This is a genomic window from Maribacter spongiicola (genome assembly GCF_052119685.1).
GTDB classification, from domain to species: domain Bacteria; phylum Bacteroidota; class Bacteroidia; order Flavobacteriales; family Flavobacteriaceae; genus Maribacter; species Maribacter spongiicola_A.
Genome location: NZ_JBGQOO010000001.1, coordinates 749,728 through 865,070 on the forward strand (window position 1 = coordinate 749,728; position 115,343 = coordinate 865,070).

Genomic DNA, 115,343 nt, shown 5'->3' on the forward strand with positions numbered 1-115,343 from the left:
CGAATGTAATTCTACGTAGCAATTTCTCGCTATTCGCCTGATCACTCGGGGTCATATTCTTTTCGGTCAACTTATTTAAGACAAAAGCATCAATCTCATTATTCCCCCATTCTATTTCATTATCAGGAACTTCTTGTGGTGTTGGTGGAATAAATGCCCAATGTGTTTTATATTCCGCACCTTGCTCGATCCATTTTTCTAGAATCTTCTTTTCATATTCTTCTAACACTAAATTAGATTCTGGCGGAGGCATTATGAGATTCGAATCATCTAAATAAATTCGCTCAACTAATCCACTTTTAGATACATCGCCAGGTACTATAGCAAAATGATCTTTAAGTTCCCCTAAAGCCCTATACGCTTCTTCGGGAGAATGAAGCGAAAAGTTTCCTTCAACTGCATCTTTATCAGGACCGTGACATATAAAACAACGGTCAGATAATATTGGTTTTACATGAAACGTAAAATCGATTTTTTCGGGAATACTGTTTAGACTGGCATTATCATTTAATGCAATTGTCTTTTCAGATTTGGACGAACAACTCAACAATACACAGCAAGCAATTGCCATGGTTATAAAACCGAGTGAGCTACTCATGAAGTTCTTAAACATTGGTGCAGGTTTTTAATAACTGCATTGAACTTACAAACTTTACAATATAATAACAGTTAAAATTCGACCAATAACGAAGTAAAGAAGCTAGATAATACCCAAATCAATAAAAATGAAAAATAAAAATTGTCATTATGACAAAATACAAATGGTTTGCTTAAGAGATTAGCAATAGGAGATAGTACGAGATTTACGAAAGATATAATTCTACAAGTCCCTCTGGGGTCTTCACAAAAATACTTTTGTTCTCGCGGTCTATTTTGGTAATAATGTCATCACTAACAGGTATAAGCAGTTGCTTATCTTCTTTTTCGACTTCGAACAAGGCTTGTGCCGTTGTATCGTTTACACTTTGTACAATACCAATATCGCCATGTACCGAATCGATCATTGTAAAGCCAATAACTTCGTGATAATAAAACTTGTTACCCGTAAGTTTAGGTAACATGGTAAGGGGTAAATAGAGTCCAGATTTTATAATGCGGTCTGCATCAGATTCTGATTTCACCTCTTCAAAATCTATACGAAGTAAGTTCGATTTATGAAGGCGGCATTTTTTAATAAAAAATGGAACCAGATTGTTTCCTAAAGAAACGAATACTGATTCCATGTTTTCGTATATCTCGGGATCATCGGTATCTAGTTTTACTAGCACCTCACCTTTGAAACTATATTTTGAAACGATATTACCTAGGTAGAAACAATCTTCCTTTCGCATCGCTTCTTAAAAATTATGCTTCATCTTCTTCAGCAGCAGGAGCTTCTGGAGTTTCAACAACTTGTTCTGGCTCGCCAGCAGCTTCAACAGCTTCAACCTCAGCTTCAGCGTTTTCGCCTTCAGCAACTTCTGGTAAAGCAGCAGCGGCAGCCTCAGCAGCACGCTTATCGTTTACTTCTTTTTCTAATTTCAAAGCAGCAGTTCTAGCATCAGCTTTAACTTTATCCAAACCACCAACTTTATAAGCAATAGCTTGTTCTTTTTCAGAAACCCAAGTATTGAATTTTTCTTCAGCTTGCTCTTCAGTTAATGCACCTTTACGAACACCACCTAATAAGTGATGCTTTAAAAGAACACCTCTATAAGAAAGAATTGCTTTAGCAGTATCTGTAGGTTGTGCACCATTTTGCAACCATTTTACTGAACTATCAACATCAAGTTCAATTGTTGCAGGGTTTGTATTAGGATTGTAGATACCTAATTTCTCTAAGAATTTACCATCTCTTTTAGCTCTTGCATCTGCAGCAACTACCCAATAGAATGGTTTTCCTTTTTTACCGTGTCTTTGTAATCTAATTTTTACTGGCATATCACATTAATTTGTAGGGTGCCCGACCCTTGATTATTAATTCTATTTTTTCGCTTACCCTTAAGCGGGTGCAAATATAATTTAAAATACCGAAATGACAACCACTATTAATAGTTATTTAAATAACCATAGAAAGATTTCATTATGATTCAGATGTAAAAATAAGAAAAGATCACACCAAACATGATAAACATTGGTGTATAAGAATAATCATCAATTCATATTACAGATTAAAATTTAGTGAATCGTACATTTTTATGCACCAACGATGTCGTTCGTTAATAACTCTTAGCAACTCTACTTTTTCAAACAACTCCTTTTTTGTAATTTTATAGGCACTTTTTAGGTCAAGTAACTGACCACTTTAGAACACACAGAAAACTCGCTATGTACCTCATCTTTGATACCGAAACCACCGGTCTTCCAAAAAATTGGAACGCTCCTATTACCGACACCGACAACTGGCCGCGTTGTATACAAATAGCATGGCAGTTGCATGACGAAATGGGAAAATGCATTGAGCATGAAGATTATCTAGTTCGCCCAGACGGATTCAACATTCCCTATGACGCCGAACAAATTCACGGTATATCTACTGAGCTGGCAGAGCAAAAAGGTATTTCTCTTTCTGAGGTATTAGAGAAATTCAACATTGCCATGTCTAAAACAAAATTTGTAGTAGGGCAGAATGTGGGTTTCGATTTAAATATTATGGGCGCGGAATTCCACCGAATGGGTGTTGAAAATCCGTTACAAGAACTTCCCATTTTAGACACTTGTACAGAGCATACGGCACAATTATGTCAAATACCTGGTGGTCGTGGTGGTAAGTTCAAGCTACCTACATTAACAGAATTACATCAATACTTATTCGGCGAACCTTTTGGCGAAGCGCACAATGCAACTGCCGATGTTGAAGCAACCACGCGTTGTTTTCTAGAGCTAATACGTAAGCAAGAGTATACAAAAGAACAATTAGATGTTCAGCCAGATTATTTCAAGAATTTCTCTGAGGCGAACCCAAAAGAAATTGAACTTATCGGTCTTAAACATATCAACCTAAAAAAGGCATCTAAAAAAATAGCCGATGCACTTTGGGCAAAAGATACGGGCGGTGTAACAGAAGAAGAAATAGAAGTGAACTTGGCTACATTAGAAAATGCCAGTTTTGCACATCTACACAATCATACACAGTTCTCGATATTACAGTCCACCACCAGTATATCAGATCTAATTGCCAATACCGCCAAAGCAAAAATGCCTGCGGTTGCAATGACGGATCATGCGAACATGATGGGTGCCTTTCATTTTGTTAGCGGTGTACTCAATCATAATAAAGGTGTAGTAGCTAGAAATGAAGAAAACCAAAAACGATTTGAAGCGACCACAAACGGTACGTTAGAAGAAGGGCAAGAACCTTTACATGAGTTACCAGAACCAGAAATAGAGATTACCCCTATTATAGGTTGTGAATTTCAAGTCTGTGAAGATCATACCAATAAATCGCAAAAAGATAACGGGTACCAAATAGTAATGCTTGCCAAGACTAAACAAGGGTATTTAAACCTTGCAAAAATGTCTTCTATAGCATTCGTTTCGGGTAAGTATTATGTACCACGTATCGACAAGAAAGTTGTTGAGCAATACAAAGAAGATGTCATAGTTTTGACCGGTAACTTGTATGGTGAGGTACCGAGTAAAGTTTTGAACGTAGGTGAAAATCAGGCTGAAGAAGCTTTAATTTGGTGGAAAGAGACTTTTGGCGATGATCTATATATTGAAATCATGCGTCACGGTCAAGAAGATGAAGATCGCGTTAACCAAGTATTAATTCAGTTTGCCAAAAAGCACAATATAAAATTAGTTGCTACCAACAACACCTATTATGCAGAAAAGGAAAATGCACATGCGCATGATATTCTTTTATGTGTAAAGGACGGCGAAAAACAAGCGACACCAATAGGTCGTGGTCGTGGCTATCGCTACGGCTTACCAAACCAAGAATACTACTTTAAATCATCTGATGAGATGAAAGAGCTTTTTAAGGATATTCCTGAAGCTATCATCAATATTCAAGAAATCGTAGACAAGGTTGACACCTTTACCTTGGCACGTGATGTACTGTTACCTGCTTTCGATATCCCAGAAGAATTTCAATTCGAAGAAGATAAATTAGATAACGGAAAACGTGGTGAGAATAAATTTTTACGTCATATTACCTATGAAGGCGCCAAGAAAAGATACGGCGAAATAACACCAACCATTGATGAACGATTAGACTTTGAGCTTAAAGTAATCGAAAAAACCGGTTACCCTGGTTACTTCTTAATTGTGGAAGATTTTATAAGGGCCGCAAGAGCTATGGATGTTTCCGTAGGTCCCGGTCGTGGATCTGCCGCAGGTTCTGCCGTTGCCTATTGTTTATGGATTACGAATTTAGACCCTATTAAGTACGACCTGCTTTTTGAGCGTTTCTTAAATCCGGATCGTGTGTCTATGCCCGATATTGATATTGACTTTGATGATGAAGGTCGTGGTCGTGTAATGGACTATGTGATTAATAAATACGGTTCTAATCAAGTGGCACAGATTATTACATATGGTACCATGGCAGCCAAATCTGCTATTAGAGACACAGCTCGTGCCTTAGATTTGCCTTTGCAAGATTCCGACCGTATGGCGAAGCTGATACCAGATATGTCTAAGCTGAAAAAGATTATTGGGGTCGATGAAAAAATCTTAAGAGCGAAATTTAGATCTGAAGATTTAGAAAAAATAAATGAGCTTTTAGCAATTTCTGAGGGCGATGGTCTTGAAGCAGAAACCTTAAACCAAGCTTATATTCTTGAAGGATCTGTTCGTAACACTGGTATTCATGCCTGTGGAGTAATCATTACTCCCGATGATATTACCAAATTCGTACCCGTAGCGCTGGCTAAAGATTCTGAGATGTACTGTACCCAATTCGACAACTCGGTAGTGGAAGACGCCGGATTGTTGAAGATGGATTTCTTGGGATTAAAAACACTGACCTTAATTAAGGATACCGTTAAAATCGTAAAAGCGAAACACGGTGTTGTTTTAGATCCAGAGAATTTTCCATTAGATGATGTAAAAACATACGAACTCTTTCAAAGAGGGGAAACTGTCGGAGTGTTCCAATATGAATCACCCGGTATGCAGAAACACATGAGGGCTTTAAAACCTACTGTCTTTGCAGATTTAATTGCCATGAACGCTTTATATCGTCCTGGTCCGATGGAATATATACCAAGTTTCATTGCTCGTAAACATGGTACCGAAGAAATTGTATATGATCTTGATGCTAACAAAGAATACTTAGCTGAAACCTATGGTATTACGGTATACCAAGAGCAAGTGATGCTGTTATCGCAAAAATTGGCGGACTTTACAAAAGGTGAAGCTGATGTCTTGCGTAAGGCGATGGGTAAAAAGCAAAAATATGTACTTGATAAAATGAAGCCAAAGTTCATTGAACAAGCTTCAGCAAAAGGACATGCCGTTGATAAATTGGAAAAAATCTGGAAAGATTGGGAAGCATTTGCAGCGTATGCCTTCAACAAATCTCACTCTACCTGCTATGCGTGGATCGCATACCAGACCGCATATTGCAAAGCACACTACCCTGCCGAATATATGGCAGCGGTATTGAGTAACAATATGAATGACATTAAGCAGGTTACGTTCTTTATGGAAGAATGTAAGCGAATGGGCTTAGATGTACTAGGGCCAGATGTAAACGAATCTTACTACAAATTCGCCGTGAACGACGCCGGTGCTGTTCGTTTTGGAATGGGTGCCGTAAAAGGTGTCGGTCGTGGTGCCGTAGAAACTATTGTAGAGAACAGAAAAGAAGAAGGAAGCTATAAATCCGTCTTCGATTTTGCCAAACGGATTGACCTTCGTGCCGCCAACAAAAAGGCTTTTGAAAGTTTAGCAGTTGCCGGAGGATTCGATTCTTTCGGAGACACCCATAGAGCACAATATTTTCATGATGAGGGAGACGGAGTTACATTTCTAGAGAAAACGATAAAGTATGGTGCTAAGTTTCAAGAAAGTGAAAATTCTAGTCAAGTAAGCTTATTTGGTGATGCCAGCGAAGTACAAATACCAGAACCTGTAGTACCGCCATGTGAAGAATGGGGAACGATGGAGAAGCTTCGAAGAGAAAAAGAAGTGGTCGGAATTTATATCTCTGGGCACCCATTAGATGATTTTAAAACCGAAGTAAAGGCATTTTGTAATGCCAATATAGCTTGCGTAAATGATTTGCCAACCTATGTAAATAGAGAACTTACGTTTGCCGCTGTAATAACAGACGTGCAACACAGGGTTTCTAAAAATGGAAAAGGATGGGCGGCTTTCACCATGGAAGATTACACGGACTCTTATGAATTCCGCATTTTTGGGGAGGAGTACCTAAAATTCAGGCACTTTTTAATGATCAATTCATTTGCCTACGTAAAGTTATTTGTTCGTGATGGATGGATGAATAAGGATACTGGTAAAAAAGGAGACCCTAGAATGCAGTTCAATAGCTTTATGCTACTGCAAGAAGTTATGGAAACATATGCAAAGAAGCTTACTATAAAATTGAACATTGCCGAATTGAAAGAAGAAAAAGTAAGAGCCTTAAAAGACGTGTTCACCAATCATAAAGGTGATCACGCCATCAATTTTATCGTTTATGAGATGGAAGAGAAGATAAAAGTGAATTTAAATAGCAGAAAACAAAAAGTACAGATTTCGAGTGAGTTATTACAACTTTTAGAAAAACAAGACGTTCATTTTAAACTGAATTAAATCGGTAAGTATTGGGCTAGAAATTTAAAATTGCAAATTTTTGCAAACCGTAACCGCGAATTACATCTTCAATTTAGCATTAGGCTATAAGAAAAGAACCATATAAATAGATAAATTAGCTTGATACCCTAATAGACAAAACGAATTGTTGACTCGTAAGGAAACAGAAGAATAATTGACTAAATTTGTATAATCAATAAAAGTAAATAAGATGGCATTAGAAATAACAGATGCTACTTTTGACGAGGTAGTATTAAAAAGCGATAAACCAGTAGTAGTAGATTTTTGGGCAGCATGGTGCGGTCCTTGTCGTATGGTTGGTCCGATCATAGACGAAGTTAGTACTGAATACGACGGTAAAGCTGTTGTTGGTAAAGTTGATGTAGATGCAAATCAAGAATTCGCAGCTAAATACGGGGTACGTAATATACCTACCGTATTAGTATTTAAAAATGGTGAAATTGTAAGCAGACAAGTAGGTGTATCACCTAAAAAAGTTTACACAGATGCTATTGACGCAGCTTTGTAAGCACTACATATTTATATAAAAGATAAAAAGAGCTGGCATTTGTCAGCTCTTTTTATTTGGTTTAATTTTAATTCGACCGATACATCTAGTTGAATTGTCTTTAGTATCTTTAATATTGTGAATCTACAATCAGAATTAAACAAATCATCTTTATTCTCAAATCTTGAGCTGCTAGCTAACCAAGTAGTAGAAGGTTTTATTAGTGGAATACACAGGAGTCCGTTTCATGGCTTTTCAGCTGAATTTGCCGAGCATAAAATTTATAATAATGGAGAAAGCACCAGGCATATAGACTGGAAGCTTTTTGCAAAGACAGATAAATTGTACACCAAACGGTACGAAGAAGAGACGAATTTAAGGTGCCACATGATACTAGATAATTCTGCATCTATGTATTATCCGCAGGTAGATAATTTAAGCATTGATTCTTTAAACAAAATAGGATTTAGTGTCTTAGCCATAGCTGCATTAATGAACGTTCTTAAAAGACAGCGCGATGCTGTAGGGTTAAGTATTTATTCAGATACCTATAATTACTATGCGCCCGAAAAAGGAAGCGAACGTCATTTTCAAATGTTATTGGCACAATTAAGTGCAGTTGGTATGACTGAAAATCCGCCAAAGGAAACAAATACTTACACCTATTTACATCAAATTGCAGAGAATATTAAACGCAGAAGTTTGATTTTTCTGTTTACAGACATGTTTCAAACCGAAAAAAACGATGATGAATTGTTCGAAGCGCTCCGCCATTTAAAATATAATAAGCATGATGTCGTACTTTTTCATCCGATGGATAAACAGCGCGAATTATTCTTCAATTTTGAAAATACACCGAAGAGATTTGTCGATGTAGAAACAGGTGAACATTTAGATTTATATGCAGACAATATTAAAGAAGCTTATAATGAACGAATTACTTCGTATTTATCTGACATAAAAATGAAATGCGCCCAATATAAAATCAAATATGTGGATATTGATATACAGCGAGATTTCTCTACAGTGCTCAATACTTTTCTTGTAGAAAGAAATAAATTTCTCTAGAGTGAAAAAAAAGTAAAAAAAATGTTTGTGCAATACAAATAACTGTATATATTTGCACTCGCTTAACGCCACGGTCTGGTAGTTCAGTTGGTTAGAATACCTGCCTGTCACGCAGGGGGTCGCGGGTTCGAGTCCCGTCCAGACCGCTAAAAGCTCTCAAGAAATTGAGAGCTTTTTTCGTTTACAAACTTTTTTCTGTTTTTATGGCCAACCACTACGTATACATTATTTATTCTTCTTCGCATGATGTCTATTACAAAGGATATTCTACAGATTATATAATGCGACTGGAACAGCATAATCGAGGCAAAACAATATACACCAAAAACAAAGGACCATGGAAACTGGTCTATGCAGAAAAATTAGATTCCAAAAAAGAAGCTCTTATAAGAGAGAAAATGCTGAAAAGACAACATAGGCAATATTTACTCTGGCTTTTTAGTCAAAAAACGAACCTTATAAAATAGGTTAGAATACATGTCTCGGCTCAGCCGAGAGGGTCGAGGGTTCGAGCACTTGCCTGTTTCGGCTCAGCCGAGAGCCAGACCGCTAAAAGCTCTCAAGAAATTGAGAGCTTTTTTCGTTTATAAACTTTTTTCTGTTTTATGACCTATCACTACGTATACATTATTTATTCTTCTTCGCATGATCTCTATTACAAAGGATATTCTACAGATTATATAATGCGACTGGAACAACATAATCAAGGCAAAACAACATACACTAAAAACAAAGGACCATGGAAACTGGTCTATGCAGAAAAATTAGATTCTAAAAAAGAAGCTCTTATAAAAGAGAAAATGCTAAAAAGGCAACATCGGCAGTATTTACTTTGGCTTTTCAATCAAAAAACGAACCTTATAAAATAGGTTAGAATACATGTCTCGGCTCAGCCGAGAGGGTCGCGGGTTCGAGTACTTGCCTGTCTCGGCTCAGCCGAGAGCCAGACCGCTAAAAGCTCTCAAGAAATTGAGAGCTTTTTTCGTTTATAAACTATTTTCTGTTTTTATGACCTGTCACTACGTATACATTATTTATTCTTCTTCGCATGATGTCTATTACAAAGGATATTCTACAGATTATATAATGCGACTGGAACAACATAATCAAGGCAAAACAACATACACCAAAAACAAAGGACCATGGAAACTGGTCTATGCAGAAAAATTAGATTCCAAAAAAGAAGCTCTTATAAGAGAGAAAATGCTGAAAAGACAACATAGGCAATATTTACTCTGGCTTTATAGTCAAAAAACGAACCTTATAAAATAGGTTAGAATACATGCCTCGGCTCAGCCGAGAGGGTCGCGGGTTCGAGTACTTGCCTGTCTCGGCTCAGCCTAGAGCCATAACAAAAAAAGCCCTCAATAAATTGAGAGCTTTTTAGTTTATAAATATTTTACTTTAGTAAATTTCTAAATAGTGCTATAAATAAGCTGCTACACTAATTTTCTTTTCGTTCTCATCATTCGCTCTTGCATTATTTTCGCATATAGAATCTGATTCTCCTCTATTTGTCTTTCTAAAGAAGAAACTACCGATGTAGCTTTTTCCTTAATTGAACTATCTACATTAGCATCTTTACGTTTTTTCGTACTATCGATCGTTAAATCATTTAATAAAGAATTCAATTCATTAGTAACTGAATTTTTAGAGAGAGATTTCGTATTCTTCTGTTTAATACTAGAACTAAATAGGTTTAAAAACATAAGATGGGAGTTTAAGATTTTATATATAACGGTCTAAATCTAATAATAGTATAATATACGTAATCTTTTTCTTACATAAATATAATTAAATTTTAATACAATCTATTTTTTGTATTTATCAGCGGTTAGCTGTTATTTGATTTACATCATAAAGTATATGGTACTATGATAGTTCAAACCCATAAATATGCGTAAAACAAAAGCTACTGGATTATAATATAACAAGTCCACTTATATCTCAACAACTAAAATTATAGGCGCTTTTAATAAAACTATTGATACTAGAAATCTAGTCTGATTAGTAGATTAATTTAAGGTAACCATTTACTAAAAAGCATAAAAAATGACCGATCAAAAAAAGAAGATTGAAGTCCTCAAATATAAATTGATGGAACTTATAAATATTTCAAACACTAATTTTCCAAGAGTAGTTTGTACAATTCTTAATTTTTCTTAATTAATAATGATTCACAATAACTCTGATAATAATACTATAGAAATGGAAAGTTGAAATTCAGATTCGAACCTTAGAAAGCAGTAATCTGTAGTAATTAATATAGATAATAGTCGACAATAATACTCAAAGATTGATTTTATACCTAAAATGAAAGAAATGAATCACTGAAATAGATATAAGGTATAATGGTTAATTCTAAAACCGAAATTAATAGTAAAGAAAACATTATTCTTCTATTAAAAAAGTAAACATAAACTAAGTGGAATACAATTAATTACTAAATTTCGCCTTTACCAGATGTTTGGTAAATACTGCCCCGTAGTAAATATATCTATTGCCCATACGTTTAGGTTCTTTTAGTAGACGACCTAACCATTCTAAACCTAAATCTTGCCAAATTTTATTAGGTCTTTCTACAGTACCTGCATAGAAATCAAATACAGCCCCTATTGAGCAGATAATTTTAGCATCTAGATTTTCTTTATTGGCATGACTCCATTTTTCTTGTTTTGGCGCAGTCATTCCTACAAACAAGACATCTGGTTTAAAACTGTTGACAGCTTCGATCATTGCCTTTGTATCTTCTTCTGTAAATCTTGGTTTATACGGTGGAGAGTAGCTACCAAAGGTAACATTTGGGTATTCTTTTTTTAATCTTTCCCCAATTTTTGAAAGTGTTTCGTCTGATGCTCCCAAATAAAAACAAGAACCATGTATTTCATTTAATCTTTTCAATTGAAAATCATGAAAATCTGCACCAGCTATTTTTTTTATGGAGACCCCGTTAAGCCATTTAGCGGCTGCAACAATACCGACACCATCTGGCAATATAACGTCACTTTCTAACAATGCCTTTTTGAAAACATCATCTTCTTCTGATATACAATAGGAGTATTGATTGATAGTACTTACCAACAATTTAGTTTTAAACGGTAAATTTTCTAATGTAGAATTGTAAACTGGATAACCTAGGCATAATACTTCTGAATCAACTGCTGCTGTAATGCTCATAAAATTTTTAAAAAAAGTAATTAATTTAAAAACAAATTAAAAAATGTTTGCTAAGAAAGTTCCAATTACTGCGGGAGTTAATGCTTGTACAAAAATAAAAAAATTAACTTAAAATTATAGATTACTTACGATAACCTGTTGTAAAATAAAGACATATGGTTATCAAATTCAGTATTTAAATATGACATTAATTATTTCATGTTTTTTCTTACGAAACACTCAAAGTTTACAAAAAATATAGTTTTGACTTTTTTAAAAAATAAGCCGTTTATCGAACTTGTAATATGAAAGACAACATTAAAAAAAAAATCTAGTTATCTAAAAGGAGTAGGCAATCAAACTAAGCAATAATTTATGTTTTCAAGGTTTGGTGAAAAAAATTAGAATTATGGCTAAAACTAGACTTCAACCTATGTACTTCAATACTTCAGTACTTTTTTTAATGGTATTAGCATTGCCTCTCTTACAATTAGAATCTTGCACATCTGATCACGATATTCTTAGCGAAGCAGTTATAAAGGACACCCCAACCGTAGAATCTGGTATTATTCCTATTCTTAGAATTACTGATTTCAGTATTCTAACTACTGATAATACAGGTTTGATAACAGATATAATCGGTATTATCGATGAAGAGAAAAAACTCATCTATGTTGAAATTGATACAACTGACTTATCTACACTTCAACTAAAACCTAGCATTACGATTGATACGGCTTCAACGGTTATTCCTGATACCAACACTCCACAAGATTTTACCGAGGAAGTTACCTATACAGTAACTTCTGAGACTGGAGCCGAAGAAAACTATACCGTAATACCAATAATTGTTGAACCAGAGATTGTAGAACCCGAAATTGTAGAAACACCGTGTACGAGCAGTCGTCAAGATTCAGGCCCAATAGTTATCACTGAAAATAACCAGCGAATAGAAAACCTGCATATTAAAACATCAAATCAACATGGTATAGAAATTAATGGTTTTACGGGCGTCGTCATATCTAATTGCATTATTGAATACACCGGCGCTTATGTCGGTATTAAATTCGCGATGGCAGATAATTTAACGATAGAAAACTGTTCCATAACATATACAAATGCCCCTTCTAGTGGTCCTCTACCTGATGCTACCAGAAATTGTATTGAAGGGTTTGATACCGAGAATTTAGTAATATCACATGTAAAAGTAGAAGATGGCTCTACAGGTATTCGGTTAGATCAATGCGATGCATCTGTATTGACCTATATTGAAGGCCACAATATGAGAGGTCCTTTTCCTAGAGGGCAATTAGTTCAATACGATAAGTGTATTGGAGGATTATTGGAGAATTTTTCGGTCATTAACGACCGAGAAATTGCTTGGACAGAAGACAATATCAGTATCTACAAAAGTGCCGGACAACAGATTAAAAAAGGTTTGATCGTCGGAAACAACAGTCCGAATGGTGTTGGTGTGATGTTTGAAGATCAAAATACCGAAGGCGCACGTGGAGGTACGGGCGGACTAGTTGAAGATGTTGACTTTTTACAGATGGGCAACGGTGTTGCATCTTCAGTTGAAGGTTCTGGAAATGTCACCTTTAATAGATTACGTGCCAAGCAGATTATATGTGGCGAATTAGGTCAAAGTAGAGGTGACTCAACTTCTAACTCCTTAATATTTGCGGCTTTTGAGACTTCTGGTGGTAATAAAATTATTGACTGCCTAGTTTATGAGTCATGCAACCCTACCAATATTATTTGGCCAGAATACAGTTTTGAAGTTGTAGACTATAGGGACGATATCGATTTTGAACCGAGAGACCCTATTGTACTTGATTTCACCTGCTCTTCTAACAATTAATATATTCAGTAAATATTAACCCCAATTTGTATAACCAGGTACTCTGAGATATGCAAATATTTTTCTACGTAGAATAGTTGTTATAAAAAACTTTTTAAAATATCTTCTATCAGCTTTACCATCTCTTATAATAAAATTAGGATGTGCTAGTGGAAAACTAATATCAGATGCTTTATTCTCTTGCCTTTTATCATTTGCACTGGTAGTATGTGTGGCATCTTCCCCAAATCCTAAATTTTGAATCATGTTCTGATGCGGAATGATAGACAATCCTGAATTGATTAATTTGGTATAATCCCACTGATAATCCCACCAAGTGACTTCTTCTGCATTGATTGTTTTTTCAACCTTACTGAGTCGGTATTTTTTCTCAATGAAATTTGAAAAGTAGGTATCGAAATATCCTTTCTTTTTTAGCTCCGGATACGTTGATACTTCATAATCGTAATGTTTCCAAGCTCTTCTCCAGCTAGCCCAACCCCACTCATGGCTAAAATTAGAGAAGTAATACGAGTAATCTGAATCTGACACCCATCCGTTCTGAAAATTAGAACCTCCGATATGCATTATCTGGCTATTATCTCGATACTTTTCTAACAGCTCTGAACAGAATTTAAAAAAGCTTTCTGATGGCAAACAATCATCTTCTAAAATAATACCTTCTTCTTCATTTTCAAAAAACCAATCTATAGCTGTTTTTGGTCCTAGACCGCAACCGATATTTTCATCTCTAAAAAGCGTTTTTACCTCACAGTCCCAATCCACTAAATCTATAATAGCTCTAGTTTCTTTACAACGTTGATCGTCTTTACCGTTATTTCGTGGTCCATCGGCCGCAACATACAGTTTTTTAGGTTGCGCCTTTCGTATCATTTCAAAAACCTTTTTTGTTTGTTCAGGTCTGTTGAATATGATAAAAAGTACAGGTGCTTGTGGTGTGGTTGTGGTTGTTCTCATTTTAAGTAGTCTTCATTTTTAAATAATTGCCAAATAATAGGGAACAAGGTCTTGCCCCAAAGCAACAAAAATGCAATTGGTAAATGATAAGGTAAATGACTTCTTATAAATTGTAAATATTCCTTATAAGATAAGCCCTTAGGACTATACAAATATGCTATCCTTTCTTTTAAATTACTATTTTGTGGTAGCCAATTTACACCATGATCATAGTTGCAATATCCACAAAAGGCACTTGAAACATATGTACGGATACCACTTCGTAATGCTTTTAACGTATAATCATAATCAGCTATTCCATGTGTATACTTTTTTGAAAGTGAGCCAATTTCATTATACACTTCTTTTGGCACTAACATAATATTAGCATTGCCAAGTTCACATTTTTGAGGAAACTCATTGTTTGGTATTACCATTTCACCCCTAAATAAAAACCAATTTAAAATTTTATGCCCACCATAGGATATCTTCTTAGTTTCAGGATTTTGGGTAGGCCCAACGATGATGCTCTTCGGCTCTTTTACATATTCCAAATCACTAAACAATCGAGTAATCGTATCTTCAAAAACGATGGTATCATCATTTAATAGTAAATAGTAATCTGTATTTTTCTCGTGTTCATTGGCATATTTCCAGGCAGCACGCATGCCGCCAGCCCAGAATAAACTTCCAGATCCTTGTATAATATGTAGGTTATTGAACTTACCCTGTAAATACTCGGTCGTACCATCGGTACTACCATCATCTACCAAGAATATATTCAACTCGAAACCATCATCTAAAGTACATTTAGATAGTGCCTGCAAGCAGCTATATGTTTTTGTCTTACGGTTGTGACACGTAAGCAAAACAGTTATTAATTTTTTTTCTTTAGTTGACATCATCTCTACTTTATAACTTACTAAGCTGGTAACTTTCGATTTTTTCTCATTTCTATAAACACTTGGTATGGCGCGACTATTAACCCGTTGACATTGGTTATCACAATTGCCATACATATTCCAAAAATACCATACTCTAATTCTACCGATAAGTAATACGCTATCGGGACAAAGAATATAATGACCAAAATGGACATATAAAATTGCAAATTCACCTTACCCATACCGTTTAGAACGCTAATAAATATTTCTGAAAAGCAATTAGACAGTACAATTAACAATACCCCTAATGAGGTGATAAATGGTATGGTTATAATATCACCGATCCATAAATCATAAATGGTTGGCGCCATAAATAATACGATGATGCTACCAACGGCAATAACGGCCCAAATGAGTAGCAGCTTGTTTATTAGTTTACGAATCCACCTGTAATCGTTATTTACTTGTGCGTTAGTAACCGAACTCCACACAGGGCTCAATATGATACCAAATATTAAAGCGGCCACACTAAACAGCTTAAATGCGATATTAAATTCGGTCACCTTCTCTGGGGTAAAATACTTACTTATTAAGAAGTTACTGGTTTGAAACTGCACCATATAGGCAATGTTCAAAAAGAAAAACTTGATACCAAGAGAAAAAATAGCCCTTAAGGTTTCTAATGTCGGTCTTTCTATTTTCTGGATTAAATCTCGTCTCTGAACGATAAAGAAATATGCCGTAAATAAGAAAATAGACAGCACATTACTACCCATAACTACAAAACCTAAATTAAACAATGAAGGCTCAGAAAATTCTCTTAAATATAGAATACCAATTAAACCCAGCGCATTACCAACCAATATTGTTCTCGCAATCATTGCCGGTTTCTGTAACGCGTACTGTATGGGGTTATAAATTTGAAAAATGAACTGTAAACTAAAGAAGGATATCAACAAGAAAACCAACTGCTGCAATTCTGTTCGGTACGAAGCATCTACCCCCAAGAATTCATCCCATTTTAATTGATCGGTAAATACCACGTTAAGTATAAATATTACCGCTGAAATAAATATTAAAACAGCCGCCGTAGTATGTATCAATTTCCGTTGTTCCTTAATATCATCGAGTGCCACTGCCTCAGAAAATTTATTTCTCAATCCGTTACCAAACCCAATATCCAATAAAGTAAACCAAGTTAACACAGAACTTAATGTCAACCAGATACCGTATCGTTCAGCATTGACAAAATTAATTACTAAAGGAACAAACAAGAAGTTTATTGCCGTACCCAAGCCTCTTAAAATCAACGAAGAAAAAACGTTTTTAACTAACAAGTTAGTCCTAGAATTTCCTTGGAAATAAGATTGAATAAGTACCCTTATGGAATTAAACCTTTTTATCATTATAAATTATTAGGTTTTTGCAATTCTAAATATTTTGTTCTGTAGTTAAAGGATAAAACTGAAAAATCTTGATTCTTAAATGCGGGCAAAAATATAAAGATGACACAAATAGGCAACATTAATATGGGTTCTCCAAAACTTAGAATCAATAAAATCAGGACAGCATAAATAACATATTCAGTTTTACGGAGATACATCTTGCATAAAGTACCATAACGATACAATAATACAAAGAGACCTACAACACCGAATTTGGTTATAAAATCCATTATACCATTCGAAATATTGATATTATATTCATATTTGTAATACTCGTCATATTGGTTACTAACACCTAAAAATAACTTCCAATCAAATTGCTCATATAAGAATATCGCACTAGCAAATCTATTCAGCGGAATTTGTCTTTGCACATCATCATAATAGGTCGATAATTCCTCAATTCTTTTAAGATCCCTTATATCTTGCTCATATATTTCAACAATTTTTTCCCCTAAAAAAGGAACATTGGGTATTGCTATGGCTAATATGATTGCAAAAGCAATAATGGTTACTTTACTACCCTTGTTTAATACCCGATATCTCAAGAAAAACAATAGAAATACCCCCAAATATGCTGTGGTGGATACTGTTGTTAGAATCGCAAGCGTAATAATAAAAGCTTCTTTATTTAACTTAAAATCATTCATTAAAAAATTGAACAATAGTGCTATGGTCAAAAATGAACCGAAAGCTCCAGGCTCCCAACAAAAGCCAGAATTTCTATAATAATGAATAGTATCGTACGTAAATATTAAAAAGTTGGAATATCGTAAGGAATTAGTTTCTACGGTAATACTTTCAAATGCTTTACCTATTGCCTTTACTATTGCTCCATCTTGATAAAATTGAAGCACATAAAAAACAAGGGATATCATTGCCAAATGCGAAATTACTTTCACTAAATAGTATAAAGTCTTTTCCTTCAGTATTAAACAAAACAAGTAGGATGTTAATACGAATTTGAAAAAATAAAATACATCACTCTTAAAATAATCTGTAGGTAATTGATTTAATTTGAATCTAAATAAAACATAGATGAAAAAAATTGCACTACTTACTATAAAAAACTGCACATCTTTCTTCTTTACCCTATTAAAATAAAGGGCAATTATTATCATAAGCACCTCAAAACCAAACCATGCTAAATTAGATTTAACTAAGAAATTGGCTTTAGAAGCGAATAGTAAAAAAAACAAAGTGACGATATAATATATATTCATTTTCGTTTTGCCTTGTGCCTTGTGCCTATAATTATAGATTAACTAATTAATCAACCTATTAATTAGAAGTTACATCGTTCAAAACCACCATAGGATTTTTAAACTTTTTATTCACCTTCACATCTTCTATGATAGCTAAATCATCTAGTTTAGAGTGATTTTCTCTCACCATATAGATACAACAGTCTGTAAATTTAGATAGCGCTAATGTATCAGCCAATTTACCTATGGGAGCAGAATCAATTATTATATAATCGAACTCATTTCTTAATTGATTCATTAAAATATTCATTCTATTAGAATTGAAAGACTCTAGACCGTCAATATTTTCTGACCCCAAACCAATTGCAAATAGATTAGGATTATTACTTACAGGTATTAATAGATCATTAACGGTTATGGTATTAAAATTTTGATTTAGATAATTAGAAACACCATATTCCTTTTTTGTCTCACCGAGCGCCTCTATTAATTCAGGGTTATGCTTATCCAGTTCAAGTATTAGCACCTTATTACTCGATGATGCCAAGGCCACGCCTAAGTTTGAAGAGAAAAAAGTTTTCCCCTCACCTTTAATTGCCGAAGTTACTAGAACGGTTTGTACCTTCTTTTTAGAAAGCATAAAATCTAGATTCATTCGCATCATTCTAAAACTTTGTGCTAAAGGACTTTCTTCTTCGCCTTTTTCTATTAAATTGTTTTTGGTCTTATTATGCACTATCTCACCAATGACGGGTACACTTATTCTGTCCTCAACATTTTTCTTATTCTTTACTTTAGTGCTTAATCCTTCTTTTAAATGTATAAAACCAATCGGCACCAAAAGACCCATTAAAAAGGCAACTAAAAGAAATAATTTTTTACTAGGCGAGCCAGATTCAAAATCGGTTATCGCCCTATCGATAATGGTGAAATTATCATTTCTAACACCAACCATTAAAGCTGCTTCTTCTCTTTTTTGTAATAGATATAGAAACAAATTTTCTTTAATACCTTGTTCTCTACTAATTTCAAGTAGTTGTCTTTGCATTGTTGGTATTCTCTGCTTTTTTTCTGCAAACTGATCAGATCTACCCTTAATACTACTAATAGTAGTTCGTAAGCTTTGTTTGGATGTTGAAAGACTACCCAATACATTTCTCCTAAGCTGCTCTAATTGATCTTTGATATCAATCATTCTAGGATTATTTTCTGGTACGGTTCTTTGTAGACTTTTCTTGTCTATCAATAGTTTATTGTAACTATCAATTAGGTAGATTAAATTCGGACTCGTAACACTTAAAGAATTTATGGTAGATTCGCTATCACCTCTTTGTAAATTACGTTCTATAGCGCTTAACACCTTTAATTCAATTTCCGAATCAGCTAATTTTCTACCGTAATCTATTTCTTGTTCAGCAAAAGAATTTGCATCGAACTCAACACTAGCCAGTTCATTATCCGTTTTAAATTGTGCTACATTCAATTCTACTTCACTAAGTTCTGTAGAAAGCGTATTTAAACGATCATCAATAAATTGTACATTATTCAACGCCAAGGCATTCGTAGCTAAATATGATTTCAGCCCATATATTTCAACCAGAGTATTAATGATATCTTCACCTTTTTCCGATATTTTTTCTTTTAAAACAATATTGATTACCGAAGCGTCTTTGTTGATGACATAAACGCTTAAAGCTTTCTTTACATAGTCTTGTGCCATTTCATCAATATCCCTGAAATCTGCAACGAACTGGGTATCTTTAGATGTATTATTTTCATTTGGAACTAATGTAAAAACTCCATATGGCTTTTCAATTTTATACCCGTAGTTATAGGTATTATAACCATAATCAGAACTAGCAGTACTTTTTCCTTCTATTGAATCTTCAAATTCCTCTGTGATACTAAAACTATCCTTACCCTCTAATTTTATGGTCAATGTAGTTTCGTAAGCTAAAGGATACAATGTGTCTATTACCATTTTAAAAGGTAATTCAGAACCATAAATTTCTTTAGGAGGAAAAGCATCTGGAACGGTAAATCTACTTTGCAATGACAACGTATCTAACACCGAACGCATTAAGTTTACCGAGGTTAGAACTTCAATTGCATTGTTCACCCTTTCTGAGTTACTAAATGGATTATTGTTCGCTAAATTATTGCCCGAGGCATCTATATTAGATGTTTCGTTTTTTAACAATAATTTGCTAGACACATTATAAGACGTATTTATAAATTGTAAAGCAAGTATGGCTAAACCTAAAAATATCACTAAAGAAATCAAGAAGAATTTCCATGATTTAAGGTACTTGGCAAACAATGCTTTCAAGTCAAAATTTTCTCCGTTTTCTTTAGAAGACATTTGTGAATCGAAATATTCCTTTTCAGTCATTACATTCAATTTTATAGGGTAATTAAGCTTCAGTATACATAACCGATTTGTAACGGTTATAAAACATTAAGATTTGCAAACTGCTTTTTTAAAAATATAGTGTTACGTCTACTTAAAAGTAGAAATAGAGATTACTGCTAATGACAAAGAACCTAGTATTACTGAAAACCATTGGGCAGCGTTAGATGTGTTTCTAACCTTTCTATCGTTAGGTTGCACATATACAATATCATTAGGTCTTAAGTAGTAATTTGGAGAAGTAAACAATTCGTCTGATGTTAAATCAATTCTTTTAGTACTCTTAACACCGTCTTCTTCACTGATCAACAAAACATTGTTTCTTTGGGCATAAATGGTCATATCACCTGCCATCCCTAAAGCCTCAAGTAATGTTACCTTTTCATTGGGAATGGTAAAAACCGCAGGCTGATTTACTTCACCTAAAACAGAAACCTTAAAGTTCATGAATCGTATATCTACAATCGGCTCCATTAATAATTTTTTAGAGATCAATTCTTCTCTAATATATTCTCTTAGCTCTTTTTTGGTCAACCCAGAAACTTCTATTTTACCTAAGACCGGGAAACGTATGTAACCATCTTGGTCGATTAAATACCCTGTAGGCTGAGCTCCACCAGCGTTATTGGCTAGATTGAACATCTCAGTTACTTCTGCATTTAAACTTGTAATGTTTATGCTTAATAAATCGTTCTTCTGTAAAACAGGCTCTAAGGGCTCGAAATAAGTAGCAAAAGAATTGTTACCTACTTCATTAAAGTAAGAGGACTTTTTTGCACTTCCACAAGATGATATTTGTATTGCAACGAATAGTAATAAAGAATATTTAAGTACGTTGCCTCTTGTCTTTTTTAGGTTAAATGGGGAAAAAATAGCTTTCATAAGTAAAATAATTTGTCGCTTATAGTTCGTAAACATGGTAAGGTTCAAAATTACTTCAAACAAAAATCTGTTTCACATAAATTCCGACATCATAGTTTATAAAATCGTCGTAATTAAGAAATACAGCCATTCAACCTTTTTATGAAAGCAGTTGCTATATTTAAGTAGACACTTTAACGGCCACATACGATGTTTACCGCTATTATCGAAAAGACTTTAAGCTATTTACCGACTCAAAATCGGTAAGTAATTCGGGTTTTAGGCCTATAATCGTCACATCATCTTCATGAATTAAGCTTTGTGTCGCTATATGACACTTGTAGTCAGCATCAATACTGATTTCATTAAGATAATAGGGCTGGTCAGCGATGACTGTAGATTGATTGTTGATTTCAAAGGATTGTAAAGGTACATGCAAGCCAGACCCATTAGATTTGACCACGGCTTCTTTTTGGGTCCAATACGTATAGAACTGCTCCACTACTTTTGGTGCCCCAAGTATGGTTTCATATTCTGCTAATGAGAATTGATCTTTAAAATCTTCAATAGGGATATCACTGATTTTCTCTATATCAACACCAATCGCACCCACCGATGTAATTGCGCAAACAATTACATCATTAGAGTGTGAAATGTTGAATTGAATAGATGAGTTTTCTAAAAAGGGCTTTTTATCTTTTGAGAAATTCATCTTGAGGGTATCTATATCTACTTGATATAAAGTCTTTAATCCGTAAGCTAAAAGCAACCTACCTATTATAGTCGATTTCGCATCTTGCCAACGTTTATATTTTGAAAATTTACGTACAAACTCCTCCGAGAACATATGCTCTGCATCCGCAAAAAAAGCATCGTTACCGTCATCGGATAAATACGTAAATAAAAGATGTGTCATTCAAAAAGGTAATCTCAGCTTTAAGATTTTTATGTTTTAAATATCAATTTTCATATACCCGCTTTCTTGGTTGGCATCTGCCACATACCATGCTGGTTGGCCTTTTTCATCTCTACCTAAACGCGCACCAGCTACTGGCGGAGTGTTCAATTTATCAAAAGATGATTGCGAACTTACTACATGATTACCGTTTACGCCTTCTTTGGTAAGTATACCTACCTGGACCAATTCGTCTATTGAAGACAACAAGGTTTTCATTAAGAAGTCAATATCATCATTGGTATATACTGTGGTAATGAAACAAGGAAAACCGTCCCAAATATGAATTCCCTTTTCACGCATACTAACAAATAGCAATTCTGAATACGGAATATCTTTCTTGAATTTCAATCTCCATAACGATCCAAAATAAGTGATTTCTATGGGGAGTCCGCTTTTCAAAAAAGTATCATTCAAGCTTTTGCCCATACGTTCTGTCATTGCAGATGTATTTGCCTGTAAACTTGGCCCTTGTTCTTTCATATACAGCAAGGCAGCCTTTGCAGAAGCTAACGCCAACGGGTGACGGACAAAAGTACCTGCAAAATAAGTTACCCCTACCTCAGGATACGAGTCGTCGCCATATTGCCAAAATCCGCCATCAAGCGCATCCATATACTCTTTTTTACCTAAGATAGCTCCGATGGAAACGCCACCACCAATAACTTTACCATAGGTTGCTAAATCGGCTTTTACATCAAATAATGCCTGTGCACCACCCGGATGCATTCTGAAACCGGTAATAACCTCATCGAATATGAACGGAATCTCTTCAGCCGTAGTTATTTCTCTTACTTTCTTAATAAACTCTATAGGTTGAAATTCTGGTCTTCGGCTTTGTACCGGTTCTACTAGAACAGCAGCCACTTCATGAGCTCTTTCTCTAATGATCTGTAAACTTTCTTCTGTTCCATAATCAAGGATCAGCATATTCTGAACTGCCTCTGGTAATATACCCGCAGCAGCCGGGAATGTTTTCTTTTTCTGCGAACCTCTAACTATACCTTCATCGTTAATACCATGGTAAGATCCCGTAAAGGCAATTATAAGAGAACGCCCTGTTACAGTACGTGCAATTCTCATAGCACCAAGTACAGCTTCTGATCCTGTATTACATAAAGCAGCTCTATCATGACCTGTGAATTCTAATAATAGCTCACAAACTTCACCCGCTAATGGGTGTTGTGGTCCAACTTCATAACCCAATTCAATTTGGTCATGCATGGCTTTTTTAATAAAACCGGGCTGATAGCCGAAGAAACAAGATCCAAAACCATTTAAGGCATCTATGTATTCATTACCATCTACATCCCATAAACGGTTACCCGCAGATTTACCGATTACTAAAGGGTAAACCAACTCTTTCGTCAATGGCTTAAAGCCAGATACTACTCGAGGATCTGCCATTTTAGCCCTATTGTTCTGAGCGTAGTTCTTACTGCCAATAGTTTTGGTATTGTACTTTACCGTAAGATCTTTTAAATACTGCGATTGTGCCTGTTCTAGACCAGTTGATTGCTTTTCGATTCTTGGTGAAGCACCGAACGGTTTTTTATGCTCAAGCTTTTCTTCTTCGGACCTTGAATCTAAACTCGATGACCCATTTACCACTTTTGCCGGAGCAGGATTTGTAACAGCAACAGGCTGCGGAGTTTGAGTTACGGCATTACCTTGTAATAACTGAAGTTGTCTACTTAATAAGTTAAGCTGCTCACCTATTAAGCCAATAGCCGTTTGGTTCGTAGCCGAACTAGTATAATTAGCAGGAACAACTTGCTGCACTTGATTAAAAGCGGCAACTGGTTGAGGAGCTGCTTCTGCAACCGGTTGTGGCGCCATAAATTCTGCCGGCAAATTCTTATCTAGGTAATTCGCTAAAAGCTCAGGCGTGTTTATATCTTCATTTAGTTGTCTAAATGTAATCGGAATTTTAAACTCTTTTTTACAGGTAATTGCCATTTGTGTTAGAATTAAAGAATCTAATCCTAATTCTAGAAAGCTGCTGTTTTTGTCGGTAACTTCAAGCTCAATTCCGTATGAATTTGAAATTAGCTCTGAAATTTTATTTAAAATAGAGACGTTTCTCATTGGTGCGGCACTTTTTGGTTTTTCTATTATTCTAGTTATCGGCTGATCGGCATTTAAATAGGTTCTTTCTTTTGGAATAGAAACCACAGGATTGATCCAGCATGGTTTGCGGTCAAAAACATAGGTTGGTAATCTAAGTCTTTGTCTTTCTTGGTTTTTATAAAATGCTTTCCAATCTATGGTAAGACCAGTTAGCCACAATTGACCTAAAGACTTTAATACCCCGTGATATGAATTCTCATCATTTTTCGGGATAGGTAATGATGCTAAAGATTTTATATTTTTTGCACCTTTATTCTGGCGACTTAAAGTAGTAAGCGTATTACCCGGACCCACTTCTAACAATACCACATCTTCTAACTTCACTATGGTATCCATAGCATCTGAAAATCGTACGGTATCTCGTAAATGGTTTGTCCAGTATACAGGATCTACAGCCTCTTCATTCGTAAGCCAAGTACCTGTAACGGTTGATATTATTGGTAATTCAGGAATATTTAAGTTGATATTCTTGACCACATCACCAAATTCCTCTAAAATAGGATCCATCATAGAAGAATGGAAGGCATGACTGGTAGCAATTAAACGGTATGCTAAACTCTGCTCTTTTAAAAGAGCACTGAATTTCGTTATCTCATCATCTTCGCCAGATACTACACAAAGTTTAACTGAATTTACAGCTGCTATAGCTAATGTCTTAGGAAGAATTTTTTCTAACGATTCTTGGTCTATTCTCACGGTAAGCATGCTCCCTTTTGGAAGTCCGCTTACCAAAATACCCCGCATTGAAACTAATTTCAAGGCATCTTCTAAACTGAAAACTCCGGCTAAATGAGCACCTACAAATTCACCAAGACTATGTCCGCATAATACAGTTGGCTGTATTCCCCAGCTCATCCACAATTTTGAAAGTGCATATTCTATGGTAAATAATGCAGGTTGTGTATAACGGGTATCTCGTAACTTGTTTTCTGCCGCTTCAGAATTCGCATCTTGAAAAATGATTTCTCTGATATCTACCTTTATAGTTTCTAACAGTAAATCGGCACAGATATCAACAGCCTCTCGAAAAACGCTTTCCCCATCATAAAGGTCTTTACCCATATTTAAATATTGGGAACCCTGACCAGGCAGTAAGAATACAATCTCACTCGGAACGTTTTTTACTACCGATGACTGTGTAGCTTTTAGATCGTTATCAATCAAAAACTCAGAAGCGTCTTTTGTATTGCTCGCTAAAATAAATCTACGATTACCAAAACTAGCTTTAGTAGTACTTAAGGTAGACGCTACATCGGCTACATTTAAATCTGGTTTAGCATCGATATGATTTTTTAATACTGTTTCGAATCCGGCTAAACTAGTTTGTGTTTTTGCAGAAATAGGCAATAATTGTAATGGGCGTTGAAATTTAGAAGTTTTCGCCTCCATTTCATATTCCTCAACCACAACGTGTACATTGGTACCACCTACACCGAATGAACTGATACCTGCTCTTCGAGGCCCTTCAACTTCCCACGGAGTTAATGTATTAGTGACGTAAAACGGACTATTTTCAAAATCAATGACAGGGTTAGGTTTCTCAAAACCTAAAGAAGGTGGTATTACTTTATGATTAAATGCTAAGATTGTTTTTATGAGACCGGCAACACCTGCTGCTGCAGTCATATGCCCCATATTACTTTTTACGGAACCAAGACCACAAAAATTCTTTTTTGATTGCGCACCAAAAGCCAGATGAAGACCTTCTATTTCTATAGGATCACCTAATGGAGTCGCCGTACCATGTGCCTCTACATAGCTAATGGTATCAGGTGAAATATTGGCATCGTCGATAGCACTTTTAATCGCATTGGCCTGACCTTCTGCGCTTGGTGCCGTAAAACTTCCTTTTTCTCCTCCGTCGTTATTGATACCTACACCTTTAACAACGCCGTAAATAACATCTCCGTCGTTTTTAGCTTCCTCTAAATTCTTTAAAACGATAACACCGGCGCCATCACTAAAAACTGTACCTTTTGCTTGAGCATCAAACGGTCTGCAATGACCATCTGTACTTAACATAGAACCTTCTTGATAAAGGTGTCCGCTATTTATTGGAGCGGTAATACTAGAACCACCCGCTAGGGCAACTTCGCAGTGACCGTTTCGTATAGATTCTACGGCTTCGGCAATCGCCAATAAAGATGTAGAACATGCCGAATGCACACTAACTGCTGGACCCTTTAAATTTAATTGATATGCAGTTCTTGAAGCTACATAATCTTTCTCGTTCACCGTATCTAACTGTAGTTGACCAATGCTTTCTACGACCTCACTATTTGGCAGTACATTCTTTTTATAATAGGTGTTTGTACCTGTACCAGCGTAAACCCCTACTCTACCTGTATAATGTTCTGGCAAATGACCAGATTCTTCAAGAGCTTCCCAAGCCAATTCTAAAAAGAGACGTTGTTGGGGATCCATAGCTTCTGCCAATTTAGGCGTTAAGCCAAAGAAACGGGCGTCGAACATTTTTGCAGAAGGCACAACACCCCTTGCAGCAACATATAAAGGATCATTTCGTAAGGATGCCGGAATACTTTGATCTAAATCTTCTTTCGTGAAAAATGAAATCGTTTCTTTTCCATTCTTTAAAACATCCCAAAATTCATCAATGCTATTGACACCAGGAAACCGACCTGCCATACCGATTATGGCAACATCGTTAGACTTATTTTTTACTTTTCGCTTACTAGAAAACAATACTGTTTTCTTATCACCGCCCATAAATTCTGAAAGGCTAGAAATCGTAGTATGCTGATATAATTTGGTTACCGGTATTCTTACTTGAAGCGTTTTCATAATGGCGTTGACCACTTTTTGCGCAACAATAGATGTACCACCCATTTCAAAGAAGTTATCGTCTAAACCTATACCCGAAACTTTTAGTTCTTTTTCCCAAATACTGGCAAGACCTTTTTCAGTCTTAGTACGAGGTTTTCTAAAAATTACATCTGATATTGCCCTAAGATACTCCGGCTCTGGTAATTTATCTTTATCGATTTTACCGTTAGAATTTGTTGGAAACTCATCTACCCACATAAAAAATGTAGGCATCATAAATTCTGGTAGAGTATCAAAAAGCTCTTGCTTAATACTACTTATTTCGGGTTTTTCACCGTCAGCTAAAAGGTAGGCAACCAACCTGGCTTCACCTTCTGCATTTGTATTAGGCAATACCACCGTACGTTTTATCCCGGCAATAGCATCTAAAGAAGACTCAATTTCCCCTAATTCTACTCTGTGCCCACGGATCTTAACTTGGTGATCTATTCTACCAATATATTCTAGAGTACCATCAGAAAGTCTTTTTACTAAATCACCTGAACGGTACATTTTTTCTCCCTGCTCAAAAGGATTATCAATAAACTTCTGATCGGTCAGTTCTGGTCTGTTCAAATAACCTCTTGCCAAACCATGACCGGAAATACATAATTCACCAATAACACCTATAGGTTGCAATTGGTTATTGGTATTTACCACATGAGAAGATAAAGTTGATATACAGTTACCAATATTAGAAATATTGGTTTTAATATCTTCATCATCAATGATATTAAAAGTGGTAAATATGGTCGTTTCTGTAATACCATACCCATTTACAAATTGAATTCCTGGGAATTTGCGATACCATTTTTCTAGATACTTAGGAAATAGTGCTTCACCGCCAAAAATGACATATCGCAAGTATAAATCGATATCACCCGTAGGTAGACTGCCCATAATGTTTAAAAAGGAAGATGGTGTTTGATTTAAAATCGTCACCTTTTCCTTTATTACTAAAGACATGAATTCATAAGGATCTTTAATCACCTCTTTTGAAGGAATGATTAGCTTGCCCCCAAATAATAATGCCCCGTACATTTCCCAAACCGAGAAATCAAAACAATACGAATGGAACATGGTCCAAACATCGTTCTCATTAAAATCATAGAACTGATCGTCGTTAACGAACAGACTTACAATATTTCTATGCTCTAATTGTACACCTTTAGGCTTACCCGTAGTACCTGAAGTGTAAATAATATATATTAAATCGTTTGGTTCTAGTTTAATGTCTCTAACCTCTTCAGTAGAGTACGTATCACTAGTTGCCTTAAATTCTTCTATTGCGGCTGCATCAATCGTGAAATCGCAATTACTATCTTCTTTAATATAATCTATTCGATCCTCTGGGTAATTTGGATCTACAGGTACATACACAGCCCCTGCCTTTATAATACCGATCATACTTATGATCAACCATTCGCTACGCTCCAATATTAAACATGCGAAATTACCTTTAGCGGCGCCATGTTTTTTTATAAGATAGTCGGCAAATTGATTCGATAGCTTATGAAGCTCAGCATAGGTTAACGAATTTTCTTCGTAAACCACCGCTATGTTATTCGGAGTTTTAACTGCTTGCTCATTTAAAAGATCAACAATAGTTTTCTCTTTTGGGTATGTTGCATAAGGGGTATTAAATTCATTCAATACTATAGATCGCTCTTTTTCTGAAAGAATATTAAGACTACCAACTGCTGTTGAAGATTGTTCAATTAAGAGCGGCACCATATGCTTATAGTGCTGCATGAACTGCTCGATCAACTCTTTGTCAAAAATATTCTCGTTGAAAATGAGATCGAATTTAATATGCTCATCAGCAATATTGAATACAAACTTGATATTAGAATTAGAATCGACCAATCCAATAAGCTCTATGGCATCTGTAGCATCCTTTTGGTTTGAAATTGTAGCCGGATCTATTATAGTATTTATGGCTAGTACAACATCTAAAACAACGTTCTCACCATTGTCCTTTACCAGATTAAAATCTTTTAAAAATTTATCGGTCGGGTATGGATTCGCGTTATGTAATGCAAGTATCTCTTTTGTTTGATTATTTAAAGTAGTAAAGTCTATTGTAGGGTCTATGTTATTTCTAAATAGCGCTAGACTATTATGAGCATTGTCGTTATCATCGACAGTTAAACCGAATGCAATATCATTTTGATTGGTGTATCGCTGTAAAAGCACACTTAACGCTGTTATTAAAAAAGCTTCGATGTTAGAATCACCAGCTACATGGGCTTTTACTTTACTAGTGACATCTGCAGAAAATTGGGTACGTAACAAAGAACCTTGATCAACGCTATTTTTTACAGTTAGCTTTCTACTCGGTAGGTCTAGTAATTTTACATCATCTAATAAAATATTCTTCCAATATGCTATGGTAGAATCGGTTATTAAATTCACTTTTTTGGCTTCCATTATAAAATGATAATTATATATAGACTTGTGGGGTTGCTATTTACTTATTTTTTATTGGAAAATGACGAACCTTTTATAACACTAGATGGATAACTTTATAATTACATAAAAATTTTTATCCAACAGTTTTTTGTCCAATTCAATTTCAATACACATTTCTGCCTAAAATAGTGCAAATAATCAATCAAGTAAAATTACTAAATATCATAAACAATTCAATTTCAAAGAAGTGGCATAAAAGTGGTATTTTGGCCACTACAATTACATAAATATTTGAATATCAATATTTTAAAATAAATAATAGTGCAAATTACTCCACTCATTGTTATTTTATTCCCAAAAATTTCATCGATAAAAAAATGACGTTCTTCGAAATTGAATTGAGATTAAAAAATGAGGGTAAATAACCATAGTTTATATGCAGATTTCATCGGTAAATGACTACAAATATCTGTTAAGAATCATACGTTTTTAAAAAAACAATCGACTTTATATCTAATATTGTATATCAATTGTTTTTTTACCTTGTGATGAAAAGTAAAATTGTAATTTTTATTGGTGATTTATTTGTCTTTCTAATGCCGAAAAAGGCTGAAGAATTTGCTAAAACCGGCATGACTATTACTGACGGAAACAAAATTACTTTAACTGAACGTTTTATTCGCAAATCTCTATTGAGAAAGGTCGAAATAAATTCGGATCACGAAACCCTGTCTAAATTTCATAAAGCTTATTGGGAAAATCAGGGTGACAACTTTTTTGCTGCAACAACAGACTCTTTTGAAAACAATTTCTTACCAGAATGCTCTTTTATTTTTGAATTACTAAAGGAGAAATTATCTGGTGAAAACCATGATTTTAATACTATAGTTGAGATAGGAACAGGTAATGGTAAGGTCTTGAATTATCTAAGCGAACAACTCCCTCAAATAGATAGATTTGTCGGTATTGATTTAAATCAAAATCAGATTAAACAGAACAAGGAAACTTACAAAAAGAACATTCAGCTTGAATTCATAGCTAGTGATGCTTTTGACTGGGTTAATACCTATGCGAACAAAAATATGATCTTTGTAACTTCTAGAGGAGTTCTTGAGTATTTTACTGAAAGTAGACTACAAGATTTTCTTCAACAGGTAAATCGTTTAGGAAATACCATTTTCATCGCTATTGAACCCAACGGTGTTGATCATGATTTAAAAATTAATAAGCATTCGGAACCTTATGGTTATGAGCGTTCATTTTCTCATAACTACCAACTACTGTTCAAAAATGCAGGCTTTAATTTGTGGCATCACTCCAAAAAAGATAGCAATACAGAGCACTATCTAAGCTATATGGGTGCTGACAATTATAGCGAAAAAGAAATTTTAGCCGCTACTACTGTTTAACTATTAGTAAATTCTAAGCTTTAGTTGTTATCAAGCACTCTTTGCAGCGATGCTGATAAAACCTTATCATTAGGCGGATAAAACATACTCAGGTGATCTCCTGGTACATAATGTAGCTCAATTCCGTTTTCTGCAAAAGATTTCCAGCCTAGATGTACACTATCGTGGGTATAATCGATAACATCTTCGATTCTAAATAAGTCGACTTTTATAGGTAATGGTTTTAAATGATAGCTATCAACAACCTTATTGTGCTCAATAATTCGGCTTTCGTACTCCCAATCATAATCCGTTTTAGCTACTGTAGTTTTATCTTTCTTTAATCTTAAATACAATTTCTTCAAGTTCGCTTTAGTGACTCCTATTCTATATGTAAATCCTTCTCTACTTGATAATTGCTTTAAAACATGCAAGGTCTTATTAGCTAAATAATTAAAATAAGCCATCTTTTTACCTAAACTGGTACTCTTACCGTAATGGGCATATGCGTAGGTATCTAACAATACCAGAGCAGAAATCTCTTCCCCTTTTGCCATTAATTGTTTTGCCATTTCATAGGCGATAATACCACCAGAAGAATAACCCGCTAACTTATAAGGTCCTTTTGGTTGTGTTGCCAAAAGAGACTCATTATAATGTGCCGCTATTTCTTCTACTGAAGTCAATAATTCTTCTTTACCATCTAGCCCTTTTGCCTGAAAAGCATAAATAGGCTGATCAGGATCCATATTATGCTTTAAGGTTTTAAAAGAAAGTATATTTAACCCTGAACCATGAACTATAAATAGTGGTGTTTTAGATCCGTTTTTTTGAATGGGCACCATTGAATCCCAGGTTACGGTATGCTCCTCAATTTTTAATAAACTAGCCAGACTTTTAACCGTTGAATATTCAAACAAAGAAGATAACGGCAAGCGTTGACCAGATTTTTCTTCTAGCCTAGTCATTACTTTGGCAGCAATTAACGAATGCCCACCTAATTCAAAGAAATCATCGTTTAAATTAATAGTATCTAAAAACAAACACTCTTTCCATACTTCAGAAACTAATTTCTCAGCTTTGGTATAAGTTTGAATGCGCTCCTCTTTAGTTGTGATGATATGCGTATCATCTGGTAGACTTTTTCTATCTAATTTACCGTTAATAGTTACGGGCAGTTTATCTAATTTAATATATTCATGAGGCAGCATAAAAACGGGTAACTCCTCTGCTAATTGCTTTTTCCAAAACGTAACATCAGTATTCCAATCGTCGCCTTCATAAACCACATATGCTTTTAACGCATTATTTCTAACGTCTGTAGCTACTGATTGTATTCCTTTGAGTTTACTTAAAGAATGTTCAATTTCTCCCAGTTCAATTCTATGTCCGCGGACTTTTACCTGACCATCTTTACGACCCAAACATTCGATCTGACCGTTTCGCAAAAGCTTACCTAAATCTCCCGACAAATACATTTTAGTGGTTTTTTCCGCTTGAAAAGTATTGTTCACGAAACGCTCATTGGTCAGTTCTTCTTGTCCTAAATATCCGTTAGTTACCCCGTCACCGCCAATTACGATTTCTCCGACTTCCCCAGTTCTCACTGGTTTACCGTTAGCATCTAGAATATAAATATCTGTATTTGCAATAGGCTTGCCTATGGTAATAGGATCATCTTGATCTGAAATTTTAGTAAGTATACAGCAAACAGTAGTTTCCGTAGGACCATAAATATTCCATAATTCATCAACCTTTTCTAGCAACTTTAATGAAAGTGATTTAGAAACCGGTTCGCCACCAATTAGCGCTTTAATATGTAATGTCTTTTTCCAGCCAGAGTCCAATAAAATTTGCCAGATGGTTGGTGTACCCCAAATTACTGTAATATTATCTTCAATGGCTTTTTGTAATAAAAGGTGTCCGTCTTTTCTGGTTTCTTCATCGACCAATACCACACTGGCACCATGAACCAATGGCAAGAAAATCTCCATCACCATGGCATCAAAAGAGATAGTGGTGGTTGCGAATATTTTATCATTTGGTGTAATACCTGGCTCATTACCCATTGAAAACAAAAGGTTTATCACATTATTATGGGTTACCTGAACTCCCTTTGGCTTTCCTGTAGAACCAGAAGTATATATAATGTACGCTCCTGCATCAGAAGGTACATTTACATCAATTATAGTTTCACTGGTTTCATTCGCTTTGACCCGTATATCTTCAATGAAAATCGTTTTAGCACCATGTTCTAGCGCCTGTTTTGATGTATCGCAAATAAAGAAAGAAGATTTAGCATCTGAAATCATTAATAAAGTACGATTATCAGGGTAGCCGGTATCTATCGGTACATATCTAGCTCCGCATTGAAGAATTGCAAATAAAGTTGCAATTAACTCAGGTGACCTTTCCAATGAAATAGCCACTGTATCTCCGGTTCTTATGCCTTCTTCCCACAAATAAACAGCAGTACTATTTATTTTTCGCTGCAATTCTGCATAGGTGACTTTTTCGTTTTTAAATTCTAATGCAATTGCTGTTGGCGTACTTGTCGCCTGCTTATATAATAACTCATGAAGTGTTGTATTTGGGTATTTTAATGACACTCCCGTTACAATACTCTCTTCATTCGATCTGTTAAGTATTTCAGATAGTTTCGCATTAGGCTGTTCTATCAATTTATTTAAAATAGCATTGAAAGATTCGCCCATAGCATGTATGGTACTTTCTTTGAATAAGTTGGTATTATACGACCATTCCAACACTATATTGTCTTTCGACCCTGTTGCATTCAAGAATAATTCGAAAGTTTCATACTCTCGTTCATTACTATGGTATTGATACGAAAGTCCTTCAAAAGTAACACCATCGTCCAAATCCATATCCACATTAAAAACTACCGGTACCAATGGTACTCTACCAGGTATTCTGGGAATATTAAGTTTCTTCAATAAACTACCAAATGATAATTCTTGATTCTCGAAAGCATCAAAATTGGCAGATTTTCTTTTCTTTAAATAGTCTATAAAACTGTCGTCAATGTCTAGATTACTCTTCATCGGTAACAACTTCACACAATGCCCTACAAGATGCTTTGCCCCCATAGATGATTGCCCGGCAACAGGCAATCCAAGCACAATACCTTCTTGCTGGGTAATCTTATATAGTAATATTTCAAAAGCGGCCATTAAGGTCAATACCAAACTAGAATTACCTTTAATTCCGGTTTGCTTAATACCTTTTACTACATTTTTATCTAATAACTGATTAATTCGCGCACCGTTATAGGTTCTCTTCGTTATCTGTTTAAAATCTGTCGGAAGATTAGTTATCGGAATATCGTTTTGAAAGACGTTTAACCAGTATTGTTCCGTTTGATTGAATTCGGGACTTACTTTTATTTCATTTTGATGCGCCACATACTCAGTATACGGTACAGCATCAGGAAGATTATGAGATACATTTTTGACCTTTGCAGAATACAAGGCTCCCAATTCTTGCATGATGATACCTAAAGACCAACCATCACATACAATATGATGCGTGGTGATTATAAACTGAAATTTATCCATTTCAGTTCTTAGAACGGCGAATCGAATTAATGGTTCTGTGGTTAGGTCAAACGCTTTACCCGTATCGGTCTTGGTATAGTTTTTTATGGCAGCTTCCTTCTCCTTGGCCAACAGACTTGAATAATCTTGTAAATCTAAGTTTGCGATTATGGAAGCAAATACATTAATGAATTTTCCATCGGGACTAAATACAGAACGTAAAGCTTCATGCCTACTAATTAACATGTCAACAGACCATTGTAAGGCGGCAATATCTAAATCACCTTCAAATTCAATGGTTAACGAAAGGTTATATGCTTTATTCGCATCGTCACCACCAAAATAACAAGAATACCAAATCTCTTCTTGCGCATCTGTAGTGTACAGAATATGTTTTATCTCTGGACCTTTAAAAGGGTTAAAATGTGTCAGTACTTCCAAGCTTCTTTACTAATATTAGGTTAATGCAATTCAAAATTTTGGGGAACCAACAGCCACAAAGATCTTATAATTTAAAGTTTCTTTATTCCTTTTAATCAAGTATTTACTACTTATTTAAAAACAAATTAAAGATGTCGAATTCATTAAACGAACATCATTATGGCTGTGATTAAAATTTACAATGATACCATTGTGCGATAAATATATTATTAATCAATAGAATAGAAATTTAGTTTCGCTGATGTGTAGTGAATATTAGATGTGCGTTTAAAAGGGAAGAAAAAACATAAATATTACAGAAGTATTTGAGCATATATACAAGTAACAATTCACTAAAAATTAAGAACTATATAAGCCATAACGTTTAGTTTTAAAACAAAAAAAGTGTAGTAATGAATTACAATAAATTCATCACTACACTTAGTATAATTATCAATTGAGCACTTATCTGTTTAAAAATGAAAACACTTTCATGAAGAACACATTTTCATCTTCTAATCCCCTAAACTTTCAACAACCTTTCGGTCATAATTTTGGCATACAAAATTTGATTTTGCTCAATGGAGTTGAATGCATTTTGAACTTTTGCACTCTTCGATTTTTTACGAACCAATACGTTATCGGTCTCGTTACTCTTTGTACTTTTCTTTAACCTAAAATAAGGCTTAAGGTGCATGTAGCAATCTTCAAGAGAAACTAACTTTTTCTTCTGATAAGAAGATGTTAGCTTCCCGCTTAAAATGTTAGATATCATCGTATGGTGGTTTAAGTTGATAAAATAACGGGGAAAAACAATAAAAATTTCAAATCAAAATTCAACCTCTATTTCTAATAAACTAAAAACAGCTGTTAATTTTTCATGAAATAAACTTAAGGTAAATATTAATAACCACACCACTTTTGTGCGAAATTTATTAAAATTTAACAAAAATTACGGCAATTTGACAACTATAAAATGATTGCTAAGGTATATCTTATCTTATTTAAGCAAGTGCTGTATAATCCAATCTACCAACACATAATTACCTGCAAATTCTTATTCCTTTCTGCCATGAATAATCCATTAATATAGTTATTAAGCTAAAATCAAAAAATACCACAATGTCAAGTAGGGCAATAGCTACAAGGTTATTAACTACCAACCAGTTGACCCTTTTAAAATAATTAAATAATATTCAGACTTAACTATACTAAAGAACTCCAGTCTAGGGAATAATCTACTTAAAACAATCAACAATCTCTTAGATTTTCATTCTATTTCAGCACATTACTAATCGAAAGAAAAACTTAAAACACAGTTTATCGAATAAATCAATAGTTGGCCTAAGGTTTAATATTTTTCAATAGTAATACTCAATTAATACTTTAAATTTGTCACACAACCATTATCCTCAGGTAATATAGTAATTGATAATATGTTATCATTACTTAATACTGACCTATAAATATTTAAGTTATATAATCTAGGTAGTGGTATAACATATTTTACTTTTAAAAAACTAGATATATTAATTTTACAATGACTTACCATTCGCATCTAATACTACTTAAATAGTATACCTGTATGACAAGATTTTCTTTTACGAAGAAATTGTGTGGAGGGTATTACATTACATCTAAACAAATAGTACGCATTTCAATTGTCTAAAGTTTTAATACCATAGTTTAGATAATTTTTAAACGATAAAACATTATAAATCCATTTTACAATAGTATGAAAGTAGCATTAATCACTGGAGTCACAGGTCAAGACGGCGCTTATTTAAGCGAATTTTTATTAAAAAAAGGATATCAAGTACACGGTCTTAAAAGAAGAGCGTCATTGTTTAATACTGACAGAATTGATCATCTTTATCAAGACCCACATATTGAGAACAGAAATTTTGTACTTCATTATGGTGATATGACAGACAGTACTAATCTTATTAGATTAATACAAGAAATTCAACCAGATGAGATTTACAACTTAGCGGCAATGAGCCACGTTCAGGTTTCATTCGAAGTTCCAGAATATACTGGTAATGCAGATGGTTTGGGTACACTTAGAATTTTAGATGCCGTACGTTTGTTAGGTCTAGAGAAGAAGACACGTATTTACCAAGCATCAACTTCAGAATTATACGGAAAAGTGCAAGAAGTACCGCAATCAGAGACTACTCCTTTTTACCCACGTAGCCCTTATGCTGTTGCAAAAATGTATGCATTCTGGATCACCGTAAACTATAGAGAGGCATACGATATGTTTGCTTGTAATGGTATTTTGTTTAACCATGAATCGCCGATTAGAGGAGAAACTTTTGTTACTAGAAAAATTACCAGAGCTGCTGCAAGAATTGGTCTAGGCTTACAAGATAAAGTTTACCTAGGTAATTTAGATGCACAACGAGATTGGGGTCATGCTAAAGATTATGTTCGTATGATGTGGATGATCCTTCAAGCTGATGAGGCAGAAGATTGGGTAATTGCAACTGGTAAAACTACTCCTGTTCGTGAATTCGTAAGAATGGCGTTTGCAGAAATGGGTATTGAACTAGAATTTAAAGGCGAAGGTGTTGAAGAGAAAGGATACATTAAATCATGTTCTAACCCAGATATTCAAGTAGAAATAGGTAAAGAAGTTCTTGCGGTAGATCCTAAATATTTTAGACCAACAGAAGTTGAATTATTAATTGGTGATGCTACAAAAGCAAATACTAAATTAGGCTGGATCCCAGAATATGACTTACAAGGTTTGGTAAAAGACATGATGACACATGATTTAAAATTGATGCAAAAAGATCAATATTTGAAAAAAGGTGGTTATGTAACGTATAATTATTTTGAATAAATAATTATAAACCGTCAATTCTTCTAATCGTAGGTAAATAGTGCCAAATGTTAAATAAAGAAGCTAAAATATATATCGCAGGTCACCGTGGTCTTGTGGGTAGTGCAATAGTTAAGAATCTTGAGAGTAGAGGGTATACGAATTTAGTTTACCGAACTCACAAAGAATTAGATTTGACTAACCCCACAGATGTGGCGAACTTTTTTGAGATCGAGAAACCATCTTATGTAATTCTTGCTGCTGCCAAAGTTGGCGGTATAGTTGCGAATAACACCTATAGAGCAGATTTTATTTATGAGAATCTAATGATCCAAAATAATGTCATACACCAGAGTTATGTTCATGGGGTGCAAAAATTACTCTTTTTAGGTAGTACGTGTATTTATCCTAAAAATTGTCCGCAACCGATGAAAGAAGATTATTTGTTGACCGATGTATTGGAGTATACGAATGAACCTTATGCCATTGCTAAAATAGCAGGTATAAAAATGTGCGAGAGTTACAATTTACAGTACGGCACCAATTTCATTTCTGTAATGCCCACTAATTTGTACGGACCTAATGATAATTTCGATTTAGAAAAGTCGCATGTATTACCGGCATTAATTAGAAAAATGCATTTAGGTAAGGCTTTGGAAAATAATGATTGGAATACAATTGCTGAAGATTTAAATGCATTGCCTATTGAAGGAGTGAATGGAAATTCGTCTGAAAAAGAAATACTTGCTATTCTAGATAAGTATGGCATTAAACGAAAAGATGACACCATTTACTTAGAAATATGGGGTTCAGGTAAACCGATGCGAGAGTTTCTATGGAGTGAAGATATGGCAGATGCCTGTGTCTTCTTAATGGAGCAGCGAGATTTTAAAGATTGTTATTCAACGAATACTAAAGAAGTACGCAATACGCACATCAACATAGGTACTGGCGTAGATATCACCATTAAAGATTTAGCTGAACTAATACAGCAGAAAATCAATTTTAAAGGCGAATTATATTTTAATACCGAAAAACCAGATGGTACATTAAAAAAACTAACAGATCCCTCAAAATTACATGACCTTGGATGGAAACATACCATTTCTTTATCACAAGGAGTTGAGCAAGTATATTCTTGGTATACCGCTAAGAATTAATTGTTTTTTACCTACAGATTTCTATCAAACTCAAATTTAATGTTGACCGACAGCCGTATAGCTATCGGTCAACATTAATAACCTATCATTAGCTCTTTGACCAACCATTACTAAAAGCTGAAATGAAGAAATCTAATTTCATTATACCATTATCATTCGTGGTGCATATACTGTTAATTAACGTAACACTATATGCATACATACCAGATATCTATTTAAGTGGCTATAGCATACTTTATTATAACCTTACATGGATTATTACCACATATAGCTTAAACTTCTACCCTACGGCCAGAAGAGATGGTTTTATGACCAATTTTAAAACGTTTGTTGTACTGTTTGTCATTTATGGCTTGGTCTATTTCACCTCATTTGTATTCTTGGGCATAAACTCGTACACACCTATATATCTATCATTGGTATATATACAAATATGTTTTTTATTAACGTTATTCAGGGTATTGTTTTATTGGTCCAAAAGAGTATATAGAGCTAAAGGATTCAATAGTACTAGAGTTGTCGTTATTGGTAAAGACAAAAACCTGCAAAAATTAAAACGCATTTTCGACAATCCAGAATACGGGTATCGGTATATGGGCTATTTTGATAATGTAAAATCAGATCACCCTAGTTGTTTAGGAGATATAGAAAGTTCTTTTAATTATATTTTTGAAAATAATGTTGAAGAAGTCTACTGTATGGCTTCTAAATTATCTAAGGCTGAGATACAGTATGTCATGAAAATTGCCGATAATAGTCTTAAACGAATAAAGATTATTCCAGACAATAAAGAGCTTTTTTCCAGAGCAATGTCATTAGAACTATATGGATCCGTTCCTATTTTGAATTTAAGGGCTTCCCCATTAGATTTAGACTATTCCAATTTAATCAAACGTATTTTCGATATTCTGGTATCTAGCTTTGCTATTGTGTTCGTACTGTCATGGTTAACACCTATCGTCTACATTTTAATGAAAATTGATTCTAAAGGACCTTTGTTTTTTAAACAACAAAGACATGGGGTCAATAGAGATGTATTTTGGTGTTACAAGTTTAGATCTATGACCAAAAGTACTACGAGCGATACTCAAATGGCCACTAAAGATGATGCCAGGGTTACGAAATTGGGCAAAATCTTGAGAAAGACGAGCATAGATGAGCTACCTCAATTTTTTAATGTTCTAAAAGGAGATATGAGTGTTGTTGGTCCTAGACCACACATGGTAATTCACACCCAAGAATATGAAGGGTCGGTAGATAAGTATTTAGTACGCCATTTCTTAAAACCAGGTATTACAGGCTTAGCTCAAATTCAAGGCTGTAGAGGTGAAATCATTGATCGATCCGATATTGTTAACCGGGTACGATATGATATTTTTTACATGGAAAAATGGTCACTTGCCTTAGATGCCAAAATTGTATTTCTAACAATTTACAATGCCATTAAAGGGGAAGCTAGAGCCTACTAATTACTTCCTTTTAAATATCCTTTTAACGCCGTTGAATAGTAATAGCGCCACAAACCCTACTATCATCCCAACAACAAACTCTACCAACATACTGGGTACATTCGGAAGAAAATGATGAAAGAAATCAATATTGTGGACAAATATTCCGCCCGAAACTAGTAATAGTGCTATCGTACCAATAACAGATAAGGCTTTAATTACTTTTGGTAATGCATTAACAAAAAACCTACCAATTTTATCAGAGATACTATTCTCTTCTTCGTTCAGGTTAATTAATCGTGTACCAAACTCGTCCATACGCACAATTAGTGCTACAATACCATAAACACCTACGGTAGCTAATAGAGCAACTACAGATACTACGGCAATTTGAGTCACTAAAGGCTCCTTAATAACAGCACCTAATGCAATGATGACTATTTCAATGGATAAAATAAAATCGGTAACTATAGCAGATTTGACCTTGGTTTTTTCTAGTTCCAAAATTTCTTCTTTGGTCATTGGCTGCATTTCAGCAGCAATATGTGCATGTTCATGTGGAACAAAGAATTCATGAATCTTTTCGGCACCTTCATAGGCAAGATAAATACCACCCAATATTAACACTACGGTTACCGCCCAAGGCAAAAAAGCACTTAATAAAAAGGCTATGGGCAGAATGATAATTTTATTAAGCAACGATCCTTTCGTAATCGCCCACAATACCGGTAATTCTCTTTGAGAGACGAACCCTGAAGCTTTTTCTGCATTCACGGCTAAGTCGTCGCCTAATATACCAGCTGTCTTCTTAGTGGCTATTTTACTCATTGCAGCAACATCATCTAAAAGTGCCGCTACATCATCTAAAATTGCAAAAAAACCTGAAGCCATCTATTTCTAATTTTGCTCAAAAATAAATTAACCATTTCATTTATGTGAATTCTATTCGTAAAAAAGATAACCCATCTCTAATTTCTATTATAGAAATTAGAGATGGGTTTATGAATCTTCGTTTAAAATTAATATCAATTATCTCGTAAAAAGAAGAAAACACTAATCTGGATGGAGTTTTACTAAATGAATTTTTAATATAACACGTAGAAAATAATACTAATTAACTTGCTCCCACGAAAAACCATTACTCTGTAACCACAATACATTAACAGGCACATCTGAGCGGTTGATACTATCGGAATCAATATAACCACCTTGCACTGATAAAGTAATACTTGGTTTCTTTTTAATTATATAAAGTCTACCCGTGGCACTACCAGGTGAAGGCATAAACAAAGTACTATTACCTGAACCGTTTATAATTACTGTGTGATTAGTTTCATTTAACCCAACATTACCACTGGTAAAACTGATAGCAGTAGATAATGACCCATTAACGCTCACTGTTGAGTTAGGAGCATTTGTTTTTATGCCTAATCTTGCATTTGTATTATCCCAATAGATGTTGGCATTATTTTCATCTACTTTTCCATCATTGCCTGCAAAAAGAAGAGAACCCGAAGTCCCCGTAAATTCCTCGACCGTAGGGTTAGTATCAATTAGGGTTTCTTCACCCAATTCATCGGTGTAGGTATATGTACCATCTTCATTGTCTTCTAAGGTAGACGTTGTTTCTTGCGAAGACGAAGTATTAAAATTTACGGTAGTATCGTCACTATTTGTAAATATGTAAGCACCATCACCATTATCTGCTAATGTACCTCCAGTAATTGTAATTATGGTTTCTTCACCTAACTCATTTGTGTAAGTATACGTACCATTTAAGTTATCTTCTAAAGTAGATGTTGTTTCTTGCGTAGGCGAAGTGTTAAACGCCACTGTACTTCCATCACTGTTTGTAAATATGTAAGCACCATCTCCATTATCTTCCAATAAACTACCTGCAAACGTAATAACAGTTTCCTCACCCACCTCATCGGTATATGTGTACGTACCATTTAAATTATCTTCTAGAACAGATACTGTCTCATCGGCACCATTAAAAGTAACCGGCTGTTCATCTGTACCTAAAAAAGTAAATCTACCATCACCATTATCGGTTAGAGAAATTGGCTCATTAGAATTTGAACCACCCGTTGAGCAAAGATTCGACCAATCGCTTCCATTATAAAAAAAAACACAATTTTCATCTGTATTAAAGACTAACCCACCTCGTAAAGGCTGTAACAATTGCATTTCAGCATTAGATACTCTGGATATCACCAATACCTTTGAAGAACTCTCTAATTCTAATAAAGAAGAGACATCTAAAGTTTGTGGATTATCACCTATTTTTATCTGACCATAAGTAAAATTCCAGCTAAGGTAAATGGGGATAAAAAGAAAAAGAAAATGTGTTAAATATTTGGGCATTAAAAAATCGTATAAATAAGTTGCGATTAAAATCTGTACAAAGTAAATAATTAATTAAACAGCATTCATTTTAATCGACAAAACACCATTTATACCGACAAAATATTAACAGAGGAATAACTACTTTTAAAAATGAATTAAATTTGTAATTATCCTGATATTTACCCTAAATTCATGATTGATTTCGGATATTATTTCAAAGTATAAAATTAATAATATATTATTATAGACTTTTTGCTTTAGTAATATTACCAATAAGGGCTCAACCAAATATGTTAATGTGGATTATGAAAAAAAAGTTTCAAATACTAATCTATTGTTTTTCTTTATGTCTTTTAACCAGTTGCAGCTCCAATGATGACACACCTCCTGTACCTACAGGGGTCACTAAAAGTTACGAACTGCTAAACACAAATTTATCTGATCTTACTGGTCAAGTTACTTTTACAGAAAATACCAATGGTTCAACTACCATTACCGTTAATTTAAATAATACAGTAAATGGCATTAATAATGCTGTCAGAATACGAAATAACACTGCAAATATAGGTGGCGGTATAGCCGTTAATCTAAATGATGTTAACGGAAATACAGGTATTAGCGAAACTACTATTTCCAGACTTGATAATGGTGAAGTATTAAGTTACGAAGAATTTTCAGAATTTTCAGGTTATTTATCTATAGAAGGAAAAGATAACAATACTGGTGAATTTTATGCCTATGCTGATCTTGGACCAAATGTTTTAACTGGTGTAAAATTAACATACAATTTATTTTCACAAGATGATAGCATAAATGGTCTAGCTGTTTTTGAAGAACGAAAAAAAGGTACAACAGCGCTTACCATCAATATCTTTCAAATTAATGAAAATTTAGAGTTACCCACTACTTTATATATCATCCAAGAAAACAATTCAGAATTAGTTGTTCATTCTTTGGCTACTGTAAAAAGCAGACAAAATGGTTATAGTTTTAATGAGGTCTCTGAACTTGATGGCATGCTTATATTCTTCACGGATTTAATAAAGTTGAACGGATATATTCAAATTACAGAAGTAAACAATGACATGAATATATTATCTGAAGGTGCAATAGGCAGTCACGAAAATGCCAGTTTAAATCAATTATAATCAAACAACTACATTAAAATAATAAGTAGTTGTATTTCACATAACACGACTACTTCAAATATTTTACGTCTCATTTTGATAAATTTTTATACTTATCGAAAATTATTTTAAGAACGCATCCATATAATGAATAATCTAAATAAACGTGATATTGGCATAGATGTAATGAAATGCATAGCAGCTTTATTAATCACCAATTCTCATTTTGATCTTCTTTACCCATACAAATTTCTCGCGACGGGTGGTTCAATAGGTAATTCCCTTTTCTTTTTCGCCTCAGGTTTCCTTTTATTTTTGAAACCTATGGGCAGGTTTGACAACTGGTATAAGAAACGTATTAATAGAATATATCCAACAATCTTCGCATGGGCAATTTTAAGCACTTTGTTCGTCAATAAACATGACGATATCATTTATATAATTCTGTATAGCGGAGAATGGTTTATTTCATGCATTATGGTTTATTATGTTATCATTTACTTCATAAATAAATTCATGAAAGATAACCTAATGCTCTCTTGGGGTATTTCTTTGTTAATTTTTATAGTTTGGTATATTGTAATTGATAAGCCATCAGATTATGACATGTATGGCATAACATACTTTAAATATGGCTTCTATTTTTTATTTATGTTAATGGGGGCTATAATGGGTGCAAGCAAAAAACAGTTAATTTATCACTTCAAATCTGACTTTCTAAAACTGATTGGGTGTTGCATTCTTTACTATTTAATTGTAATTGGCGCTAAGCATTTTGAAATTATCAACATATTTCAAATGCTTTCATTAGCACCTCTTATAGGTTTAACCTATTATTTTTATAAAGTAGCTAAAAGTCCTATTTTGAAAAAAGTTTACCAGAATAATATTGGTGGTGCTTTTATAAAAATTATTGGAGGTCTCTGTTTAGAAATTTATTTAGTACAAGTATCATTATTAACAGGTAGGTATAATAATTACTTTCCTCTTAATATAATAGGAATGTTTTTAGCAATTTTAATTGCAGCATATATTCTAAGATGTTGTTCTCGCCTATTTTCGCAAATATTTAAAGAACAGGACTTAGACTGGAAAGGAATTATAAGCTTGTATTAAAAATTAATTAATGTAAATTTTTTAATACATGGAGACACTAATTAAAAATTATTTATAAGACCTTATTCCTATTTTAGTCTAAATCGTTGGCAATTATACTTACATAATTATTAATTAAACTACAAAAAATAGCATTTACAAAGGGTAATTCTATGAAATTAAAATCATTAATTATAAAAGCAGAAGTATTATATGAATTTATCCGAGATAAATTTTGGGGATATATTATTAAAAAAGGAATGGGAAATTGCGGCAAAAATGTAATGATAAAACCATCAACCTCTGTCTTCAAAGGAATTGAGAATTTTTATTTTGAGGGTGACCTCAAAATAGCAAGATATGCAGTTATTTACTCAACCGAAGCTAAAGTATATATTGGTAAAAAAGTAGATATTGCTCCATATTTAAAAATTATTACAGGCAATCATAGAATTGATAAAGTAGGTTACTTTATGTTTGACGGTAACTATGAAAAACGACCTGAGGACGATAAGGATGTTGTAATTGAAGGTGATTCGTGGTTGGGCATAAACGTAACTATCTTAGCAGGTGTCACAATTGGCAGAGGTAGCATAATCTCTGCTGGTGCAGTGGTCACAAAATCATGCCCACCTTATTCCATATTAGTTGGTACACCTGCAAAAGTAATGAGATTCCGTTTTACCGTTGCTGAAATTTTAAAACATGAAAAAGCATTATATCCAAATGAAGAACGCTACACAAAAGAGGAATTAATAGCTTTAGGAAATAAGTAAATGTTAAAAATATTAATTAACGCCTACGCATGTTCCCCACATACTGGTAGTGAACCAGGCATGGCTTGGAACTGGTGTATAAATTTAGCCAAGCATGCAGAACTACACATTATTACAGAGGGTGAATTTAAGCAACATATTGAAATAGCTTTATTAAAATTACCCCAGCGAAATAATATGCACTTTTATTACAACGAGATTTCTCCAGAGATTCGAATTATGTGCTGGAATCAAGGAGATTGGCGTTTTTATAAACACTATAAAAAATGGCAACTGAAAACCTTCGAAATTGCTTTAAAAATTACAAAAAAAGAAAATATTGATATTATACACCAATTAAATATGATTGGTTTTAGAGAACCGGGCTATTTATGGAAAATTCCAAATAAGCCATTTATATGGGGTCCAATTGGTGGTTTAAAGCAGTTTCCTACAAACTACTTAAGTGAGGTTGATTTGAAAACAAACATTTTAATTCGTTTAAAGAATAGTATGAATATTTTACAATTGCAATATGATAAAAGAGTTGATAAAGCTTTAAACCATGCTAATTTGCTAATTAGCTCAATCCCCGATTCATATTCCGCGATTAAGAAATATAAAGGTTTGGAATCAGTAGTAATACCCGAAACAGGATGTCTTCCTTCAGAACCTAGTTCTCAAAGACAATTTAAAACGGATTTTTTAAATGTAATTTGGGTTGGTAAATTTGATTTTAGAAAACAACTTCTTTTAGCCTTAAAATCTATCGCTGCGACAGAGAATAAAGCTATTTTTCTGCATATCTATGGAGAGGGTAATAAGGGGGAAAAGATACAAGCTGAGAATTTAGCTTTAGATTTAGGTATTAAAGATCAGATTATTTGGTATGGAAATCAAACTCTACAAGTTGTACAGGAAGCTATGAAAAAAGGACAATTATTTTTCTTCACCAGTGTTAGCGAGGACACCTCCACTGTCATACTTGAAGCTGTTAGTAATAATTTGCCTGTACTATGTTTTGACACATGTGGTATGGGTGCGGTTATTGATGAAACAGTGGGAAGAAAAATACCTTTATCTAGACCGAAACAATCTATAGTTAATTTCGCAAAATATTTAAATTATTTTCATAAGAACAGAGACGTCCTTACAAATTTATCTAACAATTGTAATAAACAACAATTGAAATTTTCTTGGGAAGAGAAAGCAAAGACTATGATTTCTTACTATCAGAAAAGTATTGAAAATCGCAATTAGTTCAATACTATTAATCGAATCTCTTCTTGTAGTATTTCGCATTTATAACAAATAGCTTTAAATAAATAATTATTATTTCAGTATCCTTTTCCTTAAAGGGCTTTCATAAATGGAAATAATCAGTTTAGATGGCATATATCGCATTACCAATCTGCTTAACGGATACACATAGCGCCACGTAATACCCTTTAACTCCCTTATTCCCTTCATATAGATTTTAAACTCATGTAGTCCTTTAGTTTTATCTCTTGAGACAAAAGAATTCTGTGTTATTCTAAATTGAATTAAGCATTCAGGAATATTACCAATTTTATATCCAGCATTTAATATGGTGAACCAAAGCGCTAAATCTTGTGTTAAACGATAGTCTTCATTGTACCGTATTCCACTATCAAAAATTTCCCTTTTCAACATTACCCCTGCATGTTGTAAAGGGCATGCTTTACAAATGTAATCTCTAACTTCCTCATCTGTAATTGGGTAAGTTCTAATATTAGTATAATTACCTACCTCGTCAATCTCTTGTGCCAAAGAGCCAACTACAGAATACTCAGAATTTTTTTCCAAGTATTCAATTTGTTTTATAAAACGACCAGACACCGATACATCATCACTGTCCATACGGGCTATGTATCGTCCAGTTGCATTATCAATACCAATATTTAAAGATTTGGTAAGCCCAATATTAACTTTATTCTTAAAAATTACTAAGGTTTGCTTTAAGACTTTTTTCCATTTTTCAATAACGCTATAAAGTTCATCAGTTAATTTACCATCTTCAATGAGTATGATTTGAGATGGTTTTAAATTTTGAACTGTCCAAATACTATTAATAGCCAGTTCTAAATATTCTGGCTTTTCTTTATGGTATACAGACATGATTACTGAGAGAGATCGATCAGTCATTTATTTGTTTCTGAAAAATTATAATAATAAAATTGGTGTAATATCTATAACTTGCTGTCTTCTTTTACCTTGATATACAGTATCAAAACTTACATATTTACCATCTGTTGAAAATCTAGGATGCAAATCGCAACGTGTTTCATTTTTGTATTTCGTGCTTTGAAACAATTCTGCCAAACAATGTAATTCTTTTGTTTTTCTATTGAAAAGAAACAATTTTTGCATTCTACTTTTGTCGGGATACGAATCAAAAACTATCCAATCTCCAAAACAGCTAGGATGGCCATCACCTAATTGAAGTTGGGTCATTTCTGGACATAATGTTGCAACTCCATTTAGACCTAAGGAATAATATCCATTTTCTCCATTTGCTTTTAAATAACCTAAAATAGTCTCATTATCTAGCCAATAGCAGTGGCTTACATATTCTTCATCTATTACAACTTTAATAGTTTCAAAATCTGAATACATTAACCTATCAAATCTTCTTTTTCCTTGAAAATACCGATGTATAAACATAAATCCTTTTCCATTTGGCTGTATGATCAAATGATTCAATTTATGAGTACAATCTTTAAAAATATCTTTTCTTTCTACATTGGCAACATCTTCTATAGTGTGCAACATCTTTGCAATACCAGAAGCGTAATCTATTTTCCAAATACCATCATTTTTTAGGTTGGTCAATTCAGATTGCTGTAATGGTGGTAAGCTGCGATACCCATAATCTGGTCGCATACTTAATAACCGTTGATAATTTATAGCGAGAAAATACTGGTCTTTGTAGACCGCTTGTACAGGATAATCAAAAGTTTTGATCAATGAATTCTCTTTGGCGGAAAACAGTTTAGATTCGTACCTTTTTAAATCTTCATTAAAATCATTAAAAACAAATAGCTCTTCATTTAACCAATGCAGTCGCGTGCCTTGTTGCCAATTATACGCTTTTGATTGTGCTATTTTCTTTGTTGTACCATCATGAATATTTGTAATCGCGATATCTACCGGTACAGAATCTGAGGGCAAATTAACGGATGCAACAGAACTCAGATGCGAAAGAACCTGACCCATATTATTCACTGTTGCTATATCATAATACCCACCAAATGTTTCAGATGTAGTATCAAAGCTAATTAACGGATCAATAAGTGTAATTTGAACGGGTCGTTCCATTAACTTAATAATGTAATCCTTTTTATGAAGTTTAGCGTTAATTGAAATATAAATGTTCTTCAAAAAGGCTTTTAAACCAGGAGTAGCAGATAAAATAGCAGCAATAACGCGCTCCTTCTTACTAAATGTTGCCATTATTTAAATTTCAATTTAAGTTTATTAACAATTCTAGATATCACCATAATCTTGATTTTCGCAAAATCAACGAAAGCGGTATCATGCTTTAAGGTGACCTGCTTTTTTGTAGCATTGGAATCCATAGTATCAAATTGAGACGCGAGAAGTGCAAACAAATTGTACTTATCCAGCACCAATTCTTTTGCTTCTTGAATTTGAGCTATTCTTTGCTCACAATATTCCTTTTCAAGAATATCTTCTATGATTTTGACCGAACTTTCAAAATCATTAATATCGATTAATGAATAAGCGTTTTTATCGAAATATTTCTCCAAATTGGTACAACCATAATAAATCGGATACGTATTGCCTAAATAGCTATCAGCTAACTTCTCTGTCCAATAATCTGGGTACGAAGAATTTTCTATTACTACATGATATTTATAAGGTGCAATTACATTCCACTTATCATCAAAATCATTAAATCCCCTACCGAATAAATCAATTTTATCACCAAAATGTTCTTTTAATTTATGTACAAAATCTATTCTTTCTTGATGACCTTTGGTAAATGCTTTATTACTAGATATTACCGAAATCAATTTAGATTTAACTGGCGGTTCTTCATTCTTAAAAGTATCATAGTCTTTTGAAAAACTAATTTCCCCCTTTTCATTCTCAATCTTACCTATATGCCAAGGTTGAGCAGGTTGGTAATGCGTTTGACTTTTATGATCTAAATTGTCTTGGCAAACTACTATTTTACCAAACTGATTCACAAAACCTTTCGAATAATGATATACACTTTCTGGCTCACCTGTAACAAATAAGGTGTTCTCAGGAGCAACTTCACAAGTTTCTGTTTTACGTTCGCCTTTACTATACACCGCCCAAAAATCTGGGTTTTTAATTTCTTGGTTAATATAAAATTGATAATTACCCCATTGCGCTAATCCAGAAGGTGTTTGTCGACTACAACCTTCGTTGTCTTTAGCAATTGAAAGTTTTACTTTGTACATAGTTAAATGATTTATAAGTTGTTTATATAAATTTATTACAATTCCTAAATCATTTTATAAAGGAAATGTTAGTGATATTAATGTTAATTAAATCACATTAAAAGAACTAAACAAAAGTTTATTGGAATTTGAAAATAATCATTAAAAATAGGAATAATGGGAAACTAAAATTAGAAAAAAACACATATACTAATCAAATAATCTTATTTAAATGTTTTGTTTTACTTAACATAAAAATCACCGATATTGAAATTAACATGCAAATAACAAACCTACCTATTATTTCAAATAATGGATAATTAATAAGATTCATTTTAAATAATTTATTGGCATGATGCATCATATCTAATATCAATGGGTGTATTAAATATATGCCAAACGTATATTTGGATAATCGGGAAAGAAAATTTTGTGATAATGATATTCCCTCAAAATATCCATAAACTAGAATAGACGGTATAATTACAAAAGGCGATAAATATTTAGTGTAGTATAACTGTTCAGAATTTAATAAACTCTCATAGGTAAAGTAAGCAATACCTATACTACAAGAAACATAAGATATCAGCATAATTGATAGACTAATTACTTTAATCTCACGTAGCAAATAACCTACTATGTAATATCCAATATAATTTACAAACCAAAAGAAAAAATAATTATTTTCTAAAAAACTGTAATTTATATCCATTAAAAAACCTAGTAAAAGAAAACTAATTGCAATAAACCAAAGCTGAATACGCGATACTTTTTGAATCAAGAAATTAATGCCCGGAGTTACTAAATACAAACCTATCAGCATATATAAATACCACATGTGGTAAAAAGAACGACCAGTTATGAAATCTTCCAAAATTGACCTTTCAAATAAACCGCGACCAGTAAGATAATTTTGAGCAATTCTATACGTGATATAAATTAATGTCCAAATAATTGTAGGAATCAAAATTCTTGAACCTCTTTTTTTAAAAAATATAATATAAGACTCCCTTTTACCTAATAAATATTTGCCGCTAATTAAAACGAATAGTGGCACCGAAATTCGACAAAAAGAATCCAAAATATTAGCAGTCCAAAAACTCAATCCTGAATTGATACCATTAAAATCATTATTAATATAATAAGTTGTAATATGAATTATAACAACTTGAATAGCTGCAATAGACCTTAGTATATCAATTGAAAAACTTCTCTGCATTACTTCATAATTAAATTATAGTGTATCTCCAAAAATGGTTATAATTCAGATGGAATTATTTTTGCAAGCTAAAAATTGAATGTTTTTTATAAAACATGAACACCCCTAAAACACCAACTGGAACCCATAGAGAAGCAAATAACACATAGGGTGATATAAATTGAGATATCGATATATAACCTACTACAATACTACCAATAATTACAAAAAATAAAAGAACATGTTTAATAGACGTAAGTTTATTTTTTAAAAGCACAACATCTTGACTAAAATGAAATATTACAAAAGAAATAAAAATAGAGTAATTAACCACTGATAGCGATGACCATATAGATAGACCAATTAGACAAAGTACCGTGTTTATTATAATACTATTGACATTAAACCACATATCTAGCTTTTCTAACTTTAAAGTAATAAGAATGTTTGCTTGCAATAACGATGTAGGAAATACAAGCATGGTTAAAAACATCTCTTTCGTATAAATAGCTGAAGTGTCATATTTTTCTCCAAATATTAAGGGTAAAATCTCATCTGCGAAAGAATAGGTAAATGTATAGGCACCTAAACCGTAAAGTGTAAATAATATAAACATTTTCTGGTATAGCGCTTTAATCCCATCGTAATCTTTATTTTTTGAAAGCTCTACAAATTTTGGAAGTAATGTTGAACTTATTACCACTGGTACTAGTTGTGCTAATGAAAATATTTTAAAGGAGTTTTCGTAATAAGCAACCGAAGATAATGGCAACATTTTAGATATAATCAATGTTGCCGATTTCCAATACACAACATATGCACTACCAATAACTGCAAAGGGCCAATACTTATATAATATATTCTTCACAAAACTTATTGGTACGTCTGCTTTCCAAAAGCCATTTAAGTTTATACCATCCGCTGAGCCTATTTTTAGAAATAGATTTAATGTTATAAAACGCGTAACAACTAATAATATGGTAAGAACAACAATGTTAAACGGATAAATAAACAACATACACGCAATCCCAAATTTAGCAAAGGCTTCAATAAATAAAACTTTTACCGTTTTCTTTTGAGCAAATTGAGCAATATTAATATTCTTAATTGAATAAATAATATTATCAAAAATGATATTGATTGCAAATAATATTGAAAGTTTTTGCACCGTAGGGTTTTCATAAAGTACCAATGCAAGAATAACATTGATTATCAAGAAAAAGAACCCGAAATAGGCTTGCATCTTCAAAAATTTGCTGGCTAGCTCACTTTTGTCATCAACATTCACAATCTCTCTAATAAACCAGTGTCCAAGACCCATGGCAGAAAAAGCCAAAATCATCTGGTACAAACTATTTGCTATTAAGTATTCTGAAAAATCTTCGACAGAATAATAACGTGCAACTAATACATAAAAAAGGCTCAAAAGTATGTTTTGAGTTAAACTTCCCATTACTCCCCACAAACTATTTTTAAGAATCTTTGACTTTATGTTAGGCAGCCATTTAATTTTCAACTTCTGCATTTAAATTTTAAGTTATGGGTAAATAAATTTTGGTAAATAACCAAATAGAATTAGTTATTTGATTGCATTCTCTTAGATGTGATTTAAGAATAAATTATATCTAAGACAGCAACGTAATGCTTTACCAAGCTATTTATTGATTTTTCACTATGGAAATCTTTTTTCATACTTTCAAATAAATTATTATCTATAAAACCATTAATTGATTTTGTCAATGACTCGACAGAAACATTTTCAGCGACAAGACCATTTTTACCTTCAATTATATAATCAGGTAAACCACCCACTGGCGTAACCAAAACAGGTCTATTTAAACCATGTGCAATTAATATGACACCACTTTGGGTGGCATCGATATATGGGCAAACTATAAGTTTAGAATTTATTATAATTTCTGTTATTTCCTCATTGCTAAGAAATTTCTCCATAATTGATACCTTATTTTTGTTTTTGATGATATCATAATTTATTTCGAAATCTTTGAACGGTTTCCCTGCAATTATAAATTCTTGACTTGGATTTGTCTTATGAACGCCATTAATAGCCTCTATAAACAGGTCAATTCCTTTATATTTAGACAACCTTCCAACAAATGAAATTTTAGTAGGCTCAACAGTGAAATCTGTTATTTTACTAAATTCTTTATATATTGAACTAGGGCGAAGGCGTAATAAAAATATTTTTTTATTTTTTGATAACTGTTCTCCCAAAACCTCCTTACTATCATTTGCAAAGACTACAAATTTAGTGACCAGTTTAAGTAGAAATTTGGTAATTATATATCTTTTTATTTCAAATTCACCACTATGCATTTTAGGATCATGTACATTCAAAATCAATTTATTTCTATGTTTCAATAGAAATAATATCAAGGGATATTGACGAGAAACAAAACCATCTAAATGTATAAAATCAGGAGAAATCCCATTTATAAATTTCTTGATTTTATTCGATATAGAATTTAAACTTAGTTTCGGTGAATAAACAACAAAATGAACTGATTTACATTTTTCAAAATATGGCTCTAAATAACCTAAATTCCAATCATTTTTTATACTCTCATAAGAAACCAATGGAGGGTACGAATCGATATCAATTTCCAAATTTAAAATATTACTTTTTAGACCCTGTGGAGTTAATGTTATAAGAACATGTAAGTCATATCCGTTATTTGAGGCTGTTTTAATATGTTCAATTGCGGTATCTAAATAAGCAACATGAGTAAAATGAGTAATTATCTTTTTCATAAACTAAAATAGAATTCTAGAAGTTTTATTAATATAATTTTAATTTATTGTTTGACTTTTAATATTTCATCCAATTCATCCAAGGATTCCACAATAAAATCGGCTAGCTCTATTTTTTTTAATTTATAAATATCTTTGGAAACTAAAATTGTACAAACACCAGCTTTTTTGCCCGCCTGCATATCTGAAAGAGAATCCCCAATAAACCATGTACTATGATCAAGGGTCAACTCTGAAAAATCTTTTTCAGCTTCTATAAGCATACCTGCATTAGGTTTTCTACAGGGTGCTGAATCATCAATTTCAGGACAAAAATAAACTTTGTCAATCGTCACATCTATATCCTTAAGTTGTTCTATCATTTGACCATGAATACTTTTAAGTTGATCAGCACTTATCAAACCACGCCCAACACATCTTTGATTAGTAACAACAATTTTAAGTGAAAATTTATCATTATGCTTTTGAATAAAATCTATAAAGTCTTTCTTAAAATGAAATTGTTCCCAATTAAGAACATATCCATTTTCAATTTTGTTATTGATAACACCATCTCTATCTAGAAAGAGGTTTTTCCTTTTAGTTTCCTTTTCAATAAGCTTTACGATTTCCTTCTGTGCCTTTAAATAATCTTCTGGAATGCCGATGTCTAAAAAGTACTTTCCTGAATAAGGAACACCAACAAAAACTTCTTCCTTAAATTTTGCTAAAAAATATTCTGTTTCTAAAGAAAACTTATCCCCCAGTGAATCTACAACATTATTAAAACGTTCTTTATTAATTAAGTATACCCCAGCATTAATGTAAATTTCACCATTGTATGTTTTGTCTAAAAAATTAGTAATTTTAAGATCTTCATTAATTTCAACACCACCATATCTATTCTCATTGTAGAGTTTTTTCAAAGAAAACGAAACACTTGGCTTTTTTTCTTCGTGCACTTTATACAATTTTTGAAGATCAATGTCGTAAAACGAATCTCCGTTCACTACAAGAACGTCTTTAGATTCTGTATAAGTAAGTGCATATTTGAGACCGCCACCCGTACCTAATGGAAACTCTTCTCGAGCGTAATCAATCCTCATATCTAAATATGAATCTTTAAAATAGTCACTTATAATATCTGCTTTATAGCCTATTGAGAAAACAATTCGTTGAATTCCATTTCTCTGAAGGTATGTCAAAAGATAATATAGAAAAGGTTTTCCTGATATATCTGCCATAGGCTTAGGAACTTCTGAAACAACTTTTTGTAATCGAGTACCAAAACCACCGGCTAAAATAATTGCTTCTTTAATCATACTTGAGGAAAAAGTTTAGCTTCAATAATTTCACATAATATATGACCAATAAGAATATGACTTTCTTGTATTCTTGGAGTTATTTTAGATGGCACATTTAACAAGAAATCTGCCTTCTCTTTCATTTCGCCACCAGTCTCCCCAGTAAGTGCAACAGTAAACATTCCAATATCTTTAGCCACCTCAAATGCCCTAACAATATTTTTCGAATTGCCAGAAGTAGAAATACCAATTAGTACATCTCCTTTTTTTCCTTGACCTTTAATAGATCTTGCATATATTTCATCATATGAATAATCGTTACCCACTGCTGTAACGTAAGATGTATTTACATGTAAAGCTTCAGAATCTAAAGGTTCTCTGTCATAATAGAATCTACCGCTTAGCTCCGCTGCCAAATGCTGTGCATCAGCCGCACTACCACCATTACCGCAAAAAAGAGTTTTACCATCATTCTTATAACATGCTATACATAATTCAGCAACCTCATTGATTCTTTGAATTAATTTATCATCAGAAGCGATAAGTTGTTTAACTTGAATAGATTCAATAATTGTATTTTTAATATTCTCCATATTTCTTATTTTTTAGACTGTCCAAGTTACTAGACCTTCATCTACGAATTTAATTGTTCTTATTTCCCCTTGAAAAGGTTTTAATGCTCTTATAACTTGATATTTGGTGTTTGCGGGACAATAAAAAAACATGAATCCACCACCACCAGCACCTGATATTTTCCCTCCAGTCGAACCGCTTTCCATCGCTTTATCATATAGTTCATCGATAATTGGATTTGTTATTCCTGAGGACATTTTCTTTTTTTGCTCCCAACCAGAATTAAGAATAGTACCCATTTCATCTATCTCACTTAAAAGCAATGCTCTTTTCATTTGAATCGCTTGATTTTTAAGTTGGTGCATAGCCTCTATAGACTTGGTATTTTTACTATTTACGTTCTTTATTTGTCCATCAATAATTTTAGATGAAAGCCTACTAGTACCTAAATAATATAAAATCAGATTATTTTCAAGTTCGTATATGTTTCTACTTTTGATTTTTAATGGATTAACAATTACTCGATTATCCTTTTCAAATTCCATAAAATTAAACCCTCCGAAAGTAGCAGCGTATTGATCTTGTTTTCCGCCTGACATATTCATATCTACCCTTTCAATATCAAATGCAAGTCTAGCTATATCGTACTCGTCTAATGGGAGTTTTAACCATTCAGCAAATGCCCCGACAATTGCAACTACCAAGGTTGAAGATGATCCTAAACCAGAACCTGCTGGTGCATCAACAAATGTATGCAACTCAAAAGACAAAGGTTTTAAGCTATAATCTTTAACTATACGATTATAAACCCCTTTCAATAAATCAAGAGTACCATTATATTCTATCTTAATATTTGATGGTACTCGCTCAATTTCATTTCTATCTTGAGAATGAAATAATATCTCGCCGCTAGTATTTGGAACTATAGTTGCATAAGCAAAAAGACTGATAGTTGCATTAAGTATTGCACCGCCAAATTGGTCAGAATATGGACTTACATCAGTTCCTCCGCCAGCAAGACCTATTCTAAGAGGGGCTTTACTTCTATATATCATGATGTTTATTTTATTTATATTTTACTAAATGAATTACTATTCCTTATTAATAAGAGGCTATGAAAACCAAACTTATAACTAATAATATTATTGAATCACTTCCCTTATTTTGTTTTCCATCTCTTTCATAATTATTTCACGAGAAAATATTTGTCCTAAAATCTTATTGTTTTTTTGCATAGTTTGACGCATTTCTTGATTATCATAGAGTTTACTCAAAGCTTGTCCGATACTAATTGAAGACTTGCCATCAACCCAAAGGCAATTATCAGGTTCTTTTAAATAATCTTTCGCTGCCCTAATTTGAGTCGTAATTATAGGCATACCACAAGCTACAGATTTAAATAAGGCCATAGCGAACCCTTCGTCATGCGATGGAAATACAAGGGCATCGGTATTTGCATAAAATTGATCACATTCTGCTTCCGGCAAATAACCTAAGAAGCGTATATATTTCTCAACGTTAACTTGCTGAGCAAGTAACTTAATCTCATTAAATTCATTTCCATCGCCTACAAAGACAAAAATGCAATTATCGCGTTTATCGAAAAAAGGAATACTTTTGATAATATTGAAGACACCTTTCTCTTTTACCATACGCCCTACAAATAGAAATGTGAATTTATCGGTTGGTAAATTATATTTTTCTAAAAATAATGGTGATAATAACGATCTTTTCCTATCTATTATATTGGGTGTAACAAATGTTTTATCAAACATTACTTTATTGAACTTTTCAATCGTTAATTTTTCATCTTGAGAAAGAAACCACCAAATATCTACGTTTTTGATTAAAAAAGGCAAAACCAATTTTCTATAAAATATGGACTTCTTTTTAAAAATATCAAAATTAGAACCATGAGATTTAATGCCAATTTTGAAACTATTTCTAACAAAACATTTTAAAATAATCAATGTAATAAAATCTCGGGTAGACCCTACTGGCTCAAATCTTGAGTTTAGGTATAGAAAATCAGGCTGAAACTGTCTAAGATGTTTAGCTAATTCAAAAGCATTAGAAATAACTCCAATAAGCTTGTTTAAAACACTTAAGCTAGAGTTATTCCGGGTGTAAATTATAGTCTCACAATTATTACCTAAATTTTTCAACCCATCTACTTCATCCATAGCCAGATTTACATGATTTTTGGGAGGTATTCCTATTAAAATTTTAAAATTCATAAAATGGCAATTTTTATAATTACTACAGATTGTATAAAAAGGTTACAAAGTCTCTAATAAATGTGTCTCTTTATAGTGTTTCATTAAGTATTTTATCTTCTTTAGAAAAAACCACTATAATAAAAAATAAAATTAATGCAATCAATAAAAGAATACGATAATCAGTTAGGGTGTACACTGTATTGAATGCTATCAGCCAACTACATAATGCTGCTATTAAATAATACGTTTTTTTGCTAATAGAGCGAAAAAATATTCCCTTGGTAACATTCAAAAAAGGAATTATAAAAAAAAGAGAAAATAGGGCAAAGGCAAAGATGCCATGTTCAACTAAAATTTTCAAATATCCGTTTTCAGGTTGTGTAAAGAACAAAAACTCACCTGGCCCAACTTGTAAATATAAATCTTGATTATATTTAGATGTAAATTCCTGAAAATTTCCCAAACCAACCCCAAGAAAAGGGTGGTTTTCAATTATAATTATAGTTTCTTCCCAAATAGACTGCCTAAAATCAAGATCGTTGCTCAAATTACCTGACCTAGAAAATATAGCGTTATCAGGTGCGAATAAGAAAAGCCCTGAAATTGCAATAAAGCCTAAAACCAATCCATAAACTTTAACACGTAAATTGCTAAGAAGGAAGATAAATAATAAACCCACTAAAAAACCTCCTACAGCTGATCTACTGCCTGCTAGAATTAGATATACTACACCCAATATAAAACCACAGTAATTCAAATATTTCTTTTGTATTGAGATATTTTGTTGAAATAGTAAAAACATAAAAGATCCCATTGCCAAAAATTGCCCGTTTAGTTGACTATCACCAAAAATACCTTGATATCTTGTTACACCTGTATCTTCATTAAAAACATTTACACCAATATCTGGAGTAAGCGTAAATTTAAGACCAAACATAAATTGCAAGGTCATAAATGCTAACGCAAAAATATAGGCCGTTTTAAAACCGTTTAAGACCTTCCACTGATTTAAGTTATTTTCAAAAGAAATGAACAAAAAACGTAAAAAAATAAAAACTGTAATAATAGGGTAATAGAAAAAATAATTACTAAAACCGAATTCGGCATTTAATCCACTTATAAAACTTAGTATAAAGAAAAGTATACCAAGAATTAAATAGGCAGAATATTTTAATGGTCTAGAAAAAAATATAAATTCTTTGAATAAAAAAATAAATCCAACCAAGGTAATTGCATCAAAAACCCTCAAATAGCCCAAGTAAACTGGTATTATTTTAAGGTCTAAAAATGGAAAAGCATATATAACAAAAAGAACATAGGTTTCTACCTTGGGCTTACGATAAAGTAAAACCGTAAATATTAAGAATGTTAAGAGTGCTAATACGTATAATAGCATATTTAATTATTCTTTTTAACTCCCAACTTTTCTAATACTTTGGTAATAAGTGTCTTTTCTTTATCTGATGCAGAAATTTCATATCCATATCCATATCCATATCCATATCCTTGCTTAATAATACCCCTAGTTTTAACACCATTAAAAATAAGAGCACAATTTTCAAAACCTTTTCTACGTACAGTTTCATCGATATGTTGTAATACAAATTTAGGTGTATGATCATGGCGCACCACTATAACCGTTTTATCTGTATAAGGCGCTATTAAATTAGCATCGGTGACCAATGTAGTTGGTGGTGTATCTATAATTACGGCATCAAATTCTTTCTTGATTTTAGAAATAAAGGTTTTAAAATTATCATTCACTAGTAAGTTAGAAGAATTTAATGTCTTATCGCCCGAAGGAAATACGGTTAAATTATCAGTCTTTTGCACGCCAACATCCAACATAGTGCCATCGCCCAATACTTGACTCATACCAATTTCATTTTCTAAATGAAATAACGTAGAAACGCCAGCCTTTCTTAAATCTAAATCAATCAAAGCAGTCTTCTTACCTGACAATGCTAACGTTAAAGCCAAGTTAGAGCTCACATAACTCTTACCTTCGCCTGCAATGCTTGAAGTCACCATAACGGTCTGTATCATTTTAACACCATCATACATTTGCATATCGGTCAGAATACGACGAAATTGATCAACTATAAATAAATCTTTATGTTGTGTTACCAACAACTCTTCTTTAGGTTTGTCTAGATAAGCCACCTCCCCGACAACAGGTATATTAGCATCTATTTCTAAATCTGATCGAAAAAGTATTTTTGTATTTAAAAGTTCTCTACCTGCAACATAGGCAAGACCTAAACCAATAGGAAACAATAAACCAATTAGATATACAACAGACTTTTTCGGCGAAACTGGTTTTATAGATGCTTCTGCTTTTTCTATAACTCTTACATTACCCAACGTAGGTGCAAAAGACAGTGCAGTTTCTTCTCGCTTTTGAACCAAAAAATCATATAAATCTTCAATACTTTTTTTTCGTCGGTTTATCTCTAGAAAAATTCGCTCTTGTTCTGGTAATACATTCAGTGCTTCGTTATACTTACCACTATTTGTAGATAAACTTTCTCTACTAGCGTATAAATTAGATTTTTGACTTCGTACATTTTCTAAAATACTTGGCCGTATATTATCTATTTTATTTCTAACAACTGTCAAAAGAGGATTATTCTCTGCTGTAGTTTTACTTAACTCACCATATTCCAATTCTGCATCATATAATTTCTGAAGTAATTGACTTAAGATAGGATCATTAACACCTAATGTTGAAGGTACAATACCTGTATTATTATTCTTAGACACCACATATTTTTCTACCTTATCTAGAACTGAAAGCTGTAAATTAATTTCCCCTATACGGCGATCATAATCGCCTACATTCTGCAGGTATAAATTACCTTGTTCCCCTAAATTAATTACCCCTTCTTTAGAACGATATTTCTCTAAATCTTTTTCCACTGCCTGTAGTTCAACCCCAACAGTTTCCATACGTTCGTCAATAAAATTAAGAGTATTTGAGGCCAATGAATTCTGAGAATTAATTGTTGCTTTTTTATAGGAATCTATAAGCTGATTTACGATATCATTACCCCTATTTGGAATAGGGTCAGTAAATAATATTCTTACTACCGTAGCAGTTTTGCTTGCTGCCCCAACATAGAGGTTACTTACAATTTGATTTATTCTTATTCTAGTAGGAATTAATTGAAATTTAAAAATCTTGTCTAAACTATACTTTACATTTCCGTTTGGGAGAAACTTAAGTACACTTCCACCGAAAGGATTACTTACCCATGTATCAAAAGGAATACCCTCCCCATCAATAAATACTAATCCTTTCTCATAATCTACAGAAAATTCAACCTCATCAATATCAGAATCAATTTTTATATCTGATGGATCCATTAAAACTATCTTAATAGGAGTATCTTCATAATACACCTTATCCTTAAAAAAACCAGAGGTATATATTTTGGAATATAAGCCAAGTGTATTGACGACATCTTCTACAACATCTTTAGATTTTATGACCTCTATCTCATTTTCAACAATTTTTTTGGACTCAAACACATTAAAAGACTCCATTAATTGCGATTGATCCACCCCTTTTTTTTCATCATTTACAATCAATCCAGCAGAACTTTGGTAATGTGCTTCCGTTCTTAAAAGAAAGAGCTTAGCCAACAATACACCAACAACCCCCAACACCACGAATAATGGCCAGAAAGGCAAGAATTTTTGAAGAATTATATGAAATAGATTTTGCTGTCTATTATTTGCCATTTGAAATATAGAGGTTATACTAATTTTTTAATTAATTTTCTATTATAAGACTAATAGAGCTATTTTATAAAGTACTATCTAAAATTAACAATCGTAATTATGGCTAAAGAAACAACACTTAGCGCCACCGGTATCCAAGGTCTTACAACACTAGATTCAGCAACCTTAGATGGTCTTGGTTCTACATAAATAACATCATTAGACTTCAAATAGAAATACTGCGAACTTAAGATTTCACTTGATGTCAAATCTAAATGCCGTAAAACTTTATTACCACCAACCTCTCGAATTAGCGATACTCTTTGCTTATTTCCATAAATAGTAATATCACCCGCTAACCCTAAAGCCTCTAAAACAGAAATTTTTTCGCTTGGTACCGTAAATACATTAGGTCTTAAAACTTCACCAAGTACAGAAACTCTAAAATTCAGTAAACGGACATCTACAACTGGATCTAATAATAATTTTTGATCCTCTAATAACCTTGTAATATGATCCCGTAATTCTTGCTTCGTTTTACCTGCAACTTCAATTTGCCCTAAAATAGGAAACCGAATATTACCATTCTTATCGACCAAGTACCCAGAAGCCTGGCCCAAAACACCGCTAACCATTGCAGTACTTGCACCAACCTGGTTCGAGGTATTGAACATATCTGCGGCTTCTTTGTTTACACTACTCACCGAAATACTTAAAAGATCATTCTCATTCAAGGTATCTTCTAAATTTTCGAACTTTGAAGAATTATAGATTGAATCTGGTGCTTCGTAGAAATAGGTAGATTTTTTCATATTACCACAAGATGCAAATAGCAACACAAACATAATAGCAGCCAAATGATTTAGCGACAATTTTCTAAAACCCAAATTATAATTTTTTATATTTTTCATTTCATATTCTTTTAATCGATATATCAATTGAGAGTACTATTTTAAAATAATCTTACAAAAGTACTAATAAGCCTTTTCTTCGCCCTTGATTACATTATATATAGTGTAAAAAAGAATATGTATATCTAGGCCCATAGACCATCTTTCTACATAAAAAATATCTAAACGAGTACGGTTCTTAATATCAGACGGCTTAACAATTTCTCCTCTATACCCCATTATCTGAGCTAAACCTGTAATACCTGGTTTTACAAAGTGACGTACCAAGTACTTATCTACTGACTTCTCAAAATCTGTAGTATGTACCACCATATGTGGTCTTGGGCCTACAATACTCATATCGCCTTTAAATACATTTATGAATTGCGGCAATTCATCTATACTGGTTTTACGTATAAACCTACCAATTCGTGTAACCCGCATATCGTCTTTTTTTGCCATTTGGGAATCAGAATCTTTATTGACCGTCATTGAACGATATTTATAACACCAAAAAGTTTGTCTTTTATAACCATGTCTTAATTGCTTAAAATAAAAGTCTCCTGGAGAATCTAGTTTTATTAAAACATATAAAATTGGTGTTAACCAAGAAAGTATTAAAAGAATAACCAATCCAGAAAATATAACATCAAAAGCACGCTTAATAATACGTGCATATTCGGTATCTAATGGTACATTTCTTAAATTAAGTACCGGAGTAGTATCATATGTTTCAACCGACATAGCGCGATTAAATACATCCATATCATTCAAAATAACTTTGAAGCGAATGAGATTATTATCGGCAAAATTTACAAAGTTCTTTAGTTCTTCTTCACTAAAATTAGAAGCCACACAATAAATAATGTCAACGTCATAATTTAAAATATAGCCAAATGCGTCATTAATTTGACCCAAATAAGTGGGACTCTTTGATTCTCTGTCCGAAAAATAACCCATATAGTGGTAACCGAAAGTAGGGTTATCAAAAACTTTTCTGATTTTCTTTAAATTTCTATCTCTACCTAGTACAACTACCTTAACGCTATTACGACCTATTACCCTAAACTTACCTCGTACCCAAAAGAACAATACTCTGTACCAAATAAGACAAATGGCTAAAATTACATAAACCAAATATTGATATCTAATAGACGGTATGCTTTCATCTCTTATAGCAAACAATGCAAAATAGGAAAGAAAGTAGACAAAGAGAATTTGTATAATTTTATGAAACCTAGTGAAAAAGAGCTCTTTTCGTTCAGTAGTGTAATAGTTTAAAATAAATGCAATAAACAGCCAGCTAATATTATAGTACAAAATATTAAAACCATTTAAATAGGTCTCTGGAGTTAATACAAACAATACCCCATTTATGATACATAAATGTAAGAATATAGAAATCGGAATTATAAAATCGGAATTACGGTATTTCATTTGTTAAAAAGGGGAACGAAATAATATGATGATTATAAATTTTTAATTCTAAGTAGACAAAATTGGTTAAAACAAACCTTAGCTCCAATAACAATCGACGAATGAGTTACTTTACTTGTTAATGTCTTAAAAAGATAAATTTAAATTTAGTTGAATATCAAATAATGTTAAAAACTATTTTTAGAATTTATACCCCACTACTAAACTCATGATCAATAGAATAATTTGAAAGAATCAGAATGAATTTAGGAAACAAATTCGATACTTCTGGATGATTTCTACTTGAAGATTTAAAACGGCTCCGCCGTTAAATCCACATCAAAAATTTCACACTTTAAGATAGTGCGAAAATTAAATTAGATTAGTGTTTAATGTATTCGCATAAACATCAGTATATTTTTAGATGTAAAATCTTACAAATACCTCAGTTTAGCAAATTAATAGTTATGGTAGGGCAAATAAAAGTAATTTGAAAGGAATAAAAAAGATAAGTGATGTAATTAAGCTTAATTACATAAAAAAAGGGTTAACCGATAAGTCTGATAAAACAAAGTAGCATTCTATAATGACTTGTAAATAATAAATATCTCGGTATAAAACTAAGATTGTAGTTTATGATACTAGTGCAATTAAAATGACTTAGGCTACATCTCTAATTTTAGCCAACAAAACAATACCTAAACCATTTAGAACAAGTTTGAGTTCATTTTTACGAACTTGATGTATGGTAGCCTCTTTATCTTTGAAAGCACCTTTTTCAATAGTTATCACTTTTCCTTTTTGTAGATGTGAAGATTTGATATTGCAAATATTGTCATTAGTCATCCATTCTTTGATAATGGCTATTTCAACATCACGTACTATTGCAGCTTTCCCTAACCAGTACAAGTAATTTTTTATATGAGAAGTGATAAAAACCGTATCTCTATCTGATTCTTTAAGTCTTACGAACAAATAATTTTGAAAAATGGGAACTTCTATTACCTTTTTTCGATCGCTCCATTGCCGAATTTCTTTCTTAACGGGGCAATAAATTTCAAAGCCATGACGCTCTAAAATATCAGCAACTTGTTTCTCTCGCTTTGTCTTAACGACCAAAACGAACCACTTTAATGAATTAGTAAGATGTACACTTTGTTCCTGCATTAAAAATGGGGACCTTTCAGTTACTTTAAAATTACTTATACAAATACTTGTTTTTTTTCAAGCACTTCAATGTAAAAAGATAACGAACGTTTTAGGCAATTATTGCTACGCCTCCACGAGCTAAAGGTGTGCCAAGGTCATAAGAAACTATTAAAATAAAAACTTAGTGCATTACTTATTCAACAAGGCCAACTTCGCAAAGAAGTCTTCAAACAACAACCTATTATCTAACTGGTGGTATACTCTTATATTTCTACCTTTATGGTTAGTTTCATATAATCCTACATCATTTATTTTTGGAACTTGTTTTAGAACATACGTGCTCGATGATGGGTCTGGCTCAAATGACGACTGAAGAGCGGTCAGAAGCACTAATGGGTTATCGCCATATATATAAACCTCCCCCATAGGAATATTCCATTTATCCAATTTCGCATAAGCCTCTTTCATCACATTAAATAAATGATTACCAAGTCTACCTTTACCTTTAACTTTTGTCAACAGTTCGGCATCTGACATTATAGGTTGTCGATAGACGTTTCTTGGTACTTGCCATATATTAATGTCTGAATCATTGAATATAACTTGAGCGGCTTTAATATCGATCCCTAAATTATATTCTAAAGTAGTATACCCAGGTGGCGGAATTGCGATATCTGTATATTCTGGACCGCCGATCCAAACCAAGGTTAATTTTTCTGCAATTTTAGGTTCAAGCAAGTAAGCACTTGCAATATTGGTTAATGCGCCACCAGCTACAACATATAAAGGCAAATCAGTATCGGTACGCATTGCTTCTTTTATAATCGCCTGTACAGCATCACTATTTATAGGTTTTGTAACATCGGACATACTTTGACTCATGTCTGTATAAACCGTTATTTTATGTTCTAGCTCTAAAATTTCAATAACCTTCATAGCTTGTTCTTTTGCATATGCAGAAGTTCCAGGACCACCAAAACCTTGTTCATATAAATGAGAGGCAATTACACCACGTATTTCTACAGATGGTGACATTAAATGATGTGCCAGCTGAAAGAGTCCGTCAGGATCCCCTCCTAAATCATTATCTATTATTACTCGCATTCTTGGTTTCACTAAAGAGTTCAGTTCCTCTAATGAGGCTTGTTGAGAACATACAAATGAAGAAATGACGAGAAACAGAATTAGAAATGTAGACCTCATAAGATTTATTTTTTTTATAAAATACGTATCAACATCTGATACTAAATTTTATCAATAATACTAAAATTTAATTGTCAGATTATCATATAATTAAAAATTAAATGTATTATTGTTACATAATGAGACAATAATACATTTAGCAATCATGAGAAATCTTAGAATCATACTATTCAGCCTTTTGTTAACCTTCAATTTCACGAATGCACAAGAAACGAATTCATTTCCTGTTCAAGTAACTATTGAACACGGAATCATCGAAGGTAATTATGACACTCATACCGGAATTCAACAATATTTCGGTATTCCATTTGCCAAACCACCAATAGGTGACCTTAGATGGAGGGCGCCACAACCTTTAGATAATTGGAGCGGAGTTAAAGAGACCAAAGCCTTTGGTCCACGCCCTATGCAAACCATGGTATTCGGTGACATGAAATCGAGATCAAACGGAGTTAGCGAAGACTGCCTGTATTTAAATGTATGGACTCCCGCAGACCGAAACACCACAGACTTACCTGTACTGCTATATTTCTTTGGCGGTGGAAATGTTGCAGGTGATGCCTCTGAGCCTCGTTATGATGGAGAAAGCATGGCAAAAGAGGGTGTTGTCGTGGTGACAACCAATTACAGATTAAACATTTTTGGCTTTCTAGCCCATCCAGAATTAAGTACTGAAGCTTCTTATAAGGCTTCGGGAAACTATGGCCTACTAGACCAAAATGCGGCACTTAAATGGGTAAATAAAAATATTGCTGCTTTTGGTGGCGATTCTAATAAAATAACCATTGCAGGCGAATCTGCCGGTTCTATTGGCACAAGTCAACAAATGGCGTCTCCATTATCCAAAGATTTAATTGCAGGAGCTATAGGTGAAAGTGGTGCTGGCATCAACCCTACTATGTCACCTATTTCATTGAAAGATGCAGAAAATATGGGTGAGGAATTTGCTAAAAATGCTGGTTATTCATCAATTGCAGCATTACGTAAATTGAGCACCAGAGAAGTATACGAAATATATAATGAGTCTAAACTATTTGGCTTTCCAGCTGTTCTAGATGGTTACTTTTTACCCAAAACGCTACCTGAAATCTTTGAAAATAAAGAACAAGCTATGGTCCCATTATTATTAGGGTGGAATTCTGCTGAAATACCAGGTATGGCTTTCACTCAAGGTCCATATACAGAAGAAAATTATGTAAATAAGGTCAAAGAAACTTATCCAAAGGAATATAAAAAAGTACTGGAGTTATACCCTCATGGTTCGGAAAAAGAAATTGAATTATCGGCTACTGCTTTGGCTTCTGACAGATTTATCTCATATAGCACCTGGAAATGGTTCGACTTACATAGAAAAAATAGTGACCAACCTGTTTACAGATATTTATACAGTAAACTAAGGCCCCCATTAGTAGACAATACACTAACTTCTGGTTTAGCAGGTGGTACAGTAGAAAAAAGTACCGACACTCCCCCAGAGCCAAAAGCGGTAGGTGCGCCACATGCCTGTGAAATTGAATACTGTATGGGCAACTTGCATTTGGTAAAGGATTATGCCTGGACGGCGGATGATTTTAAGGTATCTAAAGATATGATGACCTATTTTGCTAATTTCATTAAAACAGGAAATCCAAACGGTGAAGGTTTGCCAAATTGGGATGCGGCAACCGCAAAAGACGTTACTCCCCCAGTTATGGTTATTAACACGGAAAGTAAATTAATAAATGCTCAAAATGATGCGCGTTATGAATTTTTGGACAAAGAGTTCAATAAATAATTAAGTAATTCTTTATAAAAATCTCTTCTACTTCTAAATCATATAGTATTATTTGAAAGAGAAGAGATTTTTGCTTTCCTTAAAATTTAGTTTTTAAGCTATTTTTTAAATCAAAAGCAACCAACTAAACTCGTAAATTGCCATCATGAAAAAATTGATTCAAATTATTGGTGCGTGGTACGGCGCAAAGAAAATAGGTGGAGGTAAATGTGGTTGTATAGGAACCGTTTTTGTGTTTCTAATACTATACTGGATATTCGGTTATGTATTAGAGGCTTTTTGAAAATTGGTTGTTGGTTGTCGGTTGTCGGTTGATAGTAATTACGCCAAGCGCTAAACGCCTTTCGCTGGGCGCTTCAATTGGGCTTCGCCCGTGACGCAATGTCCGGGGTGCTTTTCGTCTCGCGATGAACTTCACGAAATAATTATTTTGCGCTAAGCGCGTGGCGCATTGCGAATAGCGAGTAGCGCTTACTCTATTTTCTAACTTCTATTTTCTCATCACCAGTCTTCTTTTGGTCAAAAACTTTGGCACTAGTTTTCATATCGGCATACCTTGGGTCTTGAATGAAATCTTGTTTTACTAGTTTAATAACCTCTATACTCAAGAAACCGAATTCACTGACTACTTTACCATAGAACCGATAAATTCCTCTTCCTCTAAACATATATTTTGCCGCTACCGGAGGGAACAATACCGCATCAAAAACTTGCCCTTGTTGGTCTAATAAGGTTGCAAAAAACATTGCTTTACCGGTGTGAGTTTTTGCTCGTTATAGTAATCAAGTATCCATAGATATCGATATTTTTATTTAGATACTTTTCAAAATCTTTACTCCCCGAAGTATTTAATGGCACCTCTTCTAAAAGTTCAAACGGACTACATAAACTAAATCCCAATAATTCTAACTGCGTAAAAGCAACTTCTAGATTGGTACTATATAAAGACGGAATTTCGAAATGTTGCTGTTTTGGCGCGAACAGTTTTGGGTGGTCTATTTTCTTTGTTTGGTTCAAAAACAAATGTGCTTTCCAGAGGAGTTCGTGTTTATTGGTTTCCGTAAATCGGAAGGCATCAATCCGTATTAAAATACTGACTTGTTCTATGGAAATCATCAGTCTGTCCAAAAAATCTTCTAACGATATAAAATCACCTTTTACGAAGCGTTCTTTTAAAATACGCTCCATTACCCGTTGTTCCAATTCCCGCAAATAGCCTAATCCTAAATACAAATCCTTACCATAAATACGATTTCCCGCATTGCTTTTATTCACGCAAGGCGGATGTATTGTTGCACCCAGCATACGAGCTTCATGCACGTAGAACTCGGGTCTATAAAATCTGCCCCAAGGGGTGCTACATCCGTAAAGCGACCATCTTCCCGTTGCACATCGCGCATAGCCAGTAGATGTCGGTCTAAGAACGGATCAATGTTCGCCAAATAGGTAGCCGCTTCGGAAAACACACTAACCCGTAGACTCTGCAAAGTCTTGCAGAGTCTCCAAATGTTATAACAGACTACTTTAAATTCTTCAAAATTGACCTTGGTATTTTTATCACCGTACCATGGCGCAACCCTTCAGGAAAAGAAACCTGATCAGAAATATCTTCCCAGTTCTTTAAATCGCTAGAAGAAACTGCACCATAGGCATGATTCTTATACTTATCAAAATAGACGATCCATTTACCATCTATACGAATGGCCGTTGGCCCTTCTGCCCAATAATCTCCACTAATAGGGTTGCTGGCTTGCGAATAAGGTCCTTCCAGATTATCGCTAAAAGCCATTTTAATATTTTTTTGCTCAGGCTCAACAGTTTCATCTTTCAAGAACATGATAAATTTATCTTCCCATTTATAGATAGATGAATCGATTACGTTAAAGCCAGGCTCATATAGTAGTTTAGTATCCGCAAAAGATTTAAAATCTTTTGTAGTGGTATAATACATACGGTGGTTAAATCCGTTTTCTTTCTTGCTTTTGGTTTCTGGAAACTTACCTTCTATAGTACTTGCCCAATAAATCATATATACGCCTCTAGCATCATCATATGTAATCTCTGGAGCCCAAGTATTTCGGATACCTTCCATTTTTCCCATTACAGGAATAAACTGCTGAGTTGACCAATTCACTAAATCATCTGAAGATGCATAACCAATTCCTTTATCCGTCCAACTAACGGTCCAAACCATATGATATTTACCATCACCACCTTTAGTAATACAAGGGTCGCGCAATAGCTTATTATTACCTACTTCTGGGGTTAAATAGGTTGCTCCGTTGCGAAGACTTTCCCATGTATACCCATCTTCACTATAGGCAAAATGTAAACCATATTCTCCATGGCCTACAAAATAAGAAAAGAGGTATACCTCATCTTTCTTTAACAAATTATGCGCTAAAAACCACTGCTTTAAATCGTTTGGCCAGTTTGCATTGGTGCCCGAAACTCCTAGTCCAAAACCATGTCCGCCATTTTCATAAATATGTAACTCTGCCGGTACATTGTACTGCTTAAGCGTGTTATAATATTCCAAACTATTTTCAACAGGTACTACGGTATCATCGGTAGCATGCACTAAAAAAGTTGGTGGTGTGGTATTTTGAATTTGAAGTGCATTGGAATATTGATTGATACGTTCTTCGGATGGATTCTCACCCAATAAGTTTCGCTTAGAACCCGCATGTGTAACACCATCTTTCATTGAAATAACGGGGTAAATCAATACAGAAAAATCTGGTCTTGCACTGATTGATGCATCGTGCTCATAAACGGTATCATTAAAATGGGTAGATAGTGTACTTGCCAAGTGTCCGCCAGCAGAAAAACCTAAAATTCCAATTTTACTGGCATCAATATTATAGCGTTTTGCGTTTTTACGGACCATGCGCATTGCTTCTTGTGCATCTTGTAGCGGACCTAAAGTTTTGTCTGTCATGGTTTCATCCGTAGGCATTCTATATTTAAGAACAAAGGCAGAAATACCGAGCGTATTCAACCATTTTGCAACTTTATACCCTTCTTTATTAATTGCCAAATGCGTGTACCCACCACCCGGACAAATTATTACCGCGGTACCATTGGCAATAGAAGCATCGGTCAAAAACGGCGTAAGGGTCGGCTGTGATACTTTAGATACGCCCCGTACAACTTCTAAAGCATCATAGGTTACCGACTCTTTTATAGGTATCATTTTGAATACTGCCAGGAACTCCGTCTGGCCATATGGTAATTTCCTTTTGCTGTGAAAAGCCTAAGGTGGTAAAGCAAAATACTAGTAAAAAACATTTAAAATTCATGTTTGGTCGGTTTTGAATCTGAATTTACTTCAATTTGTAGACTTCACTGCCTGCTAGCAGAAAACATCCTAATCCGTAATCTTCAAAATCAGGTATTTTGGTATAGGAAAGTGGTTGTCCGTCTTTTGGTTCTTTACCTGTAGATTGCACGAAACCTAAAAATCCGTTGTCATGCAGACCATCCTTTACCATGGCATTCCATCCCTTTTCAATTATAGGTTGAAATTTTTCTTTACTTAAAATACCATTATTTACACCGTAGGCCATTGCATATACAAATAATGCCGTACCGGATAATTCCTTACCACCATAATGTTTTGGGTCGTGTAGACTAACGTTCCAAAAACCATCTTTAGGTTGAATGGGAACCAGTGCTTCTGACATGGCTACAAGGTCATCTACATATTGCTGGCGGTGCGGAGCATCTTCTGGAATAATCGTTAACACTTTGGCCAATGCGCCAATTACCCAACCGTTACCACGGCTCCAATAGCAATCTTCTCCATTAGGTTCAGTATATGGTGGGTCAAAATCAGCATCGCGCCACCAGAGTCCGTCTTTAGGATTATACAACCCATTATCACCATGACTATTTCTGGTAAACATGTACATCTCATACATTTTTTCAAAGTATCGGTCATCGTTCTCCAACACGCCGAGTTTAGCAAAAACGGGCATACCCATTTGTATGGCATCTATCCATGACCAATCATCTACTTGAGGGGTGTTCAGCAACATATTTATCGTTGCCTTTGTATTCTTTAATTTCTTTGGGTCAGGCTCCAAATTATAAAGGTCAATATAGGTTTGAGCAGCGCAGTAATCATCAGCATTTCTGTTTGCGGTACCATATCTAAAACTCCACTTATGAAACTCTGCCCAGTCATAGGCATAGTTGTAATACTCCTCTTTTGGATAAATTTCATGCAAGGCCATTAAACCCTCGTAATACACCCCACGGGTCCAAATATTACTGGGTCGTTCTTTATTGGTGATTATGGTTTTGCCCACATCTTGCCATTTCTCCATAAAATAATTATTGGCAAGTTGCATGTTCTTTAAGACGGAATCCCTGTTTATTTCTTGGGCGTTCAGCATACCCTGAAAAAGGCATACTCCCAAAATAAGTATCAATTTATTGCACTTCATATATTTATTGTTAGTTTTTGATTAATGGTATTAAGGAAACCTCTCCTAGTAATCCTGATGGTGTAGGGCTCCAAATTGTGGCATCAAATTTTTGATAATCTTTATTCACCATATTAATTTCCTTGAAAATCTTCCATTCTTCTCCCCGTAGTTCTTTAGCTCTGATTCTGTTTGCGGGCAAGTTGGTAACTTCTACTCGTAATGTGTTTTTACCCGATTTTAAATTTGATAACTCCAACTCAAAAGGATTTGCCCAAAGCGTACCTACATACACGCCGTTTAGCCAAATTTTAGCACTTTCTCGAACTTCGTTAAAGCGTAACTTCCAATTTTCTATAGTAGCATCAGGATTTTCAAATGTGGTTTCATATCGTGCAGTTCCTGAAAAATAAGAGGCATCCTCCCCCAATTCCGTCCATGAGTTCAACTCATTTAAAGTTGCTGATTCTGGTAATGACGGACCGCCTTTTATAAAATCAATCTTCCACTCATCATTTAATACATGCGATGTTTCTGATTCTTTTAAATACTGCCAAGATTCCTTGCTCGATGATTGAGCGGTTTTTAAAAAGAGTGAACCCCCAGAAGGAATATGTAACTTTACTAAAGTTGTACCATTCTGAATTTCGCTTATTCCCACGCCTTCTTTTTGAGACAATGGGTCATAAAGATGTACTTTTTCAGCTTCTATTTGTATAGGAAATGTTCCGCTTATAGCATTTGCCGTATGGTTCACCAAATAATAGATTTTTTCACCATTGATGTCTCTGCGGATAAATTTGAGTCCGGTTTCAACAATCGTTTCTGGATACAGACCGTTATCACGTAAGGCATTACCAATTGAATTTTCAGGATGCAACAATGATGTATTCTCTGTCTTTAACTGTGACAAGGTGTTATTCTTTTCCTGGTAATCAGCAAAACCAGGCACGGACTCCGGTAGCCCTTGAAAGATTATTTGAGCTCCCTGTTTTTTAAGTTGTACTAGCTTCTTGAATGTAGGCAATGGCATTTTATCGGCATCTGGTACCACCAGGCTTTTATAGGCAACACCTTGGGTTTGCAATGAACCATTTTCATAGGATAGGTCTTCAATAAATCGGTCAGATATAAAGTCGGTCGCATACCCTTGTTGTGCCAAATCTGTTGCAAGACCGTAAAATTTGGTGCCGTGCAGCCATTCATCCAACGAGTGGATTTTAAACTGAAAAAAGCGTTGACCCTTTAAATAATCGTCCCATACATCATGAATAGGCCAATAGAGTAATATTTCATTGTCCGGGGTACCTGATTGCAACAATATCTGGCAATTTTCAATATAAGAGAACAATGCTGGGGCATCTTCCCAAATGGTATTATTTTCATTAAAATTTACCGACGCATAAAACTTCCAACCTGGCCAAACCGCCCTTTTTGGCGAGTAAGTAGAACCATGTAAAAATATGTGGTTAACACCGTTAAGCAACAAATCTTCAGCTTCTGGTTTAGTTTGCGATAACGCCGTTTTAAAATGGTCGCGTAACCATGTAAATGTTTCTGATGATACCAAAGGTTTACCTGCAATGTGGGCGGCAGAAGAAGAAAATTTCAGCATTACCGGATCGGCATCACCTTCCCTAATATCTTCTTTTTCCCTTCTAAACCCAGAAATATCATAGGGCATGGAACCAAATGTTTCACATTCAGGAATATCCGCTGCGGCATAAAAATCGATTAGATTACCTGGCGAACCATGCGCTTGTAATCTAGATGTATACCCATGTTGGTTTGCCCATTCCGTCCAAGGTTCATCAAACTCGGTCAATAACAAATCTGACAAGGTTTCACGATAGTCACTCTTAATTCTATTCGCCATTTCAGTATCAGAGATAGCGAATAATTCTTGCAAATGCGGTTTTAAATCATATCCTCTAAGCCGCTCAAATTGTTCGAAAAAATCAGGGGTAAAATCTGTACCGTAAACCTCATAACTATCATTAAAAATGGCCCGTAACCCTTTGCCATTGTTTTTAAGCGCCACATTAAATCTGGCTGCATATTGTTCAAATGCCTTGTTGGAATAATGGTCTACCGTATATCCTTCCCCACCTGGCGCAGCCCGTTTTACCTTTTGCCCTGTTTTACCGGTAAAGACGGTATACAAAGTATAATCGGTTTTTTTGGCTTTCCATTTTAAACTATTGTTTTGTAGGTTGGATGTTAAATCAACAACACTACCATCTTTGCCAAAAGCCATAACGGCGGCTATTTTGGCACCAAGGGTATCCTTCACATTTTGCGGAGTTAGATTTCCCGTAAAGCGTTGCCCTTTCTTTAGTTGAACACTATCTACAACCAATCGTGTTGCTGCATGCTCCAAATCTATTTGCGGTCCGCCATAGGGCCAACCCGTTCCCAGATTCATATCTACCTGCATGCCTAAACTATCGGCTGTTTTAATGGTAAAATCCAATAGCGCCAACCACTGTTCAGATAAAAAGGGAACGTTATTGGTATCTTCCCCTTCTACCCCATAAATTGGCGTAATTTCTACACCACCCAAACCTACTTTAGAAAATGAGATTAAAGAGGCTTTAATGTTTTGTTCATCAATTGCACTTCCCATCCACCACCAGCGGGTCCAAGGTTTTGTAGTATTTGCAGGTATTTTACTGTCAATATTTTCAGTAAACTGAAGACTTTCCTGTGCAATACCAGGACCATTTCTATGCTGATTTTGCGCATGTAAAACTGCTGTTGCACACAACAACAAACAGCAACAATTACTAACACTTTTCTTAATTCTTTTAAGCGAAAATTCCATAGCCCCTAAAATAACATCATTCACAAACATGACCATCCTGTGCTATGCTGAAAATACAAAATCAAATTATTGACAGCATAGTACAGGATACAATCAATTTTTTCTACCTGTAACTTACCCCCATCACACTGTAACTTTTGAATATGAAATTTTTACGTTTATCTCTAATTTTTTGCATTTTCACCTTTGGTTTTAGCGCCACTGCACAAACTTTTTTAGGCAACTTTGAAGAAATACAATCTGAAACCGGTAATGAAATAACACTAAAGACAAGTAATGGCCTAGTAAAAATTGAATTTATTTCAACCGATGCAGCGCGCATTAGAACTTCTTGGAACGGGGAATTTGCAGAGAACGAACCTTGGATGGTCATTCGCTATGATTGGCCTCAAGTAAATTACAACAAGAAAGAAAACGAACAAGAACTGGAATTTTCAACGGATAAAATTGAATTGAAAATTAGCAAGAAACCTTTTGCGATATCCATACTAGACCGTAATGGAAAAGTACTTTTAGAAGAACATAAAAATACAAACAACAGTAGCGCCTTTACTTCTGATGAACATACCGGAACAACTTTTAAACTACAACCTGACGAACACTTTTTTGGTTTTGGGGAACGCATGGATTTTCTTGACCGACGCGGTAAAAAACTACATTTGAATGTAGGCAGAGGTCAAGGGCTACCGCACATTATTGGGGCATACAATCCGCTTGAAGCAAATTACTCACCAGTACCTTTTTTCATGAGTACTGCAGGCTATGGGTTATTCTTGCATAACGCTCACCCAACCAATTGGGATATGGGGCATAGCTCAAATGATACCTTTTCTTTCAATGCCGAAGGGGGTGAGTTGGATTACTATGTAATGTATGGCCCTGATTTTTCAACCTTGCTTGACACCTATACCAACATTACCGGTAAATCTCCTCTGTTACCAAAATTTGCCCTGGGTCTACATGTTGGCACGTATAGCGGAGGCACATGGGGCCATGAAGCGGAAACTTCAACACAATATGTAATTGATCTTGCCAAAAAATTCAGGACATTAGGTATTCCTTTAGATGTGCTTCATTTGGATTCTACTTGGAGGTTCTTTGGCGAAAATGGTGGAAAGGGCGCCACTACTTTTGAATGGCGGGAAACCTTTAAAAACCCTAAGGCTATGTTCGATAGTTTATATGCGTTGAACTTAAATGCGGTAGGACTTCATTTACGCCCACGTTTTGACAATGGAAAAACCTATAGATTGCTGGATAAGGCACGTAAAGGTGGTTATGTATATCCCGAAGAAAATGGAGAAGGTGAGTTTGTCAATTTCTTTGATCAAAAATCAGTGGATTGGTGGTGGAAAGAAGGGGTAAAAAATGTGGCCGACCAAGGTGCCATGTTCTTAAAAACGGATGAAGGCAGTGCTTTTGGACATAAAGCGAATGAAAGTGACAAAGTTGGTCCGCAAGGAGAAGATATCAAGTCGTTACATAACCTATTTCCGTTAGCCTACGCTAAAGCACCTTTTGAAAAATTTCAAGAGTACAATAAAATTCGTGGAATGAACCACACCCGAGAAGGATATGCCGGTATACAGCGCTATCCCTTTATTTTTGCGGGAGATTGGCCAAGCGAATGGCAATATATTGAGCCTGTAATCAAGGCCGGATTAAACATAGGATTATCCGGCGTGGGTAATTGGGCACACTGTATGGGAGGATTTGAACACGTTGCCGACCCCGAATTATACATTCGTTGGACCCAATTTGGCTTATTGAGTCCGATCGCACATTTATTTGGCATGGAGCATCCAAATTATAAAGAACCTTGGAATTACGGCGAAGAAGCTACACGAATATTCAAATTCTATGATGAATTTCGATACCAATTAATTCCGTACTTATATAGCACCGCATACCAAAACCACAATACAGGAAAACCATTAATGCGTGCCTTGGTATTGGACAATCAAGATGACGCCAATACGTATGAAATCACAGACCAGTATCTATTGGGTGAAAGTATGATGGTATGCCCTGTAGTTGATAAAGGTGCAAAAACCAGAGTCGTTTATCTACCAGAAGGCGAATGGACAAATTATTGGACCAAAGAAGTGTTTCAAGGAAAACAACATATTAGTGTTCTTTGCCCATTGGACCAAATTCCGATTTTTATAAAGGGAGGAGCCATTTTACCCATGCAAGAATCTCAAAATTATATTGGTGAAAAAGAGATTACCAATATTGACCTACAACTATACCCTAAAGGAAAAAGTACTTTTACATTATATGCAGATGATGGTAAATCATTAAATTATACAAGTGGCGAATTTGCGACTACAGAGGTCAATTTAGAAGCATCAGATGATATTATTTCTGTAATCATAAACAAGTCTGAAGGAATTTATAAGAGTGACTTAGAAACGTACACAGTAGTATTGGAGTTGAAGGAATCACCCAAATCTGTTGGCATTAACAATAAATCTTACAAACAAACAGCAAAGAGCCCTATTAGTTTTGAGAATGGAATATTAAAAATAATTGTTTCCGCTAAAAATCAGCAAACTGTAAAAATTAAAAAATAGAATATCAAGGTCGATGTACAAATTCTAAAGGCTTAGATACCAAATTCGATTTCAAATAAATTACAAATAAATCACCGCAGTATTACCCTAAATTTCACGTAAAGTGATAATTAGAAAAAAGTTTTGATACTCATTTAGCATAAACTATGTTAAATATTAGGTATTGAATTTTGAAGTTGCACCATTTTAATTTCACATCACTTTCTAGTAATGTATATGGTATATCCCGTATTTATTAATTGATACAACACACCTTTTGCAATACCGTATCTCTCACAAAAATAGCTAATTACGAATCTGATAATTTTATCAGGTAAGTACAGGATAGTCAACAAAAATTTAATATATATTTTAGACACACGATAAAGTGTAATCGATTACATTAACAATAACTCAACTTATGAAAAAATCAAACCACACAAAATTTAAAGAAGCATTTCTATTATGTTTCTTGTTCCTTTCAGTAGGACTTTTTGCACAGGAAAAATCCATTTCCGGCGTTATAAGTGATGGCACAGGTATGCCATTACCCGGTGTAAACGTAGTAATAAAAGGAACTACAAATGGTACTGGTGCCGACTTTGATGGGAACTACAGTATTACTGCATCTGAAGGACAAACTTTAGTATTTACTTCCATCGGATATAAAACTAAGGAAGTACTTATTGGCTCGAGCAATACGTACAATGTATCAATGGAAGAAGATAGCGCCTTACTTGATGAAGTAGTTGTTGTCGGATACGGTACAACAAAGAAATCTGATGTGACCGGTGCTATTGTAAGCGTTACCGCAGATGATATAAATTCTAGACCTGTCAACAATGCAATTGAAGCTATGCAGGGTAAAGCAGCGGGTGTTGATATTTCATCTAATGAACGACCAGGTAGTATTGGTAACATTACTATAAGGGGTGTTCGTTCGCTATCGGCTTCAAATGCACCGCTATATGTATTAGATGGTATTCCTTTAATATCTGGAGGAATTGAAAATATCAACCCCACCGATATTGAATCGATAGATATTCTAAAAGATGCATCTGCAACGGCTATATATGGTTCGCGTGGTGCAAATGGTGTTGTAATCGTGACTACTAAAAGGGGTAAGACAGGTAGATTTACATTAAGTTACAACTCTGCCATTACCACTCAAACATTAAATGAAGCAGCTCCTCAATTTAATGCTGGTGAGTTCGTAGAATATAGAAGATGGGCAAAATATTATGAAAATCCAGATACATTCCCTAGAGGTGACCAGCCTACCATATCAAATGATGAAGCAATCTTCTCTGGTGATGACACTGCATTCAATAATATCTTACGAGGATGGGAAGGTGGCACTTGGGATGGAACAAAATTAATAACCACAGATTGGACGGATTTTGTGACCCGAACAGGTTTTACTAATCAACATACCTTAAGCGCTAGTGGTGGTTCAGAAAAAATGAAAGCCTATGGTTCATTTGGCTATATCAATAACACAGGTAGTGTAATTGGCCAAAGCTACGAACGATATAATGCAGCGGTAAGTGTTGAAATAACCCCTACAGACTGGTTTACTTTTGGTGGTAATTTAAACTCCTCATACAGCACACAAGAATTCGGACAATCCACTTCTGGAAATGTCGGGGTATCTGCACAAAGTGGTTTATACCAAAGTGCCCGTTCTATTTTTCAATATACGTTACCATATGATAGTGATGGAAATAGAATCGATTTTCCAGGTGGTGATATTGCCGTGAAAACCATTATTGATGAAGATTTATATTCTCAGGATCAACGAGTAACACTTAGAGCTTTTGGTAGTTTCTATGCACAACTTGATTTTGGTGCTTTCGGATCTACTTTAAAGGGATTAAAATTCAGAACTAATTTTGGTCCGGATATAGAAACGTTTAGAAATGGTAGTTTCTTAGATGGCCAGTCTGTAATTAGAACCGGTTCAAGCTACGCAGCCCTTAATAAAAGACAACGGTTATCCTATACCTTAGATAATCTGTTATTATATAATAGAACATTTGGTAAACATGATGTAGGTGCTACATTATTGCAGAGTCAAACACAATTTATTGAAGAATCTAATTTCATGGCTGCGGACAACATACCATTCGCAAGTCAAAAATGGAATGCATTGAGTGCTGATAACGTTGCTTTGTCGCGATATAATTCTGACTTGATCGAACAACAATTGTTATCCTACATGGCTCGTTTAAATTATGGTTTTGACAATAAGTATTTATTGACCGTATCAGGACGTTATGATGGCGCTTCTCAATTAGCAGAAGGTAACAAAGGTGCTTTTTTCCCAAGTGCTGCTTTAGGATGGAGCATAGATAAAGAAAAGTTTCTAGTAGATTCTAATTGGATTGATCAGTTAAAGCTACGTGTTGGTGTTGGTGTCACCGGTAATGCAGCCATCAAACCTTATTCAACCCAAGGAGGTTTATACCCGTTATTTTACCCAATAGGTTCAACTGGTGTTTCGGGTGTTCAATTGGTAACCGATGATTCTGATGAAAAAATATTAGCTAATCAAGATTTAGGTTGGGAAAAAACAACCCAATATAATTATGGCTTGGACTTTTCATTTTTCTCAGGCCGTGTAGCGGGTGGACTAGATTATTACAACTCAGAAACTACAGATCTTTTATTAAGACAGGCCATACCTTCAATTACAGGTTATGTAAATACGTTTGCCAATGTAGGAGAAACTAAGAGTAGCGGTATCGATTTAACGTTAAACACCGTAAATGTTAGGACCGAAGATTTTCAGTGGTCATCAGACATTAGTGCATCATGGCAAGAAAATGAAATTGTAACATTGGCAAATGGAAAAGAAGATGACATCGTAAACAATTGGTTCATTGGAGAATCTTTAGGGGTCATATACGGTTATGAATCTGATGGTATTTGGCAAGAATCAGATGCTGCTGAAATAGCACAGTTTAATGCTAACGGTCATACTTTTTCGCCTGGTAACGCAAGACCGGTTGACCAAAATGGTGACTTTGTTATAGATGCTAACAATGACAGAGTTATTGTGGGCAGTACAATACCTAAATATATTTTAGGACTAACAAATACCTTTAAATATAAAGATCTTGAGCTATCGGTATTTTTATTCGGTCGTTTTGGATATACTTATAACACAGGTGGTGAAGGTTTAGTAGGTCGATATAATTCTAGAAAAGTTGATTATTACACTCCAAATAATACCAATGCAGAATATCAGAAACCAATCTACTCCGCAGGTTTTGGAGACACATATTTTGGTACATTAGGTTATAGAAGCGGTTCATTTATAAAAGTCAGAAACATTTCACTAGGGTATAACTTACCTCAAAAAATCACGAATGATATAGGTCTTTCTAAATTACGTTTTTACGTACAGGCCCAAAACCCAGGCTTTATTTTCTCTAAAGTAGATTGGATAGACTTAGATGTTACGAGGCCGGCCAATAATGACGCAGGTTATTCATTGGGTAACTCTGCATCTAATAGAGGTTTCACCGTTGGAATGAACGTAGAATTTTAAGACTCAACTAGACTAATATAATAAACAACACATGAAAAATAATAAGAAACATTTTGCAAACGTATTTATAGCGTTCTTGCTGTTAGGTATGGTAAGTTCATGCAGTGACGACTTTTTAGACGAAGAATTAACGACACAAAGAAGTACTGAATATTTCACAACAGAAGAAGGAATACAATCATTAATTATTGGTGCATATTACAAAGTTCTTGCATCACCTTTTCCGTCAGAACAACAATTTGCAACTACCAATTATGGAGCAGATGAGTTTCATGTTGGTGGTGATGACACCAATAGTCCTTGGAATAATTACGATGGTAGATTCAACTCTATTATAATTACAACTAGAACACAAGCGCAAGAACCTTGGGATAATTTTTATGCCGGTATAGCAATGACCAACCAAGCCATAGCCGCTATAGAAACAATTGATTCTAATAACGATGCCATAAAAAGAACAGCATTGGGCGAAGCACACTTTTTAAGAGCTTACAACTATTTAAAATTAGTAAGACAATACGGTGGTGTACCCATCAAAACAACAGTTAGTACAACAGTTGAATTAGAATTTACCCGCGCTACTGCAGAAGAAGTACTTGCCTTTGTAATCGAAGATTTTACAAAAGCATATAGCCTCTTAGATAACGGTGTTATATTTCCAGCCCAGATTAGTAAAGATGCAGCAGCACATTATTTGGCAAAAGCCTATCTGACTAGAACTAGTGAAATAAATGATTCATGGAACGAATCTACGAAATCGGCAGATTTAGAAGCTGTGGTAAGATTATCTGATGAGGTAATAGCCAATCACCCTCTAGCTGCTAATTATCAAGAATTATGGGACTTTACAGAACCTGATGGCGACAACGAGTTTTTACCTGAACTTATACTTTCAGCTCAATTTAGTAGAGACAGATCTTTGGTAACTTCCAATTTCAGTACCGTACCTTTTACAGCGCGTTATGATGATTTACCTACCATGAAACGTGACTTAACAGGTATGAGACCTTATAGTAGATTGGCTGCAACATATTTTACTTATGATGTTTTTGACAAAGTAAATGATTCTCGTTTTTGGAAAGTTTTTAGAACCAAACACCGTGTAAACAGGGGGGGTACTTTTGAAGGCGTAGATTATACAGCAGGTGAAGATCTTGGTATCATGTATATCATAAACAGTCCTGACGATGATCGTTTCGATTTAACAATTAATAATAATAATCCAGATATTCTGTATAATGGTAAAACAATACCACACGTATACGTTGCTCATGCTTCAGATGGTGTTGGTTTATTACCTAACCCAAGGTTCCCTTCCTTATCGAAGCATTTCGATTCTTCTAGAAGTTCGATAAATGATAACAGAGGTCTACGTGATGAAATATTAGCACGTTCGGCAGAAACCTATTTAATGGCTGCAGAAGCTAAAATTAGAATGGGTGCTTATTCTGATGCACTATCCTATATTAATGCAGTTCGTAACAGAGGTGCATATAAAAATGGAGAAGACAGATCTTTCTACACAGATGGTGCAGAAGCCTATCCTACTTCAGAATTTTCACAACCTATAGAAGATAATTCATATATAAAAGAAAACTCATATTACGAGTCGAATAATATTCCTGTTAACACTGATGCCACAGACCTAACCATAACCGGTACAGCTAGCTTACCAGCTGAAGATGAAGCAATATTTGCAACATTAGGTGTAAGTGGCGAATATGATAGAATGTTAAATTTAGTATTGAACGAACGTACTCGAGAATTATGTGGCGAATGGCATCGTTGGGAAGATTTAAGTAGAACATTAACATTAGTTGACAGAGCAAAGGCCTATAATCCAGAAGCAGCACCTAATATTAAAGAGCACCATGTGCTTAGACCAATACCGCAAACATTTCTTGATGGTATTTATAAAGATGGCGTAACATTAACCCCAGCTGAAAAAGCAGCCATGCAAAACCCTGGGTATTAGAAAGATTTGAGTTGTTTGAGTTAGTTTTAGTAAAGAAAAGCCCTGTTCTACGAACAGGGCTTTTTTTATGTTTTATCCTTAAAAACACATCAAAAATTACGATATACATTCATTTTTAAACAAAATCTGGATAAAAATTTGATATTTTACAAAAACATCAGGAAGGTACAGGATGCCCCACCTGTTAGTTATTTATAATTTGGGCACAGGGTATCAAAAACTAACTACAGTATTTGCCGCTGTTATTTTTAAGAGGGTCTTTTTTTAATTTAATATTTTATTTTGAATAGTATGAATAAGACCATTGACCAATTTCTAATGATAATTTTGAATATATTATTTTATCAAAATTTCCAAGCACAGAATATTGAGGGTAAAGATTATTCAGAACTAGCAAATGTGTATAAAACTTTTGACATTGCAGGTGATGATATATTCGGGCAACGTTTCTTATCTGAAAACTACACCTTCAAAGATGAAATTACAGGGGTTACCGTAAATGCACTTACTACTTCAAGACATGGAAATTCGAAGATGTACCAAACACATCCGCAATGGACTGCAGATGGAAAATATATTGTTTTTACTTCTAATAGAACTTCAAAAAAAGATAACTACGACAGTCAATATTATGCTATCTCTACCAATGATTTTAACATTACACAGATTACCACGGGTAAAAACGGTAGGGACTTTCATCTAGGATGGCACAAAAATGTTGCCTATCAATTTAAAGGAAACAATCTAATTGAAATAGATATTGAACAACTATTGAAAGATAGTGAAACTGGTAATATCAAGAGTTCAGAGGATTATATAACACTTTTGGCGACCGTACCAAAAAATATTAAACCTTCTGGCCTAGGTCTGGACGCCAGTGAAAAAGCAGCCTACTTTTCCTCCAAAATCAATGACTCGTTATACGCCATTTATAAAGTAGATTTTAAAACTGGAAAAACGGTAAAGTTAAAAGAGGTTCCTTTTTGGGTGGGGCACTTACAAGCCAATCCATTTGTTGAAGGGGAACTTATGTATTGCTGGGAAACCAGAGGTGATTCTCCACAACGAATGTGGTATCTTTCTATAGATAAAAATGGTAAGGTGACGAACAGACCGCTTTATGAGGAACGTGAAAATGACTGGGTCACCCACGAGGTTTTTATGGGTCCGGATAAAGTACTTTTTCACTTAATGGGACATATAGACCGGTTACAAGAAAACCAAACGGGCATCTATTCATTGAACTTAAGAACAAACGAATTGAAATTTCATGGGCAAACCGGTGATGGTGGTTATTGGCATTGTAACGCCACACCAGATGGAAAATGGATTGCTGGTGATACGTTTGATGGTAAATTATATCGAATTAATGCAGATAACCCAAAAGATACGACCTTGTTGACCACGGGTCATCGTTTATTAAGCAAAAGTCCATTTTCTAGCGAGGCTCATATGCATCAATCTATAAGTCCTGATGGAAAATGGATACTTTTCAATTCAAGTCTATTGACCAAAAATGATATTATGATCGTACCTGTACACCCTGAATAAAAAGAACTATTTATGAAAAAAATAATCTACAGTCTAGTCTTGTTTAGTTTTCTATTAGGTACTTCATGTGCGAGTCCTGAAGTAAAAAATCAAGAAATACAACTTACCAACACCTCTAAAATTAAATTGGTAGATAAACCCATCTCTATTAAAAGAACACAGTTAATGGTAATTGATAGTACGGCAATACATCCTATTGTCATATCCGGAACAGACACCATTGCTTCTCAAGTCAATGCTACGGACGGCGATGCAGTATGGGACGAGTTATTTTTTGTGATGGACTTTGCCCCAGAAGAAACAAAGAACATTACAATTGCATGGTCCGAACAATTACCAAAATACCCCCAACGCACAAGTGCCAGGTTTGGCAAGCGTGCATCAAAAGATGCTCCTGTAAAACCTAAAACTCAAGAAACTATGTTGGCAAACGAACTTCCACTAACTATTGGTTACCAACAATACCAAACAGACGGACCATCATGGGAAAATGACAAAGTAGGTTTTAGACATTATTTTGATGGAAGAAATGCAAAAGACCTTTTTGGTAAAAAGACCACTGCAATTTCCCCGGAAAATGTTGGCATCTCTGCAGACGGCGCAGTTGAAGACAATTATCATACCATGGAAGACTGGGGCAGGGATGTTCTCGCAGTAGGAAACTCATTGGGCATAGGTGGCTTTGGGCTTGCGACCGAGAATAGTTTGATGCGATTAGGGGTAACCGTAAACGACGCTATAAATAACGTAGAAAAAACCACTTTTAAAATACAAAATGAAGGTCCTGTGAATTCCGTATTGCAATACCATTATAATCAATGGAAAATTAACGACCGAGTTTATAATGTTACCGAAACTACAAGCATTTGGCCAGGCATATATGGCTATCAAAACACGGTATCAATAAACGGTCTTACGGGTGATGAAAATTTAATTGTTGGGCTGGTAAATATTCATAATGATATGCCTTTGGAGGTTATAAAGAATAATAGTAAATATGTCATCTTATTAACCCATGATAAACAATCTTACGATAAGGAATGGTGGTTAGGCATGGCCATAATACTTCCTAAAGAAAAGTATTTGGGCTATATGGAGGCTCCAAAAACCGGTAATTTATCGAACTCTTATCTGGCCATATTGGATATTAAGGACAATGAACCGGTAAAATACTTTGCTATAGCCGGTTGGGAGCTAAGTGTTGAAAAATTTGTAGATAGAAATGAGTTCATCACCTATGTTCTAGATATGACAGACCAACTGTCTGTCAACATTAAAATCACACTTTAACCAAAACAACTTGATCAACATGAAAAATAATCGTTCACCCTTTAAAATTACCCTCATATTTAGTTTCCTTTGCTTGAACATAATTCTAGCACAAGAACCAGCCAATGATGTAACGACACCGTTGCATCTTCTACAACCAGATTATCCTACACCATATGGCGTAAAATCCATTGATGAAATTGTGGTAACACTAGATCGTGTATATAACTATCTTGAAACTGAGACTGCTGCTAAATTAATTGATGCAACGACCAAAAAGGAAATAACCGATTTTAAAAAATTAAACCAGAATAGCATTTTTGAACCAGGGGCCTTTAGGTTGACCAGTTATGAATGGGGAGTTACCTATGCAGGTATGACTCAAATTACGGAAGCAACGGGAGACCCTAAATATGCCGACTACACCAATAAAAGACTGAAATTAATTGCTGACATAGCTCCATTTTACTGGGAAAAATATAAGAAGGATAAAGATTATCCTTCGCCAATAGTACAATCATTGCAGCCTCATGCATTAGATGATGCGGGTGCCATTTGTGCCGCTATGATAAAGGCAAAGAGAGTAGGTCTAAATGCAGAATTACAACCATTAATAGATAATTTCATTGACTATATCAGTAATAAACAATTTCGTTTTCCAGATGGTACTTTGGCAAGGAACAGACCCCAGGCAAATACCCTATGGTTGGACGATCTGTTCATGAGCGTACCAGCTTTGGCACAGATGGGAAAATTGACAGGTGATAACAAATATTATGATGATGCCGTAAAGCAAGTTCGCCAATTTTCCAAAAGAATGTTCAATGAGGAAAAAGGCTTATACATGCATGGCTGGGTACAGGCAATGGAAGTTCATCCTGAATATAGATGGGCACGAGCCAATGGTTGGGCCGTAATGACACTGGTAGAATTATTGGATGTGTTACCTAAGGAACATGAAGGCTATCAAGATGTCTTGCAGCAATTACAGGCGCATATTAAAGGGTTGGTTCAGTACCAAGATGGCACCGGTTTCTGGCATCAATTAATTGACCGTAACAATAGCTATCTGGAAACCTCGGCAACGGCCATATATACATATTCAATTGCCAAAGCAATAAATAATGGATACATAGATAAACTTGCCTATTCACCAGTTGTTTTATTGGGGTGGAATGCTGTAGCTACCAAGGTAAATGAAAAAGGACAAGTAGAAGGTACTTGCGTGGGAACCGGTATGGGCTTTGACCCTGCTTTCTATTATTATAGACCAATTAATGTTTTCGCCGCTCATGGTTACGGACCGGTATTGCTTGCGGGTTCAGAAGTTATTAAGCTTATAAAAGCAAATACATTTGAAATTAACGATAGTTCCTTACAGCTAAAAGTAGAGTAATATATGTGTCGATACATCCTGTTGCTAACCTTAACTCTATTTCTAAGTTGTAATGACGAAAAAAAGGAAGTAGTTAAAGCTACTACTCCCAACATTTTGGTCATTATAGCAGATGACGCAGGTTGGAATGATGTTGGATATAATGGCTCAGAAATATTTACGCCAAATATTGATGTACTTGCAAAAGAAGGAATTCAGTTAAATCGTTTTTACGTGAACCCTACCTGTTCGCCATCTAGAGCAAGTTTTTTAACGGGTCGCCCAGCCAGTCGAATAGGTATTGTAGCGCCCATCAGCAATAGAAGCGAAATAAGCCTACCGGACAGCATTGTTACCCTACCCCAACAATTAAAAAAGTATCAATACCAAACCGCATTATTCGGAAAATGGCATTTAGGATTAAAACCCTCTAGTGGACCAAAAAAATATGGTTTTGATTATTCCTACGGATTTCTACATGGGCAAATAGACCAGTATTCCCATGAATATAAAAACGGAGATCCAAGTTGGCATAAAAACGGAACTTTTATTTCTGAAGATGGCCATGCTACAGACTTAATTGGGGCAGAAGCCATCAATTGGCTTACAAAGCACAGAGATACGACCAAAAGTTTTTATGTACAATTGGCATATAGTGCTCCACATTTTCCGCTACAAGAAACCGAAGCATGGAAAAAACCTTATGTTAATAGAATTAAAAACGCGTCAAGAAGAGATTTTGCCGCAGCCATGTCTCATATGGACAATAATATTGGCAAAGTCCTGAACAAACTTGATGATTTAGGACTAACGGAAAATACCATTATTCTATTTATGAGCGATAATGGGGCAATGGAAAATTGGTTTCCAAGCAATCAATATGAGGGTAGACATGCCGCAAATGACGTTTTAGGTAGTAATACACCCTTAAAAGATTGGAAGACTTCCAATTATGAAGGAGCTATTAGGGTACCCGCAATAATGTATTGGAAAAGCAAGCTAAAACCCGGCATATCCAATAACTATTTTTCTGCCATAGATATGATGCCAACTTTGCTAGACTTGGCAGGTATTGATGAAATACCGGCTTTAGTGGAAGGAAGAAATATTTGGCCCACACTTACAGGCAAAGACACTTTAAACTTATCTATTTATGTGCGTGGTCATCTACAGGAAAGTATTATAGAAAAACCTTGGAAGCTGATCAGAACAAGACATTTAACTTCCGATACCGAATACGAGCTATACAATATTGAGTTGGATCCAGAAGAAACAAATAATATAGTAGAAGAACAGGAAGCCCTGTTTTCCAGTTTAAAAGTAAGCCTACAGGACCAGTTTCAATTAGACGACCAAAATGTTAACCTAGATATTCAATAATGCCATGAAAAGAAATGCATTCACTATGAAACTCATTAAAGGCAATGAGCAAGAATATAAAAAAAGACATGATGAAATTTGGCCTGAGCTTTCAAAACTTCTTTCGGTAACAGGAATTTCGGAGTACTCAATTTTTTTAGATGATGAGTCCTCCACCCTATTCGCATTTCAAAAGTTAAGTGACGATTTTGACGAAGCTTTGCTACCCAAGCATCCCATAGTCAAAAAATGGTGGGCGTACATGGCGGATATTATGGAGACCAATGCCGATAACTCTCCACTATCAAAAAATTTAACCGAAGTTTTTTATATGAATTAAGACCAATCAATTAATTACCGATAGCCAAAACAAAGTCATGAAAATACATTCAATACTACTATATATAACTCTATTGGGGCTCACATTCTCTTGCAAAGAAAAGAATGCTGAAGTAAAGGATAGCCAAAATTCCCAAAATTCAGCGCCATCATGGGTCTCTAAAGTTGGTGCTTCGCCCTTGACGTTTAATTCAAAAACATATTCCGTAAACGCATATGGTGCGGTAAATGATGGCAGTGCGTTGACCACCGAAGCCATTCAAAAAGCAATTGATGAATGTGCAAAAAATGGTGGCGGAACAGTATTTTTTGAACCTGGCATTTATTTAAGCGGGTCTATTTTTATCAAGGAAGGGGTTCATTTTAGAATAGATAAAGGAGTAGAAATTAGAGGTAGTCAAAACATTGCCGATTACAAGGAAATAGATACCCGTATAGCGGGCGTAGAAATGAAATGGCCAGCAGCATTAATAAATGTTCGTAATGAAAACAATGTATTGATAGATGGTGATGGCTTGGTAAACGGCGAAGGCAAGGTCTTCTGGGACTATTATTGGGACCTTCGTAAAAACGACTATGAGCCTAGAGGTTTACGCTGGATTGTAGATTATGATGCCAAAAGGCCACGAACTTTTTTAATATCCAATGCTAAAAACGTATTCCTAAAAGACCTCAACATTCAAAAAGCAGGTTTTTGGACGGTTCAGGTATTGTATTCGGAACATATTACCGTAGATGGCCTAACCATACGAAACAATATTGGTGGCCATGGACCAAGTACCGATGGTATTGACATAGATTCCTCTAGATATATCTTGGTGCAGAATTGTGATATTGATTGTAACGATGATAATTTTTGCCTAAAAGCAGGTCGTGATTGGGACGGTTTAAGGGTAAACAGACCTACAGAATATGTGGTGATTCGTGATTGTATTGCCAGGGCAGGTTCAGGATTGGTGACCTTGGGCAGTGAAACATCGGGGAGTATTCGACATGTTTATGCATCGAACATAAAGGGCTTGGGAACCAAAAACGGACTCAATATAAAATCGGCCACTACCCGTGGTGGAACGGTAGAGGATATTTATCTTGAAAATATACAGATGGATAGTGTACGTACATTTATGGAAGTTTCCATGAATTGGAATCCAACCTACAGTTATTCTAAATTACCAGAAGAATTTGACCCCGAAGAAATTCCCGTTCATTGGAAAAAGATGCTCAATAAAGTTGAACCGGAATCAAAAGGCGTTCCACAATTTAAAAATATCACCCTAAGAAACATTCAAGTTAAAGGAGCTAAAAAAGCAATTAACGTAAAAGGTTTGGAAAGTTCAACGGTTGAACAAATAACATTGGACAATGTGCATATAGAGGCAGAAACGGCTGGGGATATCCAATATAGTAAAAACTGGAGCTTGACCAATGTAAGTCTAGATACCGAGGACGGCTTGCCGTTAACCATAGAGAATTCACCTGGGGTTATTTTCCCGGCATCTACGTATTCTTCCAATAAACAAACGAATTAAAAACTGTAGAAAATGAAAAATTTCCTTTTTCTAGCATTTCTGATTTTCACATTACAATGGCCCCAAAAGAGTTTATGTCAAGATAAAATAGACCGCCATGCTTTAGTGACAAGACATAATGTGAACATACAAACCATAGATACCTTAGGTTCGTTAAACGTAGGTAACGGAAAGTTTTCTTTTACCGTAGACGCTACCGGACTTCAAAGTTTTCCCGAACATTATCAAAATGGAGTACCCTTAGGAACCCAATCGGAATGGGGCTGGCATACCTCGCCCAATGAAGGTGATTTCAAATTTGAAGAAGCATTAAAGCCCTATGATTTTAATGGTAACCCAAATGCCCTATATGCCATTCAAGACCGCGAAAATGAACGAAACAATGCCGCATCGGAATATTTCAGGTCTAATCCGCATCGTCTACAATTAGGAAATGTAGGTTTGATTATTATAAAAAAGGATGGTTCAAAGGCGCTCCCTACCGACATAAAAAATATTGACCAAACGCTCAATCTTTGGACCGGCCAAATAGAAAGTAAATTTGAGGTTGAAGGTTCACCCATAAAAGTGCTTACCTATGCAGATGCTGAAACGGATGCTATTTCGGTAAAAATTGAATCTCCCCTCATAGCAGAACAAAGAATTCGGTTAAAATTCAGATTCCCTTACCCTACTGGTGAGTTTTCAGATAAGGGCACTAATTATACAACGCATAAAAAACATACTACCACAGTTGAAAACAAACCGGGCAACGAATTTCTTTTTTCCCGTACGTTGGATAGTGACCGGTATTTCGTTTCGGCAAAACTATCCAACAAAAGCGGTATTACTAAAATAGAGGACCACTATTACAGTATCACACCGTCAACCTCAACATCTTTTGAAGCTACCGTAACATTCAGTAAAAATGAGCCAAAACAGCCTATTCATAATTTCACTACGGTAAGGGCTAAAAGCAGCAACATGTGGAAGGATTTTTGGTTGTCCGGTGGTGCGGTAGATTTTTCCGAATGTACCGATGAGCGAGCATTTGAACTTGAGCGCAGGGTGGTACTTTCGCAATACTTAACGCGGTCGCAATGTGCCGGTAACTATCCCGTTCAGGAAACCGGACTAACCTATAATAGCTGGTTTGGAAAACCTCATATGGAAATGTATTGGTGGCATACCGCCCATTATCCGCTTTGGGGACGTACCACTTATTTAGAAAAAAGTATCGGCTGGTATTTTACAGCTTTTGAAGGCGCAAAAAAATTGGCACAACGCCAAGGATATGAAGGAGTACGATGGCAAAAAATGACCGATAATGAAGGTGGCGAAACATCATCAAATGTGGGCTCTTTTCTTATATGGCAACAGCCACATGTCATTTACCTTGCCGAACTCATCTATAGGGACAATCCTACGGAAGAAAATTTAAAAAAATATCAAAAGCTCATTTTTGAGACGGCAGATTTCATGGCATCCTATGCTAATTATGATGCTGAGAAGGATAGATACATCTTGGGTAAAGGAGTCATACCCGCACAAGAATGTTTTGACAAATTGGAAACTTACAATCCGCCATTAGAACTTTCATATTGGAAATGGGCCTTGGAACGGGCACAGGAATGGAAAAAAAGATTGGGAATGGACACTAATCCAAAATGGCAAAAAGTCATCGATAAAATATCGCCAATGGCACAACAAGATGGTGTTTATTTAGCAGCGGAGAGTATCCCTAACTCATACTCCCCAACAAGCAAACATACCATTGACCACCCGGCCGTTTTAGGGGCCATGAGTTTTCTTCCACAGAACGATTATGTGGATATCCCCACAATGAACCGTACCTTCGATATCGTGGACAAGGTTTGGAATTGGGACCATACCTGGGGGTGGGATTTTCCACTTGAAGCCATGACCGCCACCAGATTAAATAGGCCAGAAGATGCAATAAAAGCACTTTTAAGAGACGAGATAACAAATACCTATTTGCCTAGCGGTCATAATTACCAAACTCCTAGATTAACACTTTACTTACCCGGCAATGGAGGTTATCTTGCAGCTGTGGCCATGATGTGTGCCGGTTTTGACGGAAACACAATTAACAACCCTGGTTTTCCAAAAGATGGCATTTGGAAAGTGAAGTGGGAAGGATTAACAAAAATGCCTTAATAAACATATGATACAGCGTTTACTCATACTAATACTATCGATTCAATTTGTATCCTGTACAAAACAAACAGTTACAAATGGTTTTTTAATTGCCGATAAAACCCATACAACATCCATTTATGTGGACTCTAATTGCAACCCGCTAATATTCTGGGCTGCAGAAGAACTTTCAAAAGACATAGAACGCATTACTGGCACTAAGCCCAATGTTATTAAAACGAATACCCAAAAGGAAACCGGTATTTATATAGGTGAAGTTAAAGACGAGCTGTTAACAACACTTACTACATCCAATGATTCCTTATTAGGAAAATGGGAGGCTTTTAGCATCCAGAATACTCAACAAAATACTGTCATTACAGGTAGTGATGTTCGCGGAACCGTATATGGCATTTTTGAATTGGCAGAACAACTTGGCGTTTCACCTTGGCAATGGTGGGCAGATTTTGTTCCACTAAAAAAAGAAAAATTACAGCTAGAACTACCTGAAAAAGGTATTGTTCAATCACCTTCAGTGCAGTATCGCGGTATATTTTTAAATGATGAAGATTGGGGGTTACAACCTTGGGCGGCCAAAACCTTTGATACCGAGACCGGTGATATTGGTCCAAAAACCTATGAAAAGATTTTTCAATTGCTATTGCGCCTAAAAGCAAACACCATTTGGCCTGCCATGCACCCTTGCACGCAAGGATTTTTTACGGTCGAAGGTAATGCGGGCATAGCCGAAAAATACCAAATGATCGTTGGCACCTCTCATGCAGAACCTATGATGCGTAATAATGTGGCAGAATGGAACCATGATTTCGGCAAGTACGATTACAGTACCAACAAAAAACGTATTAACGAATACTGGCAATCTCGAATTACTGAAATCAAAGAGAAAAACGTCAATACCATTATGACCTTGGGTATGCGCGGTATTCATGACAGCGGTATGGAAGGCGTTTCAAGTCTGGCCGAGGGAATGGCTTTTGTGGATACCATTATGACTACGCAGCGTACAATGCTATCCAACACTTTGGAAAAACCAATAACCCAGATTCCTCAAGTTTTCATCCCCTATAAAGAAGTCCTGGATATCTATAACGAAGGACTAGAGGTGCCGGAGGATATTACGTTAATGTGGACCGATGATAATTATGGATATATACGCAGATTGAGCAATGAAGAAGAGCAAAAACGAGTTGGCGGAAGCGGTGTATACTACCATTTAAGCTATTGGGGCAGACCCCACGATTATCTTTGGCTGAGCACAACCCAACCCGGACTTATCTGGCATGAAATGAGTAGGGCCTATGCTAACGGTGCAAGAAAAATATGGATCGCCAATGTTGGGGATATCAAACCTGGAGAATATGGAATGGAATTTTTTCTGGACTTAGCTTGGGATATCAATTCAATTGACGAATCTACAATTCATGAACATTTAAGACAATGGTCCGCTCGAGAATTTGGCGCTGAGATTGCAGACGAGATTGCCATGGTCATGGACGAATATTACCGATTGGCATTTTTGCGCAAACCAGAATATATGGGATGGAGCCAAACTGAACCTACCACCCCTACCGCGATAACCGACTTTACTAACCAACGTGCAAATGATAGAATAGCAGCATATGATATGCTCTATAAAAAAACCGATAGTTTACAATCTCTTTTGCCAAAAGAGAAATTGGCGGCTTGGTTTCAATTAGTAGCATATCCGGTAAAAGGAGCGGCATTAATGAACCGTAAGTTTCTTTATCAACAATTGGCCTTGACCGAGAAGGATGAGGCCGACAAGGCATCTTATATCAAAAAAAGTGAAGAGGCCTTTAATACCATAGAAGAACTTACCGCTTATTATAACAAAGAGCTAAAAGGTGGAAAATGGAACCATATGATGTCCATGACACCAAGGAACTTACCGGTCTTTGATGCACCAGCATCCCATAAGCCTAACATAGATACAGGAAGGAACTTTAATGTCACTTTTAAAGGCAAAACTAAAAAAGCATCAGGGTTCAAGACTTCTAAAGGCAATTGGAAAACAATAGAGGGATTAGGGTACAGTAACCAAGCAATAACCCTATTTCCTTTGTCCAACACCCGCTTTAAAAATGACCAACCATGGGTTGCATATGAATTTGATGTGGAACAACCTGGTGCGTATTTATTTGAACTTAGATGCCTCCCAACCCATTCCAACACGTTTGACCATGAAATACGTATAGAAATAGATGGTGAACGGCTAGCACCCATAACATTGAACACAAAAGGCAGAAGCGATCTATGGAAAGAAAATGTATTGCGGAACAGTACGGTGGTAAAAGTTCCCGTACAATTAGGGAAGACAGGTAAGATAGTGCTTAAGGTTTACCTAAATCAAACAGGCATAGTATTGGATCAGGTAGCGCTATATCCTGCAGATAGTCATCATTTTTATGAGTTACCTATTATGGATTAAAGAATCAATCCTTAATAGGTAAAATAAATTCCCTTAAGCCACAAGTGGAACAGTTTCGTAAGCTTTGGGCAATGATTCTTGCATTGAATGCCGCCCCCTTAGCCCCGGTATGCGTGTGGTCTTTTGGAAAAAATGCATTAACTTTTTCTTTACCCAATTCACCATATTTAATTGCTAAACTATCACTAATATCCATGAAAATGGCATTTTCTGCCTTGGCAGCTTCCCGTGCCCATTTTATATATGAATCCGTCCGTTGTTCAACAATACCACTCGGCCATTCATTACGCACCGTTAAACTTAGTACAATAGGCAGAGCTCCTTTCGCTTTGGCATCCCGTATATATTTTTTCATATACCAGCCAAAAGTATGAACAGTTTCCAACGTACTATCAGGCCGATCTACTTCTTGTAATTCATCTCCAATTCCCTTTAAGGAACCTCTGTATTTTGCCTTTGCAATATTTCCGGCATCATTATGTCCAAATTGAAGCAGTACAAAATCCTTTGGTTGTATTTGTTTTAATACACTGTCCCATAATCCTTCATACATAAATGTTCTTGAGCTTCTACCTCCCCTTGCTTTATTGATTATCTGTATTCGTGTCGTATCAAAATGAATAGGAAAAGGAACACCCCAGCCCACGGCATTTTCATCACCATTATTTGCCATAGTAGAATCACCCACCAAAAATAAATTCCGTTTTTTAGGCAACTTGACCAAAGGGTTTCCCAAAATAAAATCAGCTAAAGTATTGGATGTTTTTTTTAATTCTTCAGTAATGACTTCTGCTGCCATGACCGCCCCTTTTGCACTGGTATGCGTATGGTCGTGTTCGTAGAAATAAGTTCCCGTGATATCTGTTTCACCTATGGATTCCATTTTCTGGGCCATCTTCGTATTCAAATCTATGAAGGTCACTTGTTCTTCTTGTGCTATCTGTTTAGCCCACAGACCATAAGAGGTATTATTTAAAGGCACTTTGCCTTCGTTCCATTTATTTCTTGGAATAGGCGACAATACAATTGGGATGGCACCTTTCTCTTTCACTTCTGTTACCACTTTTCGTATATACCATCCGTAGGAATGTACAATTTCATGTTTGCCGGTGAGTATATTATCAATCTCTTCCGATTCATTACCGATCCCTTTAATAGTACCACGCGCCCTATAATCATCATTTATTGGCCCATCATCATTATGTCCAAATTGAATCAATACATAATCTCCTTTGTTCAGTTTACGGTGTACCGAATCCCAAAGCCCTAAATCTTGAAACGTTCTACTGCTAGTGCCACCCAATGCATGGTTTTCGACATTCACCTTTGTACTATCTAAAAACTGGCCAATATAATCTCCCCACCCCCATAGTCCGCCAGCACCATCTCCTTGTCCGTTCTTAATCGTAGAATCGCCTACCATATAAACGGTAGGTTTCTCATTACTTGAAGAGGTACAATGCACAAATAGTACACTAGAAAATACAACTAATAGGACTGATTTAATCGTATGCATAATTAATTGGTTTGAGGTCTAAAATCGAACCATAGGTTCATGGGAATGCCTTCATCGCCACTTTTAATGCGGATACTGGCCGGTTGACTATGCGGCCCATGATGTTCTAAAGGTTTAAAAGAACGCATAGCCGGTATTTCATATAAAAAGGATATATCGCCAGAAGGAAATTCCGGTTGCGGGTGACTGCCCGGAAATCCGTTTTTAGGTTCTTCTGGTGTGAATAAACGAAGAAAAACCTTTTCAGATTCACTGAACACCTTAAAAACATGGTTATTAGCCTTTAAAGCAGCGGCATACATATTGGCATGATAGCCTTTAAATTCCGGATAAATCAAATTTTCAAAACTTTCGCCCGTAATGGTATTGTTATATTCCTTTTCCCAAAGTCCGTAAGTGGTTCCCTTTATCCTATTTTTCCATACACGGTAAGGTCCTCTCCCTAACCATTTAAAGCCCTCTACTCCATCTTCTGGATAATTGAACGAAATACCAAATGCGCTGATATTATCGTCTACAAAAGCACCATCAAAACCACTGTTTCTTCCTGCGTTTTTAAGCGCTATCATTTCCATATGCAAGCGACCATCTGGGTACATGGTCCATTTTATGGAGTGGATGCCTCCGGTATAATTCACTATACAAATGGCATTTTGCCCATCGGTATACGTATCTACACTTTTTACACCTGCTTTCATTCCTATAGGTTCTGGACCATTACTAAAAGGAATCATTTCTTTCTTATTCGATACACTTTTAATTTTTCCGCTTTCTGTATCCAATTTCATGGTTACGCCGCCACCTGTTAATATTATTTCATTTCCAGATTTCATGACCTTCGCCACAGCTTTTTCATTTGTGACGGACAAGAATTTTTGGGCATAGTAAGGAGCATCATGAATAGGCCATGACCATGTATAAATTTCTCTATTATGCTGGTCGTGCGCCGTAATCTCAAGCCAATCACCTTCAAAAAAACTATTAGAAATAGGCATCATCAACTTACCGGTTTCTTTAGGCTCTAAATCTGGAGCCTTAAGTGTACCGCTCTCAATAATTTTAGGGGAACTTTTTGAGTAAAAGGCATTTTTCGCTGCTTGTACAACGCGGTATTTTAATGAAGTTGAGTTTAAATTTGAATATATATAATCGTTGGTGATATAGAAAGTACCGTCGAACTTTTTGGTGATTTTCACAGGAGCAAATTGTATGGGAGCCCAAACTTCTTTAACCGTAAAAAAACTACCCTCCTTTTCACGATGCGGACCTAAAATTCCGTCGGGTGCCAATGAACCTTTTGAGTCATACACTTGCTCTTGACCTTTCCAATCGCTTCTCAACACAGCGGCGTCGCTAAAAGCCCACATGAATCCGCCAGCAAAAAGCGGACTCTCCTTAAAATGGTTCCAAAAATCCTCTAGTCCGGCGCCATGTCCGTTATCATACGTACCGTGCATGAACTCGGTGGGAAAAAATACATTCTCCCCATTTACAAATCGATGTACCCCGGTTTGGTAAGCGGGATAATGGTGCGTATCCCAACCATCAAAATCTGACCACGGGTGTATTACAATCCTATCTTGGGGATCTAATTCTTTAAATAATGGGTCTAATTCATAATTCCACCCGCCTTCATTGCCATTGTCCCAAATAAGCACCGATGGATGATTAACGTCTCTCCGAACCATTTCGGTAACCAATTTTGTACCTACTTCAGTATCATAACCGTTTTGCCATCCTGCCAATTCATCTAACACAAAAAGCCCCAAAGAATCACAGGTTTCTAAAAAATGGGTGTCTGGCGGATAGTGATTACGCACCGCATTCATATTCATATCTTTCAACAGGTTAGCATCCATTAAACTAATACGTTTACTGGTACTTCTACCGGACTCTGGCCAAATGGTATGCCTGTTGATACCCTTCATAATAATTTTCTTTCCATTTACATAAATGCCGTCTTTTTTAATGAATTCCAGAGTTCTAAATCCAATTCTTTTGGTAACATTATGAACGGTCTCCCCATTTTGTTGTAATCTGAAATGAAGGTCATATAAATTAGGGGTTTCAGGAGACCATGGGGCAATATCGCTGAATTTGGTTTTGAGATTAAAAGATGATTTTTTTAGAGTGAGGACAAACATTTCGCTCCCAATTTTTTCAGTACTGTTCACTTTGGTTAAAAAGACCTCCAAACTGCCCATTTGCGAAAAATTCTCTACAGTCAATTCTGAAGTAACAGTACCATCCATTTTTGCATCAATGGCTACATGGGCAATATGCGTTTTTGGCGACACCGATAACCACACAGGGCGATAAATTCCTCCGAACAACCACCAATCTGCCTTTCGTTCGGCAGCATTTACTGAAGCATTTGTAGAATGTTTGGACACATGAACCTCTAACAGATTATCCTCCCCATAATTTAATAAAGAAGTGATATCGTACGAAAACTCATAGAAGCCACCTTGGTGTATTTCCCCTGTACTTTTACCATTGATTTTTACTTCGGTATCGGTCATGGCTCCACCAAAAACTATCGCTACCTTTTTTCCTTCCATGGAAGCTGGCACCATAAATGTATGTTTGTAGAAACCTTCTTCCTTACTGGGTTCGTCCTGGTCCAATTCTTTATACCATCTACCGTAGGTGTATTCTCCAAAACCCTCAAATTCCCAATGCGAAGGCACATTTATGGTAGACCACTGATTACTGTTCCTACCACCGTTGACCATAAAGTCCCACTGTACAGGATGTTCAAAATCAACACCAGAAAGATATATTTTTTCGGTTTCTTGAGCGTTCAATAGTATTAAGCTCAAAAGAGCACTTAGGAATAGGAAAAAATTGTTCTTCATTATTGACTTCTATTTAATTTCCGTCTGGTTTTGTAGGTTCAAATCGATTGCTAAGTGGCAAGGTCCATTGAGAAATATCATTTGGAAATGCAGGATTATAAGCAGGGACAGTATTTTTTAAAAACACTTCTAATGGAAGACCTTGAGTTTTAATTTCTTGAATGACGCACAATGCAATTTCATTAGCGCCAAATGCATTAAAATGGGTATTGTCTTCCAAGGCTGTGTTCTGGCCAGGAAATGAATTTTCCGGATATTGTACAAACGCTTTTCTAGAACGATCATCACCCCAACTTTCATAAAGCGTAGTGGTAATTTTTGTAAGGTCTATCAAAGGAACATTCATCTTTTTGGCAACTGAACGTACTGCATCTGGGTATTCGCCATGAGTATCGTTTAACTTCCCATCCTCACCAAAAGATCGTCTTTGAACCGGGGTCAATAGAACGGGGATTGCTCCTTTTTCCCGTGCTGTATTAACGAATTCCACTAACAACTTTGTGTAATTGAGCCATGGCCCTTCGTTTTCCCCTTTCTGCTTCTGGTCATTATGTCCAAATTCTATCAAAAGATAATCGCCTTTCTTCAACAAGGAGCCTATTTTTTCCAATCGACGACTCCCTTTAAAAGAGCTCAATGATGCTCCGGAATAGGCATAGTTAGAAACTACAACGCGATCTGTTAAATAGCGGGTAATAAATTGCACCCAAGAGGCCCAAGGCTCTAAATCTTGGTCGGTAACGGTAGAGTCACCGGCTAAAAAAATACTGGTGATTTTCGGTATTGGCGTAACCTGAATTGCTCTAACCTTGGCAGTTCCTAAAAATTCCAAGGTTAATTTACGGTCCCAATTTAAATAGGTCAACTCCCTATCCTTTAGAGTAATCTCACCTCCACCGATTATTTTTGGCGTTCTTACGTTGATCATTACAGATTTGGAAAACGTGGTGTTTGGGTCAATTATAGTATCTAACATTAACCTTCTAGATTCTGCTTTTAAGATGATCGTAGTTGCAGACTCCGCCCCTTCAAAATCAATTTTGACCATGTAATTTCCTTCCGGCTTCATGACAGAAAAATAAACCGGGGCCTTGTCTATACTGAAACCGTTATGATGAAACTGCACATTTTTGGACGTGTTAAAATCAAACCCATAACCTAATTGTTCTGTATAGGGCTGGCTTGAATCTACTACGGCATATTCTGTATTTGCATTAGGCGTGCCAAAAACAAAATTTGTAGGCATATCTTTAGTTTGTCCATTTGCAACAAATGAAACTACTACGGTGATAAAAGCTACAATACGTTTTTTTGAATTTATAGGTAAACTAATCAATCTTCTATTTTTTCTAAAAATAATAGTGATTTATAGATATGCCATCCTGTACTATACGGCTTAGGCCTATAACACCTTAAGCACTAAACAGAATTCCGTTCAATATATTTAAATACATTCTTTACCTTTTCTTTTTTATTCTTTAGCACCATATAGGCAGCAGTCTCCCCCATGGTCTTAAAATCCGTACTGATTACGGTAATGCCCAGCAAACTTTTTAACGGGGTATCATTATAGGAAATAATACCAATATCCTTGCCCAGGGACAATTCTTTTGCGTTTACTTGCTGTACCAATTTAACAAGGTCCATTTCTTCTATGGTAATATAAACATCCCTACTGCTCAACTCCATGTCCTCATAGATTTCATCCAAAATTTCATGGTCAAAATTGTACTCGCCACAAAATTGAACAAACCCTCTTAAAATTCTTCTAGGATATGGAAAAACAGATTTTTGAGGATAGACCAGAATAAGTTTATCATACTTCTTAAGCTTTTCTATTCCTTCTTTTAATGCACTATAAATATCATGTTGAAAATCTTGATAAATAGCGCCGTAATTCCCCTTTATTTCTGGCTTATCATTATCCAGTATAATTAATTTATCCTTTGGAATACGCTCTAATTCCTTTAAGGTATTATCGGTAAAACTTACATGTTCTAAATTCTCGCTCTTAAAATGGGTCATGATAACGTAATAGTCAAAAGACCCTAAATTCTTTTGCAACTCTCGTATAAACAACATTTCGTTACAATGATAAATCGATAAGGTTACATGACCATCTACACCTATTCCATCTACAAACGAATTATATATTCGCATTTTATATGAACTAGGTTTATTGATCAGAAAGAAGATATTTATTTTAGATATTAAATCTGTTTTAGCAGTGTAGAACCCTTTCCCTTTTACCGATATAATAACTTTTCTATTCTTTAATTCTCGATAGGCTTTTTCTACGGTATCTCTAGACAAGTCGCAATACTCACTCAACTCGTTGATAGAAGGTATTTTATGTCCGATTTTTAATTTCCCTTTTGAAATATCGGAAATAATAGATTCTACAATTTGCTTGTATTTAGGTACTCTAGACGATTCGTTTATTTCAATATTTAAGTTTGCAGCCATTCTAATTATTAAGGAAAAATTTTGGAGGTATAAAGAATAAGATAATTTACGCAAAAACCAAATAAGGCATTAATAACGTTATATTAAATAAAGTATAAAAATAGTAATCGAATACTATAAACTACCATAACACTACAGGATAGCTAAAAATTCTTGTTCTCCTATCTTTGGAATTATCATAATAACACTAAGCAATCCAAAATGCAAAAAAACTTTAAACACGTCGATTACCTTTGGGATGAACAAAAAGCCGCTCAATATGGTAATGACCAAGTTGCCCTGTTTTTATACCGCTCCAATATATTGGGGGCAGATTTAAGAATTACCAACTACGGAGGGGGTAACACCAGTTGTAAAACCATAGAAAAAGACCCACTGACCAATGAAGACGTTGAGGTAATGTGGATTAAGGGTTCTGGTGGCGATATAGGCACTTTGACCAAGGCAGGTATTGCAGGATTGTATACCGAGCGTTTACGCTACTTAAAAAATGTATACGGCGGTTTAGATGATGAAGACCGTATGGTAGGCTTGTTCAACCATTGTATTTATGATTTAAATAGTAAAGCACCTTCTATTGATACACCCTTACACGGGTTACTACCTTTTAAGCATATAGACCATTTACACCCAGATGCTTTGATTGCGGTAGCCGCGGCCAAGGATAGTGAACAGGTGACCAAAGAAATTTGGGGAGACACCATGGGCTGGGTACCATGGCAACGACCTGGTTTTGACCTGGGGCTTCAATTGGAAAAATGTTTAAACGATAATCCAGGTATTAGAGGTATTGTTTTAGGTAGCCACGGACTTTTTACATGGGGCGATACCTCTTATGAGTCTTACATAAACAGTTTAGAGGTCATTGAAATGGCTTCAGAATATATCGAGAAAAAAATAAAGGAAAAAGGAAGTGTTTTCGGTGGACAAAAATTACAAAGCCTGCCCAAAGAAGAACGATTGGAAAAAGCGGCTCAACTTATGCCAATGCTTAGAGGTTTATGTTCTTCCGAAGCTAGAATGATTGGTCATTTTAATGACAATGAAATTGTCCTTGATTTCATTAACAGCAATGATTTGGAACGTTTGGCACCAATGGGCACCTCTTGTCCCGACCATTTCTTACGTACTAAGATTCAACCTTTAGTTTTAGATTTAAAAACAGATGAAGATTTAAGCGATACGGATGCTATTCTAAAAAAACTGCAACCATCGTTCGAAAAATATAGGCAAGAATACAAAGATTATTACGACACGTGTAAAAAACCCAATAGTCCAGCCATACGTGATGCCAATCCGGTAATCATTATTTATCCTGGTGTGGGTATGTTCAGTTTTGCAAAAAATAAGCAAACTACACGTGTAGCCAATGAATTCTATGTAAATGCGATTAATGTTATGCGTGGTGCGGAAGCTATATCGGCATATACATCATTGCCAAGGCAAGAAGCTTTTGATATAGAATATTGGTTGTTGGAAGAAGCCAAGCTACAACGAATGCCCAAAGAAAAACCATTATCCAGGCGAGTAGCCTTTATTACAGGCGCAGGTGGTGGCATAGGCAAGGCTATTGCGGATAAATTGGCAGAGGAAGGCGCCAATGTAGTATTAAGTGATATTGCGGAAGATAGATTACAGGAAGCCGTGGATACCTATGCACGTGATGTAGCCAGTTATGCCGTATGTGATGTCACAAAAAGCGAATCGATTACAGAAGCTTATAAAAAAGCATGTTTAGAATTCGGTGGTATTGATATAATCGTACATAGTGCCGGTTTGGCAATTTCAAAACCGTTGACAGAAACTACTGATGCAGATTGGGATATTTTACAAAATGTATTGGTTAAAGGTCAATTTGAATTAGCCAAACAAGGAGTCACAATTTTACGCAAACAAGGTTTGGGAGGTGACATTATAAATATTGCCAGTAAAAATGGATTGGTTTCTGGCCCTAATAATGTTGGCTATGGTACTGCAAAAGCAGCCCAACAACATATGTCGCGCTTATTAGCTGCAGAATTGGCTTCCGATAAGATCCGCGTTAATGTTGTAAATCCTGATGGGGTAATTGTGGGTAGTAAAATTTGGGAAGGCGAATGGGCAGAAGGCCGTGCAAAAGCCTACGGTATTACCGTAGAAGAACTACCGGCACATTATGCAAAAAGAAATTTATTGAACGAAATCATATATCCTGCCGATATTGCCAATGGGGTTTTCGCCTTAGTTGGTATATTAGATAAATCTACAGGAAATATTATAAATGTTGATGGCGGTATGGCCAATGCCTTTGTAAGATAATTATTGAGTGAGTGAATGAGTGAGTGAGTGCAGACCTGTTGGTGTAATTAGCCAACAGGTCTATTTTAAATCAAATGAGTATGCAACTAGATAAAGACCAAATTCTATCAGAAAATAATAGATTTCAAAGAAGTCATCAAGATTACTTTAACTTTTTATCCGATCAATTAGATAATCAAGATAAAGATGTAAATGGAATTCTTAGAAAACTCGCCAATTTTCAAGTGGCAATACCTAGTTGGGCTTTAGGGGCAGGCGGTACCCGTTTTGGGAGATTCGGTTATTTTGGAGAACCAGCTTCTTTAGAACAAAAAATTGAAGATGTTGGTATTTTGCACGCATTGACAAAGACTGCAGGTGCTGTTTCTTTACACATTCCTTGGGATATTCCACAAGACTACAATGCCATAAAAGAATTAGCGAACGCAAACGACCTAGTTTTCGATGCTGTAAATTCAAATACATTTCAAGACCAAAAAGACGCGAAGGAAAGCTATCGTTTTGGTTCTTTATCGAACTTGAATGCTTCAGCACGCCAACAGGCTATTCAACATAATATTGACGTAATTAAAATCGGCGAAAAACTAGGGTCAAAAAGTTTAACGGTATGGTTGGCAGATGGCGCCAATTTTGCAGGTCAACGCAATTTTCAATCCGCTTTAACACATACTGAAAACAGCTTAAAAAGTATATATACGGCATTACCAGAGGATTGGAAAATGTTTATTGAGTACAAACCTTACGAGCCTAATTTTTACAGTACCGTAATACAAGATTGGGGCACCTCTTTTATGTTAGCAAATGCGTGCGGTGAAAAGGCATATACGTTGGTAGATTTAGGCCATCACCTACCCAATACAAATATTGAACAAATAGTGTCAACCTTAATGCTAAAAGGAAAACTAGGCGGTTTTCATTTTAACGACAGTAAGTATGGTGATGACGATAGTACGGTTGGTAGTGTAAAACCTTATGCCTTGTTCTTAATTTTTAATGAATTGGTATATGGTATGGAAAATAATCCTCAGAATCCTGATTTATCTTGGATGATTGATGCCAGCCATAATATTAAAGATCCACTTGAAGACTTATTACAATCGTTAGAAGCTATTCAAGAAGCATATGCAAAAGCACTTTTAGTAGACCAAGAAGAATTACAGGCAGCACAATCAAGAAATGATGTAACGCTTTGTCAAGAAATATTACAAAATGCCTATAGAACAGATGTGCGCCCATTATTGGCACAGGCAAGGGCTTTAAGTGGTGGTGCAATAGACCCATTAAAATCGTATCGTTCTTTAAGAATTAGAGAAGGTTTGATAAAAGAAAGAGGTATGAATTCTGTAGCTACAGGCTTATAGTTCATGAAAAAAGTAACCGCCATATTCGATATAGGTAAGACCAATAAGAAGTTTTTTCTTTTTGATGTAGATTATCAAGAAGTGTATAGAGAATATACCACTTTTGATACTATTGTCGATGAAGACGGTCACCCTACAGAAGATTTAAAATCGCTTCAAAATTGGTTAAAAAATGTGTTTGACAAGATTTTAAAATCGGAAAAATACAATATAACGGCCATTAACTTCTCTACCTATGGGGCCAGTTTGGTTCATTTGGATGAACAGGGAGAAGTTGTGACTCCCTTATATAATTACACCAAGCCTTTAGATAAAAAAGTGATAGATTCCTTTTTTGAAAAATATGGCCCTGAAGATAAAATATCAGTTACAACAGGTTCGTCTAATGATGGTATGCTTAATTCTGGCATGCAACTATATTGGTTAAAACACACCAAACCTGCTGTTTTTAAAAAGATTAAATTCTCGTTACATTTACCACAATACATTAGCTATATTTTTACGGGTATTCCCATTAGTGAATACACTAGTATCGGTTGCCATACATCGCTTTGGGATTTTTCAAAGAAAGATTATCACGATTGGGTATATGCAGAAGAATTTCACAAAATTTTACCTCCTATCGTTTCAACAGAAACGAGTATTAATCTTAATTACAACGGTAAACGAATAAAAATTGGTGTAGGCATTCACGACAGTTCTGCTGCACTACTACCGTATGTAAGAAGCATTAAAAAGAAATTTATTTTGGTTTCTACAGGTACATGGAGTATTGCTTTAAATCCGTTTTCAGAAAAATTATTGACTAAAGAAGACATTGATAAAAATTGCATTAATTATATGCGGATCAATGGCAAACCTGTAAAATCTGCTCGCTTGTTTTTAGGAAATGAGTATACGTTACAAGTAAAAGAAATGGCTGAATTTTTTGGTGTTAACGAAGATTACCACAAGTCGGTCAAATTTAATAACGATACCTATTTCGAAATTGTAAAGGATATGGACCCCATCTTTAAATGGAAAGGGTTCACAACCAAACAAATGCCAAAAAAAACCAACATATACTATGATAATTTTGAACATGCCTATCATCACTTAATGACTGAATTGGTCTTGCTACAAGTTGAAAGTATTAAGATTGCAGCAGGTGACGAACCCATAGAAAAACTTTATATTGACGGCGGTTTTAGTGATAATGATGTTTACATTAAATTGCTATCCCATTATTTAAGAAACATGGAATTACGCACTACAGATTCATCTTTGGGATCTGCATTGGGCGCAGCGATCGCTATTTCTGATAGTAAGTTGAATTCCAAGTTCTTGAAGAAAAATTACAGTTTAAAAAAACATGTTCCGTTCATTATAAAATAAGAAAGAGTTATGGCGAATAGTTTCAATTCAGATTATCCATCAGTAGATGATTTAAGAATAAAAGCGAAAAGTAGAATACCAAAATTTGCTTTTGAGTATTTAGATGGAGGTTGTAATGAAGATGTTAGCCTTGCTAGAAACACCTCAGAAATACGTAAAGTACAATTACAACCACGCTATTTAAGAAATCAAGGTACCAGCTCCACAAAGACAAAGGTGTTGGGTATGGAATTCGATGCACCTTTTGGTATAGCACCCGTAGGTTTACAAGGCTTAATGTGGCCAAATACACCTGCAATTCTAGCAAAATCTGCCTACAACCATAATATCCCATTTATACTTAGTACGGTTACTACGATGGATATTGAAAAAGCAAGTGAACTGACGGAAGGCAATGCTTGGTTTCAATTGTACAACCCGGTTGATGATACCATACGAGATAGCATCATTGACAGAGCTGAAGCAGCTGGTTGCCCTGTATTGGTGTTACTTTGCGATGTACCCACTTTCGGTTATCGTCCTCGTGATTTTAGAAACGGATTAGCATTACCTCCAAAAATGACGGTTTCAAACATCCTACAGATTTTAGGGAAACCAAATTGGGCATTCAATACTTTAAAATATGGCCAACCTACTTTTGAGACTCTAAAACCCTACACACCAGAAGGATTGAATTTAAGACAACTAGGTGCGTTCATGGACCAAACTTTTTCTGGAAGATTGAATGAAGAAAAAATAAAACCGATCCGTGATAGATGGAAAGGAAAATTAGTTCTGAAAGGCGTAGCCTCTGAGCAAGATACACATGACGCTATTCGTATGGGGTTTGATGGTATTATTGTTTCTAACCATGGAGGCAGACAGTTAGACGCCGCACAATCTACTATTAATTCATTACAAGAGATTACAGCAAAATATAGTGACCAAATAGAAATTATGATGGATAGTGGTCTTCGCTCAGGTCCTGACATAGCGCGTGCCATGGCATGCGGTGCAAAATTCACTTTCATGGGCCGCTCTTTTGTTTATGGAACCGGAGCTTTAGGAAATAAAGGAGGAGACCACACGATTAGCATGCTAAAGACACAGTTTAAACAGGTGATGGACCAATTATGCTGTGAACGCGTAGAGGATTTACCAAAACATTTAATAACCACTTAAAACCAACCACCGCCATGAGCCAAAATCACCAAGAAGAAGAAATAATTGAAAAGTTGGCCGGTGGCGAATTTGAAAGAGAACCCGTACCCAAATCCAACCTTAAAAGTTGGAAAAGTTTTTTAGGTATGTATGCAGGTGAACATGCCGCAGGCACTGAATTTGTAATTGGTCCATTATTTTTAACTACTGGCGTAAGTGCTTTTGACTTAATAATCGGTTTACTTTTAGGAAACCTCATGGCGGTAATCAGCTGGCGATTTTTGACTTCTGAAATAGCCGTTAAAAGAAGACTGACCTTATACTATCAATTAGAAAAAATCTGTGGGAAAAAATTAGTTGTTGGGTATAACCTTGCCAACGGAATTTTATTCTGTTTTTTAGCAGGTGCCATGATTACGGTTTCTGCAACGGCAGTTGGTATTCCTTTTGACATGGAAATGCCTAAACTAACCGACACTATGCCCAATGGGCCAACTTGGATTATTATCGTATTGGTACTTGGCGCGGTTATTTCGTTAATTGCTTCTAAGGGATATGACACGGTATCAAAAGCTGCAAACTGGATGTCTCCAATTATCGTATTAGCTTTTTTAGCCTGTGGTATTGTAGCATTACAGCAATTAGGTGTAGGTAGTTTTCAGGATTTTTGGAATATTTGGGGCGAAGGTGGTGAACCATTTCCTGGGCAAATAAAATATACATTTTGGCATGTTTTCTTTTGGTCTTGGTTTGCTAACGCCGCAATGCATATAGGTATGTCCGATCTTTCCGTATTCCGATTTGCCAAAAAAGCAAGTTCCGGATGGACTACCGCTGCTGGTATGTATGTGGGCCATTATATGGCATGGATTGCCGCTGCATTAATTTATGCTGTTTATGTTCAAACGCCAGAAGCGCAAGCTTTATTGGCACAAGGTGAAGCACCTAATGTTGCTCCTGGTCCTTTGGCGTATAATGCAATAGGTATTTTTGGAATCATAGCCGTGGTATTGGCGGGGTGGACAACAGCAAACCCTACCATTTATAGAGCAGGATTGGCATTTCAAGCCATTATGCCAAAAGCTTCCACATTTTGGGTAACAATTTTAGCAGGTTCCATTGCCACCATTGCCGGACTATTCCCTGCCTTTGCTATGAAATTATTAGATTTTGTGGCGCTGTACGGATTTATTTTAGCTCCTGTTGGTGCGGTTATCGTATTTGAACATTTCTTTCACAAGCAAGCTGGCATAGTTCAGAATTATGCAGAAGTAGCCAATATAAAATTCAACAAATCAGTTCTATTGGCATGGGGTATCAGCTTCGGGTTATTCTATTTTATATCCGTTCAATTTGATGTTTTCCTTTCTTTTGTAACCTTACCTGCTTGGTTGCTATGTGGTGTTTTATTCTTGGTGTTGAGTAAATATTCTCAGAAGAAAATAACAACCAGCTAAACGTTTCTACATAAATTCTTTAAAAAAAGGGAATGATGCTATTTAAGTATCATTCCCTTTTTATTCTATCCCTTTCTATATTCAAAGCTTAGCAAGTAACTAATTTAGTTATCAGACTGTCACATATTTAAAAATTAAATGTATTAATATTACATACTGAGACAATAGAAAATCTATCCTAATAAAAAACATTCAAATACTTCTTTTTCCCTATTCTTATCCTATAACTTAAGTTCAGCACAAAAGACCAATTCTTTTCCTTTTCAATTAATCATTGAAAACAGAATTATAGAAGGTAACTACGACACACATACTGGAATACAGCGATATTTTGGTATTCCATTTGCCTAACCACCATTTGGTGAACTCCGTTGAAAAGCACCGCAACCGCTAGATGATTAGGATGGTATAAAAGAAACAAAGTCGTTTGGACCAAGACCAATGCAAACCTTGGTTTTTGGAGACATGAACTCAAGGTCTAATGGTGTTAACGAAGATTGTCTTTACCTAAAATTATGGACCCCAGCGAATATGGATACTAAGAACTTGCCTGTTCTTGTATACTTCTTTGGCGGTGGTAATGTTGCTGATGATGCCTCTGAACCAAGATAGGATGGAGAAAGTATGCCCAAAGAAGGCATTGTTGTGGTTACCACCAACTACAGACTTAATATTTTCGGATTTTTAGCTCACCCTGAATTGAGTACTGAGGCTTCTTATAAAGCATCTAGAAATTATGGTTTATTAGACCAGAATGCGGCATTAAAATGGGTTAGTAAGAACATTGCCGCTTTTGGTGGAAACCCTAAAAAAAGTAACCATTTCAAGTGAATCTGCAGGGTCTATAGGTACAAGCCAACAAATGGCTTCGCCTTTATCAAAAAATCTTATTGAAGGTATTACAAGTGAAAGTGGTGGTGGCATCAACCCAACCATGGCTGCGGTACCTTTGAAAGATGCTGAAAAAACCGGATTAGATTTTGCAAAGAGTATAGGATATTCCACTCTTTCAGAATTGCGCAAATTGAGTACAAGAGAAGTATATGAACTTTACAATAGGTCGAAAAAATTTGGATTTCCTGCTGTTCTAGATGGTTACTTTTTGCCTAAATCACTTCCTGAAATATTAGAAAGTAAAGAGCAAGCGATGGTTCTTTTATTACTAGGTTGGAATTCTGTCGAGATTCCTGGTTTAGCTTTTACAAAAGGTCCTTACACAGAAGACAATTATATAAACAAAGTAAAAGAAGCGTATCCAAAAGAATACGAAAAAGCACTAGAGCTATACCCACATGGTTCTGAAAAAGAAATTGAACTATCGGCAACGGCATTAGCTTCTGACCGGTTTATATCATACAGTACATGGAAATGGTTTGATATACATAGAAAAAATAGTAATCAACCAGTATACCGATATCTGTACAGTAAACTAAGGCCGCCCTTAGTTGATAAAACATTAGCTTCTGGCTTGGCTGGCGGAACAGTAGCAAATGAGTCTGATAATCCACCGGCACCAAAAGCGGTAGGTGCGGCACATGCCTGCGAAATTGAATATTGCATGGGGAATTTACACTTGGTAAAAAACTATTCTTGGACTGCAGATGATTTTAAAGTATCAAAAGAAATGATGACCTACTTCGCCAATTTCATTAAAACAGGCAATCCAAATAGTGAAGGGCTACCTACATGAGATGCCGCAGAAGCAAAAGATACCCATCCCCTAGTTATGGTAATAGACACGGAAAGTAAACTGATAAAAGCCAAAAATGATGCTCGGTATGAGTTTTTAGATAAGGCTTATCAAAAATAACTAAATACAGTAAATTTGGAAATAGTGTTTTTGAGCTACTTTTTAAATTAAAAGCAACCAACAAAACTTGTAAATTAGTCACATGAAAAAACTAATTCAAATTATTGGTGCGTGGTACGGCGCAAAGAAAATAGGCGGAGGTAAATGTGGTTGTATAGGAACCGTGTTTGTGTTTCTTATACTATACTGGATATTTGGTTATGTGTTAGAGGCTTTTTAGGTAAGTTGGTTGCTAGTTGTTCGTTGTCGGTTGATAGTAATTACGCCAAGCGCTAAACGCCTTTCGCTGGGCGCTTCAATTAGGCTTCGCCCGTGACGCAATGTCCGGGGTGCTTTTCGTCTCGCGATGAACTTCACGAAATAATTATTTTGCGCTAAGCGCATGGCGCATTGCGAAAAGCGAACGGCGCTTCCTCTATTCTCTAACGTCAATTTTCTCTCCTCTTTCCCCTTCTTGGTTATTCGCCTTCTTTTGGTCAAAAACCTTGGCGCTGGTTTTCATATCGGCATACCTTGGGTCTTGAATGAAATCTTGTTTTTGTAGTTTAATAACCTCTATACTCAAGAAACCGAATTCACTGACCACTTTACCATAGAACCGATATATTCCTCTTCCCCTAAACATATATTTCGCCGCTACGGGAGGAAACAATACCGCATCAAAAACTTGCCCTTGTTGGTCTAATAATGTAGCAAAAAACATTGCTTTACCTTTTTGAGTTCTGGTACGTTTTACTGTAATTAAATACCCATAAATATCAATATTCTTGTTCAGGTATATTTCGAAATCTTTACTCCCCGAAGTATTTAATGGCACCTCTTCCAAAAGTTCAAACGGACTACATAAACTAAACCCTAACAGTTCTAACTGCGTAAAAGCAACTTCTAGATTCGTACTGTACAAAGACGGAATTTCGAAATGTTGCTGTTTTGGCGCGAACAATTTTGGGTGGTCTATTTTCTTGGTTTTGTTCAAAAACAAATGTGCTTTCCAGAGGAGTTCGTGTTTGTTGGTATCCGTAAATCGGAAGGCATCAATCCGTATTAAAATACTGACTTGTTCTATGGATATTATCAACCTATCCAAGAAATCTTCCAACGAATTGAACTCTCCCTTTACAAAGCGTTCTTTTAGTATACGCTCCATCACCCGTTGCTCCAATTCCCGTAAATAGCCTAATCCTAAATACAATTCTTTTCCATAAAGACAATTACCCGCATTACTTCTATTAACGCAAGGCGGATGTATCGTTGCACCCAACATACGAGCTTCATGCACATAGAACTCAGGCTTATAAAATCCGCCGCCATTATTAAGTACTGCTACCATGTATTCTAACGGATAGTAGGCACGTAAAAACAAACTCTGGTAACTTTCTACTGCGTAGGAAGCGGAATGCCCTTTAGCAAAAGCATAGCCTGCAAAACTTGCTACTTGGTCCCAAATCTCTTGAATGAGTTTCTCGGCATATCCTTTTTTACGGCAGTTATCCATAAACTTATCTTGCACTTTTTGAAACTCTTCACGAGAACGGAACTTACCACTCATTCCGCGTCGTAATACATCGGCTTCGCCTAAATCTAGATCCGCAAAATGGTGGGCAACTTTTATCACATCTTCTTGGTAGACCATAACTCCGTACGTCTCCGGCATAATTTCTAACATCACCGGATGTGCCAGCTCCTCTGCCCTACCTTTATTACGATGTCGAAGAATATATTCACGCATCATTCCGCTTTTAGACACTCCGGGTCGAATAATAGAACTTGCTGCCACCAATCCCAAATAGGTATCGACTTCCAGCTTCTTTAATAACATCCGCATGGCGGGAGATTCCACATAAAAACACCCCATACACTGAGCCGTTTTTACCAAATTATTGATTTTAGGGTCTTTTTTGAATGCCTTGATATCATGAATATCAAACTTGGCAAATTCTTCTGGGCGGTCGCGTTCTAAAATATCAAGCGTCTCTTTTATTTTCGAGAGTCCGCGTTGGGCAAGAATATCAAACTTAAAAATACCGACATCTTCAGCGATAATCATATCGAACTGCGTGGTGGGGAATCCCTTTGGCGGCATATTCGTTGACGAAAACCAATGAATAGGTTTCTCGGTAATTAAAATTCCGCCAGCATGTATACTCAGGTAATTAGGCATGCCGTGTAGCAATTGTGTATATTTCAATACCAAAGTCGAAATAGTATCTAACCGACTTGCCTGAATATTACCATCGCACAGTAAATCGATTTCATCTTTTGGCAGACCGAAAACCTTACCCAACTCCCGAATTACACCCCTTGATTGAAAAGTAACATAGGTACCCAACAGTGACACATTTTCGAAACGATTGAAAATATACTCCGTCATTATAGGTCTATCGCGATGTGAGAAATCAATATCAAAATCGGGCGGATTCACTCGATACAGATTAATAAATCGCTCAAAATACAGGTCGAGCTCCATCGGATCCACGTCGGTAATAAAAAGCAGGTATGCCACAATACTATTGGCACCACTACCCCGACCTACGTAAAAGAAATTCTGCTTTCGGGCATAGGAGACAATATCCCAATTGATAAGAAAATAAGATACGAATCCCATTTTTTTAATGAGGTAGAGCTCTTTCTCTAAACGGTCTAAAATAGGCTGGTCTATTTCTGGATATCGCTTCGGTAATCCCTCTTGGCATAACTGCTCTAGAAATACCTCATCTTCTTCTTTACTGCCTAAATATCTACTCAAATTCTGAGGTTCTCGCCCTACCGAAAAATCAAAATGAATGGAGCAGGCATCCATCAACTGCTGGGTATTTTCTAGTATAAAACTATGTTCAGAAAAATGAGCCGCCAAGTTAGGTATCGCATACATATGCTCATCATCGCGCGCCTGCTCGGTAACCGACAACATACTCAACAAGGTGTTGTTATCAATAGCACGTAGTAATCGGTGGGCATTAAAATCGCGCTTGTTTCTAAACGTAACCGGCTGCAACAATACGATTTTATCGCGCTGCTCTAGTAATTTTGAAAAGCGGAGCCGTTTTAGCTCATTAACAGAAACCCCAATAAACTCATGTGCAGCAAAGACTTTTTTTTCGCTCTGTAGGACTTTCTCAAAGGGATAAATAACAAACACATCTTTGAAATCTGGAGCGATTTCTGGCATTTTCTTGCCGTGATGTATGTGATGTGATAAAAAGTTATTGAGTTCCAGAAACCCCTCATTATTCTTTGCTACACCTACAAAGCAAGGCTCCACTCCGTTTCTGAAATCGATACCCAAAATAGGTCGCACATCATATTCAGGTGCTTTACGAACAAAGTTTAAACAAGCCGATGTATTATTAATATCTGTCAATACCAATTGCGTTACCCCATGGTCTTTTGCCAATTGTAATAGCTCCAGTTCCGAAAAGGTCCCGTAGCGAAGGCTGTAGTATGTGTGATTGTTTAGGTACACTTTTTTCGTTGTTGGTTGTTCGTTTTTTTGCGCTGGGCGCTGTTCGCTTGACGCTAC

80 protein-coding genes, 1 tRNA gene and 1 pseudogene (2 of these 82 only partly in view) are annotated in these 115,343 nt (G+C 35.3%); 37 read left to right on the forward strand and 45 right to left on the reverse strand.

Translation table 11 applies throughout. The features are described from left to right. The 3 genes from ACEN2N_RS03160 to ACEN2N_RS03170 form a co-directional block, all read right to left on the reverse strand. Window positions 1-613, reverse strand: partial view of a PSD1 and planctomycete cytochrome C domain-containing protein gene (locus ACEN2N_RS03160; RefSeq protein ID WP_441822949.1) — the 5' end (the start) only. 1,733 nt of this gene lie to the left of the window's left edge; only the first 613 of its 2,346 coding nucleotides appear in the window; it begins with the start codon at window positions 611-613; the stop codon falls past the left edge of the window. A 190-nt stretch (window positions 614-803) separates the two neighbouring features. Further along, window positions 804-1,331: a ribosome maturation factor RimM gene (rimM, locus tag ACEN2N_RS03165; RefSeq protein WP_441822950.1), complete on the reverse strand. Its 528-nt coding sequence runs from the start codon at window positions 1,329-1,331 to the stop codon at window positions 804-806. A 13-nt stretch (window positions 1,332-1,344) separates the two neighbouring features. Further along, window positions 1,345-1,920, reverse strand: coding sequence for a 30S ribosomal protein S16 (locus ACEN2N_RS03170; RefSeq protein ID WP_441822951.1), 576 nt, complete (start codon window positions 1,918-1,920; stop codon window positions 1,345-1,347). Window positions 1,921-2,307: 387 nt separating this feature from the next. Here ACEN2N_RS03170 and dnaE point away from each other — a divergent pair, with 387 nt between their 5' ends. The 7 genes from dnaE to ACEN2N_RS03205 all read left to right on the forward strand — a co-directional run bounded on the left by dnaE (window position 2,308) and on the right by ACEN2N_RS03205 (window position 9,592). After that, window positions 2,308-6,744, forward strand: a complete 4,437-nt coding sequence (gene dnaE, locus ACEN2N_RS03175) for a DNA polymerase III subunit alpha (RefSeq protein ID WP_441822952.1) — start codon at window positions 2,308-2,310, stop codon at window positions 6,742-6,744. 211 nt (window positions 6,745-6,955) lie between these two features. Next, entirely contained in the window at window positions 6,956-7,273 is a 318-nt protein-coding gene (trxA, locus tag ACEN2N_RS03180) for a thioredoxin (RefSeq protein ID WP_013550701.1), read from the forward strand. A gap of 117 nt (window positions 7,274-7,390) precedes the next feature. Then, complete coding sequence (locus ACEN2N_RS03185; RefSeq protein ID WP_441822953.1) at window positions 7,391-8,320, forward strand: DUF58 domain-containing protein; 930 nt, start codon at window positions 7,391-7,393, stop codon at window positions 8,318-8,320. A gap of 72 nt (window positions 8,321-8,392) precedes the next feature. Continuing rightward, a tRNA-Asp gene (locus tag ACEN2N_RS03190) sits at window positions 8,393-8,466 on the forward strand. Window positions 8,467-8,523: 57 nt separating this feature from the next. Next, the gene (locus tag ACEN2N_RS03195; protein WP_441822954.1) at window positions 8,524-8,787 is read left to right on the forward strand and encodes a GIY-YIG nuclease family protein; all 264 of its coding nucleotides are present in this window, start codon (window positions 8,524-8,526) and stop codon (window positions 8,785-8,787) included. Window positions 8,788-8,925: 138 nt separating this feature from the next. Continuing rightward, complete coding sequence (locus ACEN2N_RS03200; protein WP_441822955.1) at window positions 8,926-9,189, forward strand: GIY-YIG nuclease family protein; 264 nt, start codon at window positions 8,926-8,928, stop codon at window positions 9,187-9,189. Between the two features lie 139 nt (window positions 9,190-9,328). Further along, the gene (locus tag ACEN2N_RS03205) at window positions 9,329-9,592 is read left to right on the forward strand and encodes a GIY-YIG nuclease family protein (protein WP_441822956.1); all 264 of its coding nucleotides are present in this window, start codon (window positions 9,329-9,331) and stop codon (window positions 9,590-9,592) included. Between the two features lie 167 nt (window positions 9,593-9,759). Here the strand turns inward: ACEN2N_RS03205 and ACEN2N_RS03210 are convergent, their stop codons facing one another. Both ACEN2N_RS03210 and ACEN2N_RS03215 read right to left on the reverse strand, forming a co-directional pair. Continuing rightward, complete coding sequence (locus tag ACEN2N_RS03210) at window positions 9,760-10,029, reverse strand: hypothetical protein (RefSeq protein WP_441822957.1); 270 nt, start codon at window positions 10,027-10,029, stop codon at window positions 9,760-9,762. A 727-nt stretch (window positions 10,030-10,756) separates the two neighbouring features. Further along, a complete protein-coding gene (locus ACEN2N_RS03215) occupies window positions 10,757-11,497 on the reverse strand; it encodes a WecB/TagA/CpsF family glycosyltransferase (protein ID WP_441822958.1) in 741 nt (246 codons plus the stop codon). Window positions 11,498-11,885: 388 nt separating this feature from the next. Here ACEN2N_RS03215 and ACEN2N_RS03220 point away from each other — a divergent pair, with 388 nt between their 5' ends. Next, a complete protein-coding gene (locus ACEN2N_RS03220; RefSeq protein ID WP_441822959.1) occupies window positions 11,886-13,340 on the forward strand; it encodes a right-handed parallel beta-helix repeat-containing protein in 1,455 nt (484 codons plus the stop codon). A 15-nt stretch (window positions 13,341-13,355) separates the two neighbouring features. Here ACEN2N_RS03220 and ACEN2N_RS03225 read toward each other — a convergent pair whose 3' ends face one another. The 8 genes from ACEN2N_RS03225 to ACEN2N_RS03260 all read right to left on the reverse strand — a co-directional run bounded on the left by ACEN2N_RS03225 (window position 13,356) and on the right by ACEN2N_RS03260 (window position 29,419). Then, window positions 13,356-14,297, reverse strand: a complete 942-nt coding sequence (locus tag ACEN2N_RS03225; protein WP_441822960.1) for a nucleotide-diphospho-sugar transferase — start codon at window positions 14,295-14,297, stop codon at window positions 13,356-13,358. After that, complete coding sequence (locus ACEN2N_RS03230) at window positions 14,294-15,295, reverse strand: glycosyltransferase family 2 protein (RefSeq protein WP_441822961.1); 1,002 nt, start codon at window positions 15,293-15,295, stop codon at window positions 14,294-14,296. The genes ACEN2N_RS03225 and ACEN2N_RS03230 overlap by 4 nt, the downstream gene beginning before the upstream one ends. Next, on the reverse strand, window positions 15,199-16,566 hold the full coding sequence (locus ACEN2N_RS03235; protein WP_441822962.1) for a lipopolysaccharide biosynthesis protein: 1,368 nt from the start codon (window positions 16,564-16,566) through the stop codon (window positions 15,199-15,201). Before ACEN2N_RS03235 ends, ACEN2N_RS03230 begins: the two co-directional genes overlap by 97 nt. Beyond that, window positions 16,566-17,507: a hypothetical protein gene (locus ACEN2N_RS03240; RefSeq protein WP_441822963.1), complete on the reverse strand. Its 942-nt coding sequence runs from the start codon at window positions 17,505-17,507 to the stop codon at window positions 16,566-16,568. The genes ACEN2N_RS03235 and ACEN2N_RS03240 overlap by 1 nt, the downstream gene beginning before the upstream one ends. 379 nt (window positions 17,508-17,886) lie before the next feature. After that, complete coding sequence (locus ACEN2N_RS03245; RefSeq protein ID WP_441822964.1) at window positions 17,887-20,202, reverse strand: GumC family protein; 2,316 nt, start codon at window positions 20,200-20,202, stop codon at window positions 17,887-17,889. Between the two features lie 108 nt (window positions 20,203-20,310). Next, window positions 20,311-21,102, reverse strand: a complete 792-nt coding sequence (locus ACEN2N_RS03250; protein WP_441822965.1) for a polysaccharide biosynthesis/export family protein — start codon at window positions 21,100-21,102, stop codon at window positions 20,311-20,313. Between the two features lie 202 nt (window positions 21,103-21,304). Next, a complete protein-coding gene (locus tag ACEN2N_RS03255) occupies window positions 21,305-21,997 on the reverse strand; it encodes a 4'-phosphopantetheinyl transferase family protein (protein WP_441822966.1) in 693 nt (230 codons plus the stop codon). 36 nt (window positions 21,998-22,033) lie between these two features. Beyond that, window positions 22,034-29,419, reverse strand: a complete 7,386-nt coding sequence (locus ACEN2N_RS03260) for an amino acid adenylation domain-containing protein (RefSeq protein WP_441822967.1) — start codon at window positions 29,417-29,419, stop codon at window positions 22,034-22,036. Between the two features lie 530 nt (window positions 29,420-29,949). On the opposite strand from ACEN2N_RS03260, the gene ACEN2N_RS03265 reads away from it, so the two are divergent. Continuing rightward, window positions 29,950-30,810, forward strand: coding sequence for a class I SAM-dependent methyltransferase (locus ACEN2N_RS03265; RefSeq protein WP_441822968.1), 861 nt, complete (start codon window positions 29,950-29,952; stop codon window positions 30,808-30,810). 20 nt (window positions 30,811-30,830) lie between these two features. On the opposite strand, the gene ACEN2N_RS03270 is transcribed toward ACEN2N_RS03265, so the two are convergent. Together ACEN2N_RS03270 and ACEN2N_RS03275 are read right to left on the reverse strand one after the other, a co-directional pair. After that, the gene (locus tag ACEN2N_RS03270; protein ID WP_441822969.1) at window positions 30,831-34,784 is read right to left on the reverse strand and encodes a non-ribosomal peptide synthetase; all 3,954 of its coding nucleotides are present in this window, start codon (window positions 34,782-34,784) and stop codon (window positions 30,831-30,833) included. A 502-nt stretch (window positions 34,785-35,286) separates the two neighbouring features. Further along, on the reverse strand, window positions 35,287-35,538 hold the full coding sequence (locus ACEN2N_RS03275) for a hypothetical protein (protein ID WP_441822970.1): 252 nt from the start codon (window positions 35,536-35,538) through the stop codon (window positions 35,287-35,289). 960 nt (window positions 35,539-36,498) lie between these two features. On the opposite strand from ACEN2N_RS03275, the gene gmd reads away from it, so the two are divergent. The 3 genes from gmd (at window position 36,499) to ACEN2N_RS03290 (ending at window position 40,219) form a co-directional block, all read left to right on the forward strand. Further along, window positions 36,499-37,611 (forward strand): GDP-mannose 4,6-dehydratase, encoded by a 1,113-nt coding sequence (gene gmd / locus ACEN2N_RS03280; RefSeq protein WP_441822971.1) that lies wholly within the window; start codon window positions 36,499-36,501, stop codon window positions 37,609-37,611. Between the two features lie 47 nt (window positions 37,612-37,658). Beyond that, entirely contained in the window at window positions 37,659-38,750 is a 1,092-nt protein-coding gene (locus ACEN2N_RS03285) for a GDP-L-fucose synthase family protein (protein ID WP_441822972.1), read from the forward strand. A gap of 122 nt (window positions 38,751-38,872) precedes the next feature. Continuing rightward, window positions 38,873-40,219 (forward strand): exopolysaccharide biosynthesis polyprenyl glycosylphosphotransferase, encoded by a 1,347-nt coding sequence (locus ACEN2N_RS03290; protein ID WP_441822973.1) that lies wholly within the window; start codon window positions 38,873-38,875, stop codon window positions 40,217-40,219. On the opposite strand, the gene ACEN2N_RS03295 is transcribed toward ACEN2N_RS03290, so the two are convergent. Together ACEN2N_RS03295 and ACEN2N_RS03300 are read right to left on the reverse strand one after the other, a co-directional pair. Beyond that, entirely contained in the window at window positions 40,220-41,089 is an 870-nt protein-coding gene (locus tag ACEN2N_RS03295; protein ID WP_441822974.1) for a DUF808 domain-containing protein, read from the reverse strand. Between the two features lie 219 nt (window positions 41,090-41,308). Beyond that, the gene (locus ACEN2N_RS03300) at window positions 41,309-42,565 is read right to left on the reverse strand and encodes a hypothetical protein (RefSeq protein ID WP_441822975.1); all 1,257 of its coding nucleotides are present in this window, start codon (window positions 42,563-42,565) and stop codon (window positions 41,309-41,311) included. Between the two features lie 287 nt (window positions 42,566-42,852). Here ACEN2N_RS03300 and ACEN2N_RS03305 point away from each other — a divergent pair, with 287 nt between their 5' ends. The 4 genes from ACEN2N_RS03305 (at window position 42,853) to ACEN2N_RS03320 (ending at window position 46,784) form a co-directional block, all read left to right on the forward strand. Continuing rightward, a complete protein-coding gene (locus ACEN2N_RS03305) occupies window positions 42,853-43,695 on the forward strand; it encodes a hypothetical protein (RefSeq protein ID WP_441822976.1) in 843 nt (280 codons plus the stop codon). Window positions 43,696-43,821: 126 nt separating this feature from the next. Continuing rightward, complete coding sequence (locus tag ACEN2N_RS03310; protein WP_441822977.1) at window positions 43,822-44,790, forward strand: acyltransferase family protein; 969 nt, start codon at window positions 43,822-43,824, stop codon at window positions 44,788-44,790. Window positions 44,791-44,942: 152 nt separating this feature from the next. Continuing rightward, window positions 44,943-45,545: an acyltransferase gene (locus ACEN2N_RS03315; protein ID WP_441822978.1), complete on the forward strand. Its 603-nt coding sequence runs from the start codon at window positions 44,943-44,945 to the stop codon at window positions 45,543-45,545. Beyond that, window positions 45,546-46,784, forward strand: coding sequence for a glycosyltransferase (locus ACEN2N_RS03320; protein ID WP_441822979.1), 1,239 nt, complete (start codon window positions 45,546-45,548; stop codon window positions 46,782-46,784). It abuts the gene before it with no gap. A gap of 72 nt (window positions 46,785-46,856) precedes the next feature. On the opposite strand, the gene ACEN2N_RS03325 is transcribed toward ACEN2N_RS03320, so the two are convergent. From ACEN2N_RS03325 to ACEN2N_RS03400, 16 genes are all read right to left on the reverse strand, one after another. Beyond that, entirely contained in the window at window positions 46,857-47,690 is an 834-nt protein-coding gene (locus ACEN2N_RS03325; protein WP_441822980.1) for a glycosyltransferase, read from the reverse strand. Between the two features lie 18 nt (window positions 47,691-47,708). Further along, window positions 47,709-48,998 (reverse strand): hypothetical protein, encoded by a 1,290-nt coding sequence (locus tag ACEN2N_RS03330; RefSeq protein ID WP_441822981.1) that lies wholly within the window; start codon window positions 48,996-48,998, stop codon window positions 47,709-47,711. Next, window positions 48,998-49,999, reverse strand: a complete 1,002-nt coding sequence (locus ACEN2N_RS03335; protein WP_441822982.1) for a glycosyltransferase family 10 domain-containing protein — start codon at window positions 49,997-49,999, stop codon at window positions 48,998-49,000. The genes ACEN2N_RS03330 and ACEN2N_RS03335 overlap by 1 nt, the downstream gene beginning before the upstream one ends. A 193-nt stretch (window positions 50,000-50,192) precedes the next feature. Then, complete coding sequence (locus ACEN2N_RS03340) at window positions 50,193-51,197, reverse strand: acyltransferase (protein WP_441822983.1); 1,005 nt, start codon at window positions 51,195-51,197, stop codon at window positions 50,193-50,195. A gap of 55 nt (window positions 51,198-51,252) precedes the next feature. Continuing rightward, window positions 51,253-52,701 (reverse strand): oligosaccharide flippase family protein, encoded by a 1,449-nt coding sequence (locus tag ACEN2N_RS03345; RefSeq protein ID WP_441822984.1) that lies wholly within the window; start codon window positions 52,699-52,701, stop codon window positions 51,253-51,255. An 83-nt stretch (window positions 52,702-52,784) separates the two neighbouring features. Beyond that, on the reverse strand, window positions 52,785-53,948 hold the full coding sequence (locus tag ACEN2N_RS03350) for a glycosyltransferase family 4 protein (protein ID WP_441822985.1): 1,164 nt from the start codon (window positions 53,946-53,948) through the stop codon (window positions 52,785-52,787). 44 nt (window positions 53,949-53,992) lie between these two features. Continuing rightward, on the reverse strand, window positions 53,993-55,249 hold the full coding sequence (locus ACEN2N_RS03355) for an HAD-IIIA family hydrolase (RefSeq protein WP_441822986.1): 1,257 nt from the start codon (window positions 55,247-55,249) through the stop codon (window positions 53,993-53,995). Beyond that, window positions 55,246-55,824 (reverse strand): D-sedoheptulose-7-phosphate isomerase, encoded by a 579-nt coding sequence (locus tag ACEN2N_RS03360; protein WP_441822987.1) that lies wholly within the window; start codon window positions 55,822-55,824, stop codon window positions 55,246-55,248. Before ACEN2N_RS03360 ends, ACEN2N_RS03355 begins: the two co-directional genes overlap by 4 nt. Window positions 55,825-55,836: 12 nt before the next feature. Beyond that, window positions 55,837-56,859 (reverse strand): GHMP family kinase ATP-binding protein, encoded by a 1,023-nt coding sequence (locus ACEN2N_RS03365; protein ID WP_441822988.1) that lies wholly within the window; start codon window positions 56,857-56,859, stop codon window positions 55,837-55,839. Between the two features lie 87 nt (window positions 56,860-56,946). Next, window positions 56,947-58,041, reverse strand: a complete 1,095-nt coding sequence (locus tag ACEN2N_RS03370; protein ID WP_441822989.1) for a glycosyltransferase family 4 protein — start codon at window positions 58,039-58,041, stop codon at window positions 56,947-56,949. A gap of 70 nt (window positions 58,042-58,111) precedes the next feature. After that, the gene (locus tag ACEN2N_RS03375) at window positions 58,112-59,059 is read right to left on the reverse strand and encodes an O-antigen ligase family protein (protein ID WP_441822990.1); all 948 of its coding nucleotides are present in this window, start codon (window positions 59,057-59,059) and stop codon (window positions 58,112-58,114) included. 362 nt (window positions 59,060-59,421) lie between these two features. Next, the gene (locus ACEN2N_RS03380; RefSeq protein ID WP_441822991.1) at window positions 59,422-61,767 is read right to left on the reverse strand and encodes a GumC family protein; all 2,346 of its coding nucleotides are present in this window, start codon (window positions 61,765-61,767) and stop codon (window positions 59,422-59,424) included. 74 nt (window positions 61,768-61,841) lie between these two features. Beyond that, window positions 61,842-62,657: a polysaccharide biosynthesis/export family protein gene (locus ACEN2N_RS03385; RefSeq protein ID WP_441822992.1), complete on the reverse strand. Its 816-nt coding sequence runs from the start codon at window positions 62,655-62,657 to the stop codon at window positions 61,842-61,844. 63 nt (window positions 62,658-62,720) lie between these two features. Further along, window positions 62,721-64,073, reverse strand: a complete 1,353-nt coding sequence (locus ACEN2N_RS03390; protein ID WP_441822993.1) for an exopolysaccharide biosynthesis polyprenyl glycosylphosphotransferase — start codon at window positions 64,071-64,073, stop codon at window positions 62,721-62,723. Between the two features lie 639 nt (window positions 64,074-64,712). Beyond that, window positions 64,713-65,219 (reverse strand): UpxY family transcription antiterminator, encoded by a 507-nt coding sequence (locus ACEN2N_RS03395; protein ID WP_441822994.1) that lies wholly within the window; start codon window positions 65,217-65,219, stop codon window positions 64,713-64,715. A gap of 171 nt (window positions 65,220-65,390) precedes the next feature. Then, window positions 65,391-66,404, reverse strand: a complete 1,014-nt coding sequence (locus tag ACEN2N_RS03400) for a nucleoside hydrolase (RefSeq protein ID WP_441822995.1) — start codon at window positions 66,402-66,404, stop codon at window positions 65,391-65,393. Between the two features lie 145 nt (window positions 66,405-66,549). On the opposite strand from ACEN2N_RS03400, the gene ACEN2N_RS03405 reads away from it, so the two are divergent. Next, on the forward strand, window positions 66,550-68,178 hold the full coding sequence (locus ACEN2N_RS03405) for a carboxylesterase/lipase family protein (RefSeq protein ID WP_441822996.1): 1,629 nt from the start codon (window positions 66,550-66,552) through the stop codon (window positions 68,176-68,178). A gap of 145 nt (window positions 68,179-68,323) precedes the next feature. Beyond that, a complete protein-coding gene (locus ACEN2N_RS03410; protein WP_027065147.1) occupies window positions 68,324-68,461 on the forward strand; it encodes a hypothetical protein in 138 nt (45 codons plus the stop codon). A gap of 193 nt (window positions 68,462-68,654) precedes the next feature. Here ACEN2N_RS03410 and ACEN2N_RS03415 read toward each other — a convergent pair whose 3' ends face one another. From ACEN2N_RS03415 to ACEN2N_RS03440, 6 genes are all read right to left on the reverse strand, one after another. Continuing rightward, window positions 68,655-68,924 (reverse strand): hypothetical protein, encoded by a 270-nt coding sequence (locus ACEN2N_RS03415; protein WP_441822997.1) that lies wholly within the window; start codon window positions 68,922-68,924, stop codon window positions 68,655-68,657. A 4-nt stretch (window positions 68,925-68,928) separates the two neighbouring features. Continuing rightward, window positions 68,929-69,453 carry a helix-hairpin-helix domain-containing protein gene (locus ACEN2N_RS03420; RefSeq protein WP_441822998.1) on the reverse strand — a complete coding sequence of 175 codons (525 nt, stop codon included), beginning with the start codon at window positions 69,451-69,453 and terminating at the stop codon, window positions 68,929-68,931. A gap of 244 nt (window positions 69,454-69,697) precedes the next feature. Then, a complete protein-coding gene (locus tag ACEN2N_RS03425) occupies window positions 69,698-71,374 on the reverse strand; it encodes a prolyl oligopeptidase family serine peptidase (protein WP_441822999.1) in 1,677 nt (558 codons plus the stop codon). After that, window positions 71,343-71,480, reverse strand: coding sequence for a hypothetical protein (locus ACEN2N_RS03430; protein ID WP_441823000.1), 138 nt, complete (start codon window positions 71,478-71,480; stop codon window positions 71,343-71,345). Before ACEN2N_RS03430 ends, ACEN2N_RS03425 begins: the two co-directional genes overlap by 32 nt. Window positions 71,481-71,504: 24 nt before the next feature. Continuing rightward, complete coding sequence (locus ACEN2N_RS03435) at window positions 71,505-72,629, reverse strand: glycoside hydrolase family 88/105 protein (RefSeq protein ID WP_441823001.1); 1,125 nt, start codon at window positions 72,627-72,629, stop codon at window positions 71,505-71,507. 10 nt (window positions 72,630-72,639) lie between these two features. Then, window positions 72,640-75,462: a glycosyl hydrolase gene (locus ACEN2N_RS03440; protein ID WP_441823002.1), complete on the reverse strand. Its 2,823-nt coding sequence runs from the start codon at window positions 75,460-75,462 to the stop codon at window positions 72,640-72,642. Window positions 75,463-75,575: 113 nt separating this feature from the next. On the opposite strand from ACEN2N_RS03440, the gene ACEN2N_RS03445 reads away from it, so the two are divergent. From ACEN2N_RS03445 to ACEN2N_RS03495, 11 genes are all read left to right on the forward strand, one after another. Beyond that, the gene (locus ACEN2N_RS03445) at window positions 75,576-78,008 is read left to right on the forward strand and encodes a glycoside hydrolase family 31 protein (protein WP_441823003.1); all 2,433 of its coding nucleotides are present in this window, start codon (window positions 75,576-75,578) and stop codon (window positions 78,006-78,008) included. Window positions 78,009-78,408: 400 nt separating this feature from the next. Then, a complete protein-coding gene (locus tag ACEN2N_RS03450; protein WP_441823004.1) occupies window positions 78,409-81,540 on the forward strand; it encodes a SusC/RagA family TonB-linked outer membrane protein in 3,132 nt (1,043 codons plus the stop codon). Window positions 81,541-81,571: 31 nt separating this feature from the next. Beyond that, a complete protein-coding gene (locus tag ACEN2N_RS03455) occupies window positions 81,572-83,515 on the forward strand; it encodes a RagB/SusD family nutrient uptake outer membrane protein (protein ID WP_441823005.1) in 1,944 nt (647 codons plus the stop codon). Window positions 83,516-83,806: 291 nt separating this feature from the next. After that, window positions 83,807-85,066: a biopolymer transporter Tol gene (locus ACEN2N_RS03460; RefSeq protein ID WP_441823006.1), complete on the forward strand. Its 1,260-nt coding sequence runs from the start codon at window positions 83,807-83,809 to the stop codon at window positions 85,064-85,066. Window positions 85,067-85,078: 12 nt separating this feature from the next. Continuing rightward, window positions 85,079-86,356 (forward strand): DUF4861 domain-containing protein, encoded by a 1,278-nt coding sequence (locus tag ACEN2N_RS03465; protein WP_441823007.1) that lies wholly within the window; start codon window positions 85,079-85,081, stop codon window positions 86,354-86,356. Window positions 86,357-86,429: 73 nt separating this feature from the next. Continuing rightward, a complete protein-coding gene (locus ACEN2N_RS03470; protein ID WP_441823008.1) occupies window positions 86,430-87,731 on the forward strand; it encodes a glycoside hydrolase family 88/105 protein in 1,302 nt (433 codons plus the stop codon). A gap of 3 nt (window positions 87,732-87,734) precedes the next feature. Beyond that, window positions 87,735-89,090 carry a sulfatase-like hydrolase/transferase gene (locus ACEN2N_RS03475; protein WP_441823009.1) on the forward strand — a complete coding sequence of 452 codons (1,356 nt, stop codon included), beginning with the start codon at window positions 87,735-87,737 and terminating at the stop codon, window positions 89,088-89,090. A 4-nt stretch (window positions 89,091-89,094) separates the two neighbouring features. Continuing rightward, the gene (gene rhaM, locus ACEN2N_RS03480; RefSeq protein WP_441823010.1) at window positions 89,095-89,409 is read left to right on the forward strand and encodes an L-rhamnose mutarotase; all 315 of its coding nucleotides are present in this window, start codon (window positions 89,095-89,097) and stop codon (window positions 89,407-89,409) included. A gap of 37 nt (window positions 89,410-89,446) precedes the next feature. After that, entirely contained in the window at window positions 89,447-90,937 is a 1,491-nt protein-coding gene (locus ACEN2N_RS03485; RefSeq protein WP_441823011.1) for a glycoside hydrolase family 28 protein, read from the forward strand. A 12-nt stretch (window positions 90,938-90,949) separates the two neighbouring features. Next, a complete protein-coding gene (locus tag ACEN2N_RS03490; protein ID WP_441823012.1) occupies window positions 90,950-93,094 on the forward strand; it encodes a hypothetical protein in 2,145 nt (714 codons plus the stop codon). Window positions 93,095-93,101: 7 nt separating this feature from the next. After that, entirely contained in the window at window positions 93,102-95,543 is a 2,442-nt protein-coding gene (locus ACEN2N_RS03495; RefSeq protein ID WP_441823013.1) for a glycosyl hydrolase 115 family protein, read from the forward strand. Between the two features lie 4 nt (window positions 95,544-95,547). On the opposite strand, the gene ACEN2N_RS03500 is transcribed toward ACEN2N_RS03495, so the two are convergent. The 4 genes from ACEN2N_RS03500 to ACEN2N_RS03515 all read right to left on the reverse strand — a co-directional run bounded on the left by ACEN2N_RS03500 (window position 95,548) and on the right by ACEN2N_RS03515 (window position 102,383). Next, window positions 95,548-97,059: a rhamnogalacturonan acetylesterase gene (locus tag ACEN2N_RS03500; RefSeq protein WP_441823014.1), complete on the reverse strand. Its 1,512-nt coding sequence runs from the start codon at window positions 97,057-97,059 to the stop codon at window positions 95,548-95,550. 2 nt (window positions 97,060-97,061) lie between these two features. Next, window positions 97,062-99,917 carry a glycoside hydrolase family 2 TIM barrel-domain containing protein gene (locus tag ACEN2N_RS03505; protein ID WP_441823015.1) on the reverse strand — a complete coding sequence of 952 codons (2,856 nt, stop codon included), beginning with the start codon at window positions 99,915-99,917 and terminating at the stop codon, window positions 97,062-97,064. Window positions 99,918-99,930: 13 nt separating this feature from the next. Further along, window positions 99,931-101,253: a rhamnogalacturonan acetylesterase gene (locus tag ACEN2N_RS03510; RefSeq protein WP_441823016.1), complete on the reverse strand. Its 1,323-nt coding sequence runs from the start codon at window positions 101,251-101,253 to the stop codon at window positions 99,931-99,933. Between the two features lie 83 nt (window positions 101,254-101,336). Further along, entirely contained in the window at window positions 101,337-102,383 is a 1,047-nt protein-coding gene (locus tag ACEN2N_RS03515) for a GntR family transcriptional regulator (RefSeq protein ID WP_441823017.1), read from the reverse strand. 201 nt (window positions 102,384-102,584) lie between these two features. On the opposite strand from ACEN2N_RS03515, the gene ACEN2N_RS03520 reads away from it, so the two are divergent. The 8 genes and pseudogenes from ACEN2N_RS03520 to ACEN2N_RS03555 all read left to right on the forward strand — a co-directional run bounded on the left by ACEN2N_RS03520 (window position 102,585) and on the right by ACEN2N_RS03555 (window position 112,043). Further along, a complete protein-coding gene (locus ACEN2N_RS03520) occupies window positions 102,585-104,681 on the forward strand; it encodes a bifunctional aldolase/short-chain dehydrogenase (protein ID WP_441823018.1) in 2,097 nt (698 codons plus the stop codon). Window positions 104,682-104,761: 80 nt separating this feature from the next. Next, a complete protein-coding gene (locus tag ACEN2N_RS03525; RefSeq protein WP_441823019.1) occupies window positions 104,762-106,042 on the forward strand; it encodes a sugar isomerase in 1,281 nt (426 codons plus the stop codon). A 3-nt stretch (window positions 106,043-106,045) separates the two neighbouring features. Beyond that, window positions 106,046-107,416 (forward strand): FGGY-family carbohydrate kinase, encoded by a 1,371-nt coding sequence (locus ACEN2N_RS03530; protein ID WP_441823020.1) that lies wholly within the window; start codon window positions 106,046-106,048, stop codon window positions 107,414-107,416. A 9-nt stretch (window positions 107,417-107,425) separates the two neighbouring features. Beyond that, entirely contained in the window at window positions 107,426-108,577 is a 1,152-nt protein-coding gene (locus tag ACEN2N_RS03535) for an alpha-hydroxy acid oxidase (protein WP_441823021.1), read from the forward strand. Window positions 108,578-108,591: 14 nt separating this feature from the next. Further along, complete coding sequence (locus ACEN2N_RS03540; protein WP_441823022.1) at window positions 108,592-110,013, forward strand: purine-cytosine permease family protein; 1,422 nt, start codon at window positions 108,592-108,594, stop codon at window positions 110,011-110,013. A gap of 465 nt (window positions 110,014-110,478) precedes the next feature. Beyond that, window positions 110,479-110,844, forward strand: a pseudogene (locus tag ACEN2N_RS03545) (carboxylesterase family protein). Next, entirely contained in the window at window positions 110,810-111,703 is an 894-nt protein-coding gene (locus tag ACEN2N_RS03550) for a carboxylesterase family protein (protein ID WP_441823023.1), read from the forward strand. The pseudogene ACEN2N_RS03545 and the gene ACEN2N_RS03550 overlap by 35 nt, the downstream one beginning before the upstream one ends. 202 nt (window positions 111,704-111,905) lie before the next feature. After that, window positions 111,906-112,043: a hypothetical protein gene (locus tag ACEN2N_RS03555; RefSeq protein WP_027065147.1), complete on the forward strand. Its 138-nt coding sequence runs from the start codon at window positions 111,906-111,908 to the stop codon at window positions 112,041-112,043. 195 nt (window positions 112,044-112,238) lie between these two features. Here the strand turns inward: ACEN2N_RS03555 and ACEN2N_RS03560 are convergent, their stop codons facing one another. Then, entirely contained in the window at window positions 112,239-115,217 is a 2,979-nt protein-coding gene (locus tag ACEN2N_RS03560) for a DNA polymerase III subunit alpha (protein ID WP_441823024.1), read from the reverse strand. Beyond that, window positions 115,171-115,343 carry the 3' portion of a hypothetical protein gene (locus tag ACEN2N_RS03565; RefSeq protein WP_441823025.1) on the reverse strand. 58 nt of this gene lie beyond the right edge of the window, so the window shows 173 of its 231 coding nt (coding positions 59-231); its start codon lies off the right edge, out of view; it ends in the stop codon at window positions 115,171-115,173. The genes ACEN2N_RS03560 and ACEN2N_RS03565 overlap by 47 nt, the downstream gene beginning before the upstream one ends.

What these genes read in the sequence shown, in the direction of transcription:
- ACEN2N_RS03260 (WP_441822967.1), bottom strand. Translation starts at nt 29,419, where the DNA reads ATGGAAGCCAAAAAAGTGAATTTAATAACCGATTCTACCATAGCATAT.
- ACEN2N_RS03475 (WP_441823009.1), top strand. Translation starts at nt 87,735, where the DNA reads ATGTGTCGATACATCCTGTTGCTAACCTTAACTCTATTTCTAAGTTGT.
- ACEN2N_RS03415 (WP_441822997.1), bottom strand. Translation starts at nt 68,924, where the DNA reads ATGTTTTTTGCAACCTTATTAGACCAACAAGGGCAAGTTTTTGATGCG.
- ACEN2N_RS03195 (WP_441822954.1), top strand. Translation starts at nt 8,524, where the DNA reads ATGGCCAACCACTACGTATACATTATTTATTCTTCTTCGCATGATGTC.
- ACEN2N_RS03355 (WP_441822986.1), bottom strand. Translation starts at nt 55,249, where the DNA reads ATGATTAAAGAAGCAATTATTTTAGCCGGTGGTTTTGGTACTCGATTA.
- ACEN2N_RS03515 (WP_441823017.1), bottom strand. Translation starts at nt 102,383, where the DNA reads ATGGCTGCAAACTTAAATATTGAAATAAACGAATCGTCTAGAGTACCT.
- ACEN2N_RS03330 (WP_441822981.1), bottom strand. Translation starts at nt 48,998, where the DNA reads ATGGCAACATTTAGTAAGAAGGAGCGCGTTATTGCTGCTATTTTATCT.
- ACEN2N_RS03405 (WP_441822996.1), top strand. Translation starts at nt 66,550, where the DNA reads ATGAGAAATCTTAGAATCATACTATTCAGCCTTTTGTTAACCTTCAAT.
- ACEN2N_RS03300 (WP_441822975.1), bottom strand. Translation starts at nt 42,565, where the DNA reads ATGCCCAAATATTTAACACATTTTCTTTTTCTTTTTATCCCCATTTAC.
- ACEN2N_RS03345 (WP_441822984.1), bottom strand. Translation starts at nt 52,701, where the DNA reads ATGCAGAAGTTGAAAATTAAATGGCTGCCTAACATAAAGTCAAAGATT.
- ACEN2N_RS03535 (WP_441823021.1), top strand. Translation starts at nt 107,426, where the DNA reads ATGGCGAATAGTTTCAATTCAGATTATCCATCAGTAGATGATTTAAGA.
- ACEN2N_RS03370 (WP_441822989.1), bottom strand. Translation starts at nt 58,041, where the DNA reads ATGAATTTTAAAATTTTAATAGGAATACCTCCCAAAAATCATGTAAAT.
- ACEN2N_RS03555 (WP_027065147.1), top strand. Translation starts at nt 111,906, where the DNA reads ATGAAAAAACTAATTCAAATTATTGGTGCGTGGTACGGCGCAAAGAAA.
- ACEN2N_RS03305 (WP_441822976.1), top strand. Translation starts at nt 42,853, where the DNA reads ATGAAAAAAAAGTTTCAAATACTAATCTATTGTTTTTCTTTATGTCTT.
- ACEN2N_RS03440 (WP_441823002.1), bottom strand. Translation starts at nt 75,462, where the DNA reads ATGTTTGTGAATGATGTTATTTTAGGGGCTATGGAATTTTCGCTTAAA.
- ACEN2N_RS03205 (WP_441822956.1), top strand. Translation starts at nt 9,329, where the DNA reads ATGACCTGTCACTACGTATACATTATTTATTCTTCTTCGCATGATGTC.
- ACEN2N_RS03285 (WP_441822972.1), top strand. Translation starts at nt 37,659, where the DNA reads ATGTTAAATAAAGAAGCTAAAATATATATCGCAGGTCACCGTGGTCTT.
- ACEN2N_RS03450 (WP_441823004.1), top strand. Translation starts at nt 78,409, where the DNA reads ATGAAAAAATCAAACCACACAAAATTTAAAGAAGCATTTCTATTATGT.
- ACEN2N_RS03455 (WP_441823005.1), top strand. Translation starts at nt 81,572, where the DNA reads ATGAAAAATAATAAGAAACATTTTGCAAACGTATTTATAGCGTTCTTG.
- ACEN2N_RS03200 (WP_441822955.1), top strand. Translation starts at nt 8,926, where the DNA reads ATGACCTATCACTACGTATACATTATTTATTCTTCTTCGCATGATCTC.
- ACEN2N_RS03495 (WP_441823013.1), top strand. Translation starts at nt 93,102, where the DNA reads ATGATACAGCGTTTACTCATACTAATACTATCGATTCAATTTGTATCC.
- ACEN2N_RS03525 (WP_441823019.1), top strand. Translation starts at nt 104,762, where the DNA reads ATGCAACTAGATAAAGACCAAATTCTATCAGAAAATAATAGATTTCAA.
- dnaE (WP_441822952.1), top strand. Translation starts at nt 2,308, where the DNA reads ATGTACCTCATCTTTGATACCGAAACCACCGGTCTTCCAAAAAATTGG.
- ACEN2N_RS03380 (WP_441822991.1), bottom strand. Translation starts at nt 61,767, where the DNA reads ATGGCAAATAATAGACAGCAAAATCTATTTCATATAATTCTTCAAAAA.
- ACEN2N_RS03400 (WP_441822995.1), bottom strand. Translation starts at nt 66,404, where the DNA reads ATGAGGTCTACATTTCTAATTCTGTTTCTCGTCATTTCTTCATTTGTA.
- ACEN2N_RS03310 (WP_441822977.1), top strand. Translation starts at nt 43,822, where the DNA reads ATGAATAATCTAAATAAACGTGATATTGGCATAGATGTAATGAAATGC.
- ACEN2N_RS03225 (WP_441822960.1), bottom strand. Translation starts at nt 14,297, where the DNA reads ATGAGAACAACCACAACCACACCACAAGCACCTGTACTTTTTATCATA.
- ACEN2N_RS03235 (WP_441822962.1), bottom strand. Translation starts at nt 16,566, where the DNA reads ATGATAAAAAGGTTTAATTCCATAAGGGTACTTATTCAATCTTATTTC.
- ACEN2N_RS03170 (WP_441822951.1), bottom strand. Translation starts at nt 1,920, where the DNA reads ATGCCAGTAAAAATTAGATTACAAAGACACGGTAAAAAAGGAAAACCA.
- ACEN2N_RS03385 (WP_441822992.1), bottom strand. Translation starts at nt 62,657, where the DNA reads ATGAAAAATATAAAAAATTATAATTTGGGTTTTAGAAAATTGTCGCTA.
- ACEN2N_RS03275 (WP_441822970.1), bottom strand. Translation starts at nt 35,538, where the DNA reads ATGATATCTAACATTTTAAGCGGGAAGCTAACATCTTCTTATCAGAAG.
- ACEN2N_RS03505 (WP_441823015.1), bottom strand. Translation starts at nt 99,917, where the DNA reads ATGAAGAACAATTTTTTCCTATTCCTAAGTGCTCTTTTGAGCTTAATA.
- ACEN2N_RS03390 (WP_441822993.1), bottom strand. Translation starts at nt 64,073, where the DNA reads ATGAAATACCGTAATTCCGATTTTATAATTCCGATTTCTATATTCTTA.
- ACEN2N_RS03465 (WP_441823007.1), top strand. Translation starts at nt 85,079, where the DNA reads ATGAAAAAAATAATCTACAGTCTAGTCTTGTTTAGTTTTCTATTAGGT.
- gmd (WP_441822971.1), top strand. Translation starts at nt 36,499, where the DNA reads ATGAAAGTAGCATTAATCACTGGAGTCACAGGTCAAGACGGCGCTTAT.
- rimM (WP_441822950.1), bottom strand. Translation starts at nt 1,331, where the DNA reads ATGCGAAAGGAAGATTGTTTCTACCTAGGTAATATCGTTTCAAAATAT.
- ACEN2N_RS03365 (WP_441822988.1), bottom strand. Translation starts at nt 56,859, where the DNA reads ATGATATATAGAAGTAAAGCCCCTCTTAGAATAGGTCTTGCTGGCGGA.
- ACEN2N_RS03325 (WP_441822980.1), bottom strand. Translation starts at nt 47,690, where the DNA reads ATGACTGATCGATCTCTCTCAGTAATCATGTCTGTATACCATAAAGAA.
- ACEN2N_RS03410 (WP_027065147.1), top strand. Translation starts at nt 68,324, where the DNA reads ATGAAAAAATTGATTCAAATTATTGGTGCGTGGTACGGCGCAAAGAAA.
- ACEN2N_RS03255 (WP_441822966.1), bottom strand. Translation starts at nt 21,997, where the DNA reads ATGACACATCTTTTATTTACGTATTTATCCGATGACGGTAACGATGCT.
- ACEN2N_RS03230 (WP_441822961.1), bottom strand. Translation starts at nt 15,295, where the DNA reads ATGTATGGCAATTGTGATAACCAATGTCAACGGGTTAATAGTCGCGCC.
- ACEN2N_RS03315 (WP_441822978.1), top strand. Translation starts at nt 44,943, where the DNA reads ATGAAATTAAAATCATTAATTATAAAAGCAGAAGTATTATATGAATTT.
- ACEN2N_RS03360 (WP_441822987.1), bottom strand. Translation starts at nt 55,824, where the DNA reads ATGGAGAATATTAAAAATACAATTATTGAATCTATTCAAGTTAAACAA.
- ACEN2N_RS03335 (WP_441822982.1), bottom strand. Translation starts at nt 49,999, where the DNA reads ATGTACAAAGTAAAACTTTCAATTGCTAAAGACAACGAAGGTTGTAGT.
- ACEN2N_RS03215 (WP_441822958.1), bottom strand. Translation starts at nt 11,497, where the DNA reads ATGAGCATTACAGCAGCAGTTGATTCAGAAGTATTATGCCTAGGTTAT.
- trxA (WP_013550701.1), top strand. Translation starts at nt 6,956, where the DNA reads ATGGCATTAGAAATAACAGATGCTACTTTTGACGAGGTAGTATTAAAA.
- ACEN2N_RS03540 (WP_441823022.1), top strand. Translation starts at nt 108,592, where the DNA reads ATGAGCCAAAATCACCAAGAAGAAGAAATAATTGAAAAGTTGGCCGGT.
- ACEN2N_RS03290 (WP_441822973.1), top strand. Translation starts at nt 38,873, where the DNA reads ATGAAGAAATCTAATTTCATTATACCATTATCATTCGTGGTGCATATA.
- ACEN2N_RS03340 (WP_441822983.1), bottom strand. Translation starts at nt 51,197, where the DNA reads ATGCAGAGAAGTTTTTCAATTGATATACTAAGGTCTATTGCAGCTATT.
- ACEN2N_RS03265 (WP_441822968.1), top strand. Translation starts at nt 29,950, where the DNA reads ATGAAAAGTAAAATTGTAATTTTTATTGGTGATTTATTTGTCTTTCTA.
- ACEN2N_RS03245 (WP_441822964.1), bottom strand. Translation starts at nt 20,202, where the DNA reads ATGACTGAAAAGGAATATTTCGATTCACAAATGTCTTCTAAAGAAAAC.
- ACEN2N_RS03445 (WP_441823003.1), top strand. Translation starts at nt 75,576, where the DNA reads ATGAAATTTTTACGTTTATCTCTAATTTTTTGCATTTTCACCTTTGGT.
- ACEN2N_RS03295 (WP_441822974.1), bottom strand. Translation starts at nt 41,089, where the DNA reads ATGGCTTCAGGTTTTTTTGCAATTTTAGATGATGTAGCGGCACTTTTA.
- ACEN2N_RS03320 (WP_441822979.1), top strand. Translation starts at nt 45,546, where the DNA reads ATGTTAAAAATATTAATTAACGCCTACGCATGTTCCCCACATACTGGT.
- ACEN2N_RS03530 (WP_441823020.1), top strand. Translation starts at nt 106,046, where the DNA reads ATGAAAAAAGTAACCGCCATATTCGATATAGGTAAGACCAATAAGAAG.
- rhaM (WP_441823010.1), top strand. Translation starts at nt 89,095, where the DNA reads ATGAAAAGAAATGCATTCACTATGAAACTCATTAAAGGCAATGAGCAA.
- ACEN2N_RS03460 (WP_441823006.1), top strand. Translation starts at nt 83,807, where the DNA reads ATGAATAAGACCATTGACCAATTTCTAATGATAATTTTGAATATATTA.
- ACEN2N_RS03500 (WP_441823014.1), bottom strand. Translation starts at nt 97,059, where the DNA reads ATGCATACGATTAAATCAGTCCTATTAGTTGTATTTTCTAGTGTACTA.
- ACEN2N_RS03520 (WP_441823018.1), top strand. Translation starts at nt 102,585, where the DNA reads ATGCAAAAAAACTTTAAACACGTCGATTACCTTTGGGATGAACAAAAA.
- ACEN2N_RS03485 (WP_441823011.1), top strand. Translation starts at nt 89,447, where the DNA reads ATGAAAATACATTCAATACTACTATATATAACTCTATTGGGGCTCACA.
- ACEN2N_RS03435 (WP_441823001.1), bottom strand. Translation starts at nt 72,629, where the DNA reads ATGAAGTGCAATAAATTGATACTTATTTTGGGAGTATGCCTTTTTCAG.
- ACEN2N_RS03430 (WP_441823000.1), bottom strand. Translation starts at nt 71,480, where the DNA reads ATGAATTTTAAATGTTTTTTACTAGTATTTTGCTTTACCACCTTAGGC.
- ACEN2N_RS03250 (WP_441822965.1), bottom strand. Translation starts at nt 21,102, where the DNA reads ATGAAAGCTATTTTTTCCCCATTTAACCTAAAAAAGACAAGAGGCAAC.
- ACEN2N_RS03395 (WP_441822994.1), bottom strand. Translation starts at nt 65,219, where the DNA reads ATGCAGGAACAAAGTGTACATCTTACTAATTCATTAAAGTGGTTCGTT.
- ACEN2N_RS03210 (WP_441822957.1), bottom strand. Translation starts at nt 10,029, where the DNA reads ATGTTTTTAAACCTATTTAGTTCTAGTATTAAACAGAAGAATACGAAA.
- ACEN2N_RS03425 (WP_441822999.1), bottom strand. Translation starts at nt 71,374, where the DNA reads ATGATACCTATAAAAGAGTCGGTAACCTATGATGCTTTAGAAGTTGTA.
- ACEN2N_RS03220 (WP_441822959.1), top strand. Translation starts at nt 11,886, where the DNA reads ATGGCTAAAACTAGACTTCAACCTATGTACTTCAATACTTCAGTACTT.
- ACEN2N_RS03490 (WP_441823012.1), top strand. Translation starts at nt 90,950, where the DNA reads ATGAAAAATTTCCTTTTTCTAGCATTTCTGATTTTCACATTACAATGG.
- ACEN2N_RS03350 (WP_441822985.1), bottom strand. Translation starts at nt 53,948, where the DNA reads ATGAAAAAGATAATTACTCATTTTACTCATGTTGCTTATTTAGATACC.